88 protein-coding genes and 4 pseudogenes (2 of these 92 only partly in view) are annotated in these 115,343 nt (G+C 38.9%); 57 read left to right on the forward strand and 35 right to left on the reverse strand.

Annotated features, from left to right (window positions below):
• A protein-coding gene (locus tag QDN89_RS13420) for a hypothetical protein (protein ID WP_280770659.1) crosses the window boundary here: on the forward strand, positions 1-249 show its 3' end. 1,401 nt of this gene lie to the left of the window's left edge; 249 of the gene's 1,650 nt are visible here — the last part of the coding sequence; the start codon falls outside the window, past its left edge; the stop codon is at positions 247-249.
• A 13-nt stretch (positions 250-262) separates the two neighbouring features.
• Entirely contained in the window at positions 263-424 is a 162-nt protein-coding gene (locus tag QDN89_RS13425; protein ID WP_280770660.1) for a hypothetical protein, read from the forward strand.
• Between the two features lie 131 nt (positions 425-555).
• Here QDN89_RS13425 and QDN89_RS13430 read toward each other — a convergent pair whose 3' ends face one another.
• The 3 genes from QDN89_RS13430 to QDN89_RS13440 all read right to left on the reverse strand — a co-directional run bounded on the left by QDN89_RS13430 (position 556) and on the right by QDN89_RS13440 (position 4,065).
• Positions 556-1,344: a hypothetical protein gene (locus tag QDN89_RS13430; protein ID WP_280770661.1), complete on the reverse strand. Its 789-nt coding sequence runs from the start codon at positions 1,342-1,344 to the stop codon at positions 556-558.
• A gap of 16 nt (positions 1,345-1,360) precedes the next feature.
• Positions 1,361-3,196, reverse strand: a complete 1,836-nt coding sequence (locus QDN89_RS13435) for a TcaA 3rd/4th domain-containing protein (RefSeq protein ID WP_280770662.1) — start codon at positions 3,194-3,196, stop codon at positions 1,361-1,363.
• Positions 3,197-3,636: 440 nt separating this feature from the next.
• Positions 3,637-4,065: a hypothetical protein gene (locus QDN89_RS13440; RefSeq protein ID WP_280770663.1), complete on the reverse strand. Its 429-nt coding sequence runs from the start codon at positions 4,063-4,065 to the stop codon at positions 3,637-3,639.
• A 260-nt stretch (positions 4,066-4,325) separates the two neighbouring features.
• Between QDN89_RS13440 and QDN89_RS13445 the strand changes: the two genes are divergently transcribed.
• Positions 4,326-5,066 carry an HI0074 family nucleotidyltransferase substrate-binding subunit gene (locus QDN89_RS13445; RefSeq protein WP_280770664.1) on the forward strand — a complete coding sequence of 247 codons (741 nt, stop codon included), beginning with the start codon at positions 4,326-4,328 and terminating at the stop codon, positions 5,064-5,066.
• Positions 5,067-5,441: 375 nt separating this feature from the next.
• Here QDN89_RS13445 and QDN89_RS13450 read toward each other — a convergent pair whose 3' ends face one another.
• Entirely contained in the window at positions 5,442-6,875 is a 1,434-nt protein-coding gene (locus QDN89_RS13450) for a phospholipase D-like domain-containing protein (protein WP_280770665.1), read from the reverse strand.
• A gap of 524 nt (positions 6,876-7,399) precedes the next feature.
• Between QDN89_RS13450 and QDN89_RS13455 the strand changes: the two genes are divergently transcribed.
• Complete coding sequence (locus QDN89_RS13455; RefSeq protein ID WP_280770666.1) at positions 7,400-8,914, forward strand: M14 family zinc carboxypeptidase; 1,515 nt, start codon at positions 7,400-7,402, stop codon at positions 8,912-8,914.
• 314 nt (positions 8,915-9,228) lie between these two features.
• Here QDN89_RS13455 and QDN89_RS13460 read toward each other — a convergent pair whose 3' ends face one another.
• A complete protein-coding gene (locus tag QDN89_RS13460) occupies positions 9,229-9,576 on the reverse strand; it encodes a hypothetical protein (RefSeq protein WP_280770667.1) in 348 nt (115 codons plus the stop codon).
• Positions 9,577-9,792: 216 nt separating this feature from the next.
• Positions 9,793-11,415, reverse strand: coding sequence for an ATP-binding protein (locus QDN89_RS13465; RefSeq protein WP_280770668.1), 1,623 nt, complete (start codon positions 11,413-11,415; stop codon positions 9,793-9,795).
• Between the two features lie 327 nt (positions 11,416-11,742).
• Between QDN89_RS13465 and QDN89_RS13470 the strand changes: the two genes are divergently transcribed.
• The 3 genes from QDN89_RS13470 to QDN89_RS13480 all read left to right on the forward strand — a co-directional run bounded on the left by QDN89_RS13470 (position 11,743) and on the right by QDN89_RS13480 (position 16,119).
• Positions 11,743-13,011 carry a M48 family metallopeptidase gene (locus QDN89_RS13470; RefSeq protein ID WP_280770669.1) on the forward strand — a complete coding sequence of 423 codons (1,269 nt, stop codon included), beginning with the start codon at positions 11,743-11,745 and terminating at the stop codon, positions 13,009-13,011.
• A gap of 404 nt (positions 13,012-13,415) precedes the next feature.
• Positions 13,416-14,576: a hypothetical protein gene (locus tag QDN89_RS13475; RefSeq protein ID WP_280770670.1), complete on the forward strand. Its 1,161-nt coding sequence runs from the start codon at positions 13,416-13,418 to the stop codon at positions 14,574-14,576.
• 331 nt (positions 14,577-14,907) lie between these two features.
• Positions 14,908-16,119: a YibE/F family protein gene (locus tag QDN89_RS13480; protein ID WP_280770671.1), complete on the forward strand. Its 1,212-nt coding sequence runs from the start codon at positions 14,908-14,910 to the stop codon at positions 16,117-16,119.
• A gap of 814 nt (positions 16,120-16,933) precedes the next feature.
• On the opposite strand, the gene QDN89_RS13485 is transcribed toward QDN89_RS13480, so the two are convergent.
• Complete coding sequence (locus QDN89_RS13485; protein ID WP_280770672.1) at positions 16,934-19,135, reverse strand: bifunctional 2',3'-cyclic-nucleotide 2'-phosphodiesterase/3'-nucleotidase; 2,202 nt, start codon at positions 19,133-19,135, stop codon at positions 16,934-16,936.
• 889 nt (positions 19,136-20,024) lie between these two features.
• Between QDN89_RS13485 and QDN89_RS13490 the strand changes: the two genes are divergently transcribed.
• Together QDN89_RS13490 and QDN89_RS13495 are read left to right on the forward strand one after the other, a co-directional pair.
• The gene (locus tag QDN89_RS13490) at positions 20,025-21,872 is read left to right on the forward strand and encodes a bifunctional metallophosphatase/5'-nucleotidase (protein WP_280770673.1); all 1,848 of its coding nucleotides are present in this window, start codon (positions 20,025-20,027) and stop codon (positions 21,870-21,872) included.
• Between the two features lie 150 nt (positions 21,873-22,022).
• The gene (locus QDN89_RS13495; protein WP_280770674.1) at positions 22,023-22,760 is read left to right on the forward strand and encodes an HAD family hydrolase; all 738 of its coding nucleotides are present in this window, start codon (positions 22,023-22,025) and stop codon (positions 22,758-22,760) included.
• 108 nt (positions 22,761-22,868) lie between these two features.
• On the opposite strand, the gene QDN89_RS13500 is transcribed toward QDN89_RS13495, so the two are convergent.
• Positions 22,869-23,228, reverse strand: coding sequence for a putative zinc-binding protein (locus QDN89_RS13500; protein ID WP_280770675.1), 360 nt, complete (start codon positions 23,226-23,228; stop codon positions 22,869-22,871).
• Between the two features lie 503 nt (positions 23,229-23,731).
• On the opposite strand from QDN89_RS13500, the gene QDN89_RS13505 reads away from it, so the two are divergent.
• The 6 genes from QDN89_RS13505 (at position 23,732) to QDN89_RS13530 (ending at position 30,559) form a co-directional block, all read left to right on the forward strand.
• Positions 23,732-24,016: a hypothetical protein gene (locus tag QDN89_RS13505; RefSeq protein WP_280770676.1), complete on the forward strand. Its 285-nt coding sequence runs from the start codon at positions 23,732-23,734 to the stop codon at positions 24,014-24,016.
• 267 nt (positions 24,017-24,283) lie between these two features.
• Positions 24,284-26,062 carry a helix-turn-helix domain-containing protein gene (locus QDN89_RS13510; protein ID WP_280770677.1) on the forward strand — a complete coding sequence of 593 codons (1,779 nt, stop codon included), beginning with the start codon at positions 24,284-24,286 and terminating at the stop codon, positions 26,060-26,062.
• A 197-nt stretch (positions 26,063-26,259) separates the two neighbouring features.
• On the forward strand, positions 26,260-27,543 hold the full coding sequence (locus tag QDN89_RS13515) for a Zn-dependent hydrolase (RefSeq protein WP_280770678.1): 1,284 nt from the start codon (positions 26,260-26,262) through the stop codon (positions 27,541-27,543).
• Positions 27,544-27,574: 31 nt separating this feature from the next.
• Positions 27,575-28,699, forward strand: coding sequence for a TRAP transporter substrate-binding protein (locus tag QDN89_RS13520; RefSeq protein WP_280770679.1), 1,125 nt, complete (start codon positions 27,575-27,577; stop codon positions 28,697-28,699).
• A gap of 68 nt (positions 28,700-28,767) precedes the next feature.
• The gene (locus tag QDN89_RS13525; protein WP_280770680.1) at positions 28,768-29,307 is read left to right on the forward strand and encodes a TRAP transporter small permease; all 540 of its coding nucleotides are present in this window, start codon (positions 28,768-28,770) and stop codon (positions 29,305-29,307) included.
• Positions 29,285-30,559, forward strand: a complete 1,275-nt coding sequence (locus QDN89_RS13530) for a TRAP transporter large permease (protein WP_280770681.1) — start codon at positions 29,285-29,287, stop codon at positions 30,557-30,559. The genes QDN89_RS13525 and QDN89_RS13530 overlap by 23 nt, the downstream gene beginning before the upstream one ends.
• Positions 30,560-31,041: 482 nt before the next feature.
• Here QDN89_RS13530 and sdhB read toward each other — a convergent pair whose 3' ends face one another.
• The 6 genes from sdhB to QDN89_RS13560 form a co-directional block, all read right to left on the reverse strand.
• Positions 31,042-31,791, reverse strand: coding sequence for a succinate dehydrogenase iron-sulfur subunit (gene sdhB, locus QDN89_RS13535; protein ID WP_280770682.1), 750 nt, complete (start codon positions 31,789-31,791; stop codon positions 31,042-31,044).
• Positions 31,788-33,557, reverse strand: coding sequence for a succinate dehydrogenase flavoprotein subunit (gene sdhA, locus QDN89_RS13540; RefSeq protein WP_280770683.1), 1,770 nt, complete (start codon positions 33,555-33,557; stop codon positions 31,788-31,790). The genes sdhB and sdhA overlap by 4 nt, the downstream gene beginning before the upstream one ends.
• A gap of 25 nt (positions 33,558-33,582) precedes the next feature.
• Entirely contained in the window at positions 33,583-34,191 is a 609-nt protein-coding gene (locus QDN89_RS13545) for a succinate dehydrogenase/fumarate reductase transmembrane subunit (protein ID WP_280770684.1), read from the reverse strand.
• Positions 34,192-34,205: 14 nt separating this feature from the next.
• Positions 34,206-35,627, reverse strand: coding sequence for an aspartate ammonia-lyase (gene aspA / locus QDN89_RS13550; RefSeq protein ID WP_280770685.1), 1,422 nt, complete (start codon positions 35,625-35,627; stop codon positions 34,206-34,208).
• 118 nt (positions 35,628-35,745) lie between these two features.
• Complete coding sequence (locus QDN89_RS13555; protein ID WP_280770686.1) at positions 35,746-37,014, reverse strand: SLC13 family permease; 1,269 nt, start codon at positions 37,012-37,014, stop codon at positions 35,746-35,748.
• 47 nt (positions 37,015-37,061) lie between these two features.
• Complete coding sequence (locus tag QDN89_RS13560) at positions 37,062-38,024, reverse strand: asparaginase (protein ID WP_280770687.1); 963 nt, start codon at positions 38,022-38,024, stop codon at positions 37,062-37,064.
• Positions 38,025-38,201: 177 nt separating this feature from the next.
• On the opposite strand from QDN89_RS13560, the gene QDN89_RS13565 reads away from it, so the two are divergent.
• Both QDN89_RS13565 and QDN89_RS13570 read left to right on the forward strand, forming a co-directional pair.
• The gene (locus QDN89_RS13565) at positions 38,202-39,491 is read left to right on the forward strand and encodes a sensor histidine kinase (RefSeq protein WP_280770688.1); all 1,290 of its coding nucleotides are present in this window, start codon (positions 38,202-38,204) and stop codon (positions 39,489-39,491) included.
• Positions 39,491-40,390 (forward strand): response regulator, encoded by a 900-nt coding sequence (locus QDN89_RS13570; RefSeq protein ID WP_280770689.1) that lies wholly within the window; start codon positions 39,491-39,493, stop codon positions 40,388-40,390. Before QDN89_RS13565 ends, QDN89_RS13570 begins: the two co-directional genes overlap by 1 nt.
• Positions 40,391-41,079: 689 nt before the next feature.
• Here the strand turns inward: QDN89_RS13570 and QDN89_RS22005 are convergent.
• Positions 41,080-41,160, reverse strand: a pseudogene (locus QDN89_RS22005) (hypothetical protein); the annotation flags it as partial.
• A 196-nt stretch (positions 41,161-41,356) separates the two neighbouring features.
• Between QDN89_RS22005 and QDN89_RS13580 the strand changes: the two are divergent.
• The 12 genes from QDN89_RS13580 to QDN89_RS13635 all read left to right on the forward strand — a co-directional run bounded on the left by QDN89_RS13580 (position 41,357) and on the right by QDN89_RS13635 (position 55,704).
• Entirely contained in the window at positions 41,357-42,289 is a 933-nt protein-coding gene (locus QDN89_RS13580) for an ArsR/SmtB family transcription factor (RefSeq protein ID WP_280770690.1), read from the forward strand.
• A 135-nt stretch (positions 42,290-42,424) separates the two neighbouring features.
• Positions 42,425-43,702, forward strand: coding sequence for an ABC transporter substrate-binding protein (locus tag QDN89_RS13585; RefSeq protein WP_280770691.1), 1,278 nt, complete (start codon positions 42,425-42,427; stop codon positions 43,700-43,702).
• A 63-nt stretch (positions 43,703-43,765) separates the two neighbouring features.
• Positions 43,766-44,710 carry a carbohydrate ABC transporter permease gene (locus tag QDN89_RS13590; RefSeq protein WP_280770692.1) on the forward strand — a complete coding sequence of 315 codons (945 nt, stop codon included), beginning with the start codon at positions 43,766-43,768 and terminating at the stop codon, positions 44,708-44,710.
• Positions 44,711-44,722: 12 nt separating this feature from the next.
• Positions 44,723-45,547, forward strand: coding sequence for a carbohydrate ABC transporter permease (locus tag QDN89_RS13595; protein WP_280770693.1), 825 nt, complete (start codon positions 44,723-44,725; stop codon positions 45,545-45,547).
• A gap of 17 nt (positions 45,548-45,564) precedes the next feature.
• Complete coding sequence (locus QDN89_RS13600; protein ID WP_280770694.1) at positions 45,565-48,270, forward strand: glycoside hydrolase family 2 protein; 2,706 nt, start codon at positions 45,565-45,567, stop codon at positions 48,268-48,270.
• 770 nt (positions 48,271-49,040) lie between these two features.
• Positions 49,041-50,900: a BglG family transcription antiterminator gene (locus QDN89_RS13605; RefSeq protein ID WP_280770695.1), complete on the forward strand. Its 1,860-nt coding sequence runs from the start codon at positions 49,041-49,043 to the stop codon at positions 50,898-50,900.
• Between the two features lie 31 nt (positions 50,901-50,931).
• On the forward strand, positions 50,932-51,378 hold the full coding sequence (locus tag QDN89_RS13610; RefSeq protein WP_280770696.1) for a PTS sugar transporter subunit IIA: 447 nt from the start codon (positions 50,932-50,934) through the stop codon (positions 51,376-51,378).
• Positions 51,379-51,443: 65 nt separating this feature from the next.
• Positions 51,444-51,719, forward strand: coding sequence for a PTS sugar transporter subunit IIB (locus tag QDN89_RS13615; protein WP_280770697.1), 276 nt, complete (start codon positions 51,444-51,446; stop codon positions 51,717-51,719).
• Positions 51,720-51,741: 22 nt separating this feature from the next.
• Entirely contained in the window at positions 51,742-53,007 is a 1,266-nt protein-coding gene (locus QDN89_RS13620; RefSeq protein WP_280770698.1) for a PTS ascorbate transporter subunit IIC, read from the forward strand.
• A gap of 68 nt (positions 53,008-53,075) precedes the next feature.
• Entirely contained in the window at positions 53,076-53,909 is an 834-nt protein-coding gene (locus QDN89_RS13625) for a transketolase (RefSeq protein WP_280770699.1), read from the forward strand.
• The gene (locus QDN89_RS13630) at positions 53,906-54,862 is read left to right on the forward strand and encodes a transketolase family protein (protein WP_280770700.1); all 957 of its coding nucleotides are present in this window, start codon (positions 53,906-53,908) and stop codon (positions 54,860-54,862) included. Before QDN89_RS13625 ends, QDN89_RS13630 begins: the two co-directional genes overlap by 4 nt.
• On the forward strand, positions 54,862-55,704 hold the full coding sequence (locus tag QDN89_RS13635) for an HAD family hydrolase (RefSeq protein ID WP_280770701.1): 843 nt from the start codon (positions 54,862-54,864) through the stop codon (positions 55,702-55,704). Before QDN89_RS13630 ends, QDN89_RS13635 begins: the two co-directional genes overlap by 1 nt.
• Positions 55,705-55,784: 80 nt before the next feature.
• Here QDN89_RS13635 and QDN89_RS13640 read toward each other — a convergent pair whose 3' ends face one another.
• The gene (locus QDN89_RS13640; RefSeq protein WP_280770702.1) at positions 55,785-55,952 is read right to left on the reverse strand and encodes a hypothetical protein; all 168 of its coding nucleotides are present in this window, start codon (positions 55,950-55,952) and stop codon (positions 55,785-55,787) included.
• A gap of 740 nt (positions 55,953-56,692) precedes the next feature.
• Here QDN89_RS13640 and QDN89_RS13645 point away from each other — a divergent pair.
• From QDN89_RS13645 to QDN89_RS13680, 8 genes are all read left to right on the forward strand, one after another.
• On the forward strand, positions 56,693-57,703 hold the full coding sequence (locus QDN89_RS13645) for a LacI family DNA-binding transcriptional regulator (protein WP_280770703.1): 1,011 nt from the start codon (positions 56,693-56,695) through the stop codon (positions 57,701-57,703).
• 314 nt (positions 57,704-58,017) lie between these two features.
• Positions 58,018-60,897, forward strand: a complete 2,880-nt coding sequence (locus QDN89_RS13650) for a glycoside hydrolase family 16 protein (RefSeq protein ID WP_280770704.1) — start codon at positions 58,018-58,020, stop codon at positions 60,895-60,897.
• 748 nt (positions 60,898-61,645) lie between these two features.
• Complete coding sequence (locus QDN89_RS13655) at positions 61,646-63,484, forward strand: bifunctional metallophosphatase/5'-nucleotidase (RefSeq protein WP_280770705.1); 1,839 nt, start codon at positions 61,646-61,648, stop codon at positions 63,482-63,484.
• Positions 63,485-63,694: 210 nt separating this feature from the next.
• Positions 63,695-66,328, forward strand: coding sequence for a peptidoglycan-binding protein (locus QDN89_RS13660; RefSeq protein WP_280770706.1), 2,634 nt, complete (start codon positions 63,695-63,697; stop codon positions 66,326-66,328).
• A 560-nt stretch (positions 66,329-66,888) separates the two neighbouring features.
• Positions 66,889-67,134, forward strand: a complete 246-nt coding sequence (locus QDN89_RS13665; protein WP_280770707.1) for a glutaredoxin family protein — start codon at positions 66,889-66,891, stop codon at positions 67,132-67,134.
• Positions 67,131-67,523, forward strand: coding sequence for a DsrE/DsrF/DrsH-like family protein (locus QDN89_RS13670; protein WP_280770708.1), 393 nt, complete (start codon positions 67,131-67,133; stop codon positions 67,521-67,523). Before QDN89_RS13665 ends, QDN89_RS13670 begins: the two co-directional genes overlap by 4 nt.
• Before the next feature lie 371 nt (positions 67,524-67,894).
• Positions 67,895-69,133: an ATP-binding protein gene (locus QDN89_RS13675; RefSeq protein WP_280770709.1), complete on the forward strand. Its 1,239-nt coding sequence runs from the start codon at positions 67,895-67,897 to the stop codon at positions 69,131-69,133.
• 1,053 nt (positions 69,134-70,186) lie between these two features.
• Positions 70,187-70,954, forward strand: coding sequence for a hypothetical protein (locus QDN89_RS13680; protein ID WP_280770710.1), 768 nt, complete (start codon positions 70,187-70,189; stop codon positions 70,952-70,954).
• Positions 70,955-71,111: 157 nt separating this feature from the next.
• Here the strand turns inward: QDN89_RS13680 and QDN89_RS13685 are convergent, their stop codons facing one another.
• Positions 71,112-72,446, reverse strand: coding sequence for a cytochrome P450 (locus QDN89_RS13685; protein WP_280770711.1), 1,335 nt, complete (start codon positions 72,444-72,446; stop codon positions 71,112-71,114).
• Between the two features lie 128 nt (positions 72,447-72,574).
• On the reverse strand, positions 72,575-73,081 hold the full coding sequence (locus QDN89_RS13690) for a VanZ family protein (protein WP_280770712.1): 507 nt from the start codon (positions 73,079-73,081) through the stop codon (positions 72,575-72,577).
• Positions 73,082-73,840: 759 nt separating this feature from the next.
• Here QDN89_RS13690 and QDN89_RS13695 point away from each other — a divergent pair.
• The 3 genes from QDN89_RS13695 (at position 73,841) to QDN89_RS13705 (ending at position 81,446) form a co-directional block, all read left to right on the forward strand.
• Positions 73,841-79,156 carry a S8 family serine peptidase gene (locus tag QDN89_RS13695; protein ID WP_280770713.1) on the forward strand — a complete coding sequence of 1,772 codons (5,316 nt, stop codon included), beginning with the start codon at positions 73,841-73,843 and terminating at the stop codon, positions 79,154-79,156.
• Positions 79,157-79,836: 680 nt separating this feature from the next.
• Positions 79,837-80,853 carry a sodium-dependent bicarbonate transport family permease gene (locus QDN89_RS13700; RefSeq protein ID WP_280770714.1) on the forward strand — a complete coding sequence of 339 codons (1,017 nt, stop codon included), beginning with the start codon at positions 79,837-79,839 and terminating at the stop codon, positions 80,851-80,853.
• An 86-nt stretch (positions 80,854-80,939) separates the two neighbouring features.
• Positions 80,940-81,446, forward strand: a complete 507-nt coding sequence (locus QDN89_RS13705) for a carbonic anhydrase (protein ID WP_280770715.1) — start codon at positions 80,940-80,942, stop codon at positions 81,444-81,446.
• Positions 81,447-81,722: 276 nt separating this feature from the next.
• Here the strand turns inward: QDN89_RS13705 and QDN89_RS13710 are convergent, their stop codons facing one another.
• The gene (locus QDN89_RS13710; protein WP_280770716.1) at positions 81,723-81,995 is read right to left on the reverse strand and encodes a hypothetical protein; all 273 of its coding nucleotides are present in this window, start codon (positions 81,993-81,995) and stop codon (positions 81,723-81,725) included.
• Positions 81,996-82,553: 558 nt separating this feature from the next.
• On the opposite strand from QDN89_RS13710, the gene QDN89_RS13715 reads away from it, so the two are divergent.
• Positions 82,554-82,976, forward strand: coding sequence for a magnetosome magnetite crystal formation protein family (locus QDN89_RS13715; protein ID WP_280770717.1), 423 nt, complete (start codon positions 82,554-82,556; stop codon positions 82,974-82,976).
• A gap of 55 nt (positions 82,977-83,031) precedes the next feature.
• On the opposite strand, the gene QDN89_RS13720 is transcribed toward QDN89_RS13715, so the two are convergent.
• Both QDN89_RS13720 and QDN89_RS13725 read right to left on the reverse strand, forming a co-directional pair.
• Positions 83,032-84,966: a LuxR C-terminal-related transcriptional regulator gene (locus QDN89_RS13720; protein WP_280770718.1), complete on the reverse strand. Its 1,935-nt coding sequence runs from the start codon at positions 84,964-84,966 to the stop codon at positions 83,032-83,034.
• Positions 84,967-85,520: 554 nt separating this feature from the next.
• Complete coding sequence (locus QDN89_RS13725; RefSeq protein ID WP_280770719.1) at positions 85,521-86,105, reverse strand: hypothetical protein; 585 nt, start codon at positions 86,103-86,105, stop codon at positions 85,521-85,523.
• A 769-nt stretch (positions 86,106-86,874) separates the two neighbouring features.
• Between QDN89_RS13725 and QDN89_RS13730 the strand changes: the two genes are divergently transcribed.
• Genes QDN89_RS13730 through QDN89_RS13740 form a run of 3 tightly spaced genes read left to right on the forward strand, consistent with a single transcriptional unit; the run spans position 86,875 to position 89,437 of the window.
• Positions 86,875-87,672 carry an ABC transporter ATP-binding protein gene (locus tag QDN89_RS13730; protein WP_280770720.1) on the forward strand — a complete coding sequence of 266 codons (798 nt, stop codon included), beginning with the start codon at positions 86,875-86,877 and terminating at the stop codon, positions 87,670-87,672.
• 41 nt (positions 87,673-87,713) lie between these two features.
• A complete protein-coding gene (locus tag QDN89_RS13735) occupies positions 87,714-88,667 on the forward strand; it encodes an ABC transporter substrate-binding protein (protein WP_280770721.1) in 954 nt (317 codons plus the stop codon).
• Positions 88,668-88,672: 5 nt separating this feature from the next.
• Positions 88,673-89,437, forward strand: a complete 765-nt coding sequence (locus QDN89_RS13740; RefSeq protein ID WP_280770722.1) for an ABC transporter permease — start codon at positions 88,673-88,675, stop codon at positions 89,435-89,437.
• A gap of 48 nt (positions 89,438-89,485) precedes the next feature.
• Here QDN89_RS13740 and QDN89_RS13745 read toward each other — a convergent pair whose 3' ends face one another.
• Positions 89,486-89,935, reverse strand: coding sequence for a winged helix-turn-helix transcriptional regulator (locus tag QDN89_RS13745; protein WP_280770723.1), 450 nt, complete (start codon positions 89,933-89,935; stop codon positions 89,486-89,488).
• 141 nt (positions 89,936-90,076) lie between these two features.
• Between QDN89_RS13745 and QDN89_RS13750 the strand changes: the two genes are divergently transcribed.
• Both QDN89_RS13750 and QDN89_RS13755 read left to right on the forward strand, forming a co-directional pair.
• Positions 90,077-90,607, forward strand: a complete 531-nt coding sequence (locus QDN89_RS13750; RefSeq protein ID WP_280770724.1) for a DUF4242 domain-containing protein — start codon at positions 90,077-90,079, stop codon at positions 90,605-90,607.
• Between the two features lie 39 nt (positions 90,608-90,646).
• Positions 90,647-91,699 (forward strand): acyl-CoA dehydrogenase family protein, encoded by a 1,053-nt coding sequence (locus tag QDN89_RS13755; protein WP_280770725.1) that lies wholly within the window; start codon positions 90,647-90,649, stop codon positions 91,697-91,699.
• 116 nt (positions 91,700-91,815) lie between these two features.
• Here the strand turns inward: QDN89_RS13755 and QDN89_RS13760 are convergent.
• Positions 91,816-92,472 (reverse strand): annotated as a pseudogene (locus QDN89_RS13760) (alpha-amylase domain-containing protein); the annotation flags it as partial.
• A gap of 149 nt (positions 92,473-92,621) precedes the next feature.
• On the opposite strand from QDN89_RS13760, the gene QDN89_RS13765 reads away from it, so the two are divergent.
• Together QDN89_RS13765 and QDN89_RS13770 are read left to right on the forward strand one after the other, a co-directional pair.
• Positions 92,622-92,981, forward strand: a complete 360-nt coding sequence (locus QDN89_RS13765) for a hypothetical protein (protein WP_280770727.1) — start codon at positions 92,622-92,624, stop codon at positions 92,979-92,981.
• Positions 92,982-93,563: 582 nt separating this feature from the next.
• Entirely contained in the window at positions 93,564-94,343 is a 780-nt protein-coding gene (locus QDN89_RS13770; RefSeq protein ID WP_280770728.1) for an REP-associated tyrosine transposase, read from the forward strand.
• A gap of 174 nt (positions 94,344-94,517) precedes the next feature.
• Here QDN89_RS13770 and QDN89_RS13775 read toward each other — a convergent pair whose 3' ends face one another.
• Positions 94,518-96,086 (reverse strand): esterase/lipase family protein, encoded by a 1,569-nt coding sequence (locus tag QDN89_RS13775; RefSeq protein ID WP_280770729.1) that lies wholly within the window; start codon positions 96,084-96,086, stop codon positions 94,518-94,520.
• A gap of 395 nt (positions 96,087-96,481) precedes the next feature.
• Positions 96,482-97,387 (reverse strand): helix-turn-helix domain-containing protein, encoded by a 906-nt coding sequence (locus QDN89_RS13780; protein ID WP_280770730.1) that lies wholly within the window; start codon positions 97,385-97,387, stop codon positions 96,482-96,484.
• Between the two features lie 271 nt (positions 97,388-97,658).
• On the opposite strand from QDN89_RS13780, the gene QDN89_RS13785 reads away from it, so the two are divergent.
• From QDN89_RS13785 to QDN89_RS13795, 3 genes are all read left to right on the forward strand, one after another.
• Positions 97,659-97,790, forward strand: coding sequence for a hypothetical protein (locus QDN89_RS13785; RefSeq protein WP_280770731.1), 132 nt, complete (start codon positions 97,659-97,661; stop codon positions 97,788-97,790).
• Positions 97,791-97,970: 180 nt separating this feature from the next.
• Positions 97,971-99,635 (forward strand): S8 family serine peptidase, encoded by a 1,665-nt coding sequence (locus tag QDN89_RS13790; protein ID WP_280770732.1) that lies wholly within the window; start codon positions 97,971-97,973, stop codon positions 99,633-99,635.
• Between the two features lie 817 nt (positions 99,636-100,452).
• Complete coding sequence (locus QDN89_RS13795; protein WP_280770733.1) at positions 100,453-100,623, forward strand: hypothetical protein; 171 nt, start codon at positions 100,453-100,455, stop codon at positions 100,621-100,623.
• Between the two features lie 189 nt (positions 100,624-100,812).
• On the opposite strand, the gene QDN89_RS13800 is transcribed toward QDN89_RS13795, so the two are convergent.
• The 4 genes from QDN89_RS13800 to QDN89_RS13815 all read right to left on the reverse strand — a co-directional run bounded on the left by QDN89_RS13800 (position 100,813) and on the right by QDN89_RS13815 (position 105,381).
• Positions 100,813-101,544 (reverse strand): amino acid ABC transporter ATP-binding protein, encoded by a 732-nt coding sequence (locus QDN89_RS13800; protein ID WP_425335403.1) that lies wholly within the window; start codon positions 101,542-101,544, stop codon positions 100,813-100,815.
• 12 nt (positions 101,545-101,556) lie between these two features.
• Entirely contained in the window at positions 101,557-102,237 is a 681-nt protein-coding gene (locus QDN89_RS13805) for an amino acid ABC transporter permease (RefSeq protein ID WP_425335404.1), read from the reverse strand.
• Between the two features lie 212 nt (positions 102,238-102,449).
• Entirely contained in the window at positions 102,450-103,304 is an 855-nt protein-coding gene (locus tag QDN89_RS13810; RefSeq protein ID WP_280770734.1) for a transporter substrate-binding domain-containing protein, read from the reverse strand.
• 412 nt (positions 103,305-103,716) lie between these two features.
• Complete coding sequence (locus tag QDN89_RS13815) at positions 103,717-105,381, reverse strand: PucR family transcriptional regulator (protein ID WP_280770735.1); 1,665 nt, start codon at positions 105,379-105,381, stop codon at positions 103,717-103,719.
• Positions 105,382-105,785: 404 nt separating this feature from the next.
• Here QDN89_RS13815 and QDN89_RS13820 point away from each other — a divergent pair, with 404 nt between their 5' ends.
• The 3 genes from QDN89_RS13820 to QDN89_RS13830 all read left to right on the forward strand — a co-directional run bounded on the left by QDN89_RS13820 (position 105,786) and on the right by QDN89_RS13830 (position 107,714).
• Positions 105,786-106,322, forward strand: coding sequence for a signal peptidase I (locus tag QDN89_RS13820; protein ID WP_280770736.1), 537 nt, complete (start codon positions 105,786-105,788; stop codon positions 106,320-106,322).
• Between the two features lie 92 nt (positions 106,323-106,414).
• A complete protein-coding gene (locus QDN89_RS13825; protein ID WP_280770737.1) occupies positions 106,415-107,173 on the forward strand; it encodes a hypothetical protein in 759 nt (252 codons plus the stop codon).
• Positions 107,174-107,243: 70 nt separating this feature from the next.
• Positions 107,244-107,714: a hypothetical protein gene (locus QDN89_RS13830; RefSeq protein ID WP_280770738.1), complete on the forward strand. Its 471-nt coding sequence runs from the start codon at positions 107,244-107,246 to the stop codon at positions 107,712-107,714.
• A 348-nt stretch (positions 107,715-108,062) separates the two neighbouring features.
• Here QDN89_RS13830 and QDN89_RS13835 read toward each other — a convergent pair whose 3' ends face one another.
• Positions 108,063-108,230, reverse strand: coding sequence for a hypothetical protein (locus tag QDN89_RS13835; protein WP_280770739.1), 168 nt, complete (start codon positions 108,228-108,230; stop codon positions 108,063-108,065).
• 704 nt (positions 108,231-108,934) lie between these two features.
• Here QDN89_RS13835 and QDN89_RS13840 point away from each other — a divergent pair.
• The gene (locus QDN89_RS13840) at positions 108,935-109,111 is read left to right on the forward strand and encodes a hypothetical protein (RefSeq protein ID WP_280770740.1); all 177 of its coding nucleotides are present in this window, start codon (positions 108,935-108,937) and stop codon (positions 109,109-109,111) included.
• 23 nt (positions 109,112-109,134) lie between these two features.
• Here the strand turns inward: QDN89_RS13840 and QDN89_RS13845 are convergent, their stop codons facing one another.
• The 3 genes and pseudogenes from QDN89_RS13845 to QDN89_RS13855 form a co-directional block, all read right to left on the reverse strand.
• The gene (locus QDN89_RS13845; protein ID WP_280770741.1) at positions 109,135-110,034 is read right to left on the reverse strand and encodes a helix-turn-helix domain-containing protein; all 900 of its coding nucleotides are present in this window, start codon (positions 110,032-110,034) and stop codon (positions 109,135-109,137) included.
• Between the two features lie 561 nt (positions 110,035-110,595).
• A pseudogene (gene tnpA, locus QDN89_RS13850) lies at positions 110,596-110,992 on the reverse strand (IS200/IS605 family transposase).
• Positions 110,992-111,126: a hypothetical protein gene (locus tag QDN89_RS13855; protein ID WP_280770742.1), complete on the reverse strand. Its 135-nt coding sequence runs from the start codon at positions 111,124-111,126 to the stop codon at positions 110,992-110,994. The pseudogene tnpA and the gene QDN89_RS13855 overlap by 1 nt, the downstream one beginning before the upstream one ends.
• 64 nt (positions 111,127-111,190) lie before the next feature.
• Here QDN89_RS13855 and tnpB point away from each other — a divergent pair, with 64 nt between their 5' ends.
• Entirely contained in the window at positions 111,191-112,342 is a 1,152-nt protein-coding gene (gene tnpB / locus QDN89_RS13860) for an IS200/IS605 family element RNA-guided endonuclease TnpB (RefSeq protein ID WP_280770743.1), read from the forward strand.
• Between the two features lie 118 nt (positions 112,343-112,460).
• On the opposite strand, the gene QDN89_RS13865 is transcribed toward tnpB, so the two are convergent.
• Positions 112,461-113,987 (reverse strand): BCCT family transporter, encoded by a 1,527-nt coding sequence (locus QDN89_RS13865; protein ID WP_280770744.1) that lies wholly within the window; start codon positions 113,985-113,987, stop codon positions 112,461-112,463.
• Between the two features lie 604 nt (positions 113,988-114,591).
• A complete protein-coding gene (locus QDN89_RS13870; protein WP_280770745.1) occupies positions 114,592-114,921 on the reverse strand; it encodes a rhodanese-like domain-containing protein in 330 nt (109 codons plus the stop codon).
• A 262-nt stretch (positions 114,922-115,183) separates the two neighbouring features.
• On the opposite strand from QDN89_RS13870, the pseudogene QDN89_RS13875 reads away from it, so the two are divergent.
• Positions 115,184-115,343: pseudogene (locus QDN89_RS13875) on the forward strand (RNA-guided endonuclease InsQ/TnpB family protein); its annotated part runs 32 nt beyond the window's last position; the annotation flags it as partial.

The following is a 115,343-nucleotide window of genomic DNA, read 5'->3' on the forward strand; positions in this document are numbered from 1 at the left end:
ATGGCAGTAGGGATAACCGTGACAGCAGGTATTGCCTTGGAAGAAGCAGTGGATCAATTCATCGGGAAGTGGACAAGTGTATTTCCGCCACTCAATACCATTGCTAGCGCGCTGTCTACCGTCATCGTCGGTATTGTGACAGGATTATCAACAGTTCTCATCGTCCATTTATTAGATAAAGCAGATCTCTTCCACGTCCATCATGATAACGAATACGAGCACATCTTAAATCAACTAGAAACACTGTAGGGGTGATGAATGAGTGGTGAATGGGGACGGTTCTCATGCGGCAAAAGAGCCGAAGTTTGATGAATGGGAAAGGGAACAAACGGTGATGTATGAAGAAGAGGACTTCAAGCATCACCGTTTTTATTGCCGAAATTTTCGAGGAGTGTTTCCGCTAAAAAAGGGGGGACGTATTTAAAAACAGCGTCACTTCCATCTCGGTATGAAAATTGGAATTAGAATAAAGTGTGAAAAGCTATGGCAAAAAGTTCTCCCTCATCCGTGAAGGGAGAACTTTTTATTAAGAATAATTGTATTTTCCAATAAGACTTAAAACAAAGGAACAGAATTACGAATACTGTTTAACATGGAGTCAATAGCGACGATAAATACGATCATGGAAATAATCGCAAAACCAATCATGGATGTTAGAACACCATAAAAGGGATCGAGGCCTTTAGTAGTATGATTGTCGTAAGAGAAAATCGTACCATATACGGCAATTGGGACTATTAATAAAACTGGTATTAAAAGAAACATGGAAAGAAAAGACATGGAAATCAAACTAAATAAAAAGGAAGCGGATAATAAAGCGATTGGTAAAGTTAGCAAACTTCCTAATCGATTGACGAGTACTTGATAACTTGCGTTTACTTGCATCAACTTAAGAGATACTAAGATAACTCCAGACATTGTAAGCAGAGAAAGGAAGATGACAATGGTAGGAGAAACGACGATGGAACCAAACGGAACGTTAACCGGTGAGAGGTTCCGAGCTTCTGTATAAGAAATTAAAGGTAATAACAAAGAAAATAAGAAAAAAGCAATCATTCCATTTGTCATCGTTGCTTCCTGAATCGTTTTGGCGTGCTTGAACGGTGCTTTTAAAGAAGCGAGAAAGAACCCTCCGTACATTTTACTAATTACTTTCCCTTGTTTAACGTAGTCATTTTCAGGTGAACTTTGCGTCGTTTCTGTTGCTACAGGAGTAGAAGCTGTTGCTGCTACCTCCTCTTTCACTACGTGCGATTGAGAAGCGGCTTCCGTAAACGAATGACCACAACCTCCGCAGAATTTTGCATTATTTGAACTTTCTTTTCCACAATTATCACAAAACATGATAACACTCCTCCTATTATTGTTCTTCCGTACTAATTACTTCGCTTTCTAAAAGGTCTACAATCTTAAAGCCATCACTCGTTAATTTCACATCAAATGTGTATTCTTCTTCTTTAATGGAAGTTTGACCATCATCTAAATCAATCGAATAACTTTCTGTTATCATGACTTCATAAGTTATTTCGTCATCCGTTGAGTAATCCTGGTCGAATGTCGTTAAATGGGTTTTCGTGGTGTTATCATCTATCAATTCTTCCATTTCATTCTTGTTTTTTTCGATGAAATCAGTCGAGTCTTCATCGATATATAAGACAATTTCCGATGTGTCTTGACTTCTCGTTGCATCAGCAAATTCGAAGAAGTAATCAGAAAACAAATTCGTTAATTCATCTTCAATATCGTCTCGATACTGTTGTAACTGATCTTCTGAAATAAGTTCAGTAATGTCATCGTCATCGGTAATCTTGATAGGAGAAAACGTCTCATCAGAAACGGTTAGGTAATTTATGGTGCGATGATCTTCCAACTCCCATTGACTATCTTCCTCGGAAAAAATCAATGTGTAGTTTTTATAATCTGTTTCTTCTTGAATAGTGGAAGAATCATTAAACCATGATGTGGAGACTTCCCTTTGCCATTTTTCTTCTGACTCAAGGGTTAAGTACCAGGCATCTTGAGAATATTCAATATAGTGATCATCTGTGTAAACGTTTATCGATTCTAGTATTTCTACATCAGAATTTCCACTTTTTAAACGATCATAACTATCTTCTAAATCTGCTGCTAGATCTTCTATGGCTTCGTCTAATATGGAACTTGAAAGTCCAAAGTCAAGTTGATACTCATATTGGTTGCCCTCAAGGGTAATATGTTCAGTAGAAAGGTTTCCAAAAGGTGTTTCTTTTTCTAGATGTAGTTGAAGGGAACCGTCTAATACGACAGGTCCGAAGTAGTTGCCTTCAAATGGTATTGTCACCTCTGACTCATTTCCATTTACATGCAAAGAGCTTTCTCCCACATTTGTGTTTATATAAACTTCTTGAAGGTCAAATGTTAGATGGATAGGGTCGTCTTGATAATAGTGATACGAAGATATCTCGTTTTCTAGACTCACATACTCCGTATCTAATAATCCCGTTATTTCATATGTACCTACAGGAAAATCCCCTAATGAGTAGAAACCTTCAGGTGTTGCTCGCTTTTCTACTTCATCATCATTTACTAAAAATGTGGTGTCCTCATGGTTTGAATAAACAAGTAAAGGAAATGCCTCTAATGTGAATTCATACTTATCATAGAAAAGGAATGTTTTTCCTGTTTTTTGAAAAGAGAGGGAGTCAAGACCGGATGTTGTATAGTAGCCCTCGGCCGCTGATGCTTCATTTGAATCTAATACACTGATTTGTTCATCTATATACTGTTCAAATGTTCCTAGTGTCATCGTATCGCTATGAAAGTATGAAATAATTTCATTTGCATGGTCTTCTGTTAGTTCACCGTCCCAGTTTTCGGCTGTTAGATAATCTAAAACTGTATTAGCATCTTGCTCTACAACGGCATCTCGAAACCCTGCCGCCACTTTTTTACCGTCTGTTAGTGATTCTCCTACCTTAAAAAGTCCGAAAATTAAAAGACATACAGCAGCTACTCCAACAAAGATTTGTTTCTGTTTTTTTGTTAGTTTTATTGGCTGAGGTGTGGCAGGAGGCGATGGTGTTTGTTTTGTAACCGGTTTTTGATTAATTTCATCAGGTTTCGTTCCAGATGAGGTACTTTCATACTTAGTGCCACACTCTTGACAAAAGAGGGAGTTAGGATCTCGCTCAGTGCCACAGGTTGTGCAAAATTTCATTAAAAAGTCACTCCTTTAATCTAAATTTGGTTTATTTATAAGCATAATGACTCATATCATATTATTATATATTTACAATATAAATACAATGGTCATATGACTTTTATCTCACTAACGCCATGTCAATTATTGTCGTTTTTTGTGTGTAGTTTTAATCTTTATGTCATATTTCCCAGTAACTAGGCGGAGATGTTAGAATTTCGAAGAATGCATAATATGTCGAAAAAAATAAAATTTTGTGGTTTATTTGAGACAAAGGGTGAATGGGGACGGTTCTCATGCGGCAAAAGAGCGGAAACTTCACTCGGTCTGCATTAATATAGAATTAAAGTCAAAATCAAATCCCCCAACTTCATTGAGTTGGGGGATTTTCATTCCATGCCATAGTGATACACCATCTTACCTTGCGTCTCGATGAAAATGCTCTTTTCATCTCCCTCCTAATCTACTGTAGGATGGGGAATATCAATTGTATATCCTTCTAAATAACATCCCATCCGATTCAAGTCTTTTTGAATGTTTCTGAGGTTCACTCTGTATTCCTTTGAGTCATCAAACGGCATGATCGAATGGTTCCGTTCCTCTAACCAACCGGCTTCAACCAGTTGATCCACTAATCCACGAATCGACGATTGATCGATGTTGATCAACGTCTCTTCAGCAAGTTCTTCCTCTGTTTTATAGAACCACCCGCGAGTGAGGTCTGATTCCGAGTCCTCATACCATCTTTTCGCCTCGGCAATAAACTTGTCAAAGCACCTGTAATGTTCGGACCAATAAATCATCTGGTTTAAGATAATTGCAAGCTTATAGTCTCCTGTTAGTTTTACCAATTCTTCCTTAATCACTGATCGTTTGAATCCTTTCACTCTCATCACGCTCCCTTTTAATAATCATCTCTCAATTAATAAGTACAGACGAAAAATTAAAAAGGGGGAGCGTATTTAAAAAAAGGTAAATGTTCTGTGTAGGTAATCTATGGATTGCTTTGCTCTTCTGAAATCGGGTATTTGATCCTCTGCAGACCGTTTACGCGGTCAATTACGTTCCTGGTTTAATTAAAGAGGGTATAGGTATATAATAGAGGTAACTTGATAAAATCAGATGAGAAGTGTGGTGAGAACCATTGATGACTACTAGCAACTTGTATGGTTTAAGTAGAAATGATTTTTATAAAATAATTGATGTTTTTCAAAGTTTTGCAGAAATCATTGAAAAGGTTATGATATTTGGTTCTAGGGCACGGGGAGACTACAAACGAGCTTCGGATATAGATTTAGCCATTGTTTTTCGAGAAAATAGCGAACAACTTTACGAAATTAAAGATCGGCTTTCACAAGAACGTATTATTTATACGATAGATGTGCTTGATTATGACGCAATAAGTAACGATAAGTTAAAACATGACATTGATATAGAAGGCAAAACGATCTTTTCAACTAGTTCTGAAGGGAAGATGATTGATCACATGAATAAACTAAAAGCCAAATTCGTTGATTTAGAAAAGGCTAATAAAAAACTTCATGAAAGTCTGGAGAGGGATCCAAAACTAGATGATTTAGTTATTGATGCGACGATTCAGCGTTTTGAATTTACTTATGAGCTATCTTGGAAGCTGATGAAAACCTATTTAGAATATCAGGGTCATCTTGAAGTGACTAGCCCAAGAAAAGCGATGAGGCAAGCTTTTAAAGACGGATTAATTCAAGAAGGCGAAAAGTGGCTGAAAATGTTAGAGGACAGAAATAGAACTTCTCATACGTATGATGAGGAAATTGCTTTAGAGATTTATAAGCATGTGAAAGAGGAGTATGTCGTTCTCTTCGACCACCTGTTAAATGAACTAAAAGAGCGACTTTTGCAAGATTAGGTGGTGGCCGCGGGGACGATGCTTAAAGGGATCAACCGAAAGTTTTGCCACATAAAAAAGACTTGATCGTGATCATTGCTCACGTTCAGGTCTTTTTCAAATTGAGGAAATGTCCGTAAATTTTTTGATTGTCCAGAAGAAGGAAGTCGCGATACTCAGGCAAAAAAGCCATCATTAAAAGTTCAAGAAAAATTAGTAGCAGGAATATCAGAATGAACTTAGAGCAACAGATGACCGGAAGAACAGTCCCTCTAGTTTGGTAATCGTCGAGATTGGAGCGATTCATCGAAGGGAGAAGGAATGAATCGGTCTAATCGGCGAATTATAGTCGACTTTTTCACTGATCCAAGCCGAATCCCGGCCGATTCCACTCGGTTAATACGTCGTCATTCGTAATGTCTTCTGCATGAAGTAGAGAACATATCGGGCAGAGCTGAGACTATCGCCATACGTGTCGTAATCGACGGTATATTCAGCGTCGTCGTTCTGCCATATTCGCGTGAAATAGTCATCGACTTCTTCAATGAACTCGCTGTTATTCGGTGCAATGAAGTTCAAGTTATTTTCTAAGTTATAGTCGTCCAAGTTTCGTGACGTGTAGTTCGTGGAACCACCGATGACTTGGCTCTCATCTCCTCGTCGAACGTAGATCATTTTAGAATGATATTGCTCTTCATTTACGTTATACCAGCGAATCTGAATGTTGTTGTCGTCACGATTTAAAAGCTCACTCGCAACAGGAATATTTGGTAGGCCAATTTTTTCCTGACCGAAAGCATTTTCGTTTGGGTCGAGAATCAACCGGACGTTCACTCCTCGGTCCGCTGCCTGTTCAATCGCCTCAATAATATGACGATCAGACAAATAAAACATGCCAATCCAAACGTCATCCTCTTCCATTGCTTGATCAAGGGCGTCAATAATGGCGTGTTCAATCTCCCTCTCTGTGACCACTTGAGCTTGAATCGGTCCCTCATTCGACGTGTCTTCCGAGGCAGAGATGTTTGTTGGAAAAAGAGAGTCATCTCCTCCTGAAAACGCCGATACGGCTTTTTCCACTTCAATCATATCTTGCAAAATAGGTCCCGTTACACGAAAAGCAATATTTGAATGATAGGCACTGGCATCGTGTGCGTTCGCTGACAAGTACATGCCACTATTTTCACTGATCACGGCCTTACGATGATTTGCTTTCAAATTCATCACTTTTAAATAAGAGCGAAACGTCACGTCAGGTGAGGTGCTTCCAAGTGCATTTGGAAGCCAACCGGTTCCGGACTGGCCGAACCATTGAAAAAACATCCGCCATATCCCGGAATAAAGCAAGTTAGGATCACGTAATTCTGTCAGATCTGTATAAATGACCTCAGCTCCTAAGTCAGCTAAAGGATCAATATGTTCTGCTTCATGAGAACGGTAAGTCGTGTTGACATGATCTGTAATAATAATCACATTCAAATCTGGATTGTCTTCCATTTGCTGCTTGATTTTTGCCGAAAAATCAGCACTCAGAGAAGGGAAGTCTCGAGATTCATCGGAAGATTCATTGATCATAAACATATCAACGATGAGAAATTCTTCTGCTTCCTCTATAAGAGAAAATACTTCGTCAAAAATAGAGTGCTCATAGATTTCTTCTCCGTCTTGCTCGTATGTAAGGTCATAGATAAACGAGACATCCTCTTCAGCGAGAGAGTGCATGTCACCACTATAGGAAACACCTTCGGGAACATCTTTTAACTGGTGGTAGGCGATAACCGAAACGTAAATAAGTAAGAAGCTAATAAGAATCAAATGTCGTTTTTTCATAGAACTGTCTCCGTTCATCCTGATGAATTATCTTGCTTTTCATCTATATACCCCTTATACAACGAAAAAAAACCGCACAAACCGCAGGAAAACCGCAGGGACGGTTCTTGGGAAACCGCAGGGACGGTTCTTGTGGTCGAAAGGAATCATACGGCAGGTTTAGATAGAAAATTTATTTAATCAGTTCAAAATATAATAGATTGATGAAAAATTAAAAAGGGGAATTATTTTCAATTTATTTACATTTACAACTGGTAAATCATGTGAATGGCAGCAGATAAATCAATCATGGAATCAGAAAGGACTTTCATCCCGGGGCACAAGACGTTGCGCAGGTTTGTTCGTGTTGCTAAAGAGATTGTGTTCGTATAACATTTTCAATATTAAGACAATTTTAAGTTTTAAAAAAGGAGGGACGAACACATAGCTTAGATTGTTTCTATCATAACGGAAAGACATTTCGGGGACATGCTTTTGTCGCGAGGAACTGGTCGTCATTACTTTTACACTTTAGGAGGAATAAGATGCGAAAAATAGTTACAGTTGCTTTGACGTTCTTGTTAGTACTCGTCTTTGCCTTGCCGGTTATTGGTTCAAGTACACCTGGTGGGCCTTTTTTACCTGGAAAAGCAAATCATAACACAGAGGGTTTTATGAGTAATGAACAGCTTGAGAAAGCGTTGAATCAGATTGAAGCGAATTCAAAAGGAACAATGGAGCGTGAAGTTATTGGTGAGACGAATATGGGCTACGAGATTCATATGGCTACGGTCGGGAATGGTCCTGAGACAATCATGATTCAAAACCAGCAGCACGGAAATGAACCGCACGGTGCAGAAGCAGCGATCAATATTTTACGTTTCCTAACATCAGACAAAAAGGAAGCGAAAGAGCTTCGCGAAGAGGTGACGGTGTACATGCTTCCACGTGTTAATCCGGATGGAGCGGAGTTAGGGATACGAACGAATGGTGATTGGAGAGCTCCGAACCATTTTACGTCCCACGGCTTCTTTACGAGTAGTGTACCTGGTTGGGATATTAACCGCTACCACTGGTTTGACTGGGAAGACTCCGCGTTGTTTCAATATAATCATGCCGGTATCTACTCTGAGCAGTTTGGTTTGATTAATGGTCGAAGCTTAACAGGGTCTCCTCGAGAGTATGACGGAGTCGAAGGTAATCTTGTTGATGTCGGATTCGGTACGAGTGACGAGTATACCGATGAAATCAAAGAACAAGTGGAAGGAAATATTGCCCTCGTTTCCCGAGGATCAAACACTTTTACGAATAAAGCTGCTAACGCATATGAAGCTGGTGCGGTTGGCGTTGTGGCGTATAACGATGAACCGGGACTTGCCAGTTATTCAATTTCAAGTGAAATCCCTGTCATGTACACGTTTGAAAAATATGGACAACAACTTACGGATGCGTTAGAAGACGGGGAAGACATCTATGTAGAATTCCAGAACAGCTATCCTGTTAATCCGGTTCCGGAGGCGCAAGCGGTTGTGGATACCTACAAGAAATATGAACCGAAACTGATGCTGGACCTTCATAATCAGTTCAGCTACGTGGATGAAGATGAGCGAGCGGTCACAAGTTCCATTCTATGGCCGACAAATCCTGATGTTCCAGATGATGCTTTAGAAATGTCGAAACAAATGGGTGTTGTCATTATGGATCATATGGAACAGTATGGTTATGCTAATGTGAATAAGTTCCCTGGTGGGGATGCTCCGGAAATTGCCCGAAATGCTTACGGAATTGCCGGATCCGGAAATCTGCTTATAGAAATTCGCGGTCAAACGCAGAGTGAAGTCGGACAGACATCAAACGGCATGCTGACTAGACACGCACAAGAACAGGTGATGAGTGTTATCCGAGCGGCCGGAGACGGTAGCCTTTATGAAGTGGATGCCTCTCGTGCTGATACCGAACTGCCGACGGTAAGAGATAGATACCGTAAATCACTTCCAAGTGAAGAAGAGGCAGAAGAAACGACACCAAGAGATTACGAGGAAGAGGAAGAAGTGGAATAACTATACCGATCGGACGGTTCTTAAAGGGATCAATCGGAAGTTTTGCCACATAAAAACGACCTGGACGTGATAATTGCTCACGTTCAGGTCGTTTTTCGGATGTAGGTTAAGCACACAAAATTTTTGATAGTCCAGAAGAAGGAAGTCGCGGTTTTGATTTTGGCCGTCGTGCAGCGTTTTCGTTCTCATACCATTACCTCATCTTAGTCTATTGCTTAGACTTTCTGAAATCTTGTTCAAATGCGAGCAGACTTTCAAGTTTCTCTGGGCTCAAACCTTCTGCTGTAAACCGTTTTCACCGGTTTGGTCTCTTTTTACGGTGAAAATTGTCTAAATGTCACGCCGATAATTATAACGGCAACGAATTGAGCTACAATGATATAGTAATGCTTAATTGTGATTTGGTCACGTTTATAGTTGCACTTTGGTTTGGCTTTTAATTCGGCAAAGAAACCTAATGAAAGGATGTGAACACTTATAATCATATAAAAAATGCGAATGAAGTTTCCCCAGCCAGTTCGTAAAAATGCATAAAATTGGTCCTCATAAACTTGACCATATATAAAATAAGGAATAAAGGGTCCAAAAAGTATTGGTCCTATAGCTACAAAACATAAAATTTCAATCTGTCTCCATCGTTTTTTAGGCTTACGTGAAGGCATATTCACCTCTCCTTTCAGATAATTACCATACGAAAATAAAGTAGGTAAGGTTTCCTAAAATGATATAGTTTACTGCCTACCCGTCATCATAGGACCTTCCAGGGAAGGGACAAAATCCCACAGTCAAATACAAACAAACTGCCATGCATGAGGTGAAGTACTTCACCTCATGCATGGCAGTTTTCTAAATATTATACCTTTGGTTTTTTGACAGGATCAAACAATAACCGGGGAGGGACAGGAAACACCTGGAAAGGTGATTTGGAAGGTTGTGCCTTTGTGTTTTTCACTATTGACGTCAATTTTCCCTCCGTGTTTATATACCGTACTATAAACCATCAGCATTCCAAGCCCTGTTCCTTCTTCTTTTGTAGAGTAATAAGGATCTCCCATACGTGATACTTCATCTTTTGTCATTCCTACTCCTGAATCTTTTATGAAGATGATAATATTGCCCTTATATTCTTCAATATGAACAGTAAGAATCCCGCCTGTTTCAGACATGGATTCAATACCATTTTTATACAAATTAATCAAACACTGCTGAATTTGATTTTGATCGAAATTATTACACAACCCATTATTGAAATGGAAATCAAGCTTAACTTGATGCAAGTTTGCGTATGCAATCATGATGTTATTTACGTACTCGATTTCTACTTTCAAATTTGAATAAACCATATTTTGAGCTTGTGGTTTGGAAAGTGAAAGGAAGTCGCTCACGATTTTTTCGGCACGGTTTAATTCTTGTAATGAAAGTTCTATATATCCTTTTTCCTTCACATCTACGTTCGGGGAACGATTTAAAAGTTGAAGAAAGCCACTCGTGACCGTTAAAGGATTTCTAATTTCATGTGAGACACTCGCAGATAGTTCACTTATGACACTTAAACGGTCTGATTGAAATAACCTCTCCCGTGTGTTGACATTCTCAGTGATATCTCTGAATTGCCCAAACGCACCTATCACCTTATGATCTCTATAGATGGGTTGAGCATCAAATAAGCAAACAATTTGATCTCCATTTTGGTTGATAAAATTTAATTCTTCGTCCTCAAATTTTTCTTCCTTCTCTAACACCTTTTTGAAAAAATGACCCGTTAATTCAGATTCATAGATGCTCCGTCCAATGACAGATTCTCTGCTGCGGTTAGAAATTTCTTCAGCAAATTCATTAAACTCTGTCGTCACCCCGTGTTCATCTGTGATGACAATTCCATTCCTCGTTCTGCTAAGCATGATTTGATTCATGATATGAAGTTTATGGTTTTGTTTTCTTAGAAGTAACTCTCTCTCAATCGAATCGACAACTTGAGATAACATCGTTATGTATAGTGGATTCTGAAATTTAATGGGCATCATGATACACACACTGCCTAGTAAATTATCATCATCAGTATAATGGAATGCAGCTCCGTAGCAAGCTACTTCATGAAGAAACGTATGATAATGGTGATCTCCAATCAGACTTATAGGTTGACGATGTTGTAAGGCTAAGCTGATGACGTTGGTTCCCGTATCTTCTTGCCTAAACAAGCTCCCACTCTTAATGCCGAATTGTTCCACTGTGAGCTTTATTGTTTCGTCACCTTCCATCTCTAGTAAATACCCTTCAGAATCAGAGATAACGACTAAAATGGGAGTCCCTTCCAAAGACTTTAAAAGTTTTTTCGAGAAAAAACGAACAACCGACAAAATTTCATTGTAAGAATGTCTTTTTTTCTTCATTTCTTGATCGGACAATAGTATTTTCGGAGAAGCGATGACATTTGGATCCATTCCGCTCTCTTTACACAACTGATTAGCTTTCGTAATGAAATGTGGTTCTTCGCTCTTCATTTTTCGCCTCCCTCTCTTATAAAACGCTCATTTATGACTCTATTTTTATCTTAAAGCTAAAAAACGTTCGTGGCAAATGAAAATAAGACCGCGGAAGACCGCGGGGACGGTTCTTGTGGTCGAAAAAGAATCGTCGTTAGCTGACCGAAGGAACCCGTCCCCATGGTTAGTCAAGCATTTGCAGACGAACAACAAAGCCTCCTCAGACTTGCAGGGTCTACCTACTTTTATTTAAAGGCTTCATAAAAAGAAAAAGCTTGAATAATAGGAAAAATAATCATATAGTAAAAAAGTGGTATATTTAGCTAAATTCAAGGAGGTAAGAGTGTGAGGACGAATGAGTCTAGAGAAAAGTTCTATTTTCTCCTCTGTGCGCTAACAAGCGCATTGGTGTATATATTTTCCATATTTACAATTATAGGGATCGGTATTGTTATAGGATTGGTTTTTGTTTTTGCCTTGATGCAAATGTTCATGTTAGGAACAATCAAAGGGAATAGTGTGAAAGTTACTGAAAAACAATTTCCAGAGATCCATCACAAAGTCGTCGAATTATCTGAATCGTTACAATTAAAGAAAGTGCCAGATGTATACGTCATGCATTCAGATGGAGCATTAAATGCTTTTGCTTCAAGATTTGTCGGCAAACATATGGTGGTTTTATACTCTGAAGTATTTGAACTTGCTCGTCAAAAAGGGGAGAAAGAGCTCTCATTCGTTATTGCTCATGAACTTGCCCATATTAAACGTCAACACGTTCTTAAGCAGATGTGGCTATTTCCGGCTCAACTCATTCCATTTTTAGGTCAAGCATACAGTCGTGCGTGCGAATACACATGTGACGAAATTGCAGCAGAAGCCATCGGTGACCGTGAAGCGGCAACTAGGGCTTTAACCATTCTTGGTATTGGAAAAAAACTTTATCGGGAAGTAAATGTGGAGGCCTACCTAGAACAGATTCATTCTGATTACGATGCCATGACGTGGCTTAGCGAAAAATTATCTACACATCCTTTTCTTCCTCACCGAATTCAAGCTATTCATGGCTCTGATTTTCAAGTTAGCAATAGGAAAGTATTTATTGGTATGACTGCTTTTAGTACTTCGGCTGTGTTGATTTACGTGATCTTTATAGCAAGCTTCAGTGGAGCGGCGAAAGCTTATGAACATTTTTTTGAAGAATTTGCATTGTCTACATTTGACGAAGAATGGATGTATGATGAGGATTTACATCCATTAATTCAAGCGACAATCGATAGAGATTTAGAAGAGATGCAATGGCTTCTGGATTCTGGAGAGGACATTGACGTGGTAGATTATGAAGGATCAACTGCTCTTATTTATTCTGTATATCATGATGATGTAGAAGTTGCGGAATTTCTATTGCAATCCGGTGCAAATCCAGATCATGAAGATGTAATTGGCACTGCATTCACGTTAGCCATTACTTACGGTCAAAAAGATATGGCTACATTACTTTACGAAAATGGTGCTGATTTAAACTATGTAACCACGGGTGGAGAATCTGCGCTGTCTTTGTTAAACATAGAGGATGAAGAAGAATTTTACGAAGCAATCGACGATCTCAACTATTAAATTTCAAGCATGTTCCATGGCTAAATAATCTGCCGAGGACATGCTTTTTTTATGAGCGAAGGAGGGGACGGGTTTAAAAGGGTTCAAACGGAAGTTTTAGCACATAAAAACGACCTGAATCAAGTGAAGAAGAGGTAGATAGTGATGCCAAGAGATTACGAGAAAAAAGTGGTATAACGTTGTTATGTCGAGTATACCGGTCACCTTCTACAGGTGACCGTTTTTTCTTGGCTTTACTATCGTTTAAAATTCTATGAGATGACTGCGATGTTACATTAGCCTTATATACCTATTTATTACTAATAATGACAATATTTCATAAATTTATAGTAATATAGATGATTAGAGTGTTCATTCGGTATAATTTAAAACTATTTCAAGTAATGGTAAGGGTAGGTGATGATATGGATGGAAAAACGCATGATTTACAAGAAAGTAAAGGCGACATTAGAATGTATTATTTCATGTGCGGCTTTTTCTTCCTTTCTGGACTGGTGATGATCATTGCTTCCATTTCTATTAAGGAGATGGTAGCTTATCTTTTTTTAGGGGGAGCAGGGTTTGCATTCATTATTATAGGTATTCATTTGGTTAAAAAGGTTAATCAATTGGATAGATTTATAGGATACGGAATTGATGAGGAAGAAGGCGTTTTATGGGATGGTGTTTTCGAAGAAGGAAGAGCACAGCCTGTTGAGACTTTTAAGATACCTATCGAATCTGTCAATACGGTATTACTAGCACCACACGAATTATTTTATTCTCACAGAGCCAGCAACAAAACCTATACATATTATTTTTACGTACCGGTAGTTCTTATTGTATTTGAAGAAAATGGGTTGCGTTATTATTCTCGTGTGACATTTATAGAGGATGAAGATGTGAATACTTGGCTCACTAGAGCACAGCAGGCAGGATTGCAGCTGTATCTGACAGATGAAGCAGTGAATGATCTATATAAAGAGTCCGAAGCTCCTGAGCTTATCGAGTCTGATATTCATAAAAAAGCCTTTACATTTAACGGAAATATTTCTTCTTACATCAACCGAAACAAAAAAGAAGATTACAAACATATGCCGACGTTTAAGAAAGGAGAATCTCGACATTTGGATGAGGATACCTTCGTTTCATTCAAGTGGGGATTCAGGCATATCTTTGCTGTCGGGACTGTTCTTCTTTTACTATCCATGTTGCTTGAGCAATGGTATCTCACTTCAGTACAAAATATGGATTCTGGGGAAGTGACCCTATTCGGGCTCATAGCAGGTGCGTTCGTTCTAGGCGCCAGCCATGTGTTATACGGCTATGCATTGAAACGATTTAGAGGGATTAGTCTTTTCATCGTGTTTAGCTTATCGGTAGCTTCGTATTTTATTGCTTCGGTTATAACGACGATTGTTCTTCCGCTAACAGAAACCCATGATCCTCACATACAAATTTTTCAAGTGTATCTAATTGCATTTATTCCATTAGTTGTAGTATCCCTTATCATCAGAAAATGGAAGCCTGCACACCATCACTTTAAGGTTGAGAAGCAGAAAGAACGTCTCCGCTATTCGTCTTGAGGAAAATAGATCTCTTTCTGAACACTGAAATTGGGTCAACGATATTTCTTCGACTTTCGTTTGATGTTTCCAATGTTCCAATTATTAAGCTTTTCATTCAGACCATTCTAGAAGAGAGTGGTCTTTTCTCATTCGATTCAAACCCAATTTTCTACCTCCCATCATTCGCTAGATTTTGTCGAAATTGCTAGTTTTTATGATATAATTAGACATGCTTTACGACTTTATATTAGTAGTTTTAAGGCGAGTTTATCTATCAAATGTTAAGCATACATACTCTATATAAAACACCTAGATTTGGGGTTTTTTTACGTTGGGAGTTCGGAATGTTATGAAAAAAACGTGGGTCTGTTTCTTTTTATTTTTCGGTTTGTTTTTCATCGTGCCGTCCAATGTTTTTGGCGAGTCCGACGACATCATTTCTGTCCCGGAAACGGATGTTTCATCTGAAACGGTGAGAGGGGAAATTATTGAAATCTTGGAAGACACACCGCAAGTGCAAGAAATTGTAGTGAAAGTGAAACAAGGGGAATTCCAAGGAGAAACTGTAACGGCAAGGCAAACATTATCTGGTAACCCTGCTCAAGATTTTTATTTCCAAGAAGGCGAACGTGTTCTTATATGGATTGAGAGTGAAGATGGGGTCATTCAACGAACGTTAGTGAGGGAGTTAACACGAGATCATTATTTAGGTTATTTAACCGCCTTTTTTATTTTTTCTCTTGTGTTAATTGGCGGCATAAAGGGGATTAAGACGGTTGTTTCGTTAGCACTGACAGCGTTTCTTGTTATTCAGGTGCTCATACCTTTTATTTTAGCAGGACTGCCACCTATTCCTGTGACGATCTTTGTCGCTTCAATTATCGCAACAAGTTCTGTTTTAATTATTAGTGGGTTTAATAGGAAGTCATTAGCAGCCATCATAGGGACGATTGGTGGGGTGATCATTGCCGGAATCCTAGCTTGGGTGATGACGAGGTTAACGAGGTTAACTGGATTAAGTGGCGACGAAACACAAATGCTTATGTATATTCCACAGCAAATTGACTTCGATTATCAAGGGTTATTATTTGCAGGGATGATTATTGGTGCGGTAGGTGCTGTTCTTGATATCGGGATGTCGATCTCTTCTGCCGTCGATGAAGTAAAACGAAGTAATCCAGCTATTAGCACGAAGAATTTAATTAAATCTGGATTGAATTTAGGAAAAGATATTATGGGCACAATGGCAAATACGCTTATCCTTGCTTATACAGGGGCGTCGATGTCGCTTCTGTTAGTGTTAGTCGCTCACAATATTTCTTTTGCTAGGGTCGTGAATATGGATGCCATGTCAACGGAGATCGTTCGTATTTTAGCAGGTAGTATTGGCTTAATCTACGCGATTCCGATTACAGCGATTGTTGCCGGTTTGTTGTATAAAAACGTGGATGTCTTAGAGGAAGAAAAGAAAAAAGAAAAGAAGAAACAAGAAAAACGAGACAAAAAGGAACAACAAGGTAAAAAGACACGGCCCAACAAAGAGAAAAATTCGAAAAAATAACAAAGGAAATGAGGATGTTACCTAAAGTTACTTTTGGGGGCATCCTGTTTTTTGGGGGATGGGGGTATCGTTTTGATGAGATTTCATAAGGGTGGAGATAGGAGATAGGAGATAGGAGATAATGCCGGGTGCGAGCGAGTTGTGATGACGAAGGGAAGTAAGCGAGCGAGATAGTGCCGGACGGAAACGAGTTGTGATGACGAAGGGAAGTAAGCGAGCGACTTAGTGCCTGACGGAAGCGAGTTGTGATGACGAAGGGAAGTAAGCGAGCGAGATAGTGCCCGACGCGAGCGAGTAGCGAAGGCGAAAGGAAGCAAGCAAGCGACATAGTGCCCGATGCGAGTGAGTTGAGATGCCGAAGGGAAGCAAGCGAGGGATATAGTGCCCGATGCGAGCGAGTAGCGAGTCGAAAGGAAGCAAGCAAGCGACATAGTGCCCGATGCGAGTGAGTTGCGATGACGAAGGGAAGCAAGCGAGGGACATAGTGCCCAACGGAAGCGAGTTGCGAAGGTGAAAGGAAGCAAGCAAGCGACATAGTGCCCGACGCGAGCGAGTAGCGAAGGTGAAGGGAAGTAAACCAAACCCTCGAAATAATACCCAACCACACGATATAGTAACCCAACCACGCGATATAGAGTCCAACCCCACCGAACAGGAACAAAATAAGCTACCTGTTCAAGCCATAAACGGATTTTCATAGAAAATGAGCTAGGACATGTTAAGTCCTAGCTCATTATTTCTTACTATTAGTTGTAAGGGGTCTTCCGTTATCTTCTAAAATCCGTTACTTTCTAAACTTCGTCCCCTTCTAAACTTAGTTGTCGTTTAAATCCTCAATAATTTGTTCTGCTTTCTCTTGAAGGTCTGCTTTCGCATCTTCTTCAATATGTCGGTCACTCTGTTTACGATTTAAATGTTTCAAGAAATTATCCATAAACTTGCTGGCCTGTGCATAACGCTCATTACTTTCATGATGTTTGGCCTGTTTTAACGCATTCCCTAATTGATTTTCAAGTGGCCCACTAAGCTCACCTGCATCAACGTAATCGTTCATTACGCCTTTCAATGTTTCTAAATCAGGCTGATCTGTTCCTGATCGCATTTCTTCCGTGAAGTTGTACGTGTAAACCGCACCGTTATTATCATCATCAATTAACTCACCTGTTGCGCTAACGGCTGTTAATCCTAGTTTTTCGATGTGGGCTGCTCCATCGGCAGAACTATTAAATAACACTCTACCATTCGTCTCTACAGGTTTGATCGACCAGTTATAGGACGCATATGGCGTGTAAGCTGTACCTAAATCTTGAATATAGTCCAAGATGACGTATCTGTTTTCGATACTTAGCGCTTGTAATGAATCAACCAGTGGTGCATCTAATCCTGCTAGGTGATCACCACCACCGCCGGCACGGTAGTTATTTGTTGCTACTAAGAATTCCATATCTGACGTGACCGGTTCTCCTTCATACGTTAGATCTGTAATTCTCTCTCCGATTGGCTGTGTGACATCGATTTGGTATTCGACACCTTCAATGACATCATAGTTAAACGCACTAAAACTAGCGAGTAATGATTGATCATCCGTTTCAGTAGGATCAATTTGGTTGAAGCTTTCCGCTGAGCGTTCTAACCATTGATTTAATCCATCACCGTCTACTTCGACGACTTGTAACGTATTATCATACACATAAATATCTGCGAGGTCTCTTACTCTAAGGTCCCCGGCATCAACTTCTGTGTAGCCACCTCTGTATCCAGCTCTAAACGGAGCAGCTGCTGACAATAAAGGCTTATCTTCGTATTCCGTTCCTTCTAAATAATCTTCCGTGAACCATAACTGAGCATCGTTCACTAACTGTAAAACTTCATTATCCATCACTAAAGAGAAAAATGTGTTAAAGCTATCCGCCATTGTTCCAACAGCGCTATCAACGTATTCTAGTGTTCTTTCGTGAACATCTACAATTAAGTCGACGATACCTTGATCAGCTTCGACGTTTTCTACTCCGGTTACTTCTGATTTGGAGCTGACAACCGTCCATTCTCCATTTTCTTCTGTAAGGTCAAGTTGAATCGTACCTAAGTGGCTTCCCCAAGAACCAGCCATGACAGCAGGTACACCATGGATCGTTCCAGCTTCGTCATCGACACCTTCAATGGCATCATACCCAGAATTTTGAGGGAATGTTTGGTGTGCGTGACCCATAACAAGGGCGTCAATCCCGTCCACTTCTCTTGCTAAACTAACAGCAGCGTGCTCTGTTTCACGGTCACCCGTGTTCACACCGGTATGGGCAAGAGCAACCACTAAGTCAGTTTGCTCCGCTAGTTCTGGTACGTATCGTTGTGCTGAATCGACAATGTGTTCTACTTCGACATTTCCTTCAAGGTGAAGGTTGTCCCATTGCATGATTTGTGGAGGAGTAAATCCAATCACACCAATTGTAATCGTCTTTCCGTCTACTTCATGTTCAATGATTTCGTACGGTTGAAATCTGTGTTCTTCTAAATCTGTTCCAGCCTCATACACATTGGCATTTAACCAAGGAAAGTTTGATGTTTCAATGGCATTGTCTAAAAAGTCTAAACCAAAGTTAAACTCGTGGTTACCAATTGATGCTGCAGCATAATCTAATTCATTAAATGCTTTAATAATCGCTTGTGTCTCGCCTTCTTCAAGAGGTTCTACAGTTGCCTCTAGTTCTCCAAGAAGACTGCCTTGAAAAATATCACCATTATCAAATAAGATCGTATTATCGTGATTCGCTCGAATCTGGTCAATCAATGTGGCCGTTTTTACTAACCCATAATCATCTACTTCGGTATCGTTCATGTAGTCATAAGGCATTAGATAAGAGTGAATGTCTGTCGTTGTCATGATCAATAGTTCATGAAGGTCATCGTTCTCATCATGCTCTTCACCGAATGTCACCATTGGTGAAAGGAACATAAATAGTAATGAAAGGATTGCTGCTCTTTTAAAAACCTGAGAAAATCTCCAATTCTGTAACATAAAATACCTCCTGTTTTTTAAATTAACCGAAAAAATAAAGCGCTAGCTTATTCCATTATTTAGTCGGTTTCACCTCCTCAAATAGAGTACATTCCGCTAAAAAACGATAAAGAATCTTTTAAAGAACCAATTACGAGACAAATCGAACAAATTAGTATGTATAGTCAGGTAATTGGTAGCGTTACCATATGTTAACACATATTCTAATCGTCATGAGTAATCCATTTAGACACGCTTTTTTAGTTTTTAAGACCCGACTCTCGTCAAAATTTGTATATTAATGTAAAAATTTTGAAACTTGCTACCTCATCATACATGGGCAGTAACTTTTTCGTTTGCTAGGGCTTTAAAGTATCAAGTGAAACGAAGTGGCATGGCGTTTTTCTGAAGAGGTATATTTTTGAAAGTAGGTACAATACGTCCCATTTCATTCATTTCTTCTTATCATTCGAAAATACAAGACTAATTTCATAACGTACGTATCTAATTGTTCATGCCTTTTCGAAGAGAAGTGCTCATTATGCACGTTAAATTCCATATTTAACCATAAAGAATAGACAGAATTTTGTATTGGAGATTGGTTCTCCGTTTTTAAAGAAGTAACAGAAGGCGAAGGTTTTAGTCGCTGAGGTGGGAGTGAGTGAGAAGGGGAAGACGTTTTTTCACGAACACTATTATTCTAGCTTAAGCTAGAAATTTTTTACGAAGGACCTACAATAGATTGGTATAATTTAGTACGCACGTCATGTGCAGAAGTGCTTAATCCTCTAATTAGTAAGGTTTACGTGAAGACTAAATCAAGCTTACACTTTAAAAGTATTATCTTGGCTATCAGGAAGATAATAGAATCAAAGATTATCCAATACTTATGTTTAAGGGAGGAAATCGTATGATGAAGAATCGATCGAAAGTGTATCAGAAAGTCGTGATGGTTTTAATGGCAGTCATTCTCATGGCAGGGTCATTTGCTAGCTTGTCTCCGGTTGCTGCAAACCAAGGCCATGGAAATGGACAGGCAGAACAAAAGGAAAAGAGTGACGGGGCACCTCATGGCCCGAAGCGTGCTATTGAAGACGTAATTGTTGTAGATTCTACTAGTTTTGAAATTGATTTTGATAAAACATATCCAGAAGGATTGGATATTAATAGAATGATTGATGTAGAAGTGGAGTTAGCTGATGAAACGGTCGTTGAGCCAGAATTAACAGATTATCACGTCTCGTCGGAAGACCGATCACTTGTAACGGTGGAACATGGAAACGACGATCTTGATGGATTAGCAGGTACATTATCTATTAATGGATTTGAAATCGACTTTGATTATGTTGAAGAAGAGGAAGACAGGTTTTCTTTAGATATTTTTCATACGAATGATATCCATTCAAAGATTAATAACTTCGGAAAAATGTCCGCATTTATCAATGAAAAAGGAGAAGAGGCAGATAATCACCTTTTCTTAGATGCTGGGGATATTTTCAGTGGGAATGCGGTCGTTGACTTGCAAGATGGTGAGCCGATTGTGGAGCTGTTAAACGAAATGGGATTAGACGCGATGGCTATTGGAAACCATGAATTTGATTATGGTCAAGAAGCATTTGCTGCGAGAGAAGAACAAGCAGACTTTGACTGGTTAAGTGCCAATATGGAAGTTGTCGATGAAGACATTGCCATTCAACAACCAGAACCTTATCAAATCTATGAGATTGACGGGGTGGACGTAGGAATATTCTCCTTAACACAAAACCCACCAGCAACAAGTCCATCTGGTATTGTTGGACTAGAGTTTCATGATTACGTAGAGACAGCGGAAGAGTATTCTTACTTACAAGATGAAACAGATATCTTGATTGCTTTAACGCATATTGGGAATAACGCTGATAAACATCTAGCGGAGAATGTTGATTTCTTTGATGTCATTATCGGTGGGCATTCTCACACTAGAGTATTTGAAGAAGAGATCGTAAATGGAACGCCTGTTGTACAAGCCGGAAGTGATTCGTTATTTGTCGGTCACTTCAACCTAGAATTTGACGGAACAGATGTGACATTTAATGATTATTATTTGCAAGATGTGGAAGAGCTAACGGACGTTAATCAAGGTGTCCAGGACATGGTTGATGCATACAACGCGGAAGCAGAAGAACTATTAGAAGAAGTTGTAGGTTACACAAATACAGGGTTGTATCGTGATGCACGCTATACAAGAGACACTTCTTTAGGTAATTTCATCACCGATGCGATGAAAGATGCGTTAAATGCTGATATGGCAATGACGAATAATGGCGGTATTCGCGCGAATATTGAAGAAGGTGACATTAAAGCTGCGGACATTTACACAGTTGAACCTTTCGGTAATGAGCTAAGTGAAATGGAGATTACTGGAGAAGATTTAAAAGATGTCATTGAATATTCTTTCTCAAGAAGTAATAGTATTGATCTGCAAACGTCTGGTTTGACCTATACGATCTATACGAATGAAGATGGCGAATACGTGGATGCTGATTTATTTGTAGATGGGGAACCTATTGATGAAAGCGAAACGTATACGCTAGTGACAAATAACTTCATGGCGGAAGGTGGAAGTGGTTACGACTTCTCTGCTGCTGATATCATTCAACAAGAAGCTGGTTACATCACAAATGCGATGTTCCAACTGATGGATGACATCATGAATGCTGAAGGGGCCTTGGATTATGAAGATGGTGAAGGCCGGATTACGATTGAAGAAGCAAATTAAGAAGTCGATTTATCAAGCCCCTTTGAGCGTTTGCTCAAAGGGGCTTGATTTGTGTTTTTCATCAACTATTTTCGTGGAGATAGTTGAGTTGTAATCGTTATTATTGATTGATTTACAATCTTTCGTGTCGTGATATGATAGGAGATAGGAGTGGAAAAGAAAGGGTTGGTGACAGTGGAAACGATTATTTTTGACGTAGATGACACTTTATATGATCAAACGGTCCCTTTTAGAAATGCATTTAGAAAGTTGTTTCATGTCCCTTTTACTGATGAAAAAATAGAGGAAATATACATAGCTAGTCGAAAATATTGCGATGCATTATTTGAAAAAAGCCAAACTGGTGAAATACCCCTATTAGATATGCAAATATATCGTTTAACAGCGGCATGTCAGGAGTTTGATCTACCTGTGAGTGATCAAAAAGCGATGGAATTTCAGAAAGTATATGTAGAGGAGCAACAAAAAATTAAATTATTTGATGAAATGGAAGAACTATTAGATTTGTTGTCTAGAAGAAATAAACAGCTTGCTGTTCTCACGAACGGGGAGGAAGAACATCAATCGATGAAAATAAAGCAGTTAAATCTAGCGAACTGGATTCCTGAAAAGCATTTCTTTATTTCTGGAAAGATTGGACATGCAAAACCAACGAAACGAGCGTTTCAATTTATTGAAGATGAGCTTTCATTAGATCGATCAAAAACGGTTTATATTGGTGATTCCTTTGAGAATGATATCGTAGGTGCCAAACAAGCTGGATGGCATGCCATCTGGATGAATCACCGCAACCGAAAACAATCCGTCGAATCTGTTCATCCGGATAAAATTGTATCTCATCCTAAAGAGCTTTTAGACGTGTTTAGCTCTTTCGTTCCTCCTTTGTAAAATTGTCAGATCTTTCGTGAAGCGTTTTAATAGCGAAAAGCCCATTACTGGAAAAAACAGGATGGGCTTTTCTTTGTCTAGAATAAGGGGTTTTTGGTCGTTGAGAGGTCATACGCCAATGCGTTCCATAATATGATTGTAAGCATTAGTGTAATGAGAAAGGTCAGGGTCTTCGCCTTTGATTTTAGGTACCTTAAAGACAGACAGATCAAAATGGTGCGTTGCTTCTACTTGGTGCCTCGCTAGACAATTTTGAACACAGGACAAGGGACACCCGTCAATTGCAATGATGTTCCGTCCAGATTTCGCTGTATTAACTAGCGGTTTGACATCGCCACCTACTCCAGCAATACAGGACATTTCGGCGATTTTTTCTCGATCCATCTTAATAGCAATCATATTAGCCGTTTGTGCAGCTGAGGAACATCCAGAACATGAATAGACGATTGGTAAATCAGTTCTTTTCAACTTGTTATTCTCCCTTCAACATATAAATTCGATACTTTATGCCTTTAGGCTATCTTAAACGAGGGAAAGGAAAATAAAAGTGAGAGATATCACATTAAGGTGGAAAAAAAAGTCGGTTTCATCTTTACACTCATCATTGTTTTAAGAGCTTATTTTCATTAAATTGAATTTTCGTTTTATATGTGTGTAAGAAGTATGATTATATCAAGGGATACTTACGAGATATGTGTCCAAATGTCCCATTGAACGGAGAAGGTTTTGCTAATATACTTAGATTATTACGAAGGATAGAAAGATCTATGTAAAGAATTAAATGATCTTAATAACTCGCTATTTTTTTAAGGGTAAATATGAAACAATTCTTACCATTGATTTTTAATGAAAAAGTAATATAACGTGGTTTACATTTATATAAATAGGGGTAAGGCAGAAGTAAACTGAAGTGGAAAGTCTTTTATCTACATACTAACAAGATTAGACAAGTAGGAAGGGTGAAGATATTAATGACGAAAAAAAATTCCGCCTCCAAAAGTGCTATGGCAATTAGAAATGAAGCAGGGAAAGGGATCGATATTGTTTCTGCAAAGCACATAGCAAAAGCCCTTAAAAAAGGTGAGAATGTCTTCGATTTATTGGAAACCTTTTCAAACATTATTAAAGTGGAAGATTCGTTCCGAGATATCAAGGAGCCTCATGAAGCATCAGCAACGTATCTTAATAAGCTAAATAATTTTAAATTTACAGTAAACCGGTGCAGTCAACACGGATTTTCTTTTACGCATTACTGATTTTCATTACGTTATGTCATTTCGCTTAAAGTTCTATGGAAAAGCAAATGGAAAAAGGTACTTTAAAACAGGATATGTTCAATAGAATTGTCATCAACCGAAAACAATAATGAAATAAACACGTTAAGTTGTGCGATAAACGTACAATTTAACGTGTTTTTTGGTGTGTTTGAGAGATACCTTGATCTTTAAAAGTGTTTGTACAGAAACGTCCTCTTTCTGATTTTGGTACAATAGACGATAACTAACGATGAAGAGGGTGGCATCTTGGAAACAGAAAAGAAGCTTTTGAGTTTGATTAGTTCTGCACGGGTGATGACATCGACACTGGATTTAGATGAGGTTCTTCATCAAATGATTCGTGAAGTACTGAATGTGCTGGAAGGATCGAACGCCAGTATTTTATTTTTATATGATAAAAAACACAATTATTTATATCCGAAAGCAGCTGTCGGTTTTGATATGAAGTATTTACAACATGCTCATCTCGCACCAGGAGAGGGGATGAGTGGGATCACGTTCCAGGCTCGAAAGGGTCAAATATTTCATTCACATACAGAAACAAAACAAAATATGTCCAATATTAGTGAAGAGGTTAAGGAATTCCACATGTTAGCTCTTGGGGAAAATAAATACCCACAAAGTGCGTTATGTGTTCCACTCCTCGTCAAAGGCGATTGCATTGGGGTACTGACGGTTGATATTTATGATAAAACTGTTCAGTTTGACGAAGAGCATCTGAAGCTTTTAGAAACATTTGGAGCGCAAGCAACGATTGCGATTGAAAATGCCACGTTGTTTTCAAGAAATGAACGGACGAACAAAATACATGAAAAATTATCAAAAGTGGCAGTCTCCCAAGGAGGAATCGCTGAAATTACTAAAAGCCTTGGTGAGTTAATGCAACACGGTGTAGCCGTTTATAATGAATTTTTTGATGTATTGGAAGGTTCTTCTTCTCAAGCGGTGAAAGATGCGAATGATATACGGGGATCACTAGGCGATACGATTAGTCATGTCGTCAGTGAAAATTCGATATCAACGATCCAAGTACCTCTAAATGAATCCGAAGTGGAAGTGGTTTTCTTCCCTGTGAAATCCGATTCGTATACGATTGGGTATTTAACGATCCTTGTTCATGATGAGGCGGAGCTTGACCCATTAGATCGATTCGCGATTGAACAGACGAGTGTTATTTTCGCCTTGGAAATGACGCGCCGAGAACGAACAGCCTTGAATGAATTGAAACATTCCGGATATTTGCTCGATCAGCTTCTCTACAGTGACTGGAATGAGATGGCGATTAATCAAATTGCTAAAATGCCTGACTTTACCTCAATGGACTTGAAGTACGTGATCGCTCAGCTTTCGATTATTAACCCGATGTTGTCGATCAAGCATTTAACAACAGAAAAAAATAGGTTGCTCCGACTGATTTACCACGAAGTATCTAACTACCAGTATAAAACGTTTGTGCTGGATCAGAATTTAGATACGACGTTTTTATTTGCAATTCCAGAAGATATATCAGAAGAGACCATTTACAAAGAGGTGAAAATGATTTTTCAAGCCATTTCCGAACATACGTTAAATGAGTTTGAATTAAGCTTGGCTGTTGGTATCGGACGATCTGTTTCAGATGTGAAAGACGTGAGGGCGAGTCATCGTGACGCTAAGAAGTGTATCGAATATATCCAGAAAAAAGGACAAGCGGGAAGCGTCATTAGTTTTCATCAATTAGGAATCCAAAGGTTGCTTCTGAACACGGAATGGAATGAACTCCAAGATTTTGTAGACGATACGGTTGGACCGATCATTGATAATGACAAACATTACCACACGATGCTGTTCGATACGCTACACCATTATTTGGAATCGAATAACAATATGGCTGAGACGGCTAAAACGATGTTTGTTCATGTCAATACGATTAAATATCGATTGAAACAAATGGAGAATCTTCTTGGTATTGATAAGGTCAGTGGTTCAAAGGCGTTTGAGCTTCAGCTTGGTATCTATATTTACCATTATATAAATAAGAAGTGACGTTGTTTCTATCGTGGTATACGTCGTTTTTCTTATCATCATATTCGATTAGCTTTAAGCCTACAGGTATTGTAGGCTTATTTGTCTGATACCGATAAAAACCTCTTGTTATGTTTGTGTTATCAAGACATATCTGAATTTACTAAATTGTCTTATAATTTAAGTTATCAATTTATTTTCGGTCACAGGAGGCACCTATGTATCAGACACTCATGGAATCATATCAGTCAGAATTATCCTATTCAGGTGTGGACGGAAGTCGTTTAGCTAAACGATTGCATGAACTTTCCCGAATTGGTCTAACAGAAGATGATGGTTGTAACCGTATCTCTTTCACAAAAGAAGAGCAACAGGCGAAAGATTTAGTGAAAAAATGGATGGAAGAAGCGGGACTTCACGTGAATCAAGACGGTGCGGGGAATGTGATTGGTAGAATAGAAGGCGTTTCATCGACGACAACAATCATGTCTGGGTCCCATTTAGATAGTGTTCCAAATGGTGGTCACTTTGACGGTCCACTTGGCGTCCTTTCCGCTCTTGAAGTAGTGCAAGCTTGGAAAGATACGGGATACACACCAGAAAAATCGTATGAAGTGGTTGTGTTTACTGACGAAGAGGGGGCACGCTTTAAAAGTGGCCTCACTGGTAGTCAGGCGATGACTGGAACATTTGATTTGTCGCAAAAACAAACGTTGTTTGATTCGGAAGGGCAGTCATTTGAGGAAGTTCTCGCACAGAATAATCTCAGCTTGGCAACGTTAAAAGAAGCAAAACGTGACTTCAGCTCGATTGAAGCTTTTGTAGAAGTGCATATTGAACAGGGAAAACGTCTGGAGAAAGAAGATCTTCCCGTTGGTGTCGTGCAGGGAATTGCCGGACCTTCTTGGGTGGATGTGAGCTTTTACGGTTCTGCTGGACACGCTGGGAATACGCCGATGAATGATCGACAAGATGCGTTGATTGCGGCGAGTCACTTTATTACGGAGATAGAAAAGCTACCATCAAAAGTTAGTGAATCTGCTGTGGCAACCGTTGGGAAACTATTTGTGAAACCTAATGGGATTAATGTCATTCCAGGAGAAGTCCAGTTAACGGTCGATATTCGTGATATTCATGAAGATACACGTGATCAGCTTCGAGAAGATATTTTTGCCAAAGGAAAACAAATTGCAGCTGAGAGAAATGTTCAGGTGGAATTAACTGAAATTATGTCGACACCTCCAGTAAAGGTGAAGGAAGAGATGCAACAAAAAGCAGCGAAGGCGATGGAAAAATCGTTAAATAAAAAGCCTTATTTCCTTCCAAGTGGTGCTGGTCATGATGCGATGATTATCGGTGGACAAACAGATATTGCCATGTTGTTTACGAGAAGTAAGGACGGGGTTAGTCATAACCCAGCGGAGTGGTCTTCACTTGATGATTGTGTTCAAACCGTTCATGTATTGAAAAATCTATTAGAAGAGTTATGTTCCGCGTCGTAGTTTATAACTATATGAAAAAAGGGGAGAGGTCATGATGACAAAATACGGATGGAAACTATCCATGTTCACTGCAGCTGCTTTGTTTCTTAGTGCTTGCGGAGTAGAAAGTGGAAATAGTGGAAACAACGATGAGACAGATGTGGAAGTAAATGAAGGAAATAACAATGTTGTTGAAGATGAGACAAATAACAACGAAGCGAATAATAACGGTGAGGCAGCAGAAGCAGAAGTTGAATATGAATGGCAAATTGGCTGGAACTCAGGTCTTGATGATGATTCTAAAGGGGAAGCGGCAAAAGCATTCGCAGAACATGTGATGGAAGCTTCGAATGGAAGAGTAGATATTGAGTTCTTCCCAAATGAAACGTACGCAAGTTCTCCGGAAATGATCGATGCTGTTCAAGTTGGTGCGTTGGATATGGCGTTACCTGGTGCGAACGAGCTAGCTGGGGCTATTCCAGAATATGCCGCTTTATCTCTTCCGTTTTTGACAGAAGGGTTTGAAGAAGCACATGCAGTGCTTGATGGGCCGGTTGGCGATGACTTGAAAGCGTTGGGCGAAGAGCAAGGGTTTATTACGTTAAATGATGTAGAAATTGGCTTCGCGCAGATTACGAATAGTGTGAGACCAATTGAAGAGCCGTCTGATTTGGAAGGATTGTCGATTCGATCGCCTAATGATGTAAGTTTGATCGAGACGTTTAATGCCCTTGGTTCATCTGTTTCAACGATGGATTATACAGAAATTTACAGTGGGTTGTCTCAAGGGGTTATCGATGGGCAATTTAACCCTCTTCTAAGCATTTATGATCAAAATATGCAAGAAGTTCAAGACTATCTTGCGATAACGAATCACACGTATTACTATTCTTACTTCATTATGAATGATGATTTATTCAATAGTTTAGATGAAGAGTTACAAGAGATTGTCCGTGAAGGTTCGGAGCATGCTCGCGATGCTGCTCGTGACTTCATTGCAGGTGAAGAAGAAGCTGCTATTGAACGTGCGGAAGATGAGTTCGAGGTTGTGACGTATCCTGATCTTGAGCCTTTCCAGGAAGCTGTTTTACCAGTATATGACGAAGTGTCTGATGTGATGGGAGAAGAAATCATCGCAGATATGCAGGACTTCCTTGAAGAGTATCGAAATAATTAATCTAATTGATTGAAACTTTTGAGGGACCTGTTTCGACAGGTCCCTTGTGTTATTAGGGAGGGAATAATATGGCTCAAGTAAATGCAAAGAAAGAAAAGAATTGGTTTGACTATATCATCGGCTGGACAGAAATTGCTGCTTCCGTTTTACTTATTGGGTTAACCGTTATTGTATTTGGAGAAGTGCTGAGTAGGTACGTTTTTCGTACGCCGCTCGTTTTTTCAAATGAATTAACACAGCTATTATTCCCTTGGATGATTTTTGTAGCAGCGATCAGTGTGACGAAAGAAGATGGACATCTGGCCGTTTCCTATTTTCGCGATCGATTACCTTACGTGATGCAAAAGGGGCTTTATGTTTTTTCGAAGCTAATTATGTTGTTCTTCTCTGTGTACATGGTCATTGCCAGTGTTAAGTACGTGGATAATGTTTCAAGTCAACTCATGCCGGTCATCCGAATTTCAAGAGGGTGGTTGTCTGGCTCTTTGACGGTGTCTTTTGTTTTTATCAGTATCATTCTTATTTATCAAATCGTTTTAATCTTGACGAATAAATTAGACGTGCAGCGAGAGGAGGATACTTTAGATGATATGGATTATGATCGCTAGTTTTTTTGTATTGCTCGTGTTGGGCATTCCGATTGCATTTGCAATGGGGGCTTCGGCATTAATGTATATCTTAGTTACAGGTATTCCTCTGGAAATGTTTGCACAGCGGTTCTTTTCTAATACGCAATCATTCGCCTTTCTAGCGATTCCCTTTTTTATTCTTGCTGGTAATTTAATGATTCACGGAAACATTGCACAGCGAATTATTAAAGTTGCCGATTCGATGGTTCGTCAACTCCCCGGTGGTTTAGGGTGCGTCTCTGTTGTCACAAGCATGGGGATGGCGGGTGTGTCTGGTTCATCCGTTGCTGATGCGGCTTCAACGGGAAGTGTATTAATTCCGGAGATGAAGCGGAAGGGGTATAGCGCAAGATTCGCTGCTTCGATTAATGCTTCTAGTTCGGTTGTTGGTATTATCATTCCTCCTAGTTCGACGATGATTATCATTGCTTGGTTAGCTAATTTGTCCGTTGGAGAAATGTTTATTGCCGGGATTATTCCTGGTGTGTTAGTTGGGTTAGCTTATTTAGGGACAACTGTTTTGATCGCATTGAAGCGAGGGTATCCTAGTGAGTCGAAACCAACTTTTATGGAATTTTTGCGAAACTTCCGCCACGCTTTGTTAGCGTTGTTACTGCCGATTTTGTTAATTTCGGCGATTATTACTGGTGTAGCCACGGCAACAGAAGCGGCTTCGTTAGCGGTTGTTTATGCGTTGATCATCGGCGTGTTTGTTTATAGAACGCTTAACTGGAAAAATATTATGTTGTCGTTAAAAGACACGGCGCGTGGAACGAGTATTGTCATGGTGACGATTTGTGCGTCGATGATTTTTACATGGGTACTTATTTCAGAAGGCATTCCGCGGATGATTTCCGATAACTTGGAAGGCTTAGGCTTACCGCCGTGGGGGCTTTTGATGGTGATGATCGCAATTATGCTGATTGCCGGAATGATTATGGAGCTTGTTCCTAACTTGTTTTTATTCATTCCGATCTTCATGCCGATTGCGACAGACATTATCGGAATGGATCCGATGCACTTTGCGATGATCATGCTCGTCACATTGGCACTAGGTATGTTTACACCTCCAGTTGGCGCAACATTATTTATCTCGTGCTACATTGCAAAAGTGAAAATAGAAGACACAGTCAAAGACATCTTCCCATATTTCTTAACAGGTATTCTTGTTGTTCTACTAATCTCTTTCTTCCCAGCGAGCGTCCTTTGGTTGCCCGGATTGTTTGAGTAGGAGTGGTGAATGGGTGGTGAACGGGGACGGTTCTCATGTGGCAAAAGAGTAGTTAAATGAAGAGCGTGTCCCAAAATGTTGTTGTATAAGCAGCCTTGTTTGGTCCCTTTAATTTATGGTTTTTTTGTATATAATTGTTAATATAAAGTCAAACAGGATCTTTACTTACCTAATGTGAAGTCTTGTTTGACTTTATTTGATTTCTTTTTTCATGTGTTTTTTACTTATTGGCAATGTAAAGAGGACCCACAATACATGGCTGTTTTGGAAAGTCCTCTAAACTTAAGTCGGTAAAATCGATTGTCCAAAAAACAGTTTTCTTCGAGAATATAATTTATATCCTTTTATCGTCTTTGATCGTTTTTGTATCCTTGTCCATTACACAGGTTTCCTGAATAGGAAAACCGTAAGATCCGAATCATTATCATAGATACTGACCGGATCATCTTGTTATTTTTCATTTCATTATAGCTTTTTTCGTTTTACAATTGAAAGAATCGTTTAAATGAATACAGCGTTGTGGCCTTGTTTAATTCTGCAATGGAATGTGTCAGAGGGATTTCTTTTGGACAGACTTCAGCGCAGTTTGCCGCATTTCCACAAGACGTCAGCCCGCCATCACCCATAATCTGATCAAGTCGCTCTTCTGCCTGAATCTGTCCTGTCGGATGCGTGTTAAATAGACGTACTTGAGACAAAGGCGCAGGACCGATAAACGATGAATATGGGTTCACGTTTGGACACGCTTCAAAACAAAGTCCGCAAGTCATACATTTACTCAATTCGTAAGCCCATTGCCGATCTTTTTCAGGTATCTTCGGTCCCGGTCCCATATCGTAAGTGCCATCAATGTCAATCCAGGCTTTTACTTCCTTCAATGCATCAAACATCTTTTGACGGTCCACCATTAAATCCCGCTCACATGGAAATGTTTTTAAAGGAGCCAGATGGATTGGCTGTTCCAGTGTATCCACAAGGGTTGAGCATGCCTGTCGCGGTTTCCCGTTGACGAGCATTGAGCACGCACCGCAAACCTCTTCCAGACACACGGACTCCCATTGAACAGGGGTGGTTTCGTCGCCGTTGATATTCATCGGGTTGCGTCTAATTTCTATCAATGCTGAAATAATATTCATGCTTGGGCGCCATGGCACATTGAACTCTTCGACATAGGGCTCGGAAGAAGGTCCATCTTGTCGATTAATCTTTAAATGAACTGTCTTACCGGTCATGATGTTACACCTCCCTTTTTATTCTGGGTGTAATCTCGTTTTCTCGGTTCAATCAACGATGTATCCACTTCTGCATAACTGAAGGAAGGATTGCGTTTTTGCGTATCAAATGCAGCCATAGTGGTTTTTAACCATTCGTCATCATTCCGGTCAGGGAATTCCGGTTTGTAATGAGCCCCGCGGCTTTCATTTCTGTGAAGAGCACCTTGTGTGATCACTTTCGCCAAATCCATCATCCCACTCAGTCCTCGAATGAAAGAAACGGAGTGATTATGGTATTTCGTCGTATCCTGAACGTTTATGTTTTTATATCTTGCCATCATTTCCGTAAGCATTTCATCTGCCTTGACAAGGTTTTTGTTTTCCCTTACAACTGTAACATTTTCCGTCATTAGTTCGCCCATTTCGTGATGGAGAGTATAAGGGTTTTCACTGCCGTTCATGCTGAGAATCGCAGTGATTTCATCCTTATCGGCTTTCAGCTGAGAGGTGAAGACTCGCTCGTCAACGTCATCCACGGATTGACTGTTATTGCGGACATACGTCGCTGCTTCAGGGCCTGCAACCATTCCACCATAAACCGCTGATAAAAGAGAATTGGCACCAAGACGATTCGCACCGTGCTGGGAATAATCACATTCTCCTGCTGCAAACAGGCCGGGAATATTAGTCTGCTGGTGGTCATCCACCCATAGTCCACCCATTGAATAATGAACACCTGGGAAGATTTTCATAGGAACTTTTCTCGGATCGTCCCCCATGAATTTTTCATAAATCTCAAGAATTCCACCCAACCTTACATTGAGACGTTCCGGATTGATATGTGAGACATCAAGATAGACTTTATTTTCTCCGTCAATCCCTAGCCTTTGATTCACGCAAATATCGAAAATTTCTCTAGTGGCAATGTCACGGGGAACGAGGTTCCCGTATGCCGGATATTTATCTTCAAGAAAATACCACGGCTGTCCGTTCTTATAAGTCCATACCCTTGCTCCTTCTCCTCTTGCAGACTCACTCATCAGCCTCAATTTATCCTCTCCCGGGATGGCAGTAGGGTGGATTTGGATGAATTCACCATTCGCATAAATTGCACCCTGCTGATATAATTTACCTGCAGCTGAGCCTGTATTGATTAATGAATTCGTTGATCGCCCGAAAATCATTCCCGGACCGCCGCTTGCTATAATCACCGCATCTGCTTTGAATACTTTAATATCCATTGAAATCATCTCTTGTGCAGTCAGTCCGCGGCAAATTCCTTGTTCATCAATAATTGCCGAAACGAAATCCCATCCTTCAAACTTCGTGACTCGTCCTTCAGCTTCATATTTTCGAACTTGCTCATCCAAGGCGTAAAGAAGCTGCTGCCCCGTTGTTGCACCGGCAAAAGCCGTCCGCCGGTGTTGTGTACCTCCAAAACGTCTAAAATCGAGGTGGCCTTCAGGCGTCCGATTAAACATCACACCCATCCTGTCAAAGAGGTAGATGATTTCTGGTGCTTTTTGACACATGCCCCAAACCTGCTGCTGATTGGCAAGGAAATCACCCCCATAAAGGGTGTCATCAAAATGTTCCCAAGGTGAATCATTTTCTCCTTTCATATTACACGCCCCGTTAATTCCTCCTTGTGCACAAACGGAGTGGGATCGTTTCACTTTTACCAGTGAGATGAGGTCCACGTTCATGCCCATTTCGACTATTTTTAGTGTCGCCATGAGGCCGGCTAGTCCACCGCCCACAACTGCTATTTTTTGTCTATTCATTTCCATTTGCCTCCTGTTGGATTCATCATACAAATGCAAAGATTGCTATTAATCCGATCGCTGAAAGCCCGATAAACATTAATATACCAAGTATTATTCCGAACTTCTGACTTCGTTGATTTACAGTGATTCCCCATGTAATCAGCATCGTTCTGAAGCCATTACTGAAATGATAGGTCGTCATCAAAATTCCGACGATATAAAACATCAGATAGATCGGGTTGGAAACGAGGTTCGCCACCATATCATAATTTACTTCGGCTCCAAATGCAGCAGGTACCCTCGTCGTGCCCACATGCCAAATTAAGAAGAGAAATACTACAATGCCAGATAAACGTTGGAAATAAAAATACATATTCTTTTCATAACGGTAAACAGATAAGTTGTTCTTAGCTTCCCTAGCAATGGCAATCCCATATATCCCGTGAAACAGCAACGGAATAAAGATAATGAAGATCTCCATCGCGTACCTGAACGGTAAGTTTCCCATCATCGCAGCGGCAGTGTTGTAGGCATCTTCTCCGTAAAATGCCGTGTAGTTGATACCAAAGTGAACGAAAAGAAAAACTCCAATGGGAATCACCCCTGACAGAGAATGAAGTTTTCTCCAAAAAAACGTTCGGTCATTATTCACAACAGTCACTCCTTCTATTGTTCAATTAGCGATTTTCCAGAAATACCCGGATTGGTCATCTCATAAGGATCGAGGATCTCATCGAGCTCATCCTCTGAAAGGACGCCGCGCTCTATGCAGATGTCTCGGACCGGACGTCCCGTTGCGATGGCTTCCTTGGCAATGGATGACGCCGATTCATAGCCGATATGCGGATTGATTGCTGTAATCACCCCTACACTTTGATTCACGTACTGTTCCATTCGCTCATTGTTAGCCTTAATTCCCTGAATACAATGACGATCGAATACGTCAATCACATTTGTCATCATTCTGATGGTGTCGAGGAGACTTGAAACAAGAACAGGCTCCATGACATTTAGTTCAAACTGTCCAGCTTCGGATGCAAGGGTAACTGTTACATCATTTCCGATCACTTTAAAGGCAACCTGATTTACGACTTCTGCCATAACCGGATTTACTTTTCCAGGCATGATTGAAGAGCCTGGTTGTCTCGGTGGCAGGAGTATTTCATTCAAACCTGTCCTCGGTCCTGAAGCCATTAACCGCAAATCGTTGGAAATTTTTGACAGGTTGGACATTGCCGTTTTCATGGTGCTTGATACAGTCACGTACACATCAGTGTTTTGCGTACCGTCGACAAGATTCGGTGATGTTGTCATCGGAAAACTACTAATCTCAGCCAATTCTTGAATTACAATGTGAATATAATCCGGATCGGCATTCAACCCGGTACCTACGGCCGTTGCACCCATATTTGTCTCGTAAAGAGACTCTATTACGTTGCGGATGCGCTTGATATCACGTTCAAGCACCGCTGAATAGGCACCGAATTCCTGGCCAAGTCGAATCGGAACGGCGTCCTGAAGGTGGGTTCTACCCATCTTTAGACAGTTTTCAAATTCCGAAGCCTTTTCCAGAAAAGAAGCTTGTAGCGATTCTATTGCAGGTAGCAACTGATTTAGACGATTCAATAAAGCAAGTTTGAATGCCGTAGGAAATGCATCGTTAGTGGACTGAGACATATTGACATGAGAATTAGCACTGAGCACCATTGTATTACCTTTCTCTTCACCGAGTATCTCCAGAGCCCGGTTGGCGATGACTTCATTGGCATTCATGTTAACGGACGTTCCGGCCCCGCCCTGAATCGGATCGACGATAAACTGATCGTTCCAGCGACCATTCGCTACTTCCATGGCAGCCTGCTCGATGGCATCTGCAAGATGAGCACCCAGCTGACCCACTTTACGGTTCGCTCGTGCTGCAGCAATCTTGACCATACCGATCCCGCAAATCAGCTCCTCATCGATATGTTGACCGGTAATTGGAAAATTCTCGACAGCCCGCAATGTTTGAATTCCGTAATAACACTCATTATGAATCTTCATTTCACCAAGAAAATCTTTCTCTATACGGTGTGTATTCCCATTCATTATTTTTTCCTCCATAACTACAGAATTCACCATAACAAAAACACAGTGTGTGGCATGGAGATATACCCAATTCTCACACCTGTGTTCTTGTTGATGAATAGATGATTATTAGTTTTAATTAATTAATAAACAGTACGACGAAAAATAATACTGCTAAACCACCAAGAATGGACGGTCTTTGGAACTTATTGGCTAATTTTAAATCGGACCCTGGTACAACTGGAACCGTTGTTGCTAGGGCAGCAACTGGTCCACCCGTTAAATAATATTGCATAATTGCACAACCGCCAGCACCTGCAGCAGCAGCTGCCAATGGAGAGACATCATATTGAAGAACTATGGTTAAGAATGGGATGACAATTGCAGCAGAAGCAGCGTTTGATTGCGTTATAAGTCCTGCCAGTGCCGATACGGCTAACATAACCAAAATAGGTGAGTAAGTTAGTAATGGATCAAACCAGTCAGCCATAATATCAACAATACCGATATTTTGAATCACAGATGACATAAAAAGAAAACCTAAAGTCGCAATTAAGGGAACTGCCACTCTTTTTACGCCTTCAAGCATCATTTCCTCAGCCTTCTTTAATGATACTTTTGCAAATATCGCAACTAGGATTGATGAAGCGACACCAACTATAAACACAGGGTATCCGACAGAGAAACCTACGACTAAGACGATAAAAGGAATGATTGCCAGTATGAAGCTTCTTTCATTATCAATGTCTTCGAGATCCTTAAGTATACTGTTTACTTCTTGTTCAGTGAGCTTGATATCATTACTTCTCTCTTCACGTTTTAAACGAAGATAGCTGATTCCAATGATAGACATTGCCACAAATGCACCTATTAGATTGATCCATCCAAAGGTAATTCCCGCAGTTGCAATAACTGCTAACAATGTAGGATGGGTAAAGCCACCGAAGTTACCTAGGTGACCTGCATGAGCTTGAATCCCCGCTACTTTGTTGGGATTAACACCTAGTTTGATTGCAGCGGGACCTGTGATTACTGCAGTAATCGCGGGTTGAGTAAAACCTGTTAATCCACCAATTACACCTGCAGCAGCGCTTCCCGCACCTGCGATGCCCGGTCCGCCACCGATTTTACTTCCTAATAAAATAATTTTTCTTATGATCGCATTTAAAAAACCTGTTTTTTCCATCACACCAATGAAAAGCAACACTCCTGCCATATCAGCAATGACTGGATGCAGGCTGCCATTGACTAAGCTGAGTACCGTGATCTCTGCATCACCTGACAACGGAAACCCTGCACTGATGGCAGCTAAAGTGGAACCAATAATGGCTGTCATGTAGAGAGGTGTTTTCCCAGTAATCATCAAAATTAAAGTTGCCAGCATGATTAATTGAGCAAATAATATCATGTAAATCATCTCCTTATAAGTGAATCATTTCACATAAATGACCTTAATTAATCTGTAAATCCTTTATTAACGTCTGTGTGTGAGCGAAGAAGTGCAATTAATTTCAATCTAGCTTTCTTGGAGTTCATATCACTGCCCAAAACAACACCATTTTCGTATAAATGAAGGGCACTGGCATAGTAGTCGTATGTTGTGTTCACCCTTCCTTGTTCACTCGATGTTGTAAGTACAAATTGGATTCCTTTTTCGATTGCCTTTAATATCGACTCCATTTGATTGGGAGCAATTTGTCCTCTACCATTTGCCTCTAATATAATCCCTTTTACATTAAAATTAGTACAAGCATCTATTAATAAGCCATCCGCATCAAGATAACATTTAATTATTTCTACTTTAGGGATGACATTATCTACTGGTGGATAAACTTGGCGATCTGCCGGCTTCTGATACAAGATTACTTTTTGACCGTCAATCGTTCCTAAATGACCATAACCAAAAGATTCAAAGCCTTGTAGATTATATGCATGCTCCTTTTTCACATATTTAGCAGAAAATATTCTTTCGTTAAAGACAACTACAGTGCCAATTCCAAATAGTTTGTCAGATGATGCAGCACATATGGATTGAATTAAATTCGTATCGGCATCACTCCCTGAAGCACTTGAAGATCGTTGTGATCCTGTAACTACAACAGGATTGGAATGATCTATAATCAAATCCAAATAATAAGCTGCTTCTTCCAGTGAATCTGTTCCATGAGTGATGACTGCACCGTGAAAACCCTGATCAAACAAACCTAAAATTTTATCAGCGATTAGATCCAAATCTTCCAATGAAATGTGCATACTGGGTTTATTTAATAAAGAAAAGATTGTTACTTCTGTATCACTTGGTATTTCTTCGAGATCGCAATAATCTTCACTAGCTAAAACTCCCGATACAAGCCTCCCTTCCTTGTTTTGTTTACTTGCAATCGTACCTCCCGTTGTGATTAATGCGATTTTTTTCATCTGAACCCTCCTCCTATTTCTTTCGTTAAAGATACTGTACTCTGATTCCTTCAAAAAACTACAAAGTTCTACTGAAAAAAATGAAACTGTCAAAATTTCGACATAATCAAGAATTATTGCCTATCAATTGATTGATAAAATATAAGTAGATATAAATGGAATTAAGTGGTGATTAAAGTGAAACGAAAAAACGTGAATATCATTCTTTTGTATATCGCTATGGTTATTTTAATTGTAGTTTCAGATGTATTTCATTTAATAGAAATGGAAACATCTTTTTTTATCACTTTGAGTGTTCCAGTCTTTTTATTGTTTTTACTATATTTTTATTCCCTCTCTCCAATACTTTCAGGGGTTGTTGTTGGGACTACATTATTTTCATCACGAACGATTATTTCGATTGTGGATCAAGTGCCCTTATCAGACGCTTTAATGCTTCACTTTCCAGTAATTGTTTTTTTCTGCATCTATGGGATATTATTTTGGCTATTCTATTTACAACGATTTTACAGTAGACCTGGTTTTATCGGCATATATGCCATCATACTTGATACAGCATCATCTTTCGCAGAGCTGGCTGTCCGAAACACTTTATCACTTACGGATCCGTCGTTCTCACTTATGGGCACCGTTATTTTTCTTGCGATTTTAAGAAGTTTTTTCGTGATGGGTTTTTTCATGCTTATCCTTTATAACAAAGAACAGACAAAGCATGAAGAAGAAAAGAAACAAAGTGATCATATGTTTTTATTAATATCTGATTTATACGCTGAGAGTGTTCAATTAAAACACTCTATCTCAAGAGCAGAAAAAATCACATCAAATCTTTATTATCTGTCAAAGCAATTAAAAGAAGAACAAGCATCACAATCATCAAAAAAAATACTTGAAATGGCTGGCGAAGTGCATGATTTCAAGAAAGATCACCAAAGAATTTTTGCTTCCCTTGCTCAAATAATCAAAGATCAAAAAAAAACTGAGCACCTGAATATTTGCGAGCTTCTTGAAATTGTCATTAAATCAAATGAATCGTATGCAGCTTATTTAGATAAACAAATAATATTCTCTGTCACAGTTGATAATAAAAATGATATGATACATTCGTTTTTGACGATGTCAGTGTTAAATAACTTAATTGGTAATTCAATCGAATCTATTCAAAAGTGGGGATCCGTTGATATTCAGATCGAGAATCCAGATAATAATGCGTTCATTCGTATCCATATTACTGATAACGGACCTGGGATTCCTTTTCATAATCAATCTCTGATTTTCTCTCCTGGTTTTACAACGAAGTTTAATGACGAAGGTAATCCGTCAAACGGTATTGGATTATCGTATATTAAACACTCATTGAATAAATACAATGGAGATATCAAACTGGTTGAGTCAATTTCCAATATTCAAACTTGTTTTTCGGTCATCATTCCTCGGAATATTGAATTTGAACAGAAGGAGGCATTTTAATGAATTATTTTATAGTTGATGATGATCCTGCTGTAAGAGGAATATTGAAACATATAATAGAAATGGAAAATGGGAATGTTGTCGGAGAAGCTGAAGATGGCAGTAATGTTTTTTCATACATGTTAAACCAGACTGAAACAGATATTCTTATTATTGATTTACTTATGCCGGAAGAAGATGGTATAGAAACCGTCAAAAGAATTAACTCTGACTACGTTGGAAAAATAGTGATGATATCACAAGTCGAAACAAAAGAAATTATTGCCGAGGCATATCAGAACAAAGTGGAGGCATATATCACTAAACCTGTTAATCGATTAGAGGTATTATCCGTTTTATCAAAAGTTTCTAAAAATCTTAAACTAGAGAGATCAATGACTCAAATAAAAAATAGCTTGGAGTGGGTTGGCAGTAATGATGAGATGGTCACAAAAAAAGATTCAATGGATGTAGATATTATTGGGAATGCTGATACCGTTCTCTCAGATCTGGGCATAAGATATGAAAAAGGTGCAGATGATCTTACCGATATCCTCCGTGCCATTAATTCCGAAAAAATATCTACTTTTTCTTCATTAAAAGAATTATGGGTATCAAGTCTTTGTATTAGTGGTCAACAAGCCAGTTCGAAGAACATCAAAGCAACTGAACAAAGGGTTCGAAGGGCTGTTATTCAAGCATTTAATCATATTTCTTCTCTTGGTGCCATGGATGTCACTCATCCAAAGTTTGATTATTATGCAATGAGATTTTTTGACCTTGATCAAGTTCAGCAACGAATTTTTGAACTGAATCATCATAGTCAGGAAAAAAAGTCACCCCAGTCTCGTTTGAATATTAAACGTTTTATTATGGCTTTTTACGATGAATGCCAACAGCAAAGAACCACTGGAAATTAACGCCGGGTTAATGGGGGGTTAATGGGGACGGTTCTTATGTGGCAAAAAGAAGCTGAAACTTTGGCTAGCCTGCTTTAGGTAAATGAAACAAATAAAAGAAAAACGAGTCAGAGTGGATATCACTGACTCGTTTTTAAAATTAATTAGGTTTAGAGATACCTCTTCTTTTAGGTTGATCAATCTAAAAAACATTTAAAAACACGAAGAAATTTCTGAACATGCATCCAAGTTAGAGGGAAATTTGGGGTCAGATCATATTTATATTAGCGTCTTTTTCGCTTTCGGTAGTCTTTGAATATCATATTTAATTCTGTAAGCTGATTAAGGTTGTTTCTAACAGTTGACGAGGTAAAGTTGGTTTTATCTTCTATTATGGTGACCAGTTGTAATTGGATAAGTAAATAGTGCACTCAAAACCTTCTCAGTAGAAGGTTTTTCAATTTTTTGGATGTTTTTGTGATAAAGCAATTGATCGAGGTTATTTAAGTGATGTTCGGTCATTTGTATCGAAGAGTCTAAGAAAAAAAGAATCAAACTCTTCAATCAGATAGCTATTTCCCAATAAAGCGGACGCTATTTGGCATAGAATAATATTTGAATTTTTCCGGTTCTAGTTTCTCGTTTAAGAAAAAGAAAGGTGACTAAATTTATTTTGCTTGAAGAAGAGACAGAGCGGTTAAGATTCTACCTCAACTTCCACTTTCGTCAAGAAAAGGATGAATAGATTCCAATTCTGCATGTTGGATGGCTGCTTTAATGAGAGGTGGGAGTGTTTCTTCAACATACGGTGTTAATAATTAAATAAATGACTCATTACTAAAGAGTACCTAAGTTTAACTTTTGCCGAATGAGAACCGTCCCCATTCCCCACCACAAAAAAATAATCTTTAACCTAATAGTGTGACAGAATTTGTTTATACCGCTATAATTATTATATAAAAACTTGTAATAAAAGGGTGGTCATTGATGAAGACACTGCAGTTGAATTTTGATAATGCACTGGAGATAACAAAAGCAATCGCAAATAAACATAGAATAGAAATTCTCAGAATCTTGAGCGAAAAGCCTCATAACGTGAATGAGCTTGCAGAAAAATTAAATCTTCCGTTTTCTACAACTGCAGCCAACGTGAAAAAGTTGGAAGACGTCCAGTTAATTTCTACTGAAATGGTTCCAGGAAGAGGATCGCAAAAAGTAAATACGATTAACTATGATCGAATTATGCTTGAATTGTTTCATAATGAAAATGGAGATAACAAAAATGAGGTAGTCATAGAAATGCCGATTGGTGAATTTGTCGACTGCCGCGTGGAACCGAGCTGTGGGATTGTAGGGGAACATGATTATATTGGGATGCAAGATGATCCTAGATCTTTTTATGAACCAGGTAGAAAAATGGCGCAACTATTGTTTTTCAGAGACGGATTTGTAGAATATCGCTTTCCTAATCGGTTGCCACATGGTACGGAGGCGACAGAGCTTGAGATTATCGCAGAACTTTGTTCCGAAGCCCCTTACCATAAAAAAGACTGGCCGTCTGATATTACGGTATGGGTGAATGGTGAAGAAGTTGGAACGTGGACCTCACCAAGTGACTTTGGTGGAGAGAGAGGTTTTAACACACCTGAATGGTGGTTAAAAAATTATACACAACATGGCATCCTAAAAAAATTCATCATAACAAAAAATGGGTGTTTTCTAGATGGGGTGAAATTAAATAGAGGAATCACAATTAATGACTTAAAAATACAAGAGTTTCCTTTTATTTCCGTTAAAATTGGAATAAAAGAGGATGCAATCAATAAAGGTGGGTTAAATTTATTTGGTGCTAAATTTGGTAATTACGACCAAGACCTGCTTATGACAATGCGTTACAAGCAACTTCCTAACAATAATTGATCAATCTATGTAACTGTCTTTTTCGAAAAGACAGTATTTTTTTATTTTTTTATTATCAAAATAGTTTGAATAAAACAATAAAACCTGTTACAATAAATTTGAGCAAGACAACATTAACTAAGGGGGTAACAAAACGTGAGAAATTATTTATTTGTATTGTTGATGTCTGTTATGGTAATCAGTTTGGCAGCGTGTGGAGCGGAAGGCGAAGAAGGAACAAGTTCGGATGAAAATGAAAGCGCTTCATCTGTTGAACTTGATTATTGGGTTCCTTTCAGCGGTGGAGATGGAGAGTATATGGAAAGTCTCGTCAATCAGTTTAATGAAGAGCATGAGGATATTGAAGTCAGTATGTTGAACATTGAATGGGATGAGTATTATACAAAGCTTAGAACGGCTATGAATTCGCAAAGTGGTCCTGATGTAGCTATTTCACATGCTTCAAGGCTAATTGAATTAGTTCCTAGCGGTAATGTGGAAGCACTGGATGGATTAGCGGAAGAAGCAGAAGTAGATTGGGGAGAATTTAGTGAAAATCAATTAGAAGCGACGATATTTGATGATCAGCATTATGCGGTTCCGTTAGATGCGCATGCGTTGATCATGTATTACAACAAAGCGCATTTAGAAGAAGCAGGGCTTCTTAATGACGATGGAGAGTATGAGTTGGACGGAGGAATAGATCAGTTTATCAATGATTTAAAAACTGTAGAAGAAACAGTATCTGACGACGATGTGTTTCCTTTTGTATCAAATACAAATGAAGTTTATCCATTTTGGATATGGTATATGTTGAACGCTCAGCAAGGTGGCAGTTATATAGATGGTGATCAAGCAGCGATGAATAGTGAGCAAGGGGTAGAAGCACTTTCAACAATGGAAATGATGGTGACAGAAGGATTATGGCCTAAGAATGTCTCGAATGCTTATGATTTATTCCGTTCAGGTAGGGCAGCATTTAACTTTGCTGGTGTTTGGGCGACTGGAAATTATGAACAAGAAGAAAGTCTTGAATTTGGAGCAAGTCCGATTCCACAACTATTTGATAACGCAAAAACGTGGGGAGATTCTCATACGTTGATTTTACCTTCTCAAGACGATGAAGAACAAAAACTTGCAGCACTTAGATTCTCAGATTGGCTAGCTGATAATGGAGCTTTTTGGGCGCAAGCAGGACATGTACCGGCTAAACCGTCCATCATAGATTCTGAAGAGTATCAAGAGCTTGAGTATCGTCCGGGATATGCGGAAGTTCTTGCAGACGTAGAATATATGCCTAATCACCCGTCACTGGGAGCCGTGAATGATGTGATGATTCAGCAGTTCTCTCAAGTGTTAAATGGTGATATGACTCCTGAAGAAGGATTAGAACAAGCGGAACAAAATGCACAAAATACAATCGATCAAAATTAATTTAATGAGGGGAAACAAATGTATTTGTTCCCCTCCTCTTTATTAGCGGGAGGTGCCTGTAAATTGTCAAAAACCGAAGGAAAGAAAAACAAAGCGTTTCCAAAGAAAAGAGAAAAAATTTCCAAGGTCAAGAAAAGAGAGAGATGGAAAATGAATATCACTGCATGGATATTTCTTTTCCCTTTTGTTTTTTTATATCTCATTTTTATGGTATATCCGATTATTGAAGGATTTATTATCAGTTTGACAACTGGTGGTTTTGGAGGTGACCGAGAGTTTATTGGGTTAAGCAATTATACAACGATGCTAACGGATGTTTATTTTTGGGAAGCGCTATGGAATACTGTGATCTTTGTGTTGATTTCTACACCTTCCATTGTTGTTCTCGGTCTTATGATGGCATTGCTAGTTAACCTCGGATTAAAAGGGACGACAATAATGAGAGCAGCGTTTTTCGTTCCATATATGCTGTCTATCTCCGTTATGACAAGTATCTTTGTTTTCATCTTCCAACCCTACACTGGTTTATTAAATGAAATTCTTCAGTCTATCGGGCTGATTGAAGGGGAAATCTTTTGGCTTGGAGAGACAGGGCTTGCGTGGTTTTCTATTTTGGTTGCGACACTATGGTGGACAGTCGGATTTAATATGGTGTTGTTTTTAGCTGGTCTTCAAGATATTTCTGATGAATGGTATGAAGCAGCGGATATGGATGGGGCCAATGCATGGCAAAAATTCTGGCATATCACACTTCCTTCGTTGCGCGGTGTTCTGACACTCGTCGTCATTTTGCAATCGGTGGCCTCTTTTAAGTTATTTGGTCAACCTTGGCTTATGACGGGAGGCGGACCAGGGACTTCGACACGTCCATTAGTGCAATATATTTATGAACTAGGTTTTAGAAACTGGAACCCAGGTTATGCTTCTGCCGTGTCTTATGTGCTGTTTCTCGTGATGATGATCTTTGCGTTTATTCAATATAAATTACTTATTAAGAAAGAAGCATAAGGGGGAATCTGTATGAAAAACAGAAAAAAAAGATCCCGTATTTTGGTATATATCGTAGCTTATGGTCTGGTAGCTTTTATGTTGATTCCAATCATTTGGATGTTCTGGGTATCTTTTAAACCTATCAATTCCGTTGTAACGGTCGTGAGTGAGTTGCTCACTCCACCTTACGGAGTGGAAAGTTATATAAGGGTGCAGGAATCTTCGATGATCTGGAGATGGACTATCAACAGTGTGTTTGTTGCTATTATTCAAACCGCAGGAACGCTCTTATTTAGTTCCCTTGCAGCGTTTGCCATTTCGAGAATCCCTTTTAAGGGAAAAACGTTTGTGTTTTTACTCATATTAGCTGGTTTGATGGTTCCAGTGGAAGCAACGGTCGTTCCGTTATTTGAAATGATTGTTAATTTAGGATGGGTAAATAGCTATCCTGCGCTGATTCTCCCAGGAATTGCCTTACCACTTGGTGTGTTGATTTTAAAACAGTTTTATGATGGCATACCAAATGAACTGATGGAAGCAGCAAAAATTGATGGTGCGAATATGTTCAGAATATGGTGGAGTATTTTTTTACCGCTTTCTCGAACTTCCATGGCGGCTCTGGCAATATTCGTATTTGTTCAATCGTGGAACAACTTCCTTTGGCCTCTTCTTGTGGCCAATGATCAAAGTATGATGACTTTGCCGGTGGCAATCCCAACTTTCCAAAGTAGCTTTACGACAGATTTAACAGTACCGATGGCTGCAAATGTTCTAGCAAGTATACCTGCATTAATATTTTTCTTAATTTTCCAAAAACAAATCATTAAAGGGGTTGCAATGACAGGTATTAAGTAAAGTATGGAGGGACAGATATGAGAAAAACAATTGACCTCAATGGGGTTTGGAAATTTAAACAAGATCCAGCGCAGTCTGGAGAAACGAACAGTTGGTTTCAGGCGCTTCCAGAAGGAATGGAAGTACAAGTACCACATATTTGGCAAAGAGAAGGGGGGGAGCTTATTCATTATACCGGGATGGCCTGGTACGAAAAAGAGTTTACTAGTGAAAAACTCGATGCAGGCAAAAAACTCTTTCTTCATTTTGGAGCAGTGGATTATGAAGCAGTCATTTGGGTGAATGGTCAATTTGCAGGAAGACATGAAGGTGGTTTTACTCCTTTTTCCTTTAATATTACGGATCAGTTAAATCATTCAGGCAAGGAGCGTATCGTCGTAAAAGTTTACGATCCTCAAGATAATGCGGAGATTCCTATCGGAAAACAAGGCAGCTGGTATACGAGAGTGAGCGGTATTTGGCAAGATGTATGGTTGGAAGAGAAGAATGAGATTTTCATAGAAAGCCTCCATGTCGCGCCTGATATAGATAAAGAGGAAGCGAAAGTTACCGTAACGTTGTCAGAAAAACCAGTTGAACCTGTGGTGATGGATATGATGTGTCTGTCATATCCAGATGATAGCAAGAAAGAAACGAGACAGCCGGTTCAAGTGTCCTTGCTCGATAAACAAACGACCTATGTCGTTTCCATGAAAGGGTCAGAAAAGTGGTCCCCTGAGCATCCTGCGTTGTATCAGATTCAAGGAGAGCTTAAAAATGGAGACCAGAAATCAGCTATTTTTGGCATGCGGCACATTTCATTTGAAGATGGAACGCTCTATCTCAATCACAAGCCATTATATATTCGTGGGGCCCTAGATCAAGCATATTATCCAGATACAATTTATGTAGCACCGTCTGATGACTATATTATCAATGAAATAGAAGAAGCGAAAAAAATGGGTTTAAATATGCTCAGAAAACATATCAAAATTGAAATACCTAGATATCTTTATTGGGCAGATCGCATGGGGATGTTAATATGGGCGGAACCTCCCAATTATATTAAATGGACGAAGCAAGGGAGGAAACGTTTTGAAAAAGAGTTAGAAGCGATGATCGAAAGGGATTATAATCATCCTTCTATTATTATTTGGTCTTTGTATAACGAGGAATGGGGACTTGAATGGACCCTTTCTAAAGACAAAGATAAACAGATACACGTGGAGGAATTGTACGAACGAATTAAAAAAATCGATCCCACTCGTTTGATTTGTGATAATTCAGGATGGGTCCATGTGAAGACAGATATAAATGACTACCACCGTTATTTCACGTTGCCGGAGCAAAAAAGCGAATGGGAAAAAGATTTGGATACATTTATTGTTGGAAATAAGGAAGCAAATTTTGTTCATGGATATGAGTCAAGAAAGGAACCGGTCATCGTTTCTGAATTTGGTATGTGGGGGCTTCCGAGTGTCGATAATTTAATCGAACATTACGAGGCAGAACCATGGTGGTTTCTAAATCAAGGAGATGAAACTCATAACGAAGATTATAAATCTCCCAAAACGGCAGAGCTAAATTTCCAGAAGTTTGGCTTGGATAAAATCTTCGGTGATTTCGAGGAGCTTGCTAAAACGTCGCGGAGTAGAATGTTCCGTGGAGTAAAATCATTAATACAAGAAATGAGAAAACGAGAAGAGTTAACAGGTTATGTTGTGACGGAATTTACAGATGTAGAGTGGGAAACAAACGGGTGGCTGGATTATTTACGTGAGCCGAAATTTTCATCAGAAGAGATGCTGACATTTAACGGAGAAGTGGCTGTGATCGCAGATATCTCAAATAGAAATGCCATGTGCGGAGATTCTGTTACAATCGATATTACGATATCGAACCATAGTAACCGGAAGCTGAAAGGAGAACTTTATTGGGAAATTTCAGATACTCCATTAAAAGGTTCTGTGTCTGTTGACTTCAGCGAGGCGCCAGTCGTTAAGCTAGATAAGGCTATCCGTTTTACGGTTCCAGAGGTGATCCAGCCTGAATTAAAAGAAATGCGTATCCGGTTATCGGAAGAAGTGGGGAATACGTGGTACGTGACAGAAGAAATGATGTTTGCCCCAACAGTGGATCATTTTAACTATCGTTTTTGGCCAGTAGCCTTGTCTAAAGAGACTGTTGAGGTCTTGGAACAATCGGGAGCAGTAGCGACTGATTCGATCGATGAAGCGGATGTTGTTTTGGCAGCCGAATGGACTGCGGAAGTGGCAAAAGGAGCAAAAGAAGGGAAGATGGTTCTGTTTTTCGCAGAAAACGGAGATGAGATCGAAGAGAAGGGATTTTACTCGTTTAAAAAATTACCTCCTGCAGAAAGCTGGCAGCGTACCTCTTCCATGCAGGCTATAAATACGACCTTTTTTGACGACCTACCTCTAAGAAAAGAGATGGGCTGGGAGATGGAAGGGATCTATCCTGATTATATTGTTCCATTTTCTGATTATAGTAAAGAAGGTGGTAGAACTGTTTACTTGTTTGGAAATAGTCAATACGCTGAAAATAGTGATATTCTTGGCGTTTATTTCGAAGGCTGGATCGGTCAAGTTGGCGGATCATTTCTACGGCAGCTTCACGGTAAAGGAACAGTATATGTAACAACTTGGAAACTTCTTCAAACATTGAAAACAAACCCTATATCACAGCACATTATCCAACGGCTAGTTCGTAAAGAAGTGGAATAGTGGAGAGTGGTGGTTGTGGTGAATGAGTGGTGAATGTGGTGAATGGGGACGGTTCTTATGCGGCAAAGGTGGTGAATGGGGACGGTTCTTATGCGGCAAAAGAGCTCTCACTTATAATATGAAAGAAGCGCAAACTAACTGAAAAGCGTTAGTTTGCGCTTCTTTTGTTCTTTTGAAGTTGGATAACACATTGTTTTTGCTGGCACCATTCGGTTTTTATAGGAAAATAATTCAAGAGTTAACTGGGAGATGTGTTGGCATGCGTATAAAGAAAGAAGTATAAACCTTTCGGAATGAGTTAGCTTTCTGAAGGTTTTTGGGATTTTTTTCGTTTTTATGAGCACTTTAATAGTATATGGGGCATTAATTTTTAGTTCGTCGAATTCATCGAATCGACTGCTATATTGTTTTATAGCACTACTATTTCTCCTGAATTACTCTAATGAAATTCTTTCAAAGACGCAAGGCCATAGGTAAGGTCTAATGGAAGTCATCCATTGTTTATGACCTCGAATGTTCAAGATTTTATTATGATTGATTTTCAATTAACCACCTAAATTGAACTTAACAGCCGACTTTTGCCGCGCGAGAACCGTCCCTGTTCCTCCTCCCCGTTCCTCCTTTTGCCGAACGAGAACCGTCCCCGTTACCCACTCGCCCTTTACGATTATTTAAGTTCAAACAATTCTGAAAAGATACGTAATGTAAGCGCATTCAAAAATCTCTTGGATAGGTTTATAATCAATTTAACAAGAAGGGAGGTGAATGTAATGAACAGTCGAAAAAGGCAGTTAGTTCAAATGATTTTGGATGGTAGAACTCAATTTAAAATAAAAGATTTTGAAGATATGTTCGATGTAGGTGAAAGAACAATACGATACGACGTGGAAAATATTTCGTGTTGGTTGAAGGAGTTTGATGTTTTATTAGAACATCAATCGGGACGAGGGTTATGGCATCTGAAGGAGTATCCAGATTCTGAGAAAATAAAACAGATTTATGACTCTCTTAATTTCTTTGGAAGATCTATTTCTATCAAAGATCGTTTATTGCTCATTGTTCATGAACTTATCATTAATCAAAGTTGGCAACCTTTGAGGCAACTAGCGGAAGAGTTAGATGTGAGCAAGGGAACGGTGTTACAGCAAATGGAAGACGTAGAGAGTTGGTTGAAGCCTTTTCATCTCAAGCTAGATAGAGGTAGAAAAGGATTTAAAGTAAATGGAAAAGAGCGAAATAAGCGTTTTGCATTATTAACCGTCATGGCAAAATTAGAGAACTCATGGGATACAATAAACCCTATTCCTCAATTAAACTGGTCTCATTTGTCGATGAAGGATATGGATCAAATTTTCAAAACAAGTACAGCATTGATGGAGGCAAAAGAGACCGTTCCTTCTTTCTTTAGAGTGTGGGCACTCCACTTAGAAAGATATCGTTCAGGAAAATTTCTTACTAAAACGAACTTTAGAGAGGTAGAACCGGAAACTTGGTTTTACGAATTGTGGAAAGAGTTAACGAGCAGTTTTGATATTCCGATGTTGGAGGAAGAAGTAGAGTTCGCGTATATCTATTTGAAGGCCATTGGAGGAATTCCTCATGATGATAAGGATAACTATAACAAGGACCTCACGTATAAGACTTTTATAAAAGAGGTCGTTAATCGAATAGGCTTAAAAGGTTTGAATGAAAGTCAAATGAATGACATGTACCGAGAGTGGAGCCAATTTCAATGGGCAAGCAAGTACAATACCGTTTTTCTTCATCCTTTAAAAGAAGATATAGAAGGCCAATACCCCTTTATTGTCAGTCATATTTGGGAGACATTATTAGATCATCAAATGAACACAAGAAATCTATTAATGGATGATGTTATCTCAATGTCGATCAGCATGGCAACGATCTATGAAGAGTCGTCTTTTGAGAATCAACGTTATCAAGTATGGGTTTTGTGTCCGCGTGGGATTGCTACTAGTCGATTATTAACGTCGACATTGAAAAAGCATTTTCCACAAATAGAAGTGAAGAAAACGCTATCCATTTCTGAACTAAACCAACAGGATGACTGGGGGAAGCCTGACTTTATTATTTCTTCCGTTTCATTACATGATAGTCCTTATCCCTATGTCACTGTCAAACCAGTCATAACGAAGGAAGAATTAAAGAAAATCAAGTCTTTTATGACGAACTTAGAAGATCAGCAAAGTTTTGAAGTGAAAAATGGAACAGATCCATCGATACACGCGTTAATACCAAAAGAAAGAATGACGAAGTATGAAGAAGAACCGTTTCGTTTGGAAGGTGTCATTGATTTAGGCGTTGCCTTGTTGGAAAACGAGGGTTTTGTGAGTAGTGGGTTTAAAGAAGATATGAAAAGAACGGTGTTTTCTGATAAGTATATCTATGAAGTGGTTCCAGGACTATTATTTTTACACACGGACTCTGAGAATGTGTTGAAACCGGGTTTTAGTTTGGTTCAATTAAACAAACCATACATTGTGGAGGGGAAACTTCATTCTGTAGCGGTACTGTTTATGGCGACGCCGGATAAAAAGGCTCATCTTCCTCAACTACAATATTTGCATCAAGTACTGATGAATGAAGACCCACTGAAAGACATTTTAAATTAATCAAAGTTAACTACATCAACGAGGTGAGGACATGGAAGAAATGAAGGTAGACAAACGATATATCCAGTGGGAAAAACGAGCTGATAACTGGATGGATGCGATCAGAATAAGTGCTCAACCCCTTTTACAAGAACAGAAAATAACAACGAATTATGTGGAGGCGATGATCACTAATATTCAAGAATTAGGTCCTTATATTTTGATTGCACCTAATGTGGCTCTTCCACATGCACGTCCAGAACAAGGCGTAAATGAGATTGGTTTATCCGTAACCGTGTTTCAGGAAATGGTATTTTTTGATAAAGCTGAAGCGGAGAAACCTTCCGAGGCAAAAATATTTATTTGTTTAGCGGCAAAAGACTCGGAATCGCATTTGAATTTATTAAAGGAAATATCCTCTTTGATTGAAAATGAAGAGATGATTACTCGGATGATGAATACAAATTCTGAAGAAGAATTACATGAAATTTTTGAATAATAGTAGTCATATTGAAAGAAAATAATAGGAGTCACAATGAAAGAAAATAATAGGAGGAAATTAAAATGAAAATATTAGCAGTGTGTGGAATGGGATTTGGGTCTAGTTTAATGCTGAAAATGACAGCAGATCGGGTTATTCAGAAAAAAGGGATTAATGCGGAAGTAGAAGCGACAGATATCGGAACAGCAGAAAGTGTTCAGGCAGATCTGATTTTAACGAATAACGAATTTGCCTCCCAATTAGAAGGCGGAAAATCAGCTGTCAAAGCGATCATGAATATGGCGAGTGAAGAAGAAGTAGGAAAAGCAATCGACGAATTTTTGGAAAATAACAAATAATTAAAATGGAGAGTGAGTAATCATGGGATTTTTCGAATTTCTAATGAATGAGATTCTAAGTTTACCCGAAGTGCTTGTCGGTTTAATCGTTATGATTGGTTTAATTTTACAAAGAGCAAAGTTTGCTAAAATTTTCTCTGGAACAGCGAAAAGTATTATAGGGTTTATCATTCTTGGAGCTGGAGCGGGTGTCATCATAGGATCTCTTGATTCTTTAGGAGGAATTATTCAAGATAGATTTAACATTCAAGGTGTTATTCCAAATAATGAAGCCATTGTAGCTTTGGCTCAACAAACTCTTGGAACAGAGACCGCTTTAATTATGGGTTTTGGTTTTATAGCTAATATTTTAATTGCAAGGTTTACTCCATTAAAATATATCTTTTTAACTGGGCATCATACATTTTTTATGGCTGCTTTATTATCGGCAGTACTTGGAACGGCTGGTATTACAGGATTTCCATTAGTTATTGTTGGTTCCCTTATTCTTGGTTTTGTCATGGTTCTTATGCCAGCACTTGCTCAACCATTTATGAGAAAAGTAACAGGTGGAAATGATATTGCGATTGGGCACTTCGGAACAGTTGGTTATATTACAGCCGGGTTAGTCGGTAAAGCGGTTGGTAATGAAAAGAAGAGCACAGAGGACATTAAAGTTCCTGAACATTTATCATTTCTAAGAGATTCTTTACTTTCTACGGCTCTTACGATGGTAACAATGTTCTTAATTCTTGTATTAGTAGCTGGACCAGATGTAGTCTCCACTTATGCGGGAGATCAAAACTTCATCATGTTCGGTATCATGCAAGGGATCACATTTGCGGCTGGCTTTAGTATCATTATGGCTGGTGTTCGAATGATCCTTACAGAAATTGTCCCTGCATTTAGAGGGATCGCTGAGAAATTAGTTCCAGGTGCAAAACCAGCGCTTGATGTTCCAATTATTTTCCCTTATGCGCCTACCGCTGTCATTATTGGATTTTTGTTTAGTTTCCTTGGAGGATTAATCAGCATGTTTTTCTTAGGGATTTTCTCTTTAGCCCTCATTATTCCTGGCCTTGTTCCTCACTTTTTCACAGGAGCTGGAGCTGGAGTATTTGGTAATGCTACGGGAGGTAAAGTAGGAGCGGCAGCAGGCGGATTTGCCAACGGTGTCCTCATCAGTTTCATTCCAGCGTTGTTACTTCCGGTATTAGGAGGTTTAGGGTTTGAAAATACAACCTTTGGCGATTCGGACTTCGGAGTAATAGGGATATTGATCGGTCTTTTAGCTAACTTATTTAGCTAACCAGAGGGACGGTTCCTGCGGTCAACCAAAAGAACCGTCCTCTCGGTCACCCGCGAGGAGGAGTATTGATGGAGGACGTTCAAACAAAGGCAACAGAAATTAGAAAAGGAATTATAACGACTGTCTTTAAGCAAAAACAAGGGCATATCGGTGGGCCATTATCTGCCGCCGATATGCTGGCTGTTCTCTATTTTCATACGATGAATGTGAAAGCTGATCATCCATATTGGGAAAATAGAGATCGATTTGTGTTATCAAAAGGACATTCCGGTATCGCGCTCTACGTCGCCTTAGCCTTGAAAGGATATTTCCCTTATGAGGAATTATTCACTTTTGATGATTTGCACTCACGCCTCCAAGCTCATCCTGATATGACGAAGTTACCTGGTATCGATATGTCGACAGGATCTTTAGGACAAGGGATCTCCGCAGGGGTTGGGATGGCAGTAGCTGCCAAATTGCAAGAAAAAGAGTATAGCACCTATGTCATGATTGGTGATGGTGAATCTCAAGAAGGACAGGTATGGGAGGCGGCAGCTATTGCCTCACGTTACAAATTAAATAACCTTGTCGTGATGATTGATAATAATCGGTTACAGCAATATGGTTGGAAACAAGATGATATTTCTCACCGGCAAGCTCCTGAGCTATGCCATGCAGAAAAGTGGAAAGCTTTTGGATGGAAAGTGTTGACGATAGATGGTCATAATCTGGACGAAATAGCAACTGCTCTTAAAGAAGTGAAAAACACTGAAAATAACCAGCCAATCGCTATTATTGCAAATACGATAAAAGGAAAAGGTGTTAGCTTTATGGAAGGGAACTTTCAATGGCATTCTAAAGTACCGACGGAAGCTGAGTATCATCAAGCTATCAGCGAACTTGAGGAGGGATTGTCATGACTGTTTCTACAAAAAGTATGAGAGATGTTTTTGGTAAGGAGCTAGCGAAGATGTCACTGGAAGATCAACGAGTGGTCGCGCTAGATGGAGATTTAGGTAATTCCACAAGACTTGCATTGGTTGAAAAAGAGAATCCATCGTCTTTTTTACAAATGGGAATTGCAGAACAAAATCTTGTTGGAGTATCTGCAGGATTAGCGACATGTGGAATGATTCCATGGGCATGTAGTTTTACTGCGTTTATTACTAGAAGAGCCTTTGATCAATTGGTAGTCAGTGTAGATCAACCTAAATTAAATGTAAAACTCGTAGGATCCTATAGTGGGTTACTTACAAGTAATACAGGGAAAACGCATCATTCATTTGAAGACATCGCACTAATGACTTCTCTGCCTAACATGCTCGTTTTCTCACCAGGGGATGCGAAAGAAGTTCAACGTATCATGAAGGCGATGAATCAGTATGATGGCCCGGCATATTTAAGGTTATCTAGAGATGAGGGGGTCGATTTTCTAGATGAATCAGACGAAGAGTTCGTGATTGGAAAAGCGAAATGGTTGAAACGTGGAGAGAACAGAGATAGAGTCGCTTGTTTATCAACTGGGGCTATGAGCCCAAGGGTGAAAAGAGCATTGGAGCGTTTGGAAGCAGAAGGGATTTTGATTACTCATGTTCACTTTCCGACGTTAAAACCACTAGATGAAAGAACGATAATAGATTTGGCCCATAATCACAAACATCTGATTACGATAGAGGAACACTATGTACGACATGGCTTTGGTAGTTTAGTGAACGAAGTGACTTCCTCCAAACGACCAGTTAAAACAACTCGAATAGGCATTCAAAATGAGTACAGTGAATGTGGGAAAAATGAAGAACTATTAGACATGCATGGTTTGAGTCCGGAAAAATTAGCTGCAAAAATCAAAGATATAGTTGAAGGTGAACGATGATGGTAAAAGCAATTGCTCTCGATATGGACGGCACACTGTTGAATGATAACCATCAAATCAGTCATGAATTGGTTGATTTATTAGCGGGATATCGTCAACAGGGTATCCGTCTATTTTTAGCAACAGGAAGAACGTTGAAAGAAGTGAAAGATGTCCTTCCGGATGAAGTAAAAGTGGATGGCATTGTTGGCGGAAATGGGATGGTCGTTGAAGCGGAGGGTGAGATCCTCGTTGAAAATGAAGTAGAAAGGGATCTTGTCGATGAAGTAATTAAGCGATCCAGAAGTCATGGTCTTTACTATGAAATTCATCCGTTCCAAGGGCATCGCTTTGTGTTTGAAGAAGATAAAGCTAGCTTAGTGAATGAAGTAACCTATACCGAAGGATTAACGGTGGAAGAACATGAGTGGAAATCTAGAACTGCCGCAGTGAAGTCGGAGATAAGTTGGGTTGAACAATATCCTGAGTCAAAAATCATTAAAGTCTATTTTTTCAGTAAAGATCTTGAAAAAATGAAAAAATGGATAGGTGAGCTTTATCAATTAAAAGACACATACCCATTCTCAACCTCTTCTTCATCGAACAATAATGTTGAGGTAATGGCGTTGGGAATTAATAAAGCGACTGGTGTCAAAAAACTATTAAACTATTTTTCTGTTGATCACTCACAGTTATTAGCTGTCGGTGACGCGAACAATGATCTACCACTTCTTCATTTCGCAGGAAAGTCTGCCGTTATGAAGAATGGAAGTGAGGAAGTGAAACAGGAAATTCAAGAAGTCACAGACAACACAAACGAAGAGAATGGCCTTTACCACTATTTGAAAAAATCTGTTTGGTAAATGAGTGGTGGGTGAATGAATGGTGAATGGGGACGGTTCTCATGCGGCATTGAGTGGTGCGCGAGAACCGTCCCCACTTATCACTTTATACTTTCTTTTTTATCAAATAAGTAGTTGATGGCAAATGCCCCTATAAAGAAAGACAATATAACAAGGAGATAAAAGTAAATGTTTCTTTCCATTCCCAATACATACTCAGGAATAATAACTAATAGAGCTGCCCAAGCCGTTATTGTTAGTACTTTCATTATATTCGCCCCTCATTAATGATCCGTTTAGCTAATATGTATTCTCATTATACAGCATGTAGCCAAGTATAACTAATGTGTTGAGTGAGGGAATTGGGGGCTTATGTGGCATTGAGTGAAACGTGAGAGCCGTCCCCACGCATCACCCGCGCATCAATAAGAAAAGAGTCCGTAGATTGATTTCTCTTTTCTTGGTAGGGTATTCTCTTTTTTGTATGATCTACCAAAACCTCTTTAATTGACCCAGCCTATTTTTTCTGAAAATCCGCTTACTTTCTTGGTCTTGTAAAAGTTTGATTCCCACAAACTCCAAAGGTGTCCAGATCCGTTTAAGATTATAGTATGGCATATGTGAAATTCCCCTCTATCGAATAGTAATTGAAACTACATTTTATTATACAAGAGACTTTTTGCTAAAAGATAGGATTATTTTTCGGGACTTTTGTATATAAAACGTGTTTTTTCGACAAAGGCATTGAAAAGTAGGAATATAGTTTGGAATTATATGCGCTATGGAAAGTTTTCATTGAATTAAATTGAGGAGGGGAAATAACTAGTTTTTTAAGAGGGGAAAATTTTAAAATAGTTCGGGTAGATAATATACCTGAACGTTGGGAGAGAGTCGAAGGCTGTAAGACAATTGATTTATTTGTTGAACAATTCAGAAAAAAAGCATTGACAATGATTTTAAGGACAAGGTATACTTTACGAAAGCGCTTCCGAAATAGGTGAGGGAAAAAATGCCAACTATTTATGATATTGCGAAAAAGACTGGATTTTCAATCACGACGGTTTCTAGAGCATTAAATAACTATACAGATGTAAGTCAAAAGACAAAGAAATTAATATTGGAAGCCGTTCAGGAGATGGATTATTATCCTAACTCCGTGGCTCGAACGTTAACGACGAAAAAGTCTTGGGCTTTAGGGATTATATTTGTAGAAGATCTCGGAGTCGGATTCAAACACCCCTTTTTCAACTCAGTTATTGAGGGATTTAAGAAAAGTGCTGAGCAGTGCGGGTATGATTTAATTTTCTTGACTCGAAATGTTGGTGGAGTTCAAAAGAGTTACCTCGACCATGCTTATCACCGAGGGGTGGATGGAATTGCCGTTGTTAGTTCTAACTATGATGATGTGGAGATAGAGAAAATCATGGAATCCTCTCTTCCAAATGTCGTGATAGATTTATATAGTTCTAAATCAAGTGTTGTTTATAGTGACAATTTTCATGGCAGTGAGTTGGCGATTGATTATTTGTATTCATTAGGACACCGAAAAATTGCCCATATCGCAGGGCATGAGAAAACATTTGTTGGATTGGAAAGACTTAGAGGCTTCATAAGTGCGATGGAACAACATAAGTTAGATATTCCTGAATCATACATTACTGATGGAGGTCTTTTCTCTACTGAAAGTGGATATAATGCGATGAAAGCATTGCTCCAATTAGATGATCGACCGACGGCTATTTACGCAGCGGGTGACAACATGGCCTTCGGCGCAATGAAAGCGATTACGGAAGCTGGTTTGAAAGTACCTGATGACTTTTCCGTTATTGGTTTTGATGATATTGAACTAGCAGAACATACTTCCCCAGCATTGACTACCATTCGGCAAGATATGGATAGAATTGGAGAGAAAGCAGCGGAAGTTCTTTTGAAACAAATAAATACAAAAGTGAAAGAAGTTTCAGTATCTACCATTCCAGTAACATTGGTTGAAAGAGATTCAACTAGAAGCATTAATTAGGAAGATGTGAACTTTTATTCTAGTGAGTGATACGTTGACATGAGTTTTAAAAAGTAGGTGTATTTTCTCATCTACTTCAAATTATCTGCCAATTCGAAAGCGCTTTGGATGATTGTGAGACATGTATTTTGTTCTTTTATGAAGGTCGATTTAATTTAGTAGATATGTATTTTAATGTCTACCTTTAATTTTCTGACAAATCGAAAGCGCTTTCGATCATTTGATTAATCTAAGGAGGTGACTACTGTCTGACCCGTTGTCTGTTACGTATTTTTACTTAATTTTTAATTTGAAAAAATGAGAGGAGATTGTTTATGAAAGTAAAAGTGTTTAGTTGGTTTATGATCTTTTTACTAATGCTTCCAAATTTCAGTGTGTTCGTTCAAGCGAATGAGCATAGCGAAGGCGATGACGAAACAGTATTAGTAAACTTTGGTGAAAGTGGTGTTGAATACGTTCTTGATGATTTTGGGGGTGCAGAATCTGGCATCGTTGAGGATCCAACAGATACGTCAAATGAAGTAGTTGAAGTAGTGAAAAGTGAAGGTGCCGCATCATGGGCCGGAACGACCTTTGGACAAGCGCCAGAAAATACAATTCAAGCAATACCGTTTACTGAATCTAATACAAAAATGTCAGTAAAAGTATTTTCACCCAAAGAAGGAATCGAAGTTAGACTCAAGGCTGAAGAAAAGGGCGACCCTACACGTTCGGTTGAAACTGGAGCAGTTACAACGACTTCGAACGAGTGGGAAACGTTAGAATTTGATTTTTCAAATCAGTCTCCAGGGACAGAGTACTTAATTTATGATTATACGTTTAACATGATTTCTATCTTTTTCGATTTTGGAAATGAAGGAGCAGGAGATACGTATTACTTTGATGATTTGAAATTCTTAGGACAAGCAGGTTCTCCATCAACTGGAGATGGTGATCAAGGTAACAATGATAACACGCTATTCCTTATAGGCGGAGAAGAATCAAGGGAATTATCAGTTGAGCCTGGAACTTCTGCAGAGGCCGATATATTGCCTCAATCTAGAGAAACATTGACTTATGAGATTGATAATGTTTCCGGTGAATATAATGGATCTGGAAATACATTGGCTAATTTATACTTGAACGGTTTAGATATCGCATTAGACTTTGTAGCAAAAGCTTCCTACGACTTTAATGGCGATGGTAACTGGGATCGGACAGAAGAAACACCATGGTTAGCAACGGATGGAAATACAGAATCAGAATCATATGAGGAATTCACGCAAGAATTCACTCAAAATGTAACAGGGGATTCCTATAGTGAGTTTACAAATGGAAAAATTCGAGTGGAAGTTTCACTCGCAATTGGTGGTAGTGATGGTGAGCTTAAGGTAAATGCACCTGATGAAGCTTCAAGTATTGAACTTCCATATAGTTTGTCTTTTGATGGTTCTGAACCATCTGACCCGAGTGATCCAGGTGACGGAGACGAACCAACAGATCCAACAGATTCAGAACATGATTGGCAGTTAACATGGAGTGATGAATTTGAAGGAACTGAATTAGACACTTCTAAATGGAAAATTGACATCGGAAATGGTTTCTACGATGGTGACGAATGGATAGACGGTTGGGGAAATAATGAGAAACAATCCTACCAAGAAGACAACGTTCGGGTAGAAGACGGGCGCCTTATTCTTGAAGCTCGTGAAGAAACGGTAAGTGATGAGCAAGGCGAATATGATTACACATCTGGAAAGGTTTTGACAGATGAACTATTCAGTCAAGCTTACGGAAGATTTGAAGCAAGTATGAAACTTCCTGAAGGACAAGGCTACTGGCCTGCGTTCTGGATGATGCCACAAGATGACATTTACGGTGGTTGGGCAGCATCTGGTGAGATTGACATTATGGAAAACAGAGGTTCTGAAACAGATAAAGTGGGAGCGGCGATCCATTACGGTGATGTTTGGCCATTTAACACATATTCTGCGGCAGAATATGATTTCCCTGAAGGACAATCTACGACTGAATTCAATGAATATAGCATTGAGTGGGAGCCAGGTGAAATTCGCTGGTATGTTAATGACGAATTGTATTCAACGAAAACAGAGTGGGGAACAGCTAATGGTGAATATCCAGCTCCATTTGATCAAGAATTTTATTTAATTCTTAATCTAGCAGTTGGCGGCTGGTATGGCGGAGACCCTGATGGAACAACAGAGTTCCCAGGTCAAGTGGAAGTTGATTATGTACGTGTCTATGAAGATGCAAACGCAGATCACCCAGAGCCAGGGCAACCGACAGATCCAGGTGACGGTGACGGCGAAGATCCAGGTGACGGAGATCAAGAACCGTTAGACCCATCAAAAGATTGGCAAGAAGTTGGTGACAACTTAATCATTGATGGAACATTTGAAGAAACAACTGAATTTGGTGATGAGCAGAATTCGATCGTATGGAACGTCTTTAATCTAGGAGATTATGAGGGTTGGGCTGGTTTAGCTGATTTCTCTATCGAAAATGAAGAATTAAAAGCAACGATTCAGCAAGTTGGTTGGGAATGGTGGCATATTCAGTTCATGCAAGATGTGACCGTACCAACGGGTAACTACAAAGTTGAATTCGACATGAGATCTGAACGAGACCGCAATGTCAGTGTAGAGCTTGCGGGATCAGAGTCAGGCATTATGGAATTCAATGTAGGAAGTTCCATGGAAACATATGAAGGTTACATTAACGTAGAATCTGCTGGAGACTTCAGATTGATGTTCGGTTTAGGTAGAGGAGAAGACGATCCTGAACTAGCAGTCCCATATGACCTCTTCATTGACAATGTAAGATTAGTAGAAGTGGTTGAAGGTGACGGAAATGGAGAAGATCCAGGAGATGGTGACGGCGAAGATCCGGGTGACGGAAATGGAGAAGACCCGGGCGATGGTAACGGGGAAGATCCAGTTTCTCTAGAAGAACTTTATCACCTCATTGGTGACTTAGAGGAAAATGGAGAAATCAAAAAATCAGCAAGTAAACAGTTAATGAATTCACTAAACGTAGCTGAGAAACACTACGAAGGTGGAAGACAGAAACAAGCGATTAACCACTTGGAAAGATTCCTTTCCACAGTTGATAAAAATCAAATGAGAAATTCTTCTGAGGAAGTGAAAGAACTTCTCAAAAATAGTGGAGAACAGTTAATAGAGGAATGGTCTTAAAGTTAGTTACGAGTAGTATTACCGAATGATCTTGTTTATGAAAATGGTTGAGCTAGACCTCTAATCTAATAAAATAGCCTCTTGGTAAGCGAGTTTAGCTTACCGAGAGGCTATTTTTGTATTGGAGGAGCACACCGAAACCTAAACGTGAGCAACGACCAGATCATTTTTATGTGGCAAAACTTCCGATTGATTCCTTTAAGAACCGTCCCCATGTTGCACATATTTTAAGTAGGACTATACGACGTTTAATGAAAGTTGATTTATCTATTGGGTGTAAAAAGTATGATGAATTTATTAGTTTCGGCTCTATGATTAGTTCAAAGCAAAGAGATTTGTATTTCATTCGCTTTTTATCTCGCTTTTTTCCATTAAATAGAGATAGAAGTACTTATTTTTTGTAAAACGACTGATTCGATTAGATTAAGCTTATTCATGGATTAGAAAATACGTTATGCCTTGATAGAGATAGGGCAGTGTTAGGAAGAGGAAGCTAAAATATTTTTATTTTTCTAAAAAATAATTATGGACTTATTTCGTTTTTCGAATTAAATGAAACATGATAATTAAAATGATAGTGAAACAGCTACTTTAGGCATGGGAATAAGTTCATGAATTGGTCAGACGTCTGTTTATCTAACGTTTACATCACTTGTCGTATAATATTATACTTTACTTGCTATTACTATCTTCAATCAGTAATAGAACGATAGATTATCACTTAATCATTAAGGGAGGAAATCGTTTTATGAAGGATCGTTCAAAGATGTATCGGAAAATTAGTGTGGCTGTCATGTCAGGGATTCTCGTCGCCTCTTCATTTGCGCCTATGGCTACAGCAAATCAAGGCAATGGAAATGCTAATGGGCAAGCTGCGAGTGAAGAAAGAGGAAATAGCGGAAATAACTCTCAAGGACCGAAAAGAGCGATTGAAGATGTGGAAGTGATTGATTCTACAAGTTTTGTTATTGATTTTGATAAAACGTACCCAAAAGGATTGGAAATTGATCGGATGATTGATGTGGAAGTAGAACTAGAGGATGGAACCGTTGTTGTTCCAGAATTAACGGATTATGCAGTTTCCTCAGAAGATCGTTCACTCGTAACGGTGGAACATGCAAACGATGATCTTGATGGTTTGGCAGGGACACTGACAATTAATGATTTTGAGATCGATTTTGATTATGGAAGAAGTTTGTCTTTAGATATTTTTCACACGAATGATATTCATTCAAAGATTGATAACTTTGGAAAAGTTTCCGCCTTCGTTAATGATAGAGGGGCAGAAGCTGACAATTATCTATACTTAGATGCAGGCGATATTTTTAGCGGTAATGCCGTTGTTGACTTACAAGACGGAGCGCCAATTGTTGACTTGTTAAATGAAATGGGTCTTGATGCAATGGCTATAGGAAACCATGAGTTCGATTATGGACAAGATGCGTTTGCAGCGAGAGAAGCAGAATCAGAATTTGACTGGTTAAGTGCGAACATGGAAGTCGTTGACCCAGAAGTGCCTATTCAACAGCCAGAGCCGTATGAGATTTATGAGATTGACGGTGTGGATGTAGGGGTTTTCTCCTTAACACAAAACCCACCAGCAACTCGTCTTTCTGGTATTGCTGGAATTGAGTTTTATGATTATGTAGAAACAGCTGAACAATATGCTTACTTAAAAGATGAAACCGATATTCTTATAGCATTGACGCATATCGGTAATAGTGCTGATAAAAATCTTGCAGAGAATGTTGATTTCTTCGATGTCATTATCGGTGGGCACTCTCACAGTAGGATTTTTGAAGCAGACATCGTGAACGGAACGCCAGTCGTTCAAGCGGGAAGCGACGCATCATTTGTTGGTCACTTCAACCTTGAATTTGATGGAACCGATGTGACGTTCAATGACTATTACTTGCAAGATGTTAATTATCTAACGGATGTGAATCCAGATGTTCAAGACAAAGTTGATGCTTATAATGCTGAAGCAGAAGAACTTCTTCAAGAAGTCTTAGGTGTTACGAACACTGGGTTAAGCAGAAATGCTCGTTGGGAAAGAGATACATCGTTAGGTAATTTCTGGACAGATTCTATGAAGCAGGCATTGGATGCTGACATGGCGATTACAAATAACGGTGGAATTCGTGCCAATATCGATGAAGGTGATATTACAGCAGGCGATATTTACACTGTAGAACCTTTCGGTAATGAACTGAGTGAATTGGAAATCACAGGAGCAGATTTAAGAGATGTGATTGAATATTCCTATTCTTATCGTACTCAAAATGACCTACAAACATCGGGATTAACATTCACGATTTATGTTAATGAGGATGACGAGTTTGTCGACGCTGATTTGTATGTCGATGGCGAGCCGATCGATGACAATGAAACGTATACGCTAATTACAAATAACTTCATGGCCGAAGGCGGCGATGGTTATGACTTTTCAGCAGCAACAGTAGTTCAAGATGCTGCTGGTTACGTAACGACTGGAATGTTCCAACTGATGGAAGATCTAATGGAATCAGAAGGAGCAGTTGACTACGAAGACGGCGAAGGTCGAGTTGAAATCGTAGAAGTAGATTAATAGAGTAATTGTCTGAAAACTAGATTGAAAATAAACACCTCGAATGGAAGCAATTGCTCCATTTCGAGGTGTTTTTTGTTTTGAGTTAGTTTTTAATTTTGATGATAGAAATTAAATAAATAAGTGTAAAAGAAGGATTGAAAAGGAAGCTCTTTTAAACGATACTAAAGATATAGTCTTTTAGACTAAAACACTTGAGGGGGTTGGTATATGAAAAGAAAAAAAGTATCTCTTATGTTTTTATTATTAATTATGAGTTTAAACCTTGTTTTACCAATGTATGTAGGGGCTTCAGAAGAACTTCCCGTAGAAATAGACGAAACTGAAATAATTGATACTATTGAAGATATAGATGCAGTTGAAGCAGACGAATATCCTATAGAAACTGATGATAATGATCAACAAGAGCAACAAGAGCAACAAGAGCAACAAGAAGAACAAGAAGAACAAGAAGATTCTACTTTAACGGATGAAAATGAAAGTGAAGTCTTATATGAAGAAGCAGAAGCTGATTATACTGATGATGAAGATAACAAGCGAGGTAGTTCAAGTACCCCAAAGAATGGGAAGCAAGAGGACGAAGAGAAAGTTATCGTTCTATTTAAAGAAAATCCCAACAAGGGATTAATCGCAAATGCAAATGGAACCACCCATCATGAGTATGATAACATCCCTGCTTTAGCAGTAACTATTCCTAGTCATGCCATTAAAGGATTAGTGAATAATCCGAACGTCGTATCAGTTGAAAAAAATGAACAATACTACATTCAAAGTCAAACAACACCTTGGGGGATTGAGAGTGTTGACGCACCTAAAGCTTGGAGTAATAACTTTACTGGTAAAGGTGTGAAAGTTGCTGTTATAGATAGTGGAGTTGATACTTCTCACCCGGATTTAAATGTCGTAGGATGTTACGGGGCATCGGATGCCTTAACATGTGAAGATGCGGATGGTCATGGGACACATGTAGCTGGTATTATTGGCGCAAAAGACAACAATATTGGTGTTGTTGGTGTAGCTCCTGAGGTGGATATCTTTGCAGCCCGTGTCAGTGATATTGATGGAAAAATCATGACAACCAATCTAATAGAAGCAATTGATTGGGCGATATCAGAAAATGTAGACATAATTAATTTAAGTTTAGGGTCTAATAAATATTCTTTTCCGTTAGCAGAAGTAATTGCAAATGCCGTAAACAAAGGGATTTTAGTCGTTGCAGCAGCGGGGAATGAATACGGGAGTAGTGTGAGCTATCCGGCTGCCTTATCGAACGTAATTGCTGTCTCTGCTATTGATAAAAATAATGAAATTGCTTCCTTTTCAAACACTGGAGTTGAAATAGAAGTTACTGCTCCGGGAGTATCGATCTATTCCACACATATTAACAATTATTATACTCGTATGAGTGGAACGAGTATGGCATCTCCTCATGTTGCCGGTATTCTTGCACTATTAAAAGTAGCTTATCCTAGCATGGGAAGTAAAGACTTAAGAAAAATATTAAGAGATACATCAATAGATTTAGGATCAGAAGGAAGAGATTCCAAGTATGGATATGGATTAGTGCAAGCGCCAATTAAAAAAGGAAATGAATTACCTCAAATTGATGAAACAATATTAGCATTGCAAAAAGATTTAAAAAATTTAGGTTTCTTAGAGATAAAAGATCCAAATGGTAAGTTGGACAGTAAAACGGAGTCAGCTTTAAGAGATTTTCAAGCATATTATAGTTTGGATGTCACAGGGAAGATAAATGATAATACTTTAAAAAAGATAAGTGAAATTTTATCAAGTCCATTAAGAAGAGGTCGGAACAATCTAGAGACAATCGAAATAAAAGAAAACTTAAATAAGCTAGGGTTTTCTGTCTCGATGAACTTTCCAGACAGCTATGGCCCATCTACGGAACGAGCAGTAAAAGAATTCCAATCATATTACGGTTTAAAAGCAAATGGAATTGGAGATGAAGTAAGCTTAGCAAAGGTGAAAGAGGTTCTATCAAGTCCATTAAGAAGAGGCGAGAATAATCCGGAGACAATCGAAATGAAAGAAAATTTAAATAAGTTAGGGTTTTCTGTCTCGATGAACTTTCCAAGCAGCTATGGCCCATCTACGGAACGAGCAGTAAAAGAATTCCAATCATATTACGATTTAAAAGCAAATGGAATTGGAGATGAAGTAAGTTTAGCAAAGGTGAAAGAGGTTCTATCAAGTCCATTAAGAAGAGGCGAGAATAATCCGGAGACAATCGAAATGAAAGAAAATTTAAATAAGCTAGGGTTTTCTGTCTCGATGAATTTTCCAAGCAGTTATGGCCCATCTACGGAACGAGCAGTAAAAGAATTCCAATCATATTACGGTTTAAAAGTGAATGGAATTGGAGATGAAGTAAGTTTAGCAAAGGTGAAAGAGTTTCTATCAAGTCCATTAAGAAGAGGCGAGAATAATCCGGAGACAATCGAAATGAAAGAAAATTTAAATAAGCTAGGGTTTTCTGTCTCGATGAACTTTCCAAGCAGCTATGGCCCATCTACGGAACGAGCAGTAAAAGAATTCCAATCATATTACGGTTTAAAAGTGAATGGAATTGGAGATGAAGTAAGTTTATTAAAGGTAAAAGAAGTACTATCAAGTCCATTAAGAAGGGGTCAAAACAACCAAAAGACCATAAAGATTAAAGAAGATTTAAATAAGGTCGGTTTCCCTGTCTCGATGAATTTTCCAAGCAGCTATGGTCCATCAACAGAACGAGTAGTGAAAGAATTCCAGTTATATTATGGCTTAAAAGTAAATGGAATTGGAGATGAAGTTACTTTAGCTAAGATAGCTAAACTCATTAATTAGAAAAAGTGAGGAAGCATGGATTGAAATGATATTTTCTTTTTTAATGGTTCCATCGGAGCTATAATATAAGCGACCTGAACAAGGATGATTCTTATGTTCAGGTCGCTTTTGTAATATTTTAGAAGGACAAGTTCTTATTCAAGACCCGAACCGTCCCTTTGTTTCTAAATGTGGTCAGGTGAATGGGGACGGTTCCCGTGCGGCATTAAAGGGGAAGTAGAACTTGCATGTGTTAGCTCACTAGGTTCGGAAGCATTCAATTAATGGTCGTTTAAGGTGACAAAATCTATTAATCATTCCATTAAGAACTTCGCTCAAATTTCATACGAATCATTAAGTTGACAAAAGCCTGTAGATTGATTATTATAATACCTATAGGGGTATCAGACAGACGAAGAAACAATTCTCACGATAACTAATATTACGTAACACTCTTAAATGTTTCGGAGATTTTGTTATCTATATCTGAAAATACCATGAAATTTTTTTGGTTTAAAATATACCTTTAGGGGTATAAATGAATAATGACGAAACTAAAATATAATGAGGAGGAATTCAAAATGAATCAAGTAACACTTTACAGCACAAACACATGTCCTTACTGTACAATGATGAAAAATTTTTTGAGAGAGCAAGGAATCTCATTTAAAGAGGTGAACGTTCAACTAGATCAAAAAGCAGCAGAAAAATTAGTTGCAACAACTGGTCAGCTAGGCGTTCCGCAAACAGAGGTCAACGGTCAATGGGTTCTAGGTTTTAATCCAGATGCGGTGTTAGAAAACTTAAAAGGAGGAGTTACGAAATGAGCAAGGTTGCTATTATCGCAAGTAATGGTGAATTATTTGATGCATACAAAGTATATAATATCGCAACAGCAGCTGCAGCAAGTAACAAAGAAGTAGCTATCTTCTTCACGTTTGAAGGGTTGAATTTAATCCATAAAGAAGGTTATAAGCAACTCCCAGTACCAGCAGGAAAAGAGCACATTGCAGAAGGATTCAAAGAGGGGGATCTCCCATCAATTCCAGACTTAGTGGAAATGGCGCAAGATCTAGATGTAAAATTTATCGGCTGTCAAATGACGATGGACTTGATGAAGTTAACAACGGAAGACTTTGTTGATGGGATTGATGTTGGTGGAGCAGTCACATTCTTAGAGTTTGCAAAAGATGCAGAAGTAACGTTAACATTTTAAGCGTGAGGTTAGTGCCGAACAGGAACCGTCCCCGTTCGGCACGGCACGTTCGGCATGGTTCAAAGATACAGTCAGAATGAGGGTCTCTTGGAGAGGAAATTCCAAGGGATTTTTTGCTATGCACTATCCTATAAAAGAAGGTGAGAACGTTGTTTGTTATTCGTTATCATTTAGACTAATCATCTAGTGCTAAAAAATATTCCGTGTTTTCATTCCTCTCTCCTATAAGCGACAATAACCATGGTATAATACCAACAATTAGTCTTGTGAATTTTCATTCCTAAATGTTGATATTAAAGGATTTTTTATACATATTGCTTTGATTATTGAAATCACTATTTTCTAATTAATGATAGAAAGGAGTGGACAAGTTGACTGAGATATTGTTAATTAATTTCCTGTTTTTACTTTTTCCTGTAGTAGTCTATCTAATATTTTTTGAGAATCGAGTTCTGTTAGAGAAAAATCAAATGCTCGTTTTTTTCCTATCGTCCGTTTCGATGGTATTATGTATGACTTTTCCTATTCGATTAGATGCTGACTTTGGATTTATGTTTGATTTACGATATGTACCATATATTATTTCATCCCTTTTCGGTGGCTACATTATTGCTTTTCCACTCTATCTCGTATTAAATATATATCGATTTTTTCTCGGTGGAGATGGCATGCTATTTTCTTTTTACTTCTCCACAGCGATGGTTATCTTTATCCCTTTATGGAGTGGGAGATTTATGAAACTAGGAGCTCGAAAAAGGATTGTCAGTGCGGTCGTGCTTACTTTCGTCACAATGCTTTTATTTTTTACGACAATCATTCCGTTTTATCCATCAGTAGGGGAAGAATATTGGAAGATGGCTGTTAGTGTTTTAATCATACATGTTGTTGCCACGTTTATTATCATGATTTTAATTGAAAAAATTATTGTTAATGTAAAAACGAGAGAAAGGCTTTTTCAATCTGATAGACTTCATCTCATGAGTGAATTATCGGCTAGTGTGTCTCATGAAATAAGAAATCCTTTGACTGTGACAAGTGGTTTCCTTCAACTTTTACATACTTCCAAAAATATAGATGAAAAAGAAAAAGGTTATATAGACCTTTCCATCAAAGAATTGAACCGGGCAGAAAATATTGTCAGTGATTTTCTTTCGATCGCCAAACCTCAAGCGAAAAACATGGTACATTCTAATTTGAAATATGAAACCGAATACGTCAATAATATTATGGTTGCCTATGCAAACATGCATCAAGTCACGCTAGATTTTCAGTTTAATAATAAGGTGTATAAAAAGTTCGACCAAAACCAAATTCAGCAGTGTCTCATTAATTTATACAAAAACGGTATTGAATCGATGAAAGAATCTGGAGGCATCCTTTCTATTCATGTTTCAAACCAAAACGACAAAATTATCATCGTAATCAAAGATTCAGGAATTGGAATGACAGAACAAGAAGTCGCGCGTATGGGAGATCCGTACTATTCTACAAAAAAAGAAGGTACAGGTCTCGGTATGCTCATGGTCTATAGCACGATAAATAAACTAGGCGGAAAAATTGACATAGATAGCAAAAAACGAGTAGGCACCACCTTCCGCATCACACTATGAAAGTGATGAACGGGTGATGAATGGGGACGGTTCTCATGCGGCACTGGGTGACAAAATTAGCAATTTAAATAGATTTTATCCCTGACATAAAAACTTCTATCTATTGTCTATAACTTTATTACTGACTAGACATGGTGACTAGTTTATAAAAATCTACATGTAAAAAGAGTGCCCATTTCTAGGTACCAGGTCTTCAACTAGCCAACGTGAAAAGCGTATTACTATTCCAATACTCTTGTATGATTAAAAATACGTCATAATAAAAGAATACAAAATTTGCCTATATGAAGTAAATTGATTTGTGATACATAAAAATTGACGGTGAATCAATATTGAATTAAAATAAAATGAAGGGAACAAATGTTCTGTCAGGTAGTTACTTAACGATGTTGTCGTAAATTTTGTTGAACAGATCGAAGAAGTGAATTGCCCTCTGTCTCTTTCTCTTAATTACTATAGTGCTGAAATTTTCTTGATTGAATAAACGATACTGATATGTCATTAATGATTATTGCTACGTAATATAAAATTCATTTGTATTTGCTTTCTGTTGGAACTCCTCTAAATGCAAAAGAATGACTGAAATTTCCGCTTTGTCACCTCATTGTAGGAAGGGATTACATCTCTTATTAATGCAAACCACCTCCTTCATACCATCCATTTTTACATGATACATCATGAAGCAATCACTTCACCTATTTTGAAAAGAATATTAAATAATTGTTCTTATATCGCTAATCTAGAAGGGATATTTACTTATGGTCGCAACCTTCTATACAAAGCTTATAGAAAGAAAACAACAAGCAGTAATTCTCTGAAAATGAACATTCCCTTGAAATACTCTTAGGATTTAGAACAGAAATCAGCGTTAAGTGAAGTCTAATCTTATTGATGAAAGAGGTGGAATCATAAAGGGAGACTATTGATTTACCGAATTGATATTTTAGGTGGAGAAAAGGGAAGCAAATGCAGCAGCAATATTAAAGACAAAGTACCATAAATCAATTTTTCTAAAGTGTTATAATGAACATAAGATGAAGGGTGTGATTTCTAATGGATAACGAGAAATTGCTGGACGCTTTAACAAAAAAATTCGACAAGATGGACGGTCAGTTTGATAAAGTGTATAAAAGACTTGATGATGTAGATGAGAAGTTTGAAAAAGTGTATAAAAGGCTTGATGATGTCGACGAGAAGTTTGAAAAAGTGGACGAACAGTTTGAAACGGTATTTAACAAGTTTGATCTTATAGATGACCAATTTGAGAATGTGAATCATAAATTTAATCAAGTGGACGAGCAGTTTACGACAGTTTTCCATAAGTTTGATCTCGTGGACGGACAGTTTGAAACGGTATTTAACAAGTTTGATTTCATAGATGAACAATTTGAGAATGTGAATCATAAATTTGATCAAGTGGACGAGCAGTTTACGACAGTTTTCCATAAGTTTGAAAAAGTGGATGAACAGTTTGAAACGGTATTTAACAAGTTTGATCTCATAGATGAACAATTTGAGAATGTGAATCATAAATTTAATCAAGTGGACGAGCAGTTTACGACAGTTTTCCATAAGTTTGATCTCGTGGACGGGCAATTCGACATTATAAATCAAAAGTTCGATCACGTGGATGATCAATTCATGACTGTAACTAATAAACTAGATCAGATGGAGAAAAGCCAACAAGAAGATGTGAAAGGAACCCTTCATATCATAAATAAGAAAATGGATACATTTATATACGACATTGATTATTTAAGTGAAAAAGTAGGGAAGCATGATACACAAATTAATCGCCTTGAAAAGAACATGAGATTGTAGAAACACAATAGTGAACAAATAATTCGAAAGCCATGTGGATTTGCATTCTCCGCATGGCTTATTTTTGCTTGAGTAATCCTCGCTTGAAACAGCGATTACACGAATATCGCTAGATACCCTCACAGGAATATATTGTGACCTCCCACACGCCAATTCATCAGTTTGTTTTCCTCGAAACGACCTTCATGTTAAGTCCATCTTTGACTCGAAGGGAAACTAACGGTTCAGGTTCAACTGGAGCAGCATCGACACGCTCGAATCTTAAACTTTTACCTACAACGGCAAGGATGAGCGCCGTTTCCATCATCGCAAAACGATAGCCGATACAACTCCTTGATCCAGCACCAAATGGAAAGTATGCAAATGTCGGGATCGATTCTTGGTTTTCCTCTGAGAAACGCTCTGGTTTAAATTGTTCTGGATCTGGAAAAATATCCGCATTTCGATGAATCGAGTAAGGAGCGATCATGAAAGTACTTCCAGCTTTGTAGGTTTCACCTAATAGTTCCACATCTTCGTCTGCCTCTCGGTAAATAAGCCAAGCTGGGGGATATAATCGCAACGTTTCCTTAATGATCTGATTTGTATACGTTAGCTTCCGGTACGTTTCAAAAGGGGTTTCCGTTAACGAGTCTAATTGATCAATTTCTTCATGGAATTTTGCTTCTGCCTCAGGATTTTTTGACAAGGCATAGAAGATCCACGTTAACAAATTGGCTGACGTTTCATGTCCGGCGAGTAGCATCGTCATCATTTGATCGCGAAGTTCTTTATCAGATATCGGAGGGGCGTCGGGCTGTTTTGCTGAATCCAACAATAAGCCAACCATCGTATCTTCGTATGCTGTTGGGTTTCGCTTTGCCTCGTCGATAATAGGATAGATCACGTTTTCTAACTTGTTGATTGCGTCTCGGTGTGTTCTATTTCCCTTTGTCGGAACAGCCAGAGGTAATAGGATTGGTGAAAATAAGTTGTTCGCCGTTTGTTTAATCGTCGCGCTGACAGCAGCGGCCAATTCTTTTTTCTTTTCATCTACATTTGTAGCAAACATGACCTTCGAAATGATCGATAGCGTAAGCTCCATCATCTCTTCATCTAATAGGCACGAGTCCTTTTGCTCCAGTTCTGCTACTAGACTTTCTGAATCCGATACCATTGTATCGGCGTAGCGCATGAGACGCTCTTTATAAAAAACAGGTTGAAAGTACTTTTTTTGCTTTTTGTGTGTGGATTTTTCAGTTGTAAGTAATCCATCACCAATCGTTCTTGTCAAAACTTTAGACGTACGTCCCTTCCGAAAAAAAGCATCCTTGGTTACTAATATCTCTTGAACGAAGGAAGGAGAGTTAACAATATAAGAAGGGACAAGCCCTGTATTTAATGAAACAATATCTCCCTTTTGGAGCAATCTTACAAAAAACGATAACGGATCTCTTCTAAAATCAAAATAGTTTTTGATACGCGACCTCTTGATAGTCTTCGTTCGGCTCATAGTACAACCCCCTCCAACATTAGTTGCCATCATTGTATAACAATCGTAGATGTTTTGCATAATTTAGCGTGCCGAATGGGACGGTTCTCATGCGGCAGACTTGCGATTCATCAGGTCTTATCTTCGTTTCACCCAGTTGAATCAAAAGATTTGTTTCGATGTTTTTTTGTAGACTCACGTTTAGAAATTAAATAATACAAGAGAAGTGTTAGCAATACAAAAGAAATGCTGCCTACTGTATTTATGTATACATCAAGGAGTCGTCCAGAACGATTGATTAAAAAGTGCTGGTGTATTTCATCTAGGAGCCCTATAAAAGAAGAGGTGCCAATAGCGATAATACGCCGTAGCGACCATCGTTTGATGGAAAGAATGACAAAGATGAAGCTTGCAAGTATCCCATACAAAACAAAATGACCTATTTTTCTAGTTAATAATGCAGGGTTTCCTTGAAAAGAGTATAAAGAATAAAATGAACTGTTTATATCCATAAGAAAAATCAAGGACGATTCGTTTTTATAAACTTCGTGTAGAGAAGAATCTATCGTTATAGTTGTTATTTGCGAAGCGACACTGATAACAATCAGCGAAAAAGTCACGATAATAATCATAGATGACGCTACTAATGGTCGCATCTGTAAACCCCCTAACTAGTCATCCATTTTTAACAAGAAATAGAGAAATATACTCGTTGCCTGGTGCCGAACGGTGGTGCCGAATGGGGACGGTTCTTGTTCGGCAGTGAATCGACCGATCCATGTTTTATAGAAGGAACAAAGACTCACCAATCTTGATGTGTCGTGTTCCTAGGTAACATTCAAAATCTCTCAACTGTGGGGAGCATCTTGTTAAGAGGAGGCGTCTTGAGACCGTTGCGAGTCGATTTTGGTGAAAGATGGTCACAAGAGGGAGTATCTTGAGCCCGTTGCGAGTCGATTTTGGTGAAAGACGGTCACAAGAGGGAGCGTCTTGAGCCAAAAACGTTTTGATTTTACGAAAAAAACTTTTCCTCTCAAAAGATTACGAACAAGTGACAAATTGCTTAGTTTTGCCGCATGGGAACCGTCCCCATTCCCCACCCATTCCCTACCAAAATTTCCTATAGATGAAAAAAGGTTCTAAAGGCCTTGTTCGTGCATAAATTTTATATAATTCTGTCGTGAATTTTAGGGGAAAAATTCATTATAGTGAATTTCAGATCGAATAACTTCGTTTCGTGTTGCGGTATTTGTCGTAAATTATATCTATTTATAGTAAATATTAACATCTAAGTTTGATATTACCTGAAAATTAAAATAATATAAAAATAGATTGATAGATAGGTAATATGGTGCAAAAAAGGAGGGGAGATTTTCATATGTCGCCTATCGGACCATACTTAAAGGGGGAATAAAATGTACTATAATAAGAGGAAGATACGTTCATTGTTCGCTATGTTGATGGTATTTTTGCTAGTTTTGACCCCATTCACTAGTTTTGCAGAGTCTACTAATGCAGCTAATTCTAGTGAGATGACGACTTTGAAAGAGCAAAACGAAACAACGGCAGCAGAAAAAATTGATTCTTCCGTCATGAAACAATTGGAAGATGAAAAGTATGCAGATGTGTTAATCGAGTTAACAGAGCAAGTAGATACTTCGGAAGTCGCAGCTGTTGCAAAACAACAGTTAGGCTCTGATTCCACAGCCTACAATCAAAAAATGGCAGCAAGACATGCTGTAGTGGAAACATTACGCACCACTGCAGAAACCACACAACAACCTCTCTTAACTACCTTAGAAAAATCCCAAGAACAAGGTGAAGTCAAGGATATCGAAAGTTTCTATATTATGAACGTCATTTCCGTTAAAGCGACAAAAGACGTTATTGAAAGACTTTCTTATTCTTCTGATGTCGCGCGAATTAAAGACAATGATCATGTAGACATCATTCACCCTGAAAAACCAGAAGATCCTATTTCCTCTCCGGCCGTCAATAACGACGAAGTGGAATGGAACATTGATCAAGTTCTTGCTCCGGACGCCTGGAACGAATTTGGTGTTACAGGAGAAGGAATTGTCGTTGGTGTCATTGATACTGGTGTTCAATGGGATCATGAAGCATTAAAAGAAAATTTCCGTGGGTATGATCCAGAAGATCCAGATAATCCAGATGCAACTGGAAACTGGTTAGACGCTACGGGAAGTTCTGAACTTCCAGCTGACACACATGGTCATGGTACCCATGTAACAGGTACGGTTATGGGTCAAGGACCAGATGAAACAAACATCGTTGGAGTCGCACCTGATGCAGAGTGGATTGCCGCTCGTGCCTTCACTGCCGCTGGTGGGACAGAAGCTGCTTTGTTAGCATCTGGTGAATTTATGCTTGCACCAAATGGTGACCCAGACTTAGCTCCTGATATTGTACAAAACTCATGGGGCGGTCAACCAGGAGTTGACGAGTGGTATCGTCCAATGGTCCAAGCTTGGCGTGATGCTGGACAATTACCAGTTTTTTCAGCCGGAAATTCAGGACCCGGCGCTGAAACAGTTACTCCTCCTTCAAACTATCCAGAAAGTTATGCCGTAGCGGCTACGGATAGTAATAACGGAGTTGCGAGTTTCTCCAGTCGAGGCCCATCACAATATGATGATCAAAAGCCAAACATTTCCGCACCAGGGGTAAACATTCGCTCATCAGTTCCAGGTGGCGGATATGAAGGTGGATGGAATGGGACATCAATGGCTTCCCCACATATTTCTGGTGTTGCAGCTATGCTGCTTTCGATTGATGCTTCCTTATCGCCTGATGAGATTGAGGAAATCATGGACGAAACAGCAACACCTTTAACGGATGACCAATACTCAGACGTCCCGAATGATGGGTATGGGGTAGGTTTAGTTAATGCCTATGAAGCTGTTGCGATGATAGCTGATGGAACAGGATTTGTTAGTGGTCAAGTGTTATCCGAAGGTTCCGATGAAGAGCCTCCAACAATTGAGCACACACCATTAGACTTTTCTTTTTCCGGGATGGACCTACCAGTCACAGCAGAAATTTCTGATGATGTTGCAGTCGTAGAAGCAGAAGTAATTGTTAGTCATGAGGAGTTTGATGAGGACATCTCAATAGACATGTCTCTCACATCTGGGGATCATCTAGATGGAACGTATGAAGCGACGATTCCTCATATGTATGCCATGGAACCAGGTTTTGACTATCAAATCTTCGCTCATGACTTCGGTGGAAACACGACATCGACAGACGTGAATTGGGTAGATATTGAATTCGGTATTGTGCCGGATGAGTACAGTGAAGACTTTGAAGAATTCCCTCTCGGTTGGACGATGGGTGGAAGCTGGGAGTGGGGAGAGCCTTCTGGTGATAGCCCGGACCCAGTTGTAGGAGATAACGTGATTGGTACAAACCTTGCCGGAAATTATCCGCCAAATGCAGCCGACACGTTAGTTCTTCCACCTATCGATTTAAGGGATTCGGATGCAGCTTCATTAAGTCTCAGTCATTGGTACGACATTGAAGCTGGTTGGGATTACGGATATGTCAACATTTCATCCGATTTTGGTGAAACGTGGGAAACGATTGAGACCATATCTCAACGAGGTCAAGAGTGGGAAAACTTATATATCGACTTAAACGAATATGTCGGCTCCGATGACCCGATTTTTGTAGCATTCGAGCTAACATCTGATGCGATTATCGAGTATTTAGGTTGGTATTTGGATGATGTAGAACTTCAAGGGGCAGATACCGAAGCACCGGATGCGCCTACCGAATTAGAAGCAACGGCTAGTTCTACAGGTATTACGTTGTCGTGGACTGCGTCTGAAGCAGCGGACACTGCTGGTTACAACGTATACCGATCCACAACGTCTGGCTCGGATTTTGAAAAAATAGGTGATACGTCGAGTACTCAGTTTAATGATAATACAGGGGAATCTGGGGAGACGTATTACTATGTTGTGACGGCATTTGACTACTCTGGAAACGAAAGCGACTATTCCAATGAAACGTCGGCTGCACCACCTGAAATCGAAGTGCTTTTCCACACGGACTTTGATGAAAACGATGGTGACTTTACGACAGACGGCGAAAACAATAGTTGGGAATGGGGCGAACCAACTTCTGGACCTGAAGAAGCCTTTGCTGGAGAAAACCTCTTGGCTACGAATCTATCAGGAGATTACAACAACAATGAAGATAGCTGGATGATGAGTCCAGAAATGGAATTAAACGCTGACCTTACTACCGCAGAGTTGAATTTCACTTACTGGCAAAACATCGAAAATAATTTTGACTACGGATATGTGGAAGTAACTGCTGACGGTGGATCTACTTGGGATACCCTTACTAGTTACACGGATGTATTTGAAACTTGGAATACAGAAGCAGTTTCGCTAAATGATTACATTGGTGAAACGATCCAATTCCGTTTTGCATTAGAGACAGATGGGTCCGTTACTCGTCCTGGTTGGTACATCGATGATGTGTATGTACTTGGATCGTTTGAAAGTACAGACGACGTCGTGGAAAGTCCTTCAACAGAGCGAGTATCCATTGATTCATCACGAGAAAAAGTCGGTCCACAATCGACTTTTGAACACACGCTTCAAAATGATGCTTCATCGTATGAATTTGAAAAAGTTTCAGGCGGTGCTACAAGTGTCCTTTCAGAAGATGGATTACCAGTTGACGGTACAGTAACAATTGTAGAAACGGACCGTACAACACAGACGGATCCAACAACTGGAGAGTATACGATTAGAAGTAGTGCAACAGAAGATGGGGAAACAGTAACTGTTCTTGCAGAAGCTTACGGATTCCATCCAGCTGAAGCAAGTGTCACAGTTGAAGAAGATGAAACAACGTACCAAAACTTCATGCTAGATCCTTTAGCAACTGGAGATATTGAAGGTACTGTAACAAATGATTATACGGAAGAACCCGTTGAGGGCGCATCTTTACGTATCATCGAAGATCCAAATGTACCGGTTGCCTATACGGATGACTCTGGTGCATTCACGATGGAAGGTATCTATGAAGGAGACTATACTGTTCGAGTTTCCGCAGAAGGATACCATCCGAATGAATTTGATGTCACGGTTGAAGATGGAGAAGTATTCGTTCTTGACGTGGCGTTGGAGCAATTTGTAGGATACGAAGATGAAATCGCTTATGATAATGGACAGCCTGAAAATGCGTTAGTGTTAAACGCAGCAGGAAATGGATTAGCGGTGAAGTTTACACCAGAAGATGGTATGGCTGAACTTCGAGGTGTGAATATGTTCATACATGGTGATGATTTCCCTGTGCCTGGGGGGAATGAAATCAACATTGTTGTGTACGATACAGATGACAATGGCAATCCAAATGAACAGGTGATCGAACCTGTCTTAGTAGAAGTAGATCGCGGGGAGTGGAACTATATTGATCTATCGGATCATGGTTTTGTAACAGAAGATGATTTCTTCATCTCGACGTTGCAAGATGAAATAGGAGATTATTCACCTGCAGTTGGTACAGATGAAGAGCAGCCAAATGCAGAGCGTTCTTACTTGAACATCGGTGGATCATTTGAACCTCACTTCGATAATGGTAACTTTATGATCCGTGCAAATGTCGCCTACTCTCTTGATGCACCAACACTGACATCGCCAGAAGATGGCATGTTTACTTCGGAAGATTCTATCGAAGTAACTGGTGAGTTTGCTGGTGATGGAGATGTCACTGTATATAATAATGGTGAAGAAGCGGCAGTGGCCGATATGGAAGATGGAGCATTTAGTGCGACGATTGATTTGGAAGAAGGGGATAACGAGATTTTTGCAGAAGGTGATGCAGAAGGTATTCCACTTCCTTCAGACAGTGTCACAGTTATTAAAGATTCGATTGATCCTGACGTGACGATTGATTCGCCAGTAGACGGTTCTGTTACAGGCAATGAAGTCATTAACGTAGAAGGTTCAGTTGATGATGAAAACTTAGCTTCTATTGCTGTCAATGGAGAGGATACGGAATTTGCAGAAGACGGTTCCTTCTCGAAACAAATCATTGTAGAAGAAGGGGAAAATACTTTCACTGTTGAAGCTGTGGACCATGCTGGAAATAGCACAACAGAAGAAGTCACTGTCTATGTTGACTGGACAGATCCTTCGATTGAGAATATTGAACCAGCGGAAGATATGGAAATAGAGCCTGGTGACACGGTAACTGTTTCTTTCGAGAGTGATTCTGAAGGTGGAGAAGCGAGTTTCACGGTCAGTATCCCGAGTGGTAATCAGCCTGCTGCCATTAATGAAATGGAAGAGGTAGAACCTGGTTTCTATGAAGGAACGTGGACGGCTCCTGAAGGGAACTTCGAAAATGCAGAGGTCAACATTAGCATGACGGATGCAGCAGGAAACCATTCAACAGCTACAGCTGATGGAACTATTACTGTTGCTGAGGAGCCAATGACTGCAGAAGAGCTCTATCACATTATTGATCGTTTGGAAGAAGACGGGGAAATCAACAAAAGAGCGTCCAGTCAATTAACGGGAGCGCTTGAAAATGCGGTGGACCATTACAATAATGGCAGAGAAAAACAAGCATTTAGCCAGCTTGATCGATTCCTTTCCATCATTGATGGAAATCATATGAGGGACGCATCGGAAGAAGTGAAAGAACTTCTCCGAGACAGCGTCAATGAACTGAGAGAGGAATGGTCGTAATAAGCGGTTAGTGGGAGTGCCGAATGGGTGCCGAATGGGGACGGTTCTCGTGCGGCAAAAAAGAATTATTTGAATAGGTCCGACGGCAAAAACACCTTTGCCGTCGGGCTTTTTTTTGGAGAGGTGAGTTGACGAGGTGGGGCAGGTCTAACTAGGGCGATTCTGTGTCGATATTAGCTTGGGAAAAGGCTTTGAACTGCACCGCTAGAAGCATGGGGATGGCTCTTATGCTTCCTTCGATGTAGAGTGGCTACTTAGTCTTGGTCAAAGGAGGAGTCATTTTATTTATGTTGACAGAATTGTTCTAATTTTATATATTATATTTAATTAAACAACCTAATAATATCCGAATAGTTTAAACACTTGAAACTAAAATAAATTAGCATATTATTAATGATATGTATTGATAATGTGAAAATTAGCTTTCCTGTTTCAAGTAAAGTTTCCCAGAATCTGAAAGGATACTAGTGTCATTATGGAGACCGAGTCATTATCTTTATGTTAAAAGAAAACCTTGAGACAAAACTGTTACAACTTAATCTGGTAGATTAATTAAAACACCTCTTAAAAGGTGAGTTAATGATAAACCGACAATGATTGGAAGGTGCAAATCACATCCTTCTATATCGTGTCGGTTTTTTTATATTCTAGGAAATTAATAAAAAAGAGGAGTAGTAGATATGTTCGATATCATGATACAAAATTTGCTTTCTCCAGTTGTATTATTCTTTGTATTAGGACTAATAGCGGCGATTTTTAAATCAGATTTGAAATTCCCTTCAGCCTTAAGTGAAGCCTTAAGCATTTATTTACTTGTGGCAATTGGGATGAAAGGAGGGATTGAACTCTCTAATTATTCTCTAGAAACCGTCATCCACCCGATATTAGGGACGTTATTTATAGGTGTGATTACTCCGATCCTTACGTTAATTATCCTACGCTTAACAATAAAAATTGATATAAATAATGCTATTGGATTAGCTGCAACTTATGGATCGGTAAGCATTGTCACATATGGTGCAGCACTTACGTTTCTAGAGAATCAGGGTACAAGTTACGAAAGTTTCATGAATGCAATGGTTGTATTAATGGAAATTCCAGGAATCCTTGTTGCTTTAATCATTTTTGGAATGATTAAGAAAAGTAAAAAACAACCCCTCGTTCCAAAGCATGAAGTAGCAGGAATCGTTGCCGGCCCTTCGTTTCCAAAGATAAATATAGATGTATTAAAAGAAAGCTTCTTTGGAAAAAGTGTCCTGCTGCTTTTGGGAAGTTTGTTCATTGGCTTAATAGTTGGAAAAGAGGGACTTCCCATTGTGCAACCACTCTTTATGGATTTGTACAATAGCATCCTGATGTTATTTCTTTTAAATATGGGGATTATGGCTGGAGAACGATTAGATTTGATCAAAAAACATGGTGTTAAATTAATTGTATTTGCTGTTTGTATACCACTTGTCTATGGTGTATTAGGCATCTTTGTCGGTTATGCTTCTGGACTTTCATTAGGAGGAGTGGCGTTAATGGGGATTTTAGCAGCTAGTGCTTCTTATATTGCTGCACCAGCGGCACTGAAGACAAGCGTTCCTGATGCGAATCCTTCAATTTATCTTGGTTTAGCATTGGGGATCACATTTCCTTTTAATTTAATCTTTGGAATCCCAATTTTATATCAACTTGCAGCATGGATTGTTTAGTCTGAAGGGGGAAAAGACTCTTGTGTGAGTTCCACTGATAGACCATGGCTTAGTATTATAAAATTCTTTTAAAGGAGAATGTCATCATGCAACTAATGGAGAGTGAGAATGGGGTTCAGAAAGCAAAAAAATTATTTGTGACTTGTGTTAGCAATGACCTAGAGGAATTTGTGTTAGATGAATTGAACATAATGAAAGAACAAGTTTTACAAATTAAAAGTTATGGAAACGTCATTTCTCAGCCTTTTGATAGTATCATTCGAAATATTATTCTTAGTGTTTACCAAGACAATGTAGATGAAGTTTATATTATCGGAGAACAGTTTGCCAAATATGCTAAATTAGAGAAAGAACAAATCTTAACGCAAATGAATGAAGATGGAATTACAGAAAAAACGATAAAGACTTTGGAATATTTAAAACAACCTATAGGAAAAGATTTATACTATTGGTTAAGTGGAAAAGAAGAGAGCGTTGAAAACCAAATAATTCAAAGTAAAAACATCATAAAGAACCACCCTCTGATTCCAAATCGTATAAAAGTCTATGCGTTGCTTGTTAATTCCAACGAAAAGAAAGTTGTGTTGGTTTAGGGGAAGCATGGGGACGGTTCTCGTGCTTCCTTTTGGGAGGTAAGAAGTCCCGTCCTTTTAATTAAGATCATAATCATGAACCCGTTTTATATAGAAGCAAGTGGCGATAATTATCAAATAAGCTAACCACCCGTATTTAGTAGGTGGTTAGCTTATTGTTAGCTATGGACTGACTTTTTATAGGTTTCGTCCTTCCAATTGCATCTTTAAATGAAGTGTCTATTTCCATTTAGGTCGTTGGGTGAATTGGTCTGGATCAAACTCTTCTAAAGATGTTTAAGGAGCGGCGAGAACAAACTCTTCATTCTTATTATTTATAGGGTGTTGTTGTTTCCCTGATGACTTATATCTTATAGAACTTCTTCTGACAGGCTTCTCGTATTCTGCATTTTGTTTCAAACTAGATATCCAAGTCTCAAGTTTATATGTTCCTCTATCAATGATTCGACTCAGGTCTTCTAGGGTTTCGACCAACTGAACTAAACAATCCAATCCAGTTCTTAACATGACAATACCTTTTTCTTTTGCTTTTTGAAGGGAGTGTTCCATCCTGTACGAGTGTTCCTTATATTGAATTTCAATAAAAAGTGGGTGCATTCACGTTTATCTATAATTAAGAGTGACCGTTACGAGTTGATTTTGATGAAAGACGGTCACAAGAGCAGCCCGCTTGAGCCCGTTGCGAGTCGATTTTGGTGAAAGACGGTCACAAGAAGGAGCGTCTTGAGCCAGTTGTGAGCTGATTTTAGGAAAAGGCGGTCACAACAACAGGGAGCAAATAAAAAAATAGGTGATCTTTAAACACTTTTTATGATTGTTCACTCTTTTCAATTGCTATAAACAAACGAATTGCTGGTTCCATTACAATTATCCAGGTAAAGATGAGTGTCCATCCGATCAAAAGGAGAAAAATTCTTGCCCCTCGAGTGATCACGACCAGCGACAATTAGTTGGGGTTTGCCGAACAAGAACCGTCCCCGTTCCCCACCCGTTCCCCACCCACGTTCTTCAAAAGTATACTTACGTATACTATTTGGACGGGAGCGGCTTATGCTAAAGTTAATTTGTAAGAATAGTTAGATAATAGTAGAAAAGGAGGTTATATTCATGGCAGAAGATGTGAGTTCAGCAGTGAAATCAAGTGCCAGTGATGCGGAGGATAATAAATTGATGGCGGTCCTGGCTTATTTAGGAATTCTCGTTCTCATTCCGTTACTTGCGGCGAAAGAATCTCGGTTTGCGCAATACCATACGAATCAAGGACTTGTATTGTTAATCTTTGGGGTTATCGGGTTTACGGGACTGTTTATTATTTCTAGCGTTGCAACATTTATACTTGGCAACATCCCGGTATTGGGTGCGTTAGTAGGGTTATTACTCGGAGGACTACTATATTTTGCTGCATGGGTGTTTTTTATGATTATTATGATCATGGGAATCATGAACGCGGCAAAAGGGCAGGAAAAGCCATTACCGCTTATCGGAAAATACAATATATTGAAATTAGAAAAAAGCGAGCAATCTGTCTAAATTCAAACTAAAAGAACTCTTTTCCGTTGATGAAAGGAGTTCTTCTTGTATTCTCTTATTGAAATTGTTCCATGACTTTTTTCACTAATTGAGCGCGATTTTTCACCTCTGCTTTTGCGAAAATCCTTGAAATATGTTTTTTGACGGTGATTTCGGCGACGAACAGCTGTTTTGCGATGGTGTTGTTCGTATGACCTTCGATGATTAGCTTTAAGATTTCAGCTTCTCGCTCTGTTAACTGTAAGTAGTCAGACACGATCTTATATTGATTCGATTCTGTTAAGTCCTCAGAAAGGCTGCTCATATACTCAGCCAAACGGTCCGGAGCTAAGTCGAGTTCATACGTACGCGAAATACTATCCTTACCGTAATCATCATGCTGGGCTGCTGAAATTTCCGTGAAACCGAAACTCTTCACTAACGCTTGAAAAAAAGGGAGCGGAGATGAAACGATAATTTTTGCCCCGGTTAACAAGAGGGGGAGTAAGTCGTACATGACCGCGATACGCGTATCTTTATCGGTCGCATCCACATAATCCAACAAGCGAATAAAATAGGCCTTCGTTTTTTCTTTCGGACAGTTTAACTGCTGCCAATCCGTTTTGGATAACTGTTTAAAATAAGCTCGGGATACAGGTTCGTTACTTAATGCGTCGATCGTTCCTTTATGGACCGGGACAACAACAGACATGGCGTGAATTTTCCCTGAATAATCACGAAGTAATTTGGTGGAGTCGAGCCCCATCTTCTTAATGTAATCAGGACCGATAAACTCTAGCTCTTTTTTGTTATGTTCAAACGATGCAAAAAAACGGAACGTCTGATTTGATACACGATTATAAAACTGCGCTTTACTGACCCCAACATCATACTTCTTTTTTTCAAAAAAACGAATCACATCATCAAAGTTATAGTCATCCACGACTTCCATATAAAACTTTCGATTCGTCGTCGGTTTAGAATGAAAAAAGACGGACTGGATGAGTTCATCGCCGATATGATAGAAGAACATCGCAATATCATCTGGATTCCTCGTTTGGATAAGACGTTTCTTATAGTAACTAACGACTTTATTTTTCAAACGATTATATTTGTCTGGAGAGCGTTGCAATAAATCTACTTTGATAGCGTCTTGAACCAATTCGTGAAAACTCCAGTGATTCTGAAGTTTCTGCACAAACGACAGGTTTGTTAGTTCGATGAACCGTTTATAGGAAACGTCGCGACCAATTACTACGGATAAGGAATGCTGATTAAACTGCTTGACCATAGCCGCGGCTTCAATCAATTCGAGAATATCCTCTTCTGTCACTTCTTCAAGCCAACGCTTCGTTAACGCTAACAACACATGTTGAATATTATTTTCGCTCGAGTATTCGTCCGACCCCACTTCTTCTTTGACAGATAAGGTTGCCAGGGCGAGGGCTAAAGGGTGTCCTTCTGTGAAATCGCTCAACGAAATGATGGTGCTTTCCTCTTCAATATTTTTCTGTTTGAGAAACTGAGCTATTTCTTCTTTTTTAAAAAATCGAAGAGGAGTAGATGTCATTTGTGCTGCCCAAATAGGTGATTCAGCCCATTCACCTCGGAGCTGATGCCGACCCGTGATCACTACTTTCACCGCAGGATCGATGTGCATCAAGAAAAACTGCCGAAACCAGCGATCGATCTCAGCCATTTTATCGTAATTGTCGATGGCGATAATCACGCGGGACGACAACACTAACGAAGCAAGTTTTGCTTTTAATTCATAGATAGTCGGATTCGCATCCTTAATTGGCTCGATGTACGATCCAATGATTAGATTCATATGCGCAACAAAGTCATGAGGCGTATGAGTGAAATCCAAACTATCCATTCGAATAAAAATGTCCCCATTATTTAATGAACGCTGTTCCAACACATGAAGCAAATACGTTTTTCCAATGCCCCCTTGCCCATAAATATTCATTACCCTCCACTGATCCTTAGCAAGAAACTCCTCGTACATCCTCACCTCCTCATCCCTACCAATCATGCCGAAAGTGGTGGATGAAGTGCCGAATGGGGACGGTTCTCGTGTGTCATTCTGATTAAGTTGGTGCTTATGCATCGTGTTCCATCACCGCTTTCCTGAAAATGAGGTGTGTGCCAACAGTGCCGAACAGGCCAGCCGAATGAGTGCCGAACAGGGACGGTTCTCATAGACCATTCGTGAATCGAAATAATAGGATTAATCTATACAATGTTGTTTATCATTAATTACTGTGGAAGTGAATATATGATAGGTCTAGGTATTTCATCTTCTGTTGATATTCATCTATATTTACTATATTTTTCCAGAATATTATTGTTGGAAATACAGATTGTTTTAGAAAATAATGACTGATTTAATTGCATTTATTTAGTTAGAGTTATATTTAACTGAATATTATGATTATTACATTACTACTATGAATATACAGTTACATAATATACGTGTCAAACTCACAAAAGAAAAACCCACGCAGAAAACGTGGGATATAATGGAAATGGATGTTAAATTACTTATCAATATTACCTGACTTAGTCATTTATGACGATTAATACAGCCATATTTTCTTCATCTTCGGCATAGTTCGTAACTGAAAGCGAAATAGACTTGCTTTTATCTTCCATCGCACCTTGAACACTAAAGTTTACATCTGTCTCCATTTCTTGAACGTCATCGTAATTTTGACCATGAACGAAATCTTTATAAACCTCATAAACTTCTGCTGCGTCTTCTTCAAAAATAAACTGTACGGTAAACATCACTTCGTTCTCATCTGCTACTCGTTGGGTCCCGACGATTTGAGCGCTATCTGGAAAGGGGATTTCTTTAGGGAACTCCTCGTGTAACTCAGATGAGGCACCAGCTCCGAATGAAAATGTTTCCTCACCGTCGTCACTAGTCCCAGATACTTCAATGGAACCATCATCGTCTTGTTTAAAACCTATCGACTGCTCTGCGCCATCTTTATCCGTGACGGTGATGGCATCATCTGTGTCGCCGCTAAATAATCCAAAAAGATTGATGCTCACTTCGCCATCATCATCGTCAGAAAATGTAAACGAACCACAACCGGTTAATAAAATAACACTTATGAATAAGGGCATCAGCCATTTCATCATTTTTCACTCCTCGTATTAATAAAATCATAGATCTTGCAAGGTTAGGAAAGGTAAGGGTGTATTTCCTAACCTAATCTTTATGTCTGTCAAGCCTAGCCATTAAAAATTAAAACTCATGAAGTGAATACTAAAAAATCCTTACCAATGAAACCACCTCCATATACTTGTTAATATCTTATAAAAAAGATCAAGCTTGCGTAAGTATACGGAAGTATACGAATCGGGAATGGGTGGGGAATGGGGACGGTTCTCGTTCGGCATTGAAACATGAAGACGGTATTCGAGCGTCATGTTTCTTGCATCAAAATGTCGAAGGGAATAGAGAGTTTCATGCTTGTTCGCATAAGGTTTTGGTGTCTTATTATTTCTTTAACATTGTTAGCAACCGAGAGTACCAATTGTTTCTCAAATAAACCCTTGTCTAATTTACGACTTATATACCATTCAGGAGGGGGAACCATTGCAAAAATGAATATAAGAATGTTATTGTCATGTTCTCTTTCGTTCATTCACCTTCACCTTATTACCCTTGCAACTATTCTCATATTTAATAGATTTCCAAGAAAAGGATAGCGGAAATTTCAGAAAATAATTTATTATTAAGGTTGTTTTTTTCAACTAAGTATAATAAAATGATTAAAACAAAGTAAACAGATTGGAATTATTAATTATAAACTTTTAAACTAAATAAAAACACAATGAATGAGGCATGAGAACCGTCCCTGTTCGGCACGGACGGACTCGTGTGGCGTGCTGGAGGTGTACGATGGAAAAAACTTTGACAACGAAGAACTTAGTTGAATTAAGAGGCGTTGATAAAGAATTCGCGAAAAATGGAAAACAAGAGAAAGTTCTTAGTGGCATCGATTTTGACGTACAAGAAGGAGAGTTTATCTCGATTTTAGGAAAAAGTGGTTGTGGTAAAAGCACGCTGCTAAATTTAATTGGAGGATTCGACCAGCCAACAAGAGGACAGTTACATTTTGATGGGAAACAGGTAACAAAACCGTCTCGGAGAGCGATTATGCTGTTTCAATTTTATGCATTGCTCCCATGGCGAACTGTATTAAAAAATGTCGAACTTGCCTTGGAACCAGAAGGTTTGTCCAAAGAAGAAAGTCGAGATCGAGCGATAACTTACCTTAAACTCGTCGGGTTAGAAGACAGTTTGCATCAATTTCCATCTCAACTATCCGGAGGGATGCAGCAACGAGTGGCGATTGCAAGGGCGTTATCGATTCGTCCGGAACTGATATTAATGGATGAACCGTTTGCGGCGCTCGATACGTTCAACAGGTATTACTTACAAGATGAGCTACTACGGATCAAACAACAAGAAGGAACAAACATCATTTTGGTGACGCACGATATTGATGAAGCAGTTTACCTTTCCGACCGCATTTTTATTATGGATGCAAACCCAGGTGTGATCCGAAAAAAAATATCTGTTGAACTACCAAAACCACGAGATCGTGCTCACAGTGATTTTCAGTACTACCGAAAGTGGATATTAGACGAATTCAACTTTAGCCAAAAATTAGACGATTTAGATTTTAATATTTAGCATGTCTTATCACACAACACGATGAAAGGAGGAGGATTCAAGTGAAAGTGTCACATAAGTTAGGGCGTTATTTGCTCGTCAGTTCCATCTTTTTATCCTCATGTGGCAGACCTTCTCCAGGAGAAGATGACGTCATTCGTATCGGTCATTTGCCAATAACCCATGCGGCTCCGCTTTATTTTGCGAAAGAATTTGAAGACGAATTATTCGACAACGCGAAAGTGGAACTCGTTCGATTTGGAAGTTGGGTTGAGCTAATGGATGCGCTGAATGCCGGAAGAATTGATGGCGCATCCGTGTTATTCGAATTAGCAATGAAAGCGAAAGAGCGGGGGATTGGCCTTAGTGCTGTTGCTCTTGGCCACCGTGAAGGAAACGCGGTTGTTGTCGCAAATGATGTAGAAGAAGTTGCAGACTTAAAAGGCGAAACGGTTGCGATTCCGCACACGCTTTCTGCTCATAATTTGCTTCTTGATGAAATGCTTGAACGAGAAGGTATGGAATATGAGGATGTGAACGTTGTAGAAATGCCTCCACCGGAAATGCCCGCAGCACTATCGGAAGGCAGAATTTCAAGCTATATTGTCGCGGAACCGTTCGGTGCACTCGGAGTGACGTTGGAAGCCGGTCATGTGCTTTACCAATCAAATCAGTTTTGCCCAGACAGTTGTTTATGCTGTGCCCTCGTCTTACGCGATGATTTCATGGAAAATGCTCCAGAACTTACGGAAGAGTTTATTGCCGGATACTTAGAAGCGGGAGCAAGGGCAGGAGATATGACGGAAGAGTCACTAGCCGCCCATCAAAATTATCTCAGTGTAGATGAAAAAGTATTGGAACTGTCGCTAGGTTGGATTACTTATGATGACTTGTCTATCGGTGAAAACGAATATGAACATTTACGTCAGCGACTGATTGACATGCAGCTTTCCGATGTGCCACCAGAATATGATGAATTTATTGATCAATCTTACTTTGAAGAAGAAGAGATGTGATACGAATGAAATACTTAACAACACTCATGTATTTTTCGATAGCTTTTATTCTCGTTATTGGCGTTTGGCAGTTCGTTATTTTTATCGGTGATTACCCAGAAGCCCTTCTTCCGTCGCCATTAATGGTGTTTCACGGAATTATTTCACTCATCCAAGACGGGACGTTAGCGGAACATGTAAGGGTAAGTTTATTTCGATTTTTCGTAGGGTACCTGATTGCGGTTTCTGTGGCGATCCCGTTAGGATTATTTCTCGGGCGCACGCAAAAATTATGGAAAGTCATTGATCCCATTGTGCAAGTTCTGCGACCGGTTGCACCAGTTGCTTGGGCACCATTTATTGTGCTTTGGTTCGGTATCGGAAATATGCCAGCGATTGTGATCATTTTTATTGCTGCTTTTTTCCCTGTGTTGCTTTCGACGGTCTCTGCTGTGAAAAAAATTGATAAAACGTATTTGAAGCTGGCTGAAAACCTCGAAATTGGACAGACGTCGCTTCTCTTTAAAATTATTTTTCCAGCAGCGTTTCCTTACATTGCAAATGGTCTTCATATTGCGGTTGGAACAGCTTGGATCTTCTTAGTTGCAGGGGAAATGATCGGTGCCCAATCAGGTCTTGGTTACTTGATCGTTGATTCGAGAAATGCATTGGATCTTGACTTAGTATTGGCCGGAATATTCTTCATTGGAATATTAGGACTTCTCTTAGATAAATCAATTGGCTTATTTGAAAAATGGGTTGGAAAACAGTGGGGTGTGCAAAGTTCTTGATGGAAAAAATCCCGTAGAAACATTTCTACGGGAGAACCAAAGATAGAATTATAGACTGACTTTTCGTTTTTCTACAGGGATCGTTTCTGTTTCTGATTTGTCTACGATTTTTTCGCAAGACGGGCAGTAATATTGCAACTCGACCTCATGATCACATTCCGTATGGACGAGTTTTTTGTAGCAATAATCCAAATTGTGACGACCCCAAATGAGGAGTGCATCAAAAACTGGTTCCAGCTCACGACCGCTTTTCGTTAACGTGTATTGATAGCGAGGGGGATGTTTCGTGTAGACAGATGATTCTACTAATCCGGCCTCTTCTAAATGTTTCAATCGGTCAGACAGAATATTGGCAGAAATACCTTCAAGGTTTTTCTTTAGTTCGTTAAATGTCGTATTACCGATGAGGATGTCATGAAGAATCAGCAACGTCCATCGGTCGCCGACAATATTTAAAGTTTGAGCGATGTTGCAGGGAAGTTTATATCTTTCTTTCATTTCAATCAAAACTCCTTATGGAAATATATTCTCATATTAGTATAACCCAGTAAGATACAAAAAACCAAGTGAGTTGATTTATTTAACTAAGTATAATAAAATAACTCACATAACCAAAATATTAAAACAGGAGTGATTCATATGGGACTTTTTCTAGTCGAGTCAACGTTAAACGAAAATATAAAAGAGCAATCAGCTTTTGAGGCGAAGGTTGAACAATTACAAACACAGGTTGGAAAAAACGAATTAATCGAAGTGCAGGTAGCAAGTGATTTCTCACGAGCATTCTTTATTTTTGAATCAGAGAATGAAGAGGCGTTGAAAGGGTCATTGGATACGTTAGGAGTGCCAGTTACATTAACGAAAGAGGTTCGCATTGTTGGGCAAGAGTTAGAAGATGCGAAAAAGCAGAAGGAAAAGATCAACTATTTAGTGGAGTGGAACTTACCGGAGAATTTAACGATGGATCAATATTTGGAGCGTAAGAAAAACAATTCGGTTCATTATGCTGAAGTTCCTGAAGTGTCTTTCTCTCGCACGTATGTGTGTGAAGATATGAGTAAATGTCTATGTTTCTATGATGCACCAGATGACGATGCTGTCGTTCGAGCTCGCGAAGCGGTGAAAGCACCGATCGATTCGATTACGCAGCTTTCTTCAAACAAAAAGTAAGGCAACAATTGTTTTGCATGACAGGAGGGAAGTGAAGGAGTGCTTAAAAGTAAAGTGAAACCACTAAATGATATTTTAAAAGAAAAGTTGAAACCGATCGTTAGGCAGATTGATGAGCAAGCGTACTATCCAAAAGAAGTGTTACAGGCGATTGGTGAAGCGGGTTACCTTTCTTCTGAAGGGAAAACGCTGAAAGAGACAGCAGCCGGTGAGATCGAAGTAGTGAAACAAACATCGAAATACTGTATGACAACCGGATTCAATTTGTGGTGTCATTTGGCGGCTCTCACTTACCTCCGTCATACTCCGAATAAAGCGTTGCAACAGCGCCTTTTACCAAAACTAGAGAGTGGGGAAGTGTTAGGTGGAACGGGGTTGTCGAATCCGATGAAATATTACGCGGGTCTGGAAAAATTGCACTTGAAAGCTAGGAAAACAGAGGGTGGATACCTTTTATCTGGCGTGTTGCCTGCAGTGTCCAATTTAGGCGATGGGCACTGGTTCGGTGTCATTGCGGCAACGGAAGATGACCAGCGCGTGATGGCGCTAATATCTTGTGAACAGGAACGGCTGTCGCTCAAGGAAAAAGTATCTTATCTTGGATTGAACGGGAGCGCAACTTACGCGTGTTGCTTTGAAGATGTATTTATTCCGGATGAGCAAATACTTTCAGAAGATGCGGATACATTTGTTAAGCAAATCCGTCCCTACTTTGTTGCTTATCAAATTCCTCTAGGTTTCGGTGTCACGCAAGCAGCAATCTCATCAATGAAAAAGCATGAGAACAAACAAAATGGCTGCAATCAATATTTGCCAGTTCAACCAGAGGATTTGGTCGGAAAACTAAAGCCGATTGAGGAAGCATTAGGGAACATCTTTCAACATTCATCGGCAGATGTGAAATGGGAAGACCTCCTACCGATAAGAAAAGATGCTGCTTATGTCACTCTGGAAGCAGTTAACACTGCGATGCTTCATGCAGGCGGAGCCGGTTATTTGAAAAACAGTGCCGACGCCCGAAGACTTCGTGAAACGTATTTCTTTATGAACTTAACACCAACCGTAAAACACCTCGGCAAAATGATTAGGTGAAGAGGTGGGGACGATGAATGGGGACGGTTCTCATGCGGCATTGCCGCACGAGAACCGTCCCCACTAATCAACAAACAAGAGTCACCTTATGCCTAGGTGACTCTTGTTTGTTTTAGTTATTGATTAATATATATTGAAACAGCGCCTCCATCTGTATGGAATTCACCCCATCCGTCATTATTAATAGTTACGGAAGCAGTGGAATTCCCCATTGTATCTGTCCACGTTTCACCACTATGCTGGGAGCCGACATACATCCATTTAGAACCGCCTGGTCCGTTAGACATAATCGTTGCCATCCCAGAATTAGAATGAGAAGACGTTCTCTCTCGTGTCCACCCAACAATATCCCAATGATCGAAGTAGTCGTGTTGTGTGCCATAAGCATAGTCTTGTCTCACTTCGAGCATCTTGTCGATCATCTCTTTTTTCGGGCTAATATTATCGTTTTCTATCCCATAATAATCGCCATAGAAAACCGATGGGTATCCACCTTCACGTGTAAGAATGGTTGCATAAGCATGAGGCTTAAACCAATCACCAACCCAAGATTCTAGTGATTCACCAGGTTGAGTATCATGATTTTCTACAAATGTTACGGCATGTTCAGGGTGACTCTCAACAAGAGAACCGCCGAGAATATTTCTCATATCGTAGCTTCCTCCCTGACTAGATGCTTCGTAAAAATTATAATTTAACGGAACATCAAAAAGAGAAATCTCCCAATTCATCTCAGAAAGATAATGTTCGAGAGAGCCTAAGTCATTTTTCCAACCCCCCCCACAAACTACTTATTTTTTCAGGACTATTGTATATATTTTTAAAATGTATATTTTATATATATGTTTTCCTCTTTCGTGTAGGTATAATGAAATAGGTATATACAATAAATGTTGGCAGTCGTGTTTTAGGGGGATATTTAATGAGTTTATTTAAGTCAATTGCTAATGCTGTTTTAAGTAATGTTGGAGTAAGGATGAGTTTAGAAGAAGCTACAAAGTCTGCACCTAGAAGGACTGGCGTGTACAAGCTTTATTTAAATGGAAAGTTGATGAAAGTTGGCAAAGCGACTAGGAAAGAAGGTATTCGATGGAGAATGCAACAATATTGGCGAGGGGATTCCACTGCCGGCAAAAAACATGGTAGAGATATTCAAGACAATAGAGAACGTATTTCTGTCCAATGGGTCATATGTTCAAAAGACAATTGTAGAGAGCTAGAAATAAAACTGCAAAACCAGGTAGGGGGTATAGACAATCTACCATGGTGTGACAGAGCATAGTGTGAGGAATGGACAAATGGGGACGGTTCTCATGCGGTAATGCCGCACGGGAACCGTCCCCATTCGTCACCCGCTTGTCATTTGAAAAAGTTTTCTAAAAAGTATATGATAGCTTTAGTGACATTCACTTATTTTTCCACGAATACGATACTCTTAAGAAATACTCCGTATACTAAATGATTTACATTTCTCCTTGAATTGAACGCACATCTTTTAAAAAACTTTCATTCTATAGCAATAATACCTAAGGATAAGGGACTTGTTTGTTCTTTTTCAGAGATAGATGCAATTCTTTCACTCAGAATTCCAGTATTCTTAGTGCACTTCAACCGTTTTATTCATTACCTGACATCGAACTTCAAGAGTCGATCGCCTCGCCTTACTAACTGCAACGACAACGAAAGTCATTCTTCTTTTTTGAAACCTAACTATCTTAGATGCTTTTCTACCTTCATAATGCCAAAGTTGAGTGCCGACAAATATCCTTTGGTCATACCTTACCTTCCTCTTTGTTTTTCAAAACTAATGGCACGTCTTAATCATTAGCTTTAATGAACAATAACGATAGCAGGGGGGATAGCTATGCCGCGTAAAGCAAGGGTGAAAAGCCGCAATGGGATATACCACATTATGTTGAGAGGTGCGAATAGACAGGAGATCTTTCATGATGATGGTGACTGTGAGAAGTTCCTTGAGACGATGGCTCGTTGCAAGGAGAAGTCGGGAATGGGAGTGTTTGCTTGGTGTTTAATGAATAACCATGTTCATCTTCTTTTAAAAGAAGGGGATGAGGAGATTTCTACTACAATGAAGCGTCTGGCTGTTAGTTATGTTGCTTATTATAACTGGAAGTATAGGACATCCGGGCACCTTTTTCAGGATCGCTTCAAAAGTGAATGTGTTGAAAATGTCAGATATTTGCTGACTGTCATTAGATATATTCATCAAAATCCGGTGAAAGCTGGAATAGTTGATCGAGCGATAAACTGGCGTTGGAGCAGTTGTCTGGAGTACTACGGGAAAACTAATCGTTCAAGTGGGATGTCAGATTTGGGTGTTATTTTGTCTCTATTTTCTGATGATTTTCGTGTGGCAAAAACAAGGTTTATGGAATTTAATGAACAAAAAAATAAGGAAGAATGTTTGGGTGAGGATATTTATGTGAGGCGAAGAATGTCGGATGAAGAGGCGCGGATTGAAATTCGAAAGTTTCTTGGTAAATATGAGATAGCCCAAGTGAAGAGTTTGGCTAAGGGAGAAAGAGATGAATTGTTGCGGAAAGTGAAAGAAGTGAAAGGCATATCAAAACGACAGGTAGCAAGAATATTGGGTGTGTCTAGTAATCTGATATATAGAGCTTAGAAAGGTGATGGGTGGTTAGAAATCGAGAGCTAATTGGGTACTAGAGCGGATTAGGTTGCAATGGGATGTGGAGAAAATGGGGAGGGCGGACAATGGTCCAGTTCTCCCCATTCAATGGACCGAATTGCCGCATGGGAACCGTCCCCATTCATCACCCATTTCCCCACCTCGAACTTAATATGCTTCGCCTTGATCGTCGATGTAGATGGACTTAATGATGGTTCTTTGGAATTTATCACCAGAGGGGGTGACGCCTTCAATGTCAATCGTTGCGTTATATGAACCTTCGCCACGTTCTGGAATGGTTACTCTGTTATTTTCATTTTGTTTTTGACTTTGTTTGTAGTCTCGTATCTTATGACCAATCTGTCTGTTTGCAGTTCCTTTGCTAGGAACGAAGTCTATTTCATAAAACATTTCAAACGGGAGGTTTCGGTTGCTATTTGCTGCTGCAAAATCTGTTTCATATTTCCAGTTTTTCTTATCTCGATCCTCAACAAAACTCATCTGATTATTAAGTTTTGAGTCAAAGTTCACGATAAGTCCATACGCAGATTCTTCCTCTGTATGTGTACGGATTTTCCACTCTCCGTTTTTAGGGTTATCGATTTCAATGGTATGATGCCACGCCCCGGCAAAATACTCTGTATCAGGTTCGCCTTCTACATCATGCATAACGGTTTCTTTCGTTCCTGGTTTCGTTATTTCCACCTTATCTAGTTCTGTTGCACTCATCCAATTAACGGTGATTTTCTCCACTTCGTTTTCCACAAAAAAGCTTTCTTCGGCCGATCCAAATTGCGCCCCCCCGCGAACGAGTAGGTCTAAATCTTCTTCATTTGATGCTTCGAACATGTGATCATACGCTACATTTTCCATCGGTTCAGAGGTTGATAAGTGATCTTTAAAAATGGGTAAAGCGTTGGAACCTTTATGGACTTCTCCGTGATTCCAGTTGCGAATAGCAAGCATGTTTCCGTAAGGGAGGTGAGTACTTTCTAAACTAACGACACCATCACTTTCCCCTGGAATGACCGTTCCACCCCACCAGTAGCTGCTAAAAAGAGGGCCAGCACGTGTTCCGGCGATCGTATAATAATTGTTTTGCTGCGTTTCCCATCTGCTATCTGTTTCCGCTCTGAAATGGTTCATCACACCTGTTTGTAAACTTTGGGTTCCTTCGCTGTTTTGACCGATCAAATTAGCTAACCAACCTAAGGAAGTGCTGTTTGCCAAATCAGCTAACTCACTGCCATGATGTGGTGATCCTATCGTTACGACGTCAGATACTAAAGGATGTTTGCCTTCATAAATTAAAGCTACTTGCGCATCCACTCCCCCTTTGCTGTATCCAACAATAACAAGTTTTTTGCCGTTGAAATATTCGGAAATGTCCTCTAATTGATTGGCGAGCATTTCTCCATTATCCCAGTAGCTTTTCGGTGAACCGCCTGAATCGTACAGCTCAACAAAAGCAGTTTCATAACCCTCTTCTTGAGCTAACGTGTACATATCGTTGTCTTGGTACCATGTTGTAGAATTATTCGTTAAGCCTTGGACAAAAACAATGACAGGTTTATCTTCTTCTGGATTTTCAGGCAATGTACCAATCGAAATCGTTCCAGGAACCAATGGATCGCCAATCACTTCTTCGAATGAAGAATCGGTTAGTCCAACTGTTTGATAGGCAAATGCTAACAATAGAATAAAAGTCATAGAAACCAATGAGATTCTTTTCTTCACATTTTCATCTCCTTGCATTATTTTTATTTTTGAAAAATGAAGATAAGCCTCCTTTCCGCACAACAAGTTCGCAATATTTAAAATAATCAAAAAAACACCTCTGTGTACTATTCGAAGCCTATATAAGAAAACCCTTTCAAAATAATATATTTTTTGAAAGAATATTCCATTAAACTGAAAAAAGCAGTGGAATACTTATATCCAATGCTTTAAAAAGTTTATTTATGTCATGAAGCTGAGTAAGAATGTTGGTTGAATTTGAGAAGCGGTCACGTTAATTCTTAAGATGTGGGGGAAAGAACCAGTAAGTATCGTATAAGCCTCATTTTCCAATTAACCTGCACTAAAAATGGACCTGATTGCCGCACGAGAACCGTCCCCATTCACCACCCACTTCACCACTCCTTCTTGAAATACTGGCCTTTTAGTTCATAGAGAATGTCGAGGTAGAGGTCTTTGTCTAGGAAGCGGAAGATAAACTCGGCGGATTCATATGCTTCTTTGATGAAAGCCGAGTCTTTGTTTTGTTTTTCATAGGTTTGTCCTAAATAGTAATAAAATTGGCCGAGCATCGATATGTTTTCGTTTATTTTGGACTGTTCGATTCCTTCTTTAAGGGTGCAAACAGCTTCATCGTATTTTTCAAGATCATATAACGTTTTCGCTTTGTTATATAGGATTCTCAAACGGTAAATCTGCGGTTGGTGCACAGCAGATGAATATTCTTGGTAGAAGTTACTATTCAATGCTTTGTTGTAATACATTAGAGCGGACGAAAGATCTTGGTTTTCGCCATGTATGAGAGCAATCGAATTTAAAATCTTGTAGTAAAGAAAATCTTTATGATTAATTAAATCATAATCATCTTTGAGTAACTCTTTTAGGTCGCCTACTGCTTCACGTTGACTAATTTTGTTAAGACGATATTCGCTACACGTAAGCATCCACCTGAGAAATTGTTCGTACCATGAACGTGGGGAAGAGTTTATGCTGCTTAGCTCTTTTCTCGTTAAATGATAGATATCCTCGAACCTTTGAGTAAGGGCGAGATCCTCGACGAAAAAAACAGTTTTATTGATATATTCTGCGTTATCATCTAATAAATATTGTAAGAAATGGCTTATCGGTTTTTGAAGCTTTAAGGATAGGTAGAAAATAATTTCGAGACTAGGTTTCGTTATTCCTCTTTCTATTAAACTCAATGCCGATTGGGTACAAACATTCTGACAGAGATCTTTTTGGGTCATGTTGTGTCGTTTTCTTTGGTAGATAATTTCTTGACCTAATTCTTTTACACCCATCTTACAATCCCACTCCTTACCTTTAAAAAACTTTTCCTTCTTCCTCTTAATTATACAGTATAAGGAAATGGCTACAAAAAATAAGAGGACTTTTAGAAGTGGACGAAAGAGGTGTGTAAACAACCTCACGAAATGCCCAATATATGGATTTAAAAAGCCTATTTTTTCAAAAAATAATTGAATAATATGAAAGTACTCATATTATGTATATTTCATTTTCGTCAGTAGGTATGATGAAATTAATTCTACAAGAAAAGGAGAGATATATAACATGAAATTAATATTTGCAATTGTTTTAGTCCTTGGAATGAGTTCAAATTTTTTTGCGGTGGAGGGAGAAAATTATCAGGTAGCTGAAAGATCAGGCACTATTGCACCTCTTGACCTGCCTCATGAATTCTAGAATTTCATTTATTTTTTAAAATGAGTTAGATCACTTTTCATAATAAAAGAAGCCAGCATAATGAATCATTTGTAAACTTACTAGAAATCATAATCCGTATCCTTATGGTGGGTTATGATGCAATTATTTTTTTATTTGAATTTATCAGAATATTAAATAATTTATAGGAGATGTTCAATAATGAAAAAGATGTTCGGAATATCATTTATGATAATTGTTTTACTCTTATCGCTATTTTCATTAAATACGTTTGCCAGTGATGACGTGAATGACGAGGAATATATTGAAGGCGAATTAATCATATCAGTAGAACAAAACGGAAAATCGAACAACCCTAATATTCAAGAGATGACTAGCACCACGGATTTATTGATGGATAATGAGGATCTAGAAAGTAGTGGTTTTGTTTTTAAAGATTCATTATTAGAAGAACCAGCTAGAAATGCCGCTGGGAAATCTGTTGGCGCCTTCAGTGATGAATTTTCACAACATGCAGTGAAGAAAATGGGTTACGTTTATCTTGTAGAGTACGCTACGGAAGACTATGATTCCATTAACGAAGCAAAAAAGGAGCTTAGAAGTGAGCTTAGAAACTTAGGGTTAAAAGTTAATTATGTTTTAGAAAACTACAAAATAAATATGGCTGAAGATGTAACTACTGCTGGTGAAGTGGAGACATCCATGCACGATAATCAAGTATGGCATTATGAAATGATCAATGCTCCACAAGCATGGGATATTACCCAAGGGAGTAGTGATGTGACCGTTGCTATATTAGATACGGGAATTGATTCTAGTCATCCAAGTTTGAGTAACTTTGTAGATACGAGCCTTGGCGAAACCTTTGTAGGAGGAACCCCTGAGGATGTTCAAGGTCATGGTACTCATGTTGCCGGAACTGTTGCAAGCTATGGTGATGTGTCCGGTGTCATGCAAGATGCCACGCTCGTTTCTGTCAAAGTATTAGGTGATGATGGAAGTGGTTCGTCATTTGGAATTCAGCAAGGTATTTTATATGCTGCAGATATAAATGCTGATGTTATTAACATGTCACTTGGTGGAGGCGGATACCATCAAGGAACGAATGATGCGATTGAAACGGCAATTAGCTCAGGAACAGTCGTTGTTGCAGCCTCAGGTAATGATGGAGCATCAAGAATTTCTTATCCCGCTGCTTATGATGGCGCAATTGCAGTAGGTTCTGTTACCTCTACTGAATCAAGGTCTGGTTTTTCTAACTACGGAGACGGGTTAGAGGTTATGGCTCCAGGCTCTAATATTTACAGTACTTATCCGAATGGTCAATATCGAACATTGTCTGGAACATCGATGGCTGCTCCTCATGCCGCTGGTGTTGCTGGGATGATTAGAGCGGTTGATTCCAATTTATCGGTCTCAGAAGTTCGTCATATATTAAGTGATACTGCACAAGATGCAGGCGGATCTTATCAATATGGAAATGGTATTGTTGATACTTTTGCTGCTGTTCAAGCAGCCGGTGGTGAGCAAGATGATGGCGATAATGGGGAAGATGAGAACTACCAGACTGTCACCGATGTTTCGACAAATTACACTTACTACTATCGAGGAGAGAACGTGACGGTCACAGCAGAAGTGAATGACGCAAACGGGCAAGCATTGTCTAATGCAGACGTATTATTCACTATCACTCGTCCAAATGGCTCAACAATTACAAATAATGCAACGACGAATACTTCAGGAGTTGCGACGTGGACTGTTTCCACAAGTAGTAACACCGCAACTGGAACGTATCAAGTACAAGCACAAACTTCTCTAGATGGATATGAAGGAAGTTCAAGCACAACAAGTTTTGCCGTATACTAAGAACTTGTGATTATGATTCATGTTGCAGCAACACACTCATTTCTTTAAAAACTTTGTTTCACTTATTAGTAAGCTAGTGAGTGGACAAGTAATATAATTTTTTCGCTCCACCTTAATTCGTTCCCCCCCCTTAATACTGCCCCCTTTTGCTCAATGGGGGCAGCTTTTTTTGTGCCGAATGGGGACGGTTCTCATGCATCATGAAGTGTGTGGAGAATTCGGGTGCGACGGTGGATAAGTCTATTGTTAGAAAACAATGCTCTCAGAATCAACTCCCTTTCACCACAGGAAAAGTGGACCAGCAGCTTAATCTTTCATCCAGTTCATTTCACTGTGTCTTCTTTGCTGTAGTCCCTATAGTCAACGAAACAGTTTCATCGAAATAAATAAAGTGCATCTTCCTCTGAAAGCAACGCTCTGAAACTACCCCCATTTGACTTTTCACTAACTTCTCACGGTTCAATCCCAGTGACTTATTAGAAAAATAAGAGCAAATATTATTACTTTAGCTAAGTAATGACTACTTCCATATATAATTTAAGCATTTATTAATATATTAATAACGATATGTAGATAGGGGTGTAAATGGAAGTATTCATATGATTTTAACGATATTTTGGCTATATTTGAAGGATACAAATTTTGTAGAAATATGTCATGATATGAGGAGGAGGTTAGTCAATAGGTATTTAATATTGAAGATCGTTCAATTTTTTACATAAATTATAAAATAGTTATGGAGCTTTACATAGATCAGTAGTTTTCAAGCATTTATTAGCCAACCACTATTACGAAAAAAAATAGAGGAGGTACAATTATGTGTAATGACAACAATTTAGTAGAAATTAAACGAAAACAGAAGCAAAAGTATTTGGAAAAAGAATTGAAATCTTTTTTTGGCCGCATGAGAGAGAAAGAGCAGGCAGAAAAAGAATTTACTAAAGAAGATAAAAAAGAATCGAATTCAAAACTCAGTAAATTCGGTTGAACTGGTCGGAAAATAAGTAGATTCAGTACTGTTTGGTTTCATCATATGATTTTTTTCAATCCTCAAAAAATTGTACTCCACTCTTCTAATAGTATAGAAGGGTTTTTCTTTTGGAAAAGGGAATGGGGACGGTTCTCTTGCGGCATTCCGCATGAGAACCGTCCCCATTCACCACCCACTCCCCACCAATCACAGTACTTTACTCAAAAATTCCTTTGTTCGTTCTTCTTTTGGGTTGTCGAATAATTCCTTCGACGAACCTCTTTCTACAATCCGTCCATCGTGCATGTAGATCGTATAATCGGCTACTTCTTTCGCAAATCCCATTTCGTGGGTGACGATGATCATCGTCATGCCTTCCTTTGCCAAGTCTTTCATTGTTTCGAGCACTTCGCCAACTAATTCCGGGTCTAGGGCAGATGTCGGTTCGTCGAACAACATGATATCTGGTTTCATCGCCAACGCGCGAGCGATAGCGACTCGCTGTTTTTGTCCACCAGACAACTTGGATGGGTACACATCGTATTTATCGCCCAACCCTACTTTATCTAACAATGCTTTGCCTTCTTTTTCCGCCGTCGCTTTATCTGTTTTTTTCACCATCAACGGCGCTTCGGTGACATTTTCGAGAACCGTTTTATGGGGGAATAAGTTAAAGTGCTGAAACACCATGCCGACTTTTTGCCGAACTTCGTTTAAGTTATGGGTCTTCGGTTCGATTTGATCTCCTTCAAAAACAACGATGCCATCATCTTTGATTTCGAGGAAATTAAGACACCGAAGAAGGGTGCTTTTTCCAGAGCCGCTAGCCCCGATAAGACAAAGGACATCACTTTCATTAACGGTTAAATCAATGTCCTTTAGAACGTGCAAATCACCGAAGGATTTATTTAATTTTTCCACGCGTATCATTTCTTTCATACAAGAGACCTCCTATTTCTCACTCTTCGCCATTCGTTTCTCTACTTCATTTACGATAACAGTGAAAACCAAGACTAACAATAAATAGTATACCGCAACAATAATGTACGTTTCCATCGTATTATAAGTTCCAGCAGCTATTCCTTGAGCCGTTCGAAATAATTCATCTACGGCCACAAATGCAGCTAAAGAAGAATCTTTCAAACCGATGATAAACTGGTTTCCTAAAGGAGGGACGGCTCGTCTCATAGCTTGAGGCATGATGATCCTGCGCATCGTTAATCCTTCCGACATTCCTAGCGATCGACCAGCTTCCGCCTGTCCTTTATCAATCGATTGAATCGCCCCACGAAAAATTTCCGCAATATATGCGGAATTATGAACGGCTAAAGCAAGGGCTGCTGACCAAAAAGCAGAAAGCATAATAATTTGAGAGAAACCGTAAAACAACGCAAATATTTGGACGATGAGGGGAGTTCCTCGAATGATCGTAATATAGGTGTTCGCGATCACTCGAAATACACGCATAGGAGATAGTTTTAATAACGCAAAAATAATGCCAATTCCAGTACCAATGAAAACCGATGCAGCCGTCAATTGAATCGTAATGATCGCTGCCTTTATAAAAAACGGGTAGGTTCGAAGTAATTCACTAATAAACGTTCCGACATCAAATACACTGCCTACTATCACATTTTTCACCTCAAATAAGTAATCACATGGACAAAAAATTGTTGCCCATGTGATGCTATTTTATTCTAAATACTTGCGGTCTCCCTTAGCTCGTTCTTCCAAGGAAGTCTCGTTTTTTCTTCCTTTTTTTCGCGAGATAATGTCGCCAGTCACATTTGCATAGCTCTTTTCATCTGTCATCCATCATGGTGCTAAAAGAGTGGCATTGGTATCTACTCTTGACTAATGTCTTCATCTAGATAGTGCTCGCTAATTTCCAAATATCGTCCGTCCTCTTTGATCGTCTCTAACGCATTATTAATGGCCTCAAGTAATTCTTCATTGCCTTTTTTCACAGCAATGCCCATATGTTCCACATCAATGAGGTCCCCTGCCATCACAATATCAAGGTCTTGTTCTTCAATATTAATCAGACCAATCAATCGATCGGTAACGACTGCGTCGTGGCGGCCTTGGTCTAATGCTTGTAACGCGACCACATCCGAATCATACGTAGACACATCTTCCGTATAGTCCTTGATCATATCTTCGTACGTTGACCCTAAGGATACGGCGACTTCGGTGTTTTCATCGATATCATCAATCGAACTAATATCACTATCTGACCTCACGTAAACTTGGGCACCGGAAATATAATATGGATCAGAAAAATCGACCGTTTCTTGCCGTTCTTCCGTGATACCTAAGCTTCCAATGATCGCATCGTAGCGATCATCTTGTAGTCCTGGAATAATTCCAGAGAACGAAATACGATAAGGTTCTCCTTCTACCCCTAGTTCTTCGGCAATAGCCATGCCAATGTCCACGTCAAATCCAGTTAGCTCACCGTCTTCGTTCACATAACTGAACGGTCGGTATTCTCCAGAAAGAGCGTATACAAAGGTTTCGCCATCCAATGTTAAATCAGCACTATCACCATCCGCGGCTTCGTTGTTGTTTGCATTACCATTGTCTGCCTCCACGTCATTACCCGTTACTTCGTCGTTCCCATCACCGCATGCAACTAAAACAAAGACTGCTCCAGTCGCCATTGTCGTAAGTAACCACTTTCGAAAAAATGATGTCATTTTACTTCCCCCTATAATGATATAAATACTCCGTTTTGGAGATGACGCTAAATTTGAATGGACGTTATGAAAAGACAGTGTTGATTTTAGTGGAAGGAGCAAGCCTTTTACGGAAAAAGCAAGCATCCTTAATTGAAAATCAACATCAAAGTTAAACAGATTAAATAATTTTTCAACATATGATTATTACTCTGATCGTCTTGTCATTTTTTAAGAAAATTGATGATGAAACTAGTTAATTTTTTTAATAATTATGAATTATGAATTAATTTTATCACTGAGAGGGGAACTAACAATTATCCATTCATATTAATTTTGTAAGGGTAAAATTGTACATCATGTATAATCAACCAATTTCCGGAAAAAAGATTCATCATGAACACAAAAAAACACCTAGTTTTTTGACTAGATGTTAATTATATCCATTATTGTTATAAACGTAATGGACGATTTTATAAGCCATGATCGATAGCTGCAATTTCACAATATCATCTTGTGATTTCAAAGAAAGCTCTGTCTTTTTTTCGATTTGAGCTAATCGGTACGTTAACGTATGCCGATGGATGAAAAGTTTGGCGGCGGTTGTTTGTATGTTTCGGTCGTTTTGAAAAAACATATCTAATGTGTGGAATAAGTCAATGCCTTGTTTTCGATGGGTTAAAATAGGATCTAAGTTATTTTCATAGAAGCTTTTTAAATCTAAGCCAACTTCCATCATTTCAATTAACAAATGGTATGTTCCTAAATCTTCAAAATGGATGATTTCTTTGTTATCAAACAAGTTAATGAACGTTATTGCTTGATCAGCCTCTTTTGCACTCTTAGGTAGAAGGGAAGGACGGTTATAACTTTTTCCAATCCCTATGTTAATTGGAATTTCTGAGTAGAAATATTTCCATTCTTTAAGAATACTTTCTGTAATTTTTTTTGTGTCCTTTTTTTGTTCCTGCTTGGTGTTTCCCTGAACATGAAAAAGCGCTATCACAGAATTAAAAGATGTACGAAGAATCGAAGGGATGTTCTTTTTCGTTAGAACTTGTTTAACGAGATGATTTAATTTATCAAAATAATATATTTTCTCAACTTCATCGAGTTTATCCGGTAATTTTAATTGAATGACAGATTGGGGCTGTGTGATGTCGTAATCAAATTTTTGTCCTTGCTCGATGATGTTTTTTTCGTTATCAAATCGGCTTTGTAGAAGTTCTTCGAGAAAATCTCCTTGAAGCCTGCTTTGCGTTTCTTCGACGGCTTTATTTTTTAGATGATCAATCGCGTAAACAGTTGCTGCATGTTCAATGGCAATTTCATCCGCATAACTCCAGGCTGTTAAATTTTTTACCAAAACGATTCCACCAAAAACCGACTGATTGACGATGAGAGGATGGACGATTATAAAGTAATGAGGATGATATATTTTTTCAGGTTTTTGAGATTGATATATTTCTTGTAGCGTTTGTTTCAGATCCATTTTCTCACCATTTATTAACAGAGTCCCATCATCTGTAAAACTAATGTGATGGTTATTTTCAACATAGTGAATCGGCTGCGTCCATTCGCTGAAGACGATGACATTGCCTTCAGTAAGGTTAGAGAGCGTTTCCGTAATTGGATAAAATCCTTGTCCTTCCGAGACAAGTTTAGTAAGTTGTTTATGAATATTTAACGAGTATTGCAATTGCTCCATCTGATTATTGACGATACTTTCTAATATTTCTTTTGTGATTGCTGAAAAATTAATGTTCGATGGTAATTCAAATAAAGGTAAATTATTTTCATTCGCAGCATGAATTAAACGTTCAGGAATATCATCTATGTACAAACCAGTGTAAATGGCGATGCCGGATAATTTATGAAGGGCAAAAAGTTCCTCTAGTTTTTTTATCTGGTCTTCATTTTCAAATAACCCATATCCAGTCGTCAGTAAAAATTCCCCTTGTTGGAGACGGTCGACGTCTTCAAGGACTTCAACGATGGTGACCCAGTTAATCTGATTATCTAAGCCGTTAAATCCAGCGAGTAATTTCATATGATTCATGATTGGAAGCTTTAACGTTTCTTGAATACTAATTGTCATATCCTGCACCCTCCCATATCTCATTATAGGGCTAGTTTATCACAACTGATACGTGGGGACGGTTCTCATGCATCATTCGAACCTCGAAATAATTTCAGAGAATGGAAGTGGAGAAGAGAGTCCTCAATGGGGGCTCTCTTTTTGTATTTTAAAAAGAGAATTATTTTAAGGGTTAAACGTCATAAAGGGAATGTTCTTTATTAAGTGTGTTTAAATGTATTTTATTCCTATTAATGTAGTGTTAAATACTTTTTTAAAAATAAATTCCAAATAGTCTTGACTAACTGTTCTTAATAACGTACTATTTGAATTGACATATATTCTCAATTAAGAACATAAAATGCATTTATATTCCATATAAAGAATTGAATTGTAGAATATCTATTAAAAAGGAGAGGTGCAGGATGACTAAAATGATACTGTTTGTAAAATATCTATTATTTACTACTGTGGGAGCTCTCTTCGTTTTGGTAGCTGTGACTACATTTAGTGACAATGATAACAGAGGTTCCTTGTTTGGAGTGAATTTCTACCATGTATTAACAGGGAGCATGGAGCCGAATTATAAGATTGGTGATATGGCTATAGGAATAGATATAGAAGCTTCGGAAGTACAAGTAAATGATGTAATTACGTATTTTGCAGAGAACAGTCCTGAACTTGTTACACACCGAGTGACGAATGTAGTTAAAGAGAATGGGAACATTGCTTTTGAAACGAAAGGCGATGCAAATAATGCTGTTGATTCGATTCTTGTTACAGAAGATCGGCTAGAATCCAAAGTAGTATTTTCTATTCCTTACTTAGGTTCTATTAGTTCATTTCTCGGGACATGGCAGGGTTTTCTACTACTTGTCTGTGCACCTGTCTTATTAGTTTTAATAGATGAAACGGTCACCCGATTTCGACGCCAGAAAAAACGCGAAAAAGTTCCAGCTTAGTTTTTCCGTAATAATTACTTGTTGTGTTTGTTCTATCATTTTACATAGATGATTCATGAACAAAAAATACTTAGAAAAGGGAGAGTTTGTAAATGAAAAAACGTAACAAAGGGTTATTGAGTGTGGCAATAGCAGGGGGATTAGTAGCAGGGATTGGCCTTGGATCAAATGCATTGTTTCAAGCGCAAGAGACGGTAGAGGGAACAGCAAGCGCGTCTGAATTTGTTATGGAAATGGGTGCATATGAAAGTCATTCCTTAACTAATATTAAGCCAGGTACAAGTGGATTGTTTGAAGTGTCTGCAAGCCGTGCCGGTGTATCATCGGATCTTGATGTCGAGCTAGATTTTAATCTAAAAGTAGATGGTCATGATTTAGGTTCTAGTGCTAGAACGAACTATGGACCTTTTACTTTACAATGGTATGAAACTACCGGGGATTCTTTAGAAAAAATGAGTAATGACGAACTTCAAAGTAATCTGTTCACCTCAGACGTCCATCACGAGCGTACATTTGCAGTAGGTTATGAGTGGAAAGCTGGAAATAAAGACGATGTGGATAACAACGTAAAAATGACTGAAAATTACCAAGGGAAAGATTTAGATTTCGAAATTGAAATCTTAGCTTCTCAAGTTGTTGCAGAGGAGTTTGTAACTAGTGCTATCTTGGCTAGTAATGGTGACCGTGAGCGCTTTAATGATGTGAGAATTGTTATAAAAGGTGAATCTGCCACTGCATACTTCCCGGGTGGGGAAGAGTTTACTGGATCCCTTGTTGATGGGAACAAGGACAATATTCGAATTGAAGGATCTGACCACAATAACTTCGTGGATTTCCGTGACCTTCGTTAATAAAAGATTTTAAGGAGGTGCAGGAGGGGGATCCTTCCTGCATTTCTTTATTTAAAGAGGAGAGTGTCCTATGAAAAAAACAGCCGCTCTTATAATGATCCTGTTTAGTTCCGTTTTTATTATTAGTGCGAATGTTCAAGACACCCATAGTATCTATACCCATAAAGAAACTTTTTCTTTTTCAATCGAACTGACTGACGACGAAGAGGTAGATGAAAAAGAAGAAAAGCAAAAAGAGAAAGAAAAAGACAAAGGCAACGATAAAGACAAGGATAAAGACGAGAGTAAAAGAAAAGATAATAAAGACAAGAATAAAGACAAAGATAATGAAACGAATAACGGCAAAGAAAAAGACAAAAAGCGAGATGAGGATAAAGATCGTCCTGATACCGAGAATGTAGAAAGTGAAATAGATGAAACTGTAGAAAAAGAATTAACTGAGGAAATGGAAGGGAAAGAGCAAGAGCTGCCGGATGAACCTGAGGAAGAAAAAACAGAAGTTGACATGGATCAAGCAGACTTCGAAGATGAAGGAGCTTGAAGCTAAGAAAAGATTAGAGAGACCATCCCCGTTCGACTGGAAAGCTTTGTGCCTGCCGCATGAGAACCGTCCCCGTGCGGCACTTTAAACAAAAAGAAGTAACTGCCCCACCACGAACAATGGATTAAGGCTAGTTACTTCTTTTAGTAATTGATGTTCATTCTTTCTTGAGGTCAGCCGCTCTTCTTACGGCATGTAGTTGCTCGGCCGAGTGTTGTCAGCGCTCGGTCGTTATTTATACTTTGCATCATTACTTTTATTATACGATTCGGTTCAAGTGATTCAGAGAACCTTTCCGATATTTCACTCACAATTCAGTCATGATAAGAGATCCATTCGAATTTCAAATTAGTTAGCAACTTTATTGTGGTTTGCGACTTGTATTTTTAATAATCGATCTTGATGGTAAAAGGCTTTTTTTATGACGATGCTTCTTTTTTCATAATCATCATCGGTATAACGATTATAACGATACATGTGATAATTTACTAAAGCTTCGTGCCATATACGTTTCATCAAATCGCCTCCAATTTTTTAAAAAAGAAAGAGTTGGGAGATTTACTATTTCCTCCTTAAACGTGTAGTTCCCTTCATTCAAGGATATGAAACCGATTGGAAATGATTAAAAAATGGCCCAAAGGACTAATTTAATGAACCCGAAAATGGAAAGCCATGCTGGAATACTAAATACTGTCCCCCAAAACAACCCAATTGCAAAGGAATCTTCTCTCATCACTCTATGCCTCCTAATAAAAACTAGATCTCTGTATAATCATAGTATTGGCAAAACAAAGGTAAAATAACCTTTTGATAGTAAAAAAAGCCAAGTAAATATCATTTGGATAAAGTGGTGGAATAATCGTCACCGAGAAGGACATTCTTCTCGGTGCGAAATTTTTTCTTCATAAGTATATTTATATGAGTTAAAACAATTAGCAGTATACGAAGGTAGGAATAGTTTCTTCTTTGCAGAGAGTGTTAAATCGCTAATACACACTTTTAAAAGATATGACAAAATGGAAAGGGATGGTAGATTGCTTGCGCTCGTTTTTATGAGAAAAAAAATGTAAATGATAGGGGATAGGCTGGAAATTGCTGCACATAGATTGTGAGTTGAGAACAGCGGTAAATGATTCACTCGGTATTGGATGGAGAATAAGGATTAACTCTGAGTAAAGAGTTTTGAGTATTCTTCTAGCTATTAAAAGGAGGGAATTCTCTTGTCATTTGATCAAAAAGAAGCCCCGATTCACATGAAAAGGCGCGACAAGCAAAAGAAGCTTCATAGAGAGTTAAAGTCATTATTTTATAGACTGAAAAAACGAGAACAAGAAGAAGATAGGGGACCTGTCTCTACTTCTAAAGAACGGAAGCGGGGGAGATCAATTAATGAATGACGTAAAAATCAAAAAAGCGCCTTTTATGGCGCTTTTTTGATTTTCTCACTAATATGATTGATTTCCTCTTCGACTAAATCATAGAACGGTTTATTCTCTGTTCGATCAAAGATCCAAAGTGCATCTTCCATTAGTTTGATAGATGCAGTCCCATTTTCATCAGACTTGAGATAAAGAGACTGCCCATTTTGATAGAAAAGTTCTCCTAACAAATAAAGTTCTTCATGTTTTAAACAAAGTTTAATCCCTTGTTCCGCTCTTTTAATTGCTTCTGTTATTTTGCCTTGTAAAACAGAAATCTTACTCCCGTTATAACAAATGTTTATAGCAATTCGAGGATTTTTTAATAACGGTGATGTTTTAATATCTTCCAGTAACCGATCGATGATCCGATTGGCTTCTTTTGTTTGCTTAGATTGGCTAAGTAATATGGCTTTACTGTTTAGGATTTTCATTTCTTCTACGGATAAATTTTTATTTGTTGTTTCTCTCAAATCAAGAGCCTGATCGATCAACATTAGTGCTTTATCTAAATCTAGATGTAAATGAAATGTGCATATAGCTTCTCTCCATAACAACGTTTGTTGTAATTGAGGGTGTTGTTGGAATAATGGATTCTTTTTTTCTACTTTTACAATGCTTAGAACTTCTTCATATTTCGTATGTCTAACTGCATTATCAAGATCTTCAAGTACTAAGCGAGCATAATCTTGACTAGGTGTTTCTGTGATCGTGAAAAAGAAATTCATATCTGTACCTAATCTTGTGGAAATATGATAGAGAATTTCAGCTGATGGAAGGGTTTCTCCACTTTCGATTTGACTGATTAACGCTTGTGTACATATTCCCTTGGAAAGCTCAGACTGAGAGATATTAAAAAATGTTCTAAGTTCTTTAATTTTATGTCCGATTTGGAAATCCATTTAGCATCCCACCTAAAAAATAAGTATTTTTATACTTTATTTCGTATTATGGCAAATTATGTAGTTTTTTTGTATGTAAACTTACCTAATGATAGCAGACGTCAATCACGTATTTTTTCCATATATGACAAAATAGAATTATCAAAAACGAATACTTACGTAAGCGAGGTGAGAATGTGAAAAAGTATCTTCTATTAGTTGCCATGACTGTTTTAATCACAATGAGCACAGGGAATTTTATGAATGATGTTGTGAACGAACCGTTTGGAGATCTGCCACCCATTCATATGTAGTCAGTCAATAGTAGATAGATTTTTTTCAATTCCATCGTAGAATAACATCAGAAAAAGAGATGCTATATAAATTATAGCATCTCTTTTTGTCGATTATACTAGTTCTATTTTTTATACATATTATGTCATTTATACTATTTTATGGATTTATACAATGAAATAGGGTGATACAAGGGGACGGTTCGGGACCAAGGACAGTGAAAAAGTCTCTCATTTTTATAGTGAGGGGCGTAAAACCCCTATGCCTTTAGGCTAGGGGATGTAAGCCCTAACTTCCTTGAGTTTGGATGTACTTTTGTATTGCCTCTCTACTAACATTACCTATACTGCAACAGAAATAACCATCACTCCAAAATGTGCGTTCCTTCCAAAAGTGTCGAGAAAGATATTCTCTGTGTTTTTCCAAATGTGATAAGTTGTAAGTTGCTTTAACAATCTAACAATTTCAAGAACGCTCCACTTTGGAGAGTATCGGATTAAGATATGGATATGGTCTTGGTCTATCTCTTGTTCGATAATTTCCCACCCGTAGTGACCTGAAATAAATCAATTTCGCATTTAACGATTTGACCTACTTTTAGTAAACGTTTTTTTCGGTATTTGCATACGAATATTAAGTGACAGACCAACAAATGCTTACTGTGATTTTCAGAAGTATAATCCATTACTTCTCTAATCCTTTGCGGATTAACTCATACACTGCACCTGCAAAAGATGATATATGATTTTCTGTTTGGTATTCTTCTATTCTCTTTACTAAATCAGCAGGAAATTTAATCAATTTCGGTATACGTTCCACTTGACTATCACACCCTTTAAGTATACATTTAGTATATACTATCATTTGAAGGGGGGGACTGTCAATGCTCGTTCACAAAGCCTACAAATTCCGAATCTATCCGAATAACGAACAAGAAATATTAATCGCTAAGACGATTGGTTGTTCGCGTTTTGTGTTCAATTACTTTTTAGGTAGATGGAATGACACCTACACAAAAACAGGGGAAGGCTTAACGTACAGCACTTGTTCATCTCAACTTCCGAAATTAAAAAAAGAATACGAGTGGCTGAAAGAAGTGGATAGTATCGCTGTACAAACAAGCGTTAAGCATCTGTCAGACAGTTTTAGTCGTTTCTTCAAGAAACAGAACAAAGCACCTCGTTTCAAGTCCAAAAAGAACCTTGTTCAATCCTATACGACAAAGCAAACGAACGGGAATATCGCTATTTTTGATAATAAAATCAAACTACCGAAGTTAGGGCTTATGAAATTCGCCAAAAGTCGTGACGTGGAAGGACGTGTTCTTAGTGCTACCGTCAGACGAAATCCTACTGGTAAATATTTTGTATCTCTCCTTGTAGAAACAGAGGTAGATGAATTACCTAAAACAGGGTCATCTGTTGGTATGGACGTTGGATTAAAGGACTTCGCTATTATTTCAGATGGTACAGTCTATAAAAATCCTCGTTTTTTACGAACGATGGAGAAAAAACTAGCCGACGCTCAACGTATCCTTTCTAGACGTAAAGAACAGGCAATGAAAGAGAAGAAACCTTTACGTGAAGCGAAAAACTATCAAAAGCAAAAAGTGAAAGTCTCTCGTATTCACGAAAAAATCATAAACGTTAGAACAGACTACTTGCACAAGGTCAGTACCAATATCGTCAAAAACCACGACGTTATTGGAATGGAGGATTTGCAAGTATCAAATATGTTAAAGAACCACAAGTTAGCAAAAGCTATTAGTGAAGTAAGTTGGTCAGAGTTCCGTACTATGCTTGAATATAAAGCGAACTGGTATGGGAAACAGGTTGTTCCAGTAGGAAAAACCTTCCCTTCAAGCCAACTATGTTCCTCTTGTGGCTACCGAAATAAAGACGTTAAGAATCTTGCATTGCGTGAATGGGAGTGTCCTACGTGCCATACTCACCACGATAGAGATATTAACGCAAGTATTAATCTTGAACAAGAAGCAATAAGACTTCTAACCGTAGGAACTACGGGGATAGCCTAATCAATTAGGGGTCAGTAGAACCCCGTACTTAGGAATCCGCTACGGCTTTAGCCTAGCGGTAGTTCAATTCGGAATCTAGTTTGAATGTGATCTCACTAATATAGAACTGTCTCCACGATTACCAATCTTCTTTTTCTTTAACTTTGGATGTGTCGATCCCTTCTTTTTTCAAGGAACGGAAGATCGAAACTAACATGGCAAACATAATAAATGTAAATGGAAATGCGGTGATCGTTGCGACGGCTTGCATTCCTTCTAATCCTCCACTTAAAAGAAGAACAGAGGCTATCGCGGAAATTAATAGACCCCATATGAATAATACGCGAGCTTTTGGATTTAAATTTCCAGATGAAGCGAAAACACCGAGTACATAGGTTGCAGAGTTCGCCGACGTGATAAAGAAAATAGAAATGAGGATCAATGCAACGATACTTAAAATGAAGGAACCTGGCAGTTGTTCTAAGACGAGGAACAAACCAGATTCTGGTGTAGAGGCGACATCTTCAGCAATAGATGTGCCTTCAAATAGATCGAAATATAATCCGGAACCACCGAATGTCACGAACCAAATCATCGTCAGTACTGTAGGGACAAATAAAACTCCGAAAATGAATTCTTGTAAGGATCGTCCCTTTGACACTCTTGCGATAAAGGTGCCAACAAAAGGACTCCATGAAATGACCCATGCCCAGTAAAATAACGTCCATTCTCCCATCCATTCGTTTTCAGTATAAGGTGATGTGGTAAAACTAAGCTCTGGCAATTGGGTGAAGTATTGGCCAAAAGTAAGCGTGAAGTGTTCAAGAATGAAAACAGTGGGACCTAAGATAAGGCCAATCAGAAGTAAAAAACCGGCCAAACCTAAGTTCGAAATACTTAAATAACGCATGCCTTTATTTAAACCTGTTAGAACAGAGAAAAGAAATATTGCGGTGACAATAGCAATAATTGTAAAATGAATGATGTTATTTGCCGATATTCCAAAAAGGTGTGATAGTCCGCTTCCCACCTGAAGTGTGCTCATGCCAAATGACGTAGCAATTCCCACTGTAGTAGCAACAATGGCAATCACATCGATGGTTTTTCCTTGCCAACCGAAAACCCCATCTCCAATCAATGGATAAAATGTTGAGCTTACTAATCCAGGTAGATTCTTTCTGAATTTAGCGAATGCTAAACCTAACGCCACGATGGCATAGATGCTCCAAGGATGAATACCCCAATGAAAGATTCCATATAGAAGTCCTTGTTCGGCAGCTTCTTGGGACATCGCTTCTATTCCTCCATTAGGAGAGTGAAAATGAGAAAGTGGTTCTCCTACACCCCAAAAAACAAGGCCAACGCCCATGCCTGCAGCGAAAAGCATCCCTAACCAAGTGAAATATGTATATTCCGGTTTGTCATGTTTTTTTCCTAGTTTCATATGCCGGTATGGACCAAATCCTAAGAATAAACAAAAACCAATAAAAATAGAAGTAGAGATGACATAAAGCCATCCGAATTGTTGTATCATTTGATTCATTATTTGTTCCATTACTCTAGTCATCGCCTCTGGAGAAAATGCCCCCCAAAGGACGACAAACAAGATGATTAATGCGGAAAAAATAAATACACTTTTTTCTATTGCCCATTGTTTCACGTTCATCAACAAAATCCCCCTTATTAGACTTGTACCACAAGGGTTATCAGGTAAAACATGGGTAACCCGGTGTTGAATCGGTGGTGAATGGGGACGGTTCGAGACTGCTGAAAAAGTCAATTTACTTAAATTAGAATGCATAATAATCCAATTTGACTTATTGCAGAGGTAGTTGATGAGACTGGAGCAAGCGAGACTCCTGCGGAAAAGGAAGTCAGTCAAGACCCTACAGGACAAAGTCCGAAGCGGCTTGACGACTTCTCCGCGGAAAGCGAGTTTGCGCAGGGATCATCAAGCCTTTATGCATCTCAACTTATAATTTTAATAACGTTTCTGAAAATATAACACTTTTTCACTGGTCTCGGACGGTTCTCACACGTCATTCGACTCTCGAAATAGTTAACACAAAATTCCCCCTGCAGTTCCGATTGAAATGGAGTGCAGGGGGATATTTGTGTACCTAAAATTCATTACTTTAATGTTAAAGGATAACGTCCAACTAAAGTTTTCTCCAATAGCACTTGGCAGAATAAACTATATCTTTTTTTGTATGGCCTCATTCAAATGCTTTTGTCATACGAGGCAGACATGCTATAACTATAAGCCGACATTACCTGCTCATTGTGTAGTTATTTTGTCTAGATGTTTCCACATCACCTTGCCAAGAAATCATCCCGCCACCCATGTTAGTTACGTTAAATCCGTGGCTTTGCAAAAATTGTGTAGCTAGTCCACTTCGAGAACCTGAACGACAAACCATGACGTACTCCTTAGATTTATCTAATTCTTGCATGCGAAATTCGATCAGTCCTAACGGAATATTTATAACTCCTGGAATTTTTCCTGCAGCTACCTCATCCGTTTCTCTTACATCAATTAATGTTACGTCCTCATTATTTTTTAATTTCTCTTCTACTTGCTGAACATTTATTTGTTTCATTTTGTTAGTCTCCTTTTCTATTAATAAGCTGTTTCTTATATAATATACCTACAGGGGTATAAAGTCAAACTATAAATTTGAAAGGATAGATGAGACTGTGGCTGTTTCGATAGTTTCTATCATTAAAGCCAAGAGGATTCCTTCCTCAAAAATTCGATAGAAATTTAGGTGGGAGGTGAATTGGCGGTTTTGGTACTAGAATTTTTATAATTTTTTGGGTAATATAAACGTATTAGAACTTATGTTTGGGGGTGAAGGTCAAATGGCAAACTACAAAACCATGCAAATTTGTGTCAAAAAAGGACACCGAATGCACGAATATTTTCAAGAGATGTGCCAACGTGCCAAGAACATGCATAACACAACCAACTTTTATATCCGACAAGTTTATACGTCTTTAACACAAGAAAAGGAGTTGCAAC

The sequence above is a fragment of the Salipaludibacillus daqingensis genome (assembly GCF_029891575.1).
Lineage (GTDB): Bacteria > Bacillota > Bacilli > Bacillales > Salisediminibacteriaceae > Salipaludibacillus > Salipaludibacillus daqingensis.

Coding starts and splice junctions, on each gene's coding strand:
- QDN89_RS13750 (WP_280770724.1), top strand. CDS start 90,077: ATGGGACTTTTTCTAGTCGAGTCAACGTTAAACGAAAATATAAAAGAG.
- QDN89_RS13655 (WP_280770705.1), top strand. CDS start 61,646: ATGAAGGATCGTTCAAAGATGTATCGGAAAATTAGTGTGGCTGTCATG.
- QDN89_RS13765 (WP_280770727.1), top strand. CDS start 92,622: ATGAGTTTATTTAAGTCAATTGCTAATGCTGTTTTAAGTAATGTTGGA.
- QDN89_RS13700 (WP_280770714.1), top strand. CDS start 79,837: ATGTTCGATATCATGATACAAAATTTGCTTTCTCCAGTTGTATTATTC.
- QDN89_RS13685 (WP_280770711.1), bottom strand. CDS start 72,446: ATGAGCCGAACGAAGACTATCAAGAGGTCGCGTATCAAAAACTATTTT.
- QDN89_RS13505 (WP_280770676.1), top strand. CDS start 23,732: ATGACGAAAAAAAATTCCGCCTCCAAAAGTGCTATGGCAATTAGAAAT.
- QDN89_RS13430 (WP_280770661.1), bottom strand. CDS start 1,344: ATGTTTTGTGATAATTGTGGAAAAGAAAGTTCAAATAATGCAAAATTC.
- QDN89_RS13620 (WP_280770698.1), top strand. CDS start 51,742: ATGGGATTTTTCGAATTTCTAATGAATGAGATTCTAAGTTTACCCGAA.
- QDN89_RS13720 (WP_280770718.1), bottom strand. CDS start 84,966: ATGTACGAGGAGTTTCTTGCTAAGGATCAGTGGAGGGTAATGAATATT.
- QDN89_RS13865 (WP_280770744.1), bottom strand. CDS start 113,987: ATGAACGTGAAACAATGGGCAATAGAAAAAAGTGTATTTATTTTTTCC.
- QDN89_RS13690 (WP_280770712.1), bottom strand. CDS start 73,081: ATGCGACCATTAGTAGCGTCATCTATGATTATTATCGTGACTTTTTCG.
- sdhA (WP_280770683.1), bottom strand. CDS start 33,557: ATGAATAGACAAAAAATAGCAGTTGTGGGCGGTGGACTAGCCGGCCTC.
- QDN89_RS13560 (WP_280770687.1), bottom strand. CDS start 38,024: ATGAAAAAAATCGCATTAATCACAACGGGAGGTACGATTGCAAGTAAA.
- QDN89_RS13780 (WP_280770730.1), bottom strand. CDS start 97,387: ATGGGTGTAAAAGAATTAGGTCAAGAAATTATCTACCAAAGAAAACGA.
- QDN89_RS13710 (WP_280770716.1), bottom strand. CDS start 81,995: ATGGAACACTCCCTTCAAAAAGCAAAAGAAAAAGGTATTGTCATGTTA.
- QDN89_RS13625 (WP_280770699.1), top strand. CDS start 53,076: ATGGAGGACGTTCAAACAAAGGCAACAGAAATTAGAAAAGGAATTATA.
- QDN89_RS13795 (WP_280770733.1), top strand. CDS start 100,453: ATGTGTAATGACAACAATTTAGTAGAAATTAAACGAAAACAGAAGCAA.
- QDN89_RS13770 (WP_280770728.1), top strand. CDS start 93,564: ATGCCGCGTAAAGCAAGGGTGAAAAGCCGCAATGGGATATACCACATT.
- QDN89_RS13745 (WP_280770723.1), bottom strand. CDS start 89,935: ATGAAAGAAAGATATAAACTTCCCTGCAACATCGCTCAAACTTTAAAT.
- QDN89_RS13525 (WP_280770680.1), top strand. CDS start 28,768: ATGGCTCAAGTAAATGCAAAGAAAGAAAAGAATTGGTTTGACTATATC.
- QDN89_RS13810 (WP_280770734.1), bottom strand. CDS start 103,304: ATGACATCATTTTTTCGAAAGTGGTTACTTACGACAATGGCGACTGGA.
- QDN89_RS13595 (WP_280770693.1), top strand. CDS start 44,723: ATGAAAAACAGAAAAAAAAGATCCCGTATTTTGGTATATATCGTAGCT.
- QDN89_RS13715 (WP_280770717.1), top strand. CDS start 82,554: ATGGCAGAAGATGTGAGTTCAGCAGTGAAATCAAGTGCCAGTGATGCG.
- QDN89_RS13640 (WP_280770702.1), bottom strand. CDS start 55,952: ATGAAAGTACTAACAATAACGGCTTGGGCAGCTCTATTAGTTATTATT.
- QDN89_RS13530 (WP_280770681.1), top strand. CDS start 29,285: ATGATATGGATTATGATCGCTAGTTTTTTTGTATTGCTCGTGTTGGGC.
- QDN89_RS13610 (WP_280770696.1), top strand. CDS start 50,932: ATGGAAGAAATGAAGGTAGACAAACGATATATCCAGTGGGAAAAACGA.
- QDN89_RS13830 (WP_280770738.1), top strand. CDS start 107,244: ATGAAAAAAACAGCCGCTCTTATAATGATCCTGTTTAGTTCCGTTTTT.
- QDN89_RS13665 (WP_280770707.1), top strand. CDS start 66,889: ATGAATCAAGTAACACTTTACAGCACAAACACATGTCCTTACTGTACA.
- aspA (WP_280770685.1), bottom strand. CDS start 35,627: ATGAATGGGAATACACACCGTATAGAGAAAGATTTTCTTGGTGAAATG.
- QDN89_RS13605 (WP_280770695.1), top strand. CDS start 49,041: ATGAACAGTCGAAAAAGGCAGTTAGTTCAAATGATTTTGGATGGTAGA.
- QDN89_RS13555 (WP_280770686.1), bottom strand. CDS start 37,014: ATGATATTATTTGCTCAATTAATCATGCTGGCAACTTTAATTTTGATG.
- QDN89_RS13580 (WP_280770690.1), top strand. CDS start 41,357: ATGAAGACACTGCAGTTGAATTTTGATAATGCACTGGAGATAACAAAA.
- QDN89_RS13520 (WP_280770679.1), top strand. CDS start 27,575: ATGATGACAAAATACGGATGGAAACTATCCATGTTCACTGCAGCTGCT.
- QDN89_RS13630 (WP_280770700.1), top strand. CDS start 53,906: ATGACTGTTTCTACAAAAAGTATGAGAGATGTTTTTGGTAAGGAGCTA.
- sdhB (WP_280770682.1), bottom strand. CDS start 31,791: ATGACCGGTAAGACAGTTCATTTAAAGATTAATCGACAAGATGGACCT.
- QDN89_RS13490 (WP_280770673.1), top strand. CDS start 20,025: ATGATGAAGAATCGATCGAAAGTGTATCAGAAAGTCGTGATGGTTTTA.
- QDN89_RS13635 (WP_280770701.1), top strand. CDS start 54,862: ATGGTAAAAGCAATTGCTCTCGATATGGACGGCACACTGTTGAATGAT.
- QDN89_RS13835 (WP_280770739.1), bottom strand. CDS start 108,230: ATGAAACGTATATGGCACGAAGCTTTAGTAAATTATCACATGTATCGT.
- QDN89_RS13570 (WP_280770689.1), top strand. CDS start 39,491: ATGAATTATTTTATAGTTGATGATGATCCTGCTGTAAGAGGAATATTG.
- QDN89_RS13790 (WP_280770732.1), top strand. CDS start 97,971: ATGAAAAAGATGTTCGGAATATCATTTATGATAATTGTTTTACTCTTA.
- QDN89_RS13475 (WP_280770670.1), top strand. CDS start 13,416: ATGGATGGAAAAACGCATGATTTACAAGAAAGTAAAGGCGACATTAGA.
- QDN89_RS13695 (WP_280770713.1), top strand. CDS start 73,841: ATGTACTATAATAAGAGGAAGATACGTTCATTGTTCGCTATGTTGATG.
- QDN89_RS13485 (WP_280770672.1), bottom strand. CDS start 19,135: ATGTTACAGAATTGGAGATTTTCTCAGGTTTTTAAAAGAGCAGCAATC.
- QDN89_RS13740 (WP_280770722.1), top strand. CDS start 88,673: ATGAAATACTTAACAACACTCATGTATTTTTCGATAGCTTTTATTCTC.
- QDN89_RS13615 (WP_280770697.1), top strand. CDS start 51,444: ATGAAAATATTAGCAGTGTGTGGAATGGGATTTGGGTCTAGTTTAATG.
- QDN89_RS13820 (WP_280770736.1), top strand. CDS start 105,786: ATGACTAAAATGATACTGTTTGTAAAATATCTATTATTTACTACTGTG.
- QDN89_RS13870 (WP_280770745.1), bottom strand. CDS start 114,921: ATGAAACAAATAAATGTTCAGCAAGTAGAAGAGAAATTAAAAAATAAT.
- QDN89_RS13815 (WP_280770735.1), bottom strand. CDS start 105,381: ATGACAATTAGTATTCAAGAAACGTTAAAGCTTCCAATCATGAATCAT.
- QDN89_RS13600 (WP_280770694.1), top strand. CDS start 45,565: ATGAGAAAAACAATTGACCTCAATGGGGTTTGGAAATTTAAACAAGAT.
- QDN89_RS13455 (WP_280770666.1), top strand. CDS start 7,400: ATGCGAAAAATAGTTACAGTTGCTTTGACGTTCTTGTTAGTACTCGTC.
- QDN89_RS13660 (WP_280770706.1), top strand. CDS start 63,695: ATGAAAAGAAAAAAAGTATCTCTTATGTTTTTATTATTAATTATGAGT.
- QDN89_RS13670 (WP_280770708.1), top strand. CDS start 67,131: ATGAGCAAGGTTGCTATTATCGCAAGTAATGGTGAATTATTTGATGCA.
- QDN89_RS13800 (WP_425335403.1), bottom strand. CDS start 101,544: ATGAAAGAAATGATACGCGTGGAAAAATTAAATAAATCCTTCGGTGAT.
- QDN89_RS13725 (WP_280770719.1), bottom strand. CDS start 86,105: ATGAAATGGCTGATGCCCTTATTCATAAGTGTTATTTTATTAACCGGT.
- QDN89_RS13705 (WP_280770715.1), top strand. CDS start 80,940: ATGCAACTAATGGAGAGTGAGAATGGGGTTCAGAAAGCAAAAAAATTA.
- QDN89_RS13450 (WP_280770665.1), bottom strand. CDS start 6,875: ATGAAAAAACGACATTTGATTCTTATTAGCTTCTTACTTATTTACGTT.
- QDN89_RS13680 (WP_280770710.1), top strand. CDS start 70,187: ATGGATAACGAGAAATTGCTGGACGCTTTAACAAAAAAATTCGACAAG.
- QDN89_RS13515 (WP_280770678.1), top strand. CDS start 26,260: ATGTATCAGACACTCATGGAATCATATCAGTCAGAATTATCCTATTCA.
- QDN89_RS13645 (WP_280770703.1), top strand. CDS start 56,693: ATGCCAACTATTTATGATATTGCGAAAAAGACTGGATTTTCAATCACG.
- QDN89_RS13730 (WP_280770720.1), top strand. CDS start 86,875: ATGGAAAAAACTTTGACAACGAAGAACTTAGTTGAATTAAGAGGCGTT.
- QDN89_RS13785 (WP_280770731.1), top strand. CDS start 97,659: ATGAAATTAATATTTGCAATTGTTTTAGTCCTTGGAATGAGTTCAAAT.
- QDN89_RS13825 (WP_280770737.1), top strand. CDS start 106,415: ATGAAAAAACGTAACAAAGGGTTATTGAGTGTGGCAATAGCAGGGGGA.
- QDN89_RS13465 (WP_280770668.1), bottom strand. CDS start 11,415: ATGAAGAGCGAAGAACCACATTTCATTACGAAAGCTAATCAGTTGTGT.
- tnpB (WP_280770743.1), top strand. CDS start 111,191: ATGCTCGTTCACAAAGCCTACAAATTCCGAATCTATCCGAATAACGAA.
- QDN89_RS13845 (WP_280770741.1), bottom strand. CDS start 110,034: ATGGATTTCCAAATCGGACATAAAATTAAAGAACTTAGAACATTTTTT.
- QDN89_RS13435 (WP_280770662.1), bottom strand. CDS start 3,196: ATGAAATTTTGCACAACCTGTGGCACTGAGCGAGATCCTAACTCCCTC.
- QDN89_RS13480 (WP_280770671.1), top strand. CDS start 14,908: ATGAAAAAAACGTGGGTCTGTTTCTTTTTATTTTTCGGTTTGTTTTTC.
- QDN89_RS13445 (WP_280770664.1), top strand. CDS start 4,326: ATGACTACTAGCAACTTGTATGGTTTAAGTAGAAATGATTTTTATAAA.
- QDN89_RS13460 (WP_280770667.1), bottom strand. CDS start 9,576: ATGCCTTCACGTAAGCCTAAAAAACGATGGAGACAGATTGAAATTTTA.
- QDN89_RS13650 (WP_280770704.1), top strand. CDS start 58,018: ATGAAAGTAAAAGTGTTTAGTTGGTTTATGATCTTTTTACTAATGCTT.